We start from the raw sequence: 114,219 nt of genomic DNA, 5'->3' as shown, positions 1-114,219 counted from the left end.
GGGCTGAACTTCAAGTGTCAGGTGCATGCCCGCCCGCCAGTGAAGGCAGCCGACCATGTCGACAAGCGCGCCATGCGCTTCATGGGCGAGGGCGCAGGCTGGGCCTATATGTCGATGGAGCAGGCCATCGCCGATGCCGGCCTTGAGCCGGGCGATGTATCCAATCCGCGCACCGGCCTTATCGTCGGCACGGGCGGCCCCTCCACCGAAGCCATCGTCACCGCGGCTGACATCACGCGCGAGAAGGGTCCGCGCCGCATCGGCCCGTTCGCGGTGCCAAAGGCCATGGCCTCCACCGGCTCGGCGACGCTGGCCACCCCCTTCCAGATCAAGGGGCTGAATTATTCGATCAGTTCGGCCTGCACGACCTCGCTGCATTGCATCGGTGCGGCGGCCGAGCAGATCCAGTGGGGCAAGCAGGACGTGATGTTCGCCGGCGGCGGCGAGGAGCTGCACTGGTCGCTTTCCAACCTGTTTGACGCCATGGGCGCGATGAGCTCGGCCTATAATGACACACCTGAGCGCGCGAGCCGGGCCTTTGACAAGGACCGCGACGGCTTCGTCATCGCGGGCGGGGCAGGCATTCTGGTGCTGGAAGAATATGAGCGGGCGAAAGCACGCGGCGCAAAGATCTATGCCGAGATTGTCGGCTATGGCGCGACGTCCGATGGCCATGACATGGTCCAGCCCTCCGGCGAGGGCGCGATCCGCTGCATGCAGAACGCCATTGCCGAGGCGGGCGGGCGCAAGATCGATTATATCAACCCGCACGCCACCTCCACGCCCGTCGGCGATATCAAGGAGATGGGCGCGCTGCGCGAACTGTTCGGCGATAATGTCCCGGCGCTGTCGGCCACCAAGTCGATGACCGGCCACTCCCTGGGTGCCGCCGGTGTGCAGGAGGCGATCTACTGCCTCCTGATGATGCGCGACGGCTTCATCGCCCCGTCCATCAATATCGACAATCTCGATCCTGAATTTGACGGCCTGCCCATCGTGACGAAAACCACGAAGGCCGAGATCACCACCGCCCTGTCGAACTCGTTCGGCTTTGGCGGCACCAATGGCACGGTGATCTTCTCGAAGGTGTAGGGAGAGTTTTCTCCTGAACGCTTCTCATTTCGTCATTCCAGAAAGCGCGTCAGCGCTTATCTGGAACCCAGCGCTTCTCGAAAATACTGGGTTCCGGCGTGCGCCGGAATGACGAGGAGTGTGGGTTGGGACCCAGCTAAAATCCCACTTTTCCACCGCCAAGCTCATCACATTTTCACGTCTGGCGCACACTAGGGGTGGACGTTAGGCTCCGCTTAACCACTATATCTAGATGCTATTGACGGATGGTGGGCTGATTCACGCTGACGCGGGGCAATTGCTGCCTTGCCGTGCGCGGCCGATGCGCCACCATCCTTACCGCATGTGAAAGCAGAGGAATCAGAGACCCGCCATGAGCACCGGCCCCATCATTTCCAGCGACCGCCCCGGCCTGTTGACGCCCAGCTTTGCCTACAAGCCCTTCCGCTATCCGTGGGCCTATGAGTACTGGAAGCGCCAACAGCAGGTGCACTGGCTGCCTGAGGAAGTGCCGCTGGGCGAGGACTGCAAGGACTGGGCGACCAAGCTCACCGATGGCGAGCGCAATCTCCTGACCCAGATTTTCCGCTTCTTCACGCAGTCGGACGTGGAGGTGGGCGCGAACTACATGGAAAACTACATGCCGCTCTTCAAGCCGGTTGAAGTGCGCATGATGTTGGCCTCCTTCTCCAACATGGAGACGGTCCACATTGCGGCCTATGCGCTGCTCTTGGAAACCATCGGCATGCCCGACACCGAATTCTCCGCCTTCATGGAGTATCAGGAGATGTCGGCCAAGCACGATTATCTCGGCAAGTTCGGCGTGGAGACCGACCGCGATATCCTCACCTCCATGGCGGTGTTTGGCGGCTTCACCGAAGGGCTGCAGCTGTTTGCCAGCTTTGCCATGCTGATGAACTTCCCGCGCTTCAACAAGATGAAGGGGATGGGCCAGATCGTGTCCTGGTCGGTGCGCGATGAGTCGCTGCACTGCGAGGGCATGATGAAAATGTTCCACACCTTCGCCGAGGAGACGGGCGCTTATACCCAGTCCGTCAAGGACGACATTATCGATTGCTGCAAGACGGTGATCAGCCTTGAGGACAAGTTCATCGAGCTGGCGTTCGAGGCCGGCGAGGTGGAGGGCATGACGCCGGACGATATCAAGAAATATATCCGCTATATCGCCGACTGGCGCCTGCAGCAGCTCAAGCTCCCGCCTGTCTATGGCGCGAAGGAACATCCGCTGCCCTGGCTCACCGAAATCCTCAACGGGGTCGAGCACGCCAACTTCTTTGAGGCGCGCGCCACCGAATACTCCAAGGGCGCCACCAAGGGCGACTGGCACGGCGATGAGGGCGTGTGGTCAAACTTTGATCAGTGGGTGTCAAACAAGCGCACCCTGCCGACCCAGGCCGAACTGGCCGAGTAGGGGCTGCGGTTCATCCGCACATGCGGGGGGTAAGGCGCAGAGCGCCGAACCACCGAAAGGTCGGAGGGGGAGCTTGCTTTGAGTTGCCCTCCCCTCGTCATTCCGGAAGGCCCGTCAGGGCCTATCCGGAACCCAGAGCCACTGGCAATCGCCTGAGCCCTATGATCTCTGGATCCCGGCTCTGCGCTTCGCTTGGCCGGGAACCCGGTGTTTATCACCGCGCCTCTCAACCGGGTTCCCGGGCTTGACCCGGGATCCATTCTTCAGTTCTACAATGCATTTCCCGCCTGCGCGGCACGGGGAAACGCCCACTTGCCCCCCACTTATCCCCCTCCGTTCATCTTGCCGCATAATAGCCAGCGTTCATCTCCGGCAAGACGGCGGTCCGGAATGCGTCCCGGCCGGGAGATGAAGCGGTGACTTGAGACGGGGTGCGCCCTGATGTCAGGCCAATGCCGGGCATCGACGCAGGGCGCATCCTCAGGTTCAGGCGGCCGGCAGAGCGGAAAACCGTAGCGGGCGCGGCTCGTCTCACCCTTGCGGACGGCTATACAGGTCCAGCTGGACCGGCTGACCCTCGGGAGGGCTTGCTGACGTCACGGAGGCTACGGCTATAGGACAGCGTAAGGTATCCGCCCCGGCTGAAGAAACACCCGCGTGCGGGCGGCCTTGAGAGGGCCCGTTTGAACGTTCGCGATTGGCCATCCCATGGCCGCCCGCGCCATCCGTCCCATAAACCCCGCCCGGAAACCGGCGGGGATGGGGGTGTTGCTACAACTTTTACACGGCGGGGTATTGTCTCCACGACACTATCTTCCAACTATCTAGCCAATGACTTCTTTCCCTTTTCGAGGTTGCAATTAACGCAGAGTGCTTGCGCGTTCTCTAGATTTGTTGCGCCACCCGACGACCATGGAATGACGTGATCAGCATGCATTTCATCAATATCAGGAAGTGGTCTTTGGCAGTGGGCGTTAGAACATTGGCGGCCTGACCGTATCCATATTACATAGCGTTCGTCATCCGAAAATGATCGCGTTTTGTCTTTAATCGCAACATCAGGATTTTGCTCTAAAAAGTACCGAGTTAATATTCGAGCGCGATCGCGCATTGACTCGACATCATTCGTGCCCTGCTGCATCAATCTCCCATACTCAACCAAACGAGGGTCCCTGTCGTCTTCAGCGAGCTCTAAATTACGAATTCGGTCGGCGTGAAATTTTTCAAGAAAACCCCTGATTTTTTTATGTATTTCATCATGACCATAATCTGACATAATTATCTTTACCCATGCATAATATAGCTGGGGATAAGATTGTTTTGATAAAAGAGGATCATTGGAGGAAAATATTCTAGATAAAACTTTGATATTCTTTTCTACGCGTGTCCGCAATCCATCAATTTCGCCAGTAGAAAGTGAGCGACCTTTATCGACCATTTGATCCAGAAATTTTTTCTTGAGATCGCAATAGTATCCCGCCCCTTGTTGATCGGTTTGCTCAAGTCTAATTATTTTTGCTGCAACTTCATGGTATGACATTCTCTTATCTTTAAAAGAAAGCATAGCGTTTAATTTATCATTCTTGGCAATGTCCCTTACAAGGTAAATCATAGCGCCGCCCATCGCATTTCGCTTTTCGGCAGCATTAAGAGGCTCCCCGTTATTTAACCTAGAAAACAACTCCTCAATGTCATCCTCATCGGCATCAGAAACCTCAACAACATCAATCGTCTGGCTCCTCAAAAACTCCTTTTGATTTTCACTCAACTCTGAAAATCGGCGGCCTCCAATAGGCGGCCCATCGCCTCCAAAAAATTCTGGGTCTCCCGAGAATTTAAAATCTGAAGCCAGCGCGAACTCGTCAGAAAGATATCCAAGAACGGCGCTCAAACGCTGCTTGCCGTCCACAACAGCAAATCTATATGGCCCTTTTTCTATGGACTTATTGTGGAAGTATAGCTTCGGAACGTCAAATCCGTTAAAAATACTATCTAAAAAAAGCTGTTTTTTTTCATCTGACCATATGCCTGCCTCACGCTGATAAGGGGGGCTCAAGTCGATACGATTCTGCTCTAGTCTGAGCTTTCCAATGTTCCAAGGTTGAGTTGTACAATGCATATTGAATCCCTGCCTTCCTTGGGGGCAAGCTAATTGGGGTAGCGATACCTGTCACTCCCCCTTCAAATAAATCTCCCCACCCATCTCTTTGAACTTCTCGCTCATCTCCGCCATGCCCTGTTCGGCCTCGTCCTTCGAGACGGGGGCTGAGGCCCCCTCCTCAGGATGAGGGGCGTTGGGTGCGCGCGCCGTGCCGAACTGGTCGCGAATATCCTGCGTGATCTTCATCGAGCAGAATTTCGGCCCGCACATGGAGCAGAAATGGGCGACCTTATGAGCCTCTTTGGGCAGGGTCTGGTCATGGAAATCGCGGGCCGTATCAGGATCGAGCGAGAGATTGAACTGGTCCTCCCAGCGGAACTCGAAGCGGGCGCGGCTTAGCGCATCATCGCGCAGCTTGGCCGCCGGGTGGCCCTTGGCGAGATCGGCCGCGTGGGCGGCGATCTTGTAGGTGATGACGCCGGTTTTCACATCATCGCGGTCTGGCAGGCCCAGATGCTCCTTCGGCGTGACATAGCAGAGCATGGCGGTGCCGAACCAGCCGATCATCGCCGCGCCAATGCCGCTGGTGATGTGGTCATAGCCCGGCGCAATATCGGTGGTGAGTGGCCCCAGCGTGTAGAAGGGCGCCTCGCCGCACACTTCGAGCTGCTTTTCCATATTCACCTTGATCTTGTGCATGGGCACATGGCCCGGCCCCTCGATCATCACCTGACAGCCGCGCTCCCAGGCGATCTTGGTCAGCTCGCCCAGCGTCTCCAGCTCGGCAAACTGGGCGCGGTCATTGGCGTCCGCGATGGAGCCGGGGCGCAGGCCGTCGCCCAAGCTAAACGACACATCATAGGCGCGCATGATCTCGCAGATTTCCTCAAAGCGCTCATAGAGGAAGCTCTCCTTGTGGTGGGAGAGGCACCACTTGGCCATGATGGAGCCGCCGCGGCTGACGATGCCCGTCACCCGGTTTGCGGTCAGCGGCACGTAAGGCAGGCGCACCCCGGCATGGATGGTGAAATAGTCCACGCCCTGCTCGGCCTGCTCGATGAGGGTATCGGCGAAGATATCGAAATTGAGATCCTCCGCGATGCCGCCCACCTTCTCCAGCGCCTGATAGATCGGCACCGTGCCGATGGGGACGGGCGAGTTGCGCAAGATCCATTCGCGCGTGTTGTGGATGTTCTTGCCCGTAGAGAGGTCCATCACCGTGTCCCCGCCCCAGCGGATCGCCCAGACCATCTTGTCCACCTCTTCCTCAACCGAAGAGGCGACGGCGGAATTGCCGATATTGGCGTTGATCTTTACCAGGAAGTTCCGCCCGATCACCATGGGCTCCAGCTCGCCATGGTTGATGTTCGCGGGGATGATCGCCCGGCCGCGCGCGATCTCTGAGCGCACAAATTCCGGCGTCACGAACTCAGGTACCTCCGCGCCAAAGCTCTCCCCGTCGGCATGGCGCTCGGCCGCGCCCGAAAGCGCGGCAGCCCGGCCGAGATTTTCCCGCTCTGCGGCGTAGATCATCTCTTCGGTGATGATACCTCGCTTAGCAAACTCCATCTGCGTGACGGGGCCGGTGCCGGTACCGCGAAGGGGTGTGTGACGCACAGGGAAGGCGCGCGCGAGATACTTGCCGGTAGCTCCGCCATTATCGAGCGGGGAGAGCGGACGGCCCTCATACTCCTCCACATGCCCCCTTGCCTTCACCCACGCGGTGCGGGTGCGGGGCAGGCCCTTTTCCACATCGATGTTCACCGCAGGATCGGTATAGGGGCCGGAGCAGTCATAGACGCGCACCGGCGGCTCCATCGCCGTCGGGTGCAGCTCCACCTCGCGGTGCGGCACGGCCAGATGCGGCGCGTCTGAGGGTCGCGAATACACGCGGCGCGAACCGGCCAGCGGCCCTGTGGTGACGGTGGGGGTGGGAAATTCGGACTGGCTGACGGGCTTGTTCATGAGGGGCGTCCTAAGGCTTGGGTGATTGTGCGTTCGGCGGTGTCGATATCGGCGAGGTCGTAGAGGATCAGTGCGTCGCTATCGCTTCGGATGTAGATTTCGAGATTGCGCCCGTGCCGCGCTACGGCTTCCACCGCACCGGGCAGGACCTGGGTGCGCCAGTCGGTGGTGGCATCCCACGCGACAAGGCGCTGATTGGTCAGCACGTAATGCGGCTCTGATCGCGCGCGTTCGCGGCGTTTTTTCAGGCCGGTGATCACGATGACGGCTATCGCCGCCAGCAGGGCGATGGCAAACGCACCGATTGCGAGCTGTGCCGGCAGGTTGGTCTCGACCAGCAACCACAGGCACAGGCCCAGCAAGACAAAAAAGAAGATAATCGCGGGAAGGACGTAATCGCCGACAAGGGCCACGGTCCCGGGTGAAACGCGCCGCGTTCCCGGCCCGGCAGGGCGGTCCTGCCAGATCACGGTCTCGTCCTCGAAAAGGATATCGTCCAGATCACTCATCGCCTGCTCCATCCCGACGCCGGCATGACCCGGATCCGGTCCTGAGGGTGCTGTCTCAGCCCCGTGACCATCACGGGGCGCCCCTTGGAACTTCTGCCCCGCACCATGGTGGAATCGGAACTGCGGCGCAAGGGGAGGGATGTCGACGTCCCCTCCCTGCGTCATTCCGGGCGGCGCTCCCCGGCGCGTAGCGCCGCAAGCGCGAACGCGCGCCCGCGACATTTCGCGGAACATCGCAACGCGGATGCGTTGCGGAACTAAAGAGGGCGGGCTCATGGTTAACAGTTGCCTTGCCTTTCGGCACACGTTTTGCGTGCACTCCTTGACGCACAATCAGGAGTCGCAAAAATGGACACCTACACTCAAACGCTCTTCGCCCCCGGTCATGGCCGGCTGGAGGATCAGGACAATCTCTTCACCCCCATGCGCATGGCGTTTGCCGGCATTGTGCTCTATGCGCACGCGCTGATGATGGTGCTGCCCTGGCCGGTCATGGGCCCATGGGCGCAGATGGTGGATTTTGCAGGCCAGCATGCGCTGAACGCCTTCTTCGTCCTCTCCGGCTACATGATCCTGGCCAGCCTACGCGCCTCGCGCTCGGTGCTGGCCTACGCCATCAACCGGGTGTTCCGTGTCTTCCCGCTCCTCATCGTGGTTACGTTGCTGACCATGATGATTGTAGGTCCCGCCCTCTCCGGCATCGCCCCCCTCGATTATCTCGCGCGCGTTGAAAGCTGGGCTTATGCGCTGGGCGTCATCTCTCAGGCCCACCCCACCGCGGCTCTGCCCTTCGAGGCATCAGGCATAGAGGCCGCACAGAGCGCCAACGCGCCGCTCTGGACGGTGCGCTATGAGCTGATCGGCTATGCGGGGCTGGGCGCGCTGATGCTGATGGGCGCGTTGCGGTATCAATGGGTCTTGCCGCTGGCGCTCGCGGGCGTGATTGCGGGCAGCGCGATTCACGCCAATACCGGCTATGCCGGGCCGCACCCGGAGGGCGTCTCGGCGGCCCTGCGCTTTGCCACCGGCTTTCTGATCGGCGCAGTGTTGTGGGACTGGCGGGACCGGATAGGGTTTAGCTGGGCGCTGGTGCTGGCAGCTGCATGCGCAGCCATCGCCACTTTCGGCACGCCCTTCCACCAGAGCTTCGACATTCTGGCGACGGCCTTCCTCGCGCTGCGGGTGGGGTATCTCAAAGTTCCCGCGACGCGAATCTGGCAGCGCATCAAGGCGATAGAAGACCTCTCCTACGGCATCTACATCATCCACTGGCCTGTTGGCCTGATGCTGATGGTGCTTGCAGGGTCCATCGGCTGGCAGCCGGGTACGACCAGCATCGCTGTATTGATGACGCTCGTTTCCGTCGCCCTTGCCTGGCCGCTACGAGTCTTTGTGGAGCGGCCCTTCCAGCGCTGGGGCAGAGCTGTCGCCCGGGGGCGCTGGGCGGTGCGCGTGACACCGGCACCAGCGGTTGAACCCCCGCCCTTTCCCCGCCGGACGCAGGCTCACCAGTAGCCGAAACTGCCTGCCAGCAGGACGAGACCGAGTATCGCGGCAACACCGCCCCAGATCAGCGAGACAGCGGGGCTGGTGAACCAGGGCGCGAAGAAGCCCATGAAGCGGTTCTGCAGCCAGAGGATAAGCGCGCCTTCGGCAATCGCGGCCCAGCCGATCAGCGTGACAATGATGGCCAGCGGATTGTCCCAGCGCGTGTGCGTGGCCGCGATCACAAGGCCAATCATCAGCGCGATCAGGCCCATCGTTACAGTGAGGCCGATATTGTCGTTGAGGCTCGCAAGCAGGCGGGCGATGAGCGTGCGGTCGATCAGCATCGCCGCGCCCATGACCAGCATGTAGCCGCCCAGAATCTGGGCAAGGATTACAGTTATTTCAGCCATGATGGCACCTCCATCACAGCGCCGTCCCCAGCCATAAAACGCTACGCCCGGCGGGGCGGGGGTGCAAGGGGGTGAAGCAAAGCCCTCGTCCTTCGAGACGGCCTTCGGCCTCCTCAGGATGAGGGCTTTGGGGGCTTTTTCCCCTCATCCTGAGGGCGAGCGAAGCGAAGCGTCTCGAAGGACGAGGGGAAAAGCGTCGGGAGTGCCTACCTCGCAGCCGCCGCTTCCACGCCGCGCATGACGCGTAGCACATTGCCGCCCCACAGCTTGGCGATGTCTTCCTCCGAATAGCCCCGGCGCAGCAGTTCCGCCGTCACGTTCGGGGTTTCGGATGCATCGTCCCAGCCGCGCACACCGCCGCCGCCGTCAAAGTCCGACACGATGCCGACATGATCGATCCCGGCGACAGCGACCGCATGGTCGATATGGTCTGCCATGTCAGAGACGGTCGCGTCAGGATACTCTGCGCGCATGGCGCGCAGGCGGGTCTGGTAGGCTGCGCGGTCTTCCGGCGTCATGCGCTCCCAGCCACCCGGCTGGTCAAGGCCGACCTCACTGCGCAGTTCGGCGATGGCGGCGGTCAGGCCGGGATCGATATCGCGCAAGTAAGAGCGGAAAGCGACGATCTGGGCGACACCGCCATTATCGCGGATCGCTTCCAGCAGCTCATCGGTCAGATTGCGTGGATGGTCATATACCGCGCGCGCGCCCGAATGGCTGGCAATGATCGGCGCGCGTGACATCTGGATCGCTTCCATCGAGGTGCGCGGGCCGACATGGGAAATATCGACCATGATGCCGTGATCGTTCAGCAGTTCGACGAGACGCCGGCCAAGATCGGTCAGGCCCGGATCCTCCATCGGATCACCGGCAGAGAGGTCCGGGTTGGAGCTGCCGCCAAACTGGTTGTTCCTGAAATGGGTGATGGAGGCATAGCGCGCGCCTCTGGCAGCCCAGAGCGGCACCTCCTCCTCGATATTTTCGCCCATGAAATAGCTGTTCTCGATGCCGATAAGGGCGATCAGACGGCCGGAGGCGTAAATCTCTTCCACCTCGTCGGCCGTGGTGGCCAGCGCAATGCGCTCAGGGTTGGCGCGCACCATGCGGGTAATCGCCTGATAGGTCTCCTCGGCGCGGGCGCGGGCGGTGGCATAGCCCTCTTCGTTGAGATCGCGCTGCTGCACATAGACGATGAAGAAGGCCGCATCGAGCCCGCCAGCGCGCATTTTGGGCAGGTCCACCTGCAGGCGCGTCCAGGTATTGGGATCAATCAGATGCGTGGCATAGCCGGTGGGGATATCGACATGGGTGTCGATGGTCAGGATGCGGTCATGAATCTCGCGCACCTCCAGCTCGGACAGTTCCTGTGTCAGAGCCGCTCCGGCGATGAAGGGCGCGATGGCCGCCCCGGCGATGAGTTTGCGCAGCATGATGGCCGCTCCCCTATTGCTTCGGTCGGGGGCAGCTAAGTCGCTGTCGCGCCGCAGGGCAAGGGTGTGGGTGTGGTTGGAGGCCGGCCTGTCCCGGCTAGCCCAGCCGCTCCACGGTGAGATTGCCATTGGAGAACACGCAGATCTCGGCGGCGATCTCCATCGCCTTGCGGGCGATCACTTCCGGGTCTTCTTCGTAGGAGAGAAGCGCGCGCGCGGCTGACAGCGCGAAATTGCCCCCCGACCCGATGGCCGCGATGCCGTGCTCGGGTTCCAGCACATCGCCCGCCCCGGTGATGAGAAAGGTCTCGTTCGCATCCGCCACGATCAGCATGGCTTCAAGGCGGCGCAGATAGCGATCCGTGCGCCAGTCTTTGGCCAGTTCCACGCACGCCCGCGCCAGCTGCCCCGAATGAGCTTCCAGCTTGCCTTCAAGGCGCTCAAAGAGGGCAAAAGCGTCGGCGGTCGCGCCAGCGAACCCTGCGATCACCTTGCCGCCGCCAATGCGGCGGACTTTTCTGGCGGAGGATTTCACCACCGTATTGCCGATGGAGACCTGACCATCGCCCGCCATGGCAACGGCATCGCCCTTGCGCACGCAGATAATGGTGGTGCCCCGCCAGCCGGGAAAGGCGCGCTCTTCGCTCATGGGTACAATGTCCTTCGTCAGTCGCGTGAGCACAGACATGGCCGGTTGGTGCTGGCAGCGCAAGGCTTGAAGCTGGCGCGGCCCGGTTTGACGCCTGCCAAAAATCGTCTAGGAGAAGCGGCTCTCCATTGCCTGTCCCGTCACACATGAAGGCCGCCCCATGAAGCCGTTTCCCGACCGCTATAAGCCGCAAGACGCTGAAAACGAGTGCAATGCGCGCTGGCTGAAGGATGAAGCCTTCAAATGGGATCCGTCACTGCCCGCGGACAGCGATTACGTGATCGACACGCCCCCGCCGACTGTCTCCGGCACGCTGCATGTCGGCCATGTCTACAGCTATACGCAGGCCGACATCATGGCGCGCTACTTCCGCATGGCGGGCAAGAACGTGCTCTATCCTATCGGCTGGGATGATAATGGCCTGCCGACCGAGCGGCTGGTGGAGAAGAAGAAAAAGGTGCGTGGCGGCACGATGGCGCGCGAGGAATTTGTCGCGCTCTGCCGCGAGGTGATCCCCGAATACGAGCAGCAATTCCGCGATCTGTTCACCCGGCTCGCTTTGTCGGTCGACTGGAGCCGGGAATACCAGACGATTTCGGATGAAAGCCGAACCGTCTCGCAAATGTCCTTCCTGGACCTCTACAAGAAGGGCCTGCTGGAGCGCCGCCTTGAGCCTACATTGTGGGATCCGGCGGACCGCACGGCGATTGCGCAGGCCGAGGTGGACGAGACCGAGCGCGAAGGCAAGCTGAACTATGTCGCCTTCGCCATTGAAGGCGGCGGTGAACCTGCCGTCATCGCGACGACCCGGCCCGAACTGATCGCGGCCTGCGGCGCGCTCATCATCCACCCTGAACACAAGCGCGCCAAGGAACTGGTCGGCAAACGCGCCATCACGCCGCTTTACGGCGTACCGGTGCCGATTGTCGCCGACGATACGGTGGACCCGGAAAAGGGCACCGGCATGGTGATGTGCTGCACGTTCGGCGATGTCACCGACATCCAGTGGTATCGTACCCACAAGCTGCCGCTTCGCATCGTCATCGGGCCGGACGGCAGGATGATCGAGCACCTGCCCATCGGCTCTGATGACTGGCCGAGCGTTGATGCAGAGGGTGCAGAAGCCACCGTCGCGGCGCTGGCAGGCCAGAAGGCAGAAGCGGCCAAGGCCGCCATTATCGAGATGCTGCGCGAGAAGGGCGTGCTGTTAAAGCAGGAGACGACCCATCAGGTGGTGCCGGTGGCTGAACGTTCAGGCGCAGCGCTGGAGATCATCGTCACGCCGCAATGGTTCATCCGCACGCTGGACTTTAAAGAGCAGATCCTCGCCAAGGGCCGGGAGATCACCTGGAAGCCGGAATACATGCGCCAGCGGTTTGAAAGCTGGGTTGAGGGCCTGAAATGGGACTGGGCGATTTCGCGCCAGCGCCATTTCGGCGTGCCTCTGCCGGTCTGGTATTCGCGCCGTCCGGGCGAGGAGGGCAAGGTCATCGTGCCTGATGCCGCCGACCTGCCCGTTGATCCCACGGTCGATCTGCCGCGCGGCTATACACGCGACGAGGTGGAGGGCGAGCGCGACGTGATGGACACCTGGGCCACCTCCTCGGTCAGCCCGCAGCTTGTCACCCGCTCGATCAATGAGGATTTCGCGCTGGATCTTGATGTCCACAAGCGCCTCTTCCCGATGAGCCTGCGCCCGCAGGCTCACGAAATCATCCGCACCTGGGCCTTCTACACAATCGTGAAGGCGCTCCATCACCAGCAGACGATCCCCTGGAACACGATCGCGATCTCCGGCTGGTGCCTTGCGAGCGATGGCTCGAAAATGAGCAAGTCGAAGGGCAATATCATCGATCCGGTAAAGTTGCTGGACGAATACGGCGCGGACGCCGTGCGCTATTGGACCGGCACCTCGCGCCTCGGCCATGACACGGCGCTGGCGCCGAACGTGCTCTCTCAGGGAAAGCGCCTCGTCACCAAGCTGTGGAATGCGGTGAAGCTCGCCCACATGGCGCTGGAGCAGGCGGACATTTCGCCTGTCTCGCCCAAAGCCGATATCGAGGCGGGCCTCATCACCCATCCGATGGATAAATGGCTGCTGGGCGAGCTTTCCGAAACGGTAGAGAAGGCGACCAAGGCGTTTGAAGCCTACGAGTATGCGCAGGCTTTGCGCGTGACGGACGATTTCTTCTGGCGCACCTATTGCGACAATTATCTGGAGATCGTGAAAAGCCGCACCCGGTTTGAAGGCAAGCCCGATGCCGGTCAGCTCTCTGCCCTGCACACGCTCTGGCATGCCAGCCTGATCCAGCTCAAACTGTTTGCGCCCTTCATCCCTTACGTCACCGACACGCTGCACGATGTGCTCGCAGGTAAGGGCGATGCCGATACCCGTACGCTCCACGCGCGCGGCAACTGGCCCAAACTCGATGAGCAGGCTGACAAGGACGGCTTCCGCGCCGAGGGCGATGCGTTCGTCTCGATCCTCGCCGGCGTGCGCAAGGTGAAGAGCGAGCTTCAGGTCTCCATGAAGGCACCCATTTCGGTGCTGACCATCGTGGCCGATGCCGATGGCGACGTGGCCAGCCTGATCGGGCCCGTGGTGGAGGATCTCAAAGCCGTCACCAATGCGCTGGAAGTGCGTATGGGGCTTGCACCTTCGGACGCACGCACCTCGCTCTCGCCCGACGAACGCTTCACCATCGCGCTGGAAATGGCCCCGGCGCAAGAGGAGGCGTAGGAGGCGGCAGCCTCAGGCTGCGCGTGATCCGCCGGCGGTCTGTTTCACCGGCAGGGTGAAATGGAAGCTGGAACCCTTTCCGGGCCGGGTTTCCACCCAGATGCGTCCGCCATGGCGCTCTACCGCCTGCTGGCAGATGGCAAGGCCGATACCGGTGCCTTCGTATTCCTCGCGCCCGTGCAGGCGCTGGAAAGGCGCGAAAATTTTCTCGGAAAAGCGCGGATCAAAGCCGATACCGTCATCGCTGACGGTGAACAGCCACTCATCGTTCTGCCGGACGCAAGAAACGGCGATATTCACCCCTTTGTCCTTGCGGTATTTGAGCGCGTTGGACACCAGATTCTGGATCAGCAGGCGCAAAAGCGTGGGATCGCCTTCAACGGTCGGCAGATCGTCTGCCTCAATCCGGGCCTTGGCGTCGTTCACCACCAGTTCCAGCTCGGCAAGTGTCTCGCTCAATTCCCGGTTCATATCGACCTGACGCAGGTCCAGCGCCCGCTTGGACGCGCGCGAATAGCTCAGCAAATCGTCGATCAGGCGGCGCATGCGCCCGGCAGCGTCGACCAGAAATTCGAGGCTCCGGTCCGTTTCACTGTCCAGCATGCCCTGATGGCGGCGCTTGATGAGGCTGGCGAAGGCAGAAATCTTGCGCAAGGGTTCCTGCAAATCGTGCGAGGCGACGGCGGCAAACCGGTCCAGCTCGCGATTGGTGCGCTCAAGTTCCTCGGCGTAGCGCTGGAGCTCCCGGTCCTTGGCGAGCTTCTCGGTCACATCAATGCTGATGCCGTGGACCGCGACGGGCGTGCCGTCCGGGTCAAGCTCTACCGTTGCCGACGATACGATATCGATGACGCCGCCATCGGCCTTCACCATCTGTGCGTAAATATTCTCCATGCCGCCGGCAGCTATCAGGGCGTCCATTCCGCCGAGGCGCTCCATCGTGGCGCGCGAGGCGGGGGTCAGGAAGTCATGGTATTGCCGGCCAATGACGTTCCCGCGTTCATAGCCGGTAGAGGCCAGCCAGTACTCGGACACATCCATGACATTGCCTGCCGGATCCAGAGAGGCCAGCATGACGGGCGTGGTCGCGTAAATCTGGCGGAGCCGTTCGCGCTCGACATCCAGCGCCTCGGCGAACTGCTTTTCCGCCGTGATGTCGATCACCACACCGCCCGAGCGTATCGGCTTGCCGGTGTCATCCCAGGCGGTAGGCTGTCCCTTGGATCGCACCCAGCGCCAGTTTTCCCCGTCGCGCAGCCGGTAATCAATGGGACCGGCAGCCTTGCCCGCCATGATTTCGGCGAGCGCCTTGCGGGCCAGCTGGCTGTCGTCGGGATGAATTATCGGCTGCCAGTCGGCCGCCTCCAGCGTGTCATCGCCAATTCCGCGGCCCATCCATTCCAGTAGCCGCCCACGTACCGACTGGACGCCGGTTTCCAGGTCGATACTCCAGATGGCCGACAGGCCCGCATCCATGGACTCGCTCAGGCGCCGTTCGCGCTCCTCCAGTTCCAGCTCGAGCAGGCGGCGCGAGGTGATGTCGACGAGTGTTCCTATGGCTTCCAGAGGCTCGCCTGTCTCGCCATATGCACTGACGCCGCCGCGATCCTCGATCCAGCGCCAGCCGCCCTGCCCGTCGGCAACCCGGTAAACCGCATTCAGCGGTTCACCCGTCAGCATGCCCTGCACGCCCGCTTCGCACAGATGGCGGTCCTCGCTGCATAATAGCTGGCGCCATTCATTAAGGTTCAGCCGCCCGTCATGGCCTGCGGGGAGCCCCATGAGAAGCCGCCCGAACTCTGAAAGCTCCACAAGCTCATCGGCTATGTGCAGCCGCCACGTACCCTGATGAGCGCTCTCCAGCGCGCGGGCAAGCCGTTCCTCGCTATGTGCCAGGCTTTCTTCCAGCGCCTTGCGGTCAGTGATGTCGAGTACGATGCCCGCGCAGTCAGCCCGGTGGCTTTCGGGGCCGAGACGGCTGGCGCGCCCCTCCACCCAGACATACTCGCCGGTCCTGCCATCCCTGAGGCGGTACTCGATTGTCCGGCTCTCCCCCGGCGCACTCTCCATGATGGCGCGCGCCGATTGGTCGAGAGCTTCGCGGTCGGCAGGGTGCACGCAGGCCCGCCAGCGCGAAAGAGGAATCCAGCCCGTCTGTTCGTCAAGGCCGATCATCGCGCGGATTTCGCCGCGGGGCAGAAGCTCGCCAGCGGTGTAGTCGACTTCCCACGCGCCAAGCGTGGCCGCAGAAACGGCATGGGACAGCAGCCTCTCACTGTCGGCGAGGCGGCGTTCCTGTTCCTTGCGCTGTGTGGTTTCGGCAAACACCCCGGACGCGCGCAAGGGTTCGCCGTTACTGGTCTGTGCGCTGACACCGCCGCGCAGGCTCAGCCATATCCAGTGTCCGCCGGCCGTGCGGACGCGGAACTCGGCATGGGTGTTGCCCAAACTAGCCATGGCCTCCAGCGCATCGCGAACCCGCTTCTGGTCCACCCGGTGGATACGGTCCCTGAATTCGTCTGCCGGCAGGGTGATCTGGCTTCCGGCCAGCCCGATAGCGGCGAGGACCGGGCCGGAGAGTGTCACTTCGCGGGCCACATAGTCGTAGGACCAGCTGCTGAGACCAGCCCGGTCGAGAACACCGGCAAGATCGCTGTCGAGCGCCTCTACGATCTCTTTGCGGTGGTGGGGCAGCTCGTGCCAGAAGCCGAAAGCCTTCATGGACCGCCGCGCGCCGTCGGCTGACGGTTCCATGTCTCCCCAGCTTCGATACCAGAGCCAGTGTCCGCTTTCGGTGCGCATCCGGAAGGTTTCATCATAGTGTCCGCCGAACTGCAGACCCATGAAGGCGGCGTAAACCCGGTCAGAATCGTCGGGGTGCAGCCGGCTGCGCAGCAGGTTCTCGGTTATCTCCTGGGGGCCGGCTCCTGCGCCCAGCGTGAGGGTTACCGGCCCTTCCATCATTCCCTTGAGCGTCTCGAAGTCGAACGTCCAGCTGCTCAGGCCCAGCCCGCCGGTCAAAAGCGTGATCTTGCGGCTTTCTATGCCGGCGCGTGCCTCGGCGCGTTCATCGGCCGTCACATCGTGAACAAGTCCGGTAATGCGTACCGGATTGCCGTCTCCATCGCGCTCCACGACACGCACATCATGGCGCATCGGCACCCAGCCGCCATCGCGCGTGCGCATGCGGCAATGGAAGCTTATCACCGTATCCGCACTGGACGGGTTACCTCTCAGAACAGCGCGCACGCGCGCCAGATCGTCCGGGTGCAGAAGGGAAAGCCATCGCGCCAGCCGGACAGGCTGGTCTGCGCCGCCCGGCCCGACAAAACGTTCGAGCAAGCCTGACACCACGACTTCGCGAGACCGGAAATCGACGCTGTAGGCACCCGCACTATGCTCCTCGAACGCCATGGCGACGCGCTGGCGCGCCGCACGCAGCTGCTCCTCGCGGCGTGACATGTCGACAGCCGGTTCCAGCGTGACGAGGCGCATGCCTGGCTGGGTCCGGCGCACATGCAGGCGTACCGCGCGCGGTTCATCATCAACGCCGCGCAGCAGGGCGCTATCCACCAGTTCGTCGGCATGGGCCGTCCGCGACTGCTTCCATCGCGCCGTCAGCCCGTCAAGCGGGTCGCAATAGAGCTGGGCAAGCCCGGTTCCGGGCGTGACCTGAGCGGTGAACTCGGCCCTGAAACGTGCATTGACGGCGACAATCCGGCCATCATCATCAAGCAGAAGGCATGCGCCTGGCAGCGCGTTGAACGCGTGTTCAAACATATGCGCGCTGGCCATTGTCTGCCTTGTTCCGCTACGGCCGGGCCGATGCGAATCAGCCCTTTGTGTGCATAGTAATGGAAGGAATATTAAGCAGGGGCTATCGTCCTGGCTGATCCAGCAATTTGGGCAGTTTGCCCGGCAGATATTTGAAGTGAGGACGGATTGACCGACGCATCTGCGCCGATCCTTGAAGTTCGTGGCCTGAACGTGCGCTTTGATACGCCCGACGGCGAAGTTCATGCGGTACGCGGCATCGACCTTGAAATCCGTGCCGGCGAATGCCTGGCGGTGGTGGGCGAGTCCGGGTCGGGCAAAAGCCAGACCTTTCTGGCCGCGATGGGCCTTCTGGCATCGAACGGCAAGGCGCAAGGCTCCATCCGCTATCGCGGACAGGAAATTCTCGGATTGCCGCCCAGACAGCTCAATCGGGTGCGCGGCAAGTCCATGACGATGATTTTCCAGGACCCGCTGACCTCGCTGACGCCGCATATGCGCGTCGGCGACCAGATGAAGGAAGTTCTGGCGGCCCATCTCTCGCTGAAGGGCGAGGCGGCCGAAAAACGCTGCATGGAGTGGCTGGACCGGGTGCGCATACCCGAGGCCGCACGCCGGCTGCGCCAGTACCCGCACGAATTGTCGGGCGGGATGCGCCAGCGCGTGATGATTGCCATGTCGATGCTGTGCGAACCCGACCTGCTCATCGCCGACGAGCCGACGACCGCGCTCGACGTGACGGTTCAGGCCCAGGTGCTCGACATCATGGATGAGCTGAAAGCCGAAACCGGCGCAGCCATTGCCCTGATTACCCATGATATGGGCGTGGTGGCGCGCATGGCCGACCGGGTGCAGGTGATGCAGAACGGTGCCTATGTGGAAACGGGCACGGTCGATCAGGTGTTTGCCGAGCCGGCCCATGCCTATACGCGCATGTTGCTCGATGCGATGCCGCGTCTGGACCGGCCGGACCGGATTACCGGCCCGATCACCCAGACCCGCAAGGCGGTTGAAGGCGAAAAGCCCGTTCTGGAGGTAAAGGACCTCAAGGTCTGGTTCCCGGTGCCTGACGGAACGGGCCTGTTTCCGAAAATGACCCCGCTGAAAGCCGTTGACGGTGTCAGTTTTGATCTCCTGCCCGGTGAGACAATCGGCATTGTGGGAGAGTCCGGGTGTGGCAAGTCCACGCTTGCCCGGGCGGTGTTGCGGCTGGTGGAATCCACTGACGGTGCCGTCAGCTGGATCGGCACCAACCTGCTGGAGAAGAATGCGCGAGACATGCGCCAGGCGCGCAAGGACATGCAGATTGTCTTCCAGGATCCGCTCGCCTCACTCAATCCGCGCATGACCATTGGCGCGTCGATCGCCGAGCCTCTGCTGACCTTCCGGCCCGGCTTAAGGGCAAAAGAGCGTGATGACGCCGTGCGCGCGATGATGAAGCGGGTCGGGCTGGACCCTGACATGATCAACCGCTACCCGCACGAGCTGTCCGGTGGCCAGAACCAGCGCGTCGGCATTGCCCGCGCGATGATCCTCAACCCCAAACTGGTCATCTGTGATGAGGCGGTATCGGCGCTGGATGTGTCCATCCAGGCTCAGATCATTGACCTTCTGGCAGACCTGCAGCGCGATCTGGGCCTGTCCATGCTGTTCATCTCGCACGACCTGTCTGTCGTGCGCGAGGTCTCTCACCGCGTGATGGTGCTGTATCTGGGCCGGATCGTGGAGTTTGCCACGCGCGATGCCATCTATGATGATGCCCGCCACCCCTATACCCGCGCGCTGATCTCTGCGGTGCCGATCCCCGACCCGCAGATCGAACGCAAGCGCGAGCGCATCAAGCTTTCCGGTGACCTTCCCAGCCCGCTGGACAGCCGTGCGCAGCTGCGTTTCCTGAAATCACGCCTCACCGATGGTGAAAATACCGAGCAGTACCGCCCGCAATTGCTGGAAGTCACGCCTGGCCACTGGGTCGCCGAACATGATCCGGTCTGATATCTGACAAAGCCGGTTGTGACGCCTTTTTCATTTGAAGCCCGGTCAGTGTGCCTTAGTTTCGCGTGCATGATGAGCGCGCCAGCAATCCGGGAAACAACCATGAAAACCGTCAACGCTGCCAAGGGTCTGTTCGCCGGTATTCTGCTACTCGCCCTCGCGGCGTGCGCCGATGACCCGGCCCATACCGGTGACGTGCCAGCCGGTGATGCGGCGGCTGGGGGTATCGAAACGGAGTTCGCCCATCTCACCAGCGGCATTCCGGCTGATCCGGGCATACGCTTTGGCCAGCTCGATAACGGCATGCGCTACGCCATCATGCCCAATTCGACGCCCAGCGGCACCGCTGCCTTGCGTCTGGTCTTCAATGTGGGCTCGCTGGCCGAGGCTGAACATCAGCGCGGGCTGGCCCATTTCATCGAGCACATGGCCTTTAACGGCACCACCAACGTGCCAGAAGGCGAGATGATCCCGCTTCTGGAGCGCTACGGTCTGGCGTTCGGCCCTGACACCAACGCCTTCACCGGCCAGCAGGTGGTCGGCTATCAGCTGGATCTGCCCTCGGTGGAGGAGCAGATTGTCAAAACCGGCCTGTTCCTGATGCGCGAAACCGCCACCGAAATGGTGATGGATCAGGACGCGATAGACTCAGAGCGCGGCGTGATAAGGAGCGAGATGCGCTACCGTGATACGCCCATCCAGCGCTTCCTGATGAGCTATTACGGCTTTCTCTACCCCGATACGCTGGTTGCCGAGCGCAGCCCTATCGGCACGCTGGATGTCATCAATAACGCGCAGCGCGATGCCTTCATGGAGTACTATCAGGACTTCTACGTGCCCCAGCGCGCGCTTCTGGTGGTAACAGGCGATATCGACGCTGATGCCATCGAGGCGATGATCCGCGACGGGTTCGATATCGAGCTTCCCGGCCTTGATGTCAGCGTGGTTGAGGGCTTCTCGACCTGGCAGGCGCCCGCTGATGCACCTGCCCATCCCGATATCGGGACTGTCAGCGCGGCGGACGCGCCGCGTTTCGGCTATTTCCACGATCCGGAAGTCTTCACGCTGATCACCTATGATGTGATTGTCCCCGGTGGCCCCCGCCCCGACAGTGCGCAGGCGCGGGTGGAGTCCACCTTGCGTCAGCTGGGCAATGCCATCGTGCAGCGCCGTCTGCAGTCGCAGATCAATTCGGGCCTGTCGCCGCTGGTACAGGCGAACTTCTCCTATACGAACGATTTTGACCTTGCCCATCGCGCGGGCGTGTTCGCGGTGTCGTCGCTGGAGCGCTGGCGCGAAGGGCTGGCCGTTGTCGAGCAGGAGGTGCGCCGGGCGCTGGAGCACGGGTTCAGCCAGGCCGAGCTTGATGAGCAGATGTCCAATCTGCGCACCAGCGTGCGTAACTCGGTCAATGCTGCCCGCACGCGCCGCACGCCGGAACTGGCCGACGGTATCTGGCAGGGCTGGCTGGGCGGATCAACACTCAACCATCCCTCCTGGAAGGCCGAGTGGCTGGCCGCCAGCGAGGACCAGCTGACGCTCGAAAATGTCGAGGCCGCGTTCCGCGCCATCTGGGCGGCGGCACCGGCGCAAATCTATGTAGCCGTCAATGAGCCGGTTGAAGACGGGGAGGCGGCCGTACGCGAGGCGTGGAGCGAATCGAAGTCCACCCCCGTTGATCCGATGGACGAGGTGGACGCGAACGAGTTTGCCTATACCGATTTTGGACCTGCCGGAGAGGTGGTCGCGACCTCTTATGTCGAGGATCTCGACTTTCACCAGATCGAGTTTGCCAATGGCGTGCGGCTGAACGTCAAACAGACTGATTTTGAGGACAATATCATCCGCATCCGCGCCGAGTTCGGCGCGGGCGACCTCACGCCCCAGCCCACACCCGCCGCTGGCACCATTCTGGGCGCTGTGTTTGGCGGTGGCGGGCTGGAAGCCCATGACCGCGACGAGCTGCAACGCCTGCTGGCGGGCCGTTCGGTCGGCTATGGCCTCGGCGTGGGCGCAGACAGTTTTTCCTTCACCTCCGCCACAACGCCGGACGATTTCGAGCTGCAGATGCAGGTGCTGACCGCCTTCATGGTAGCGCCGGGCTGGCGTGATGACGGCTTGAGCCAGTTCCGTTCCATCGCCGAGGAAGTGCGCCGGGGGCAGAATGCACAGGCCGTTCAGGTGGCCGTGAACCGGGTCAGCCGGATGCTGCGCAATGGCGATCCGCGCTGGGGTTTCCCCGAAGCCGGGGAGATTGCCGCATTCACCATGGATCATGCCCGCTTGCTGGTGGCCGAAGCGCTCAGCACGGCGCCGCTGGAAATCACCATTGTCGGCGATATTGCGCTCGATGATGCCATTGCCATGACGGCGCGCACGTTCGGCGCCCTGCCGCAACGCGCAGACAGCTGGCCGGATTATGACGAGGCCCGCCAGCTCGGTTTCCCGGACCCGCGTGCCGAACCGGCCATCGTGGAGTTCAACGGTCAGGCCGATAGCGGTATGGCGAATATATACTGGCCTGTCGGTGATGCGTTCGACGCCCGGCGCGCCCGCGCACTCGATCTCATGGCTGAAGTCTACAATCTCAAGGCCACCGAGCGCTTCCGCGAGCGTGAGGGCGCAACCTACTCGCCCATCGTGTCCAGCCAGACCTCCATCATCTTCCCGGGCTATGGCTTCTTGTGGGTGGGACTGGATGTCGAGCGCGAGGATGTCGGGCGCATGTACGCGATTGCTGATGAGCTGGCTGCCGCGATGGCGGCAGGCGATATCAGCGAGGACGAGCTGCAGCGCGCGCGCCAGCCGGTGCTGGAGCGGTTGAACCAGAGCATGGAAAGCAACAGGATGTGGCTGGGCCAGATCAGCCGCTCGCAGACCTATCCTGAACGTCTGGACCGGCTGCGCACGGCTGTAGAGGATTATAACGCGGTGACGGTCGAGGAGATCGCGGCGCTGGCGTCAGAGTATCTTTCGTCTGAGCGTGCATACCGGGTTTCGATCCTGCCCCGGAGTGCAGGTGGGGGCGAATAGGCTCCCCGCGCATCCAGCCTTATGACGGGCCTGGTGCCCGCCTGCCGGACAGACAAAGGGAGTATGTGTTGATGAGAATGATCCTGCCCGCCGCGGTGTGTGTGGCCGCGATACTGGCCGCGCCTGCTCTGGCGCAGAGTGCCCCGGAACGGGTGACACGCGGCAATCTGGTGATGGAAAACATCCCGGAGATTCCCGGCGAGGTGCGCGAGCGTTTGCGCCAGTATCAGAATGTGCGCGGAGCGATGTTCTCCGATTTTGCCCCCGATGGCGGCATCTACATCACCACGCGTTTTGGCGAGACCGACCAGATCCACCACGTCGCCCAGCCCATGGGCGCGCGCCGCCAGATCACCTTCTATGACCAGCGCACCAGTGGCGCGACCGTCCGCCCTGATGGCTCCGGCCAGTTTCTTTTCAGCCGCGATGTCGGCGGGGACGAGTTCTTTCAGGGCTTCCTGTTCGATCCCGAACAATCACGCTCCATCCAGTTCACCACCGACCAGATCCGCAATCAGGGTTTCTCCTGGTCACGTGACGGGCGGATGATTGCCTGGGCGGCTGCCGGCTGGGGCGATGCCGATTACACGGTCTACATGGCTGATCCGGCCGACCCCACGACCGCGCAGGAAATCCTGCAGGGCGAAGGCGCGATGAGCCCGGTGGACTGGTCGCCGGACGGGTCGAAATTGCTGATCGGGCGCTATTTCTCGATCAACGAGTCCCGGCTCTACGTGCTGGACATCCAGGATGGCACGCTCACCCAGATCAATCCCGATGAGACCAATGCCTATGGCGCGGCACGCTTTGCGGCCGACGGCAATTCCATCTTCGTGGTGACCGACGAGGGGTCTGAGTTCCGCCGGATCATGGAAATCCCGCTGGATGGCGGTGAAAAGCGCGTCGTTGCCGAGCATGACTGGGACGTGCAGGTCATGGCCCTGTCGCCTGATGGCTCGACCATCGCCTACACGACCAATGAAGGCGGCATCTCGGAAATCTACATCATCAATGCGGCCAGTGGTGAGCGTCTGCCCGCCCCGGACCTGCCGGTTGGTCTGATCGGTGCCATCAGTTTCAGCGCCGATGGCTCGCTTATCGGCTTCACCCACAGCTCGGCTGCCTCGCCCGGTGACGCCTGGACCTATGATCTGTCCTGGCAGGAGCTGGTCCGCTGGACCCAGTCTGAAGTGGGCGGGCTCGACACCAGCCGCTTCCAGACCCCTGAACTTATCAGTTATGAGAGCTTTGACGGGCTGGAAGTTCCCGCCTTTGTGCATCGTCCGCCCGGCGACGGTCCCTATCCGGTGATTGTCTCCATCCATGGCGGCCCCGAAGCGCAGGCCCGCCCCGGCTTCAATGCTGCCTTCCAGTATTGGCAGCACGAGCTGGGCGCGGCGGTTGTCGTGCCCAATGTGCGCGGCTCGGCCGGGTACGGGAACGAATATGTCAATCTGGACAATGTGTTCCTGCGCGAGGACTCGGTGCGCGATATCGGCGCGCTGCTCGACTGGATCGCCACCCAGCCCGATCTCGATGAGAACCGCGTGGTCGTCTATGGCGGGTCTTATGGCGGCTATATGGTGCTGGCCTCGCTGATGCATTACTCGGACCGGCTGGCGGGCGGCATCAATATTGTCGGCATCTCCAATTTCGTGACCTTCCTGGAGAACACGGCCGGCTACCGGCAGGATCTGCGCCGCGCCGAATATGGCGATGAGCGTGACCCGGAAGTGCGCGAGTTCCTGGAGAGCATTTCGCCTGCCAATCACGCCCACCGCATCACGGCGCCGCTTTTCATCATTCAGGGTGCCAATGATCCGCGCGTGCCGCTCTCGGAGGCCGAGCAGATTCTCGCCGCCGTGCGTGAGGCGGGCGGTGATCCGTGGTATCTTGTTGCACTTGATGAGGGCCATGGCTTTGCCCGGCAGTCCAACCGCGACTTCCAGCGCGAGGCCGAGACACTCTTCCTGAGGGATGTTCTGGGGCTGGACTGATGCGAGTTGCTGCTGCTGCCGCACTGCTGGTTTTCTTGGCCGCTCCGGCATGGGCAGAGCAACGGCCTGCGCCCATGCCGGAGCGGGCCGTAACCGCCAGCGTGGTGGTGGAACTGCCCGTCGACGAAGCCTGGCAGCTCTGGACCACGCAGGAGGGCATTGCCAGCTTCTTCGCGCCTGCATCGAACATCGAGCTGCGCCCGCAAGGCCCGTTCGAGCTTTTCTTCGCACCCGATGCCGAGCCCGGCCAGCGCGGATCAGAAGAGACGATCATTCTGGGATATCAGGAAAACCGCATGCTCTCGGTCAGCTGGGCCCTGCCGCCCTACATGACCGAAGTGCGGCCTCACCACACGCATCTCCTTATCCGCTTTGAACCGTTGGACGGGGCGTTGACCCGCGTCAGCCTGACCCATTCAGGCTGGGGTGAGGGCGAGGCATGGGATACGGCTTTCGCCTATTTCGAGCGCGTCTGGCCGCATGTTCTCACCTCCATGCCGTCGGCAATGACTGATGCGGCGGGTGACTGAACGGCTTCATCTGCTATGAATCCAGCACTCTGGCCCGCTATGACCCCGGCCAGCCCAGGAGATATTTCATGCTGACTCGCCTTGCGATAACCGCCTCGATCGCCGCTCTTGTGCTCGCCGCCTGCGGGGAGCGTGACGCGCCCGCGCCGGTGGAAGAAACCACCGTGCCGCCCGCCGTGGATACCGGTGAGGAGACGATCACGCTCTCCCCTCTGGAGCCGGAAGAAAGCGCTGAAGCCTTCCGTACCCGCGTGGAAGGGATGAGCGAAGAGGATCGGGCGGCTGCGATATTCCAGCGCGAGCTGCGCATGGCGCGCGGGTGTGAGCATGGCGACCTGCCGCTGCACAGCTTTGCTGCGCGCGAGCGCGGCGAGGACGAGTCCAGCGCCGATTACAATGGCGCGATGGCCGAAGAATTCCTTCACCGCAATGCCGAGCAGCCTTGCGTCTACAACACGCCCTCGGGTCTGCAATTCCGGATCGAGCGGGCGGCCGGCCCGGATAATCCTTCTCCGGTGCGCGGCGAGTATGTGCGCGTCCACTACGCAGGCCAGCTGCTGGATGGCAGCGAGTTCGACAGCTCCTATGCGCGCGGTGAACCGGCAGAATTTCCGTCCGACCGCCTGATCGCAGGCTGGGTCGAGGCCCTGCCGCTGATGCGCGTCGGCGAGAAGTGGACGCTCTATATTGCGCCTGAGCTTGGCTATGACGCGCGCGGCACGCCGGGCGGGCCGATCCCGCCCAACGCAGCGCTGGTCTTCCAGCTCGAACTGCTTGGCCTGCCGGATCGCGAATGAGCCGGAGCCCGCAAGCCATTGCGCTGCTTGAACGCCTGATCGCGTTCGACACCACTTCGCGCAATTCCAATCTCGCCCTCATTGACTGGGTGGAAGACTATCTGACCGGGCTGGGCGCGCGCTGCGAGCGCGTGCCGAGCGCGGACGGGCAGAAATCCAATCTGCATGCCTTTATCGGACCGGAAACCGATGGCGGGGTCGTGCTCTCCGGCCATACCGATGTGGTCCCCGTGGATGGCCAGAACTGGTCGACCGATCCGTTCGTGCTCACCGAGAAAGAAGGCAAGCTCTACGGGCGCGGCACGTGCGACATGAAGGGCTTTGTCGCCTGCGCGCTGGCTGCCGCGCCCGATCTGGCGGCTGCACCCCTCAAACGCCCGGTCCATTTCGCGCTCTCCTATGATGAGGAGGTGGGCTGTCAGGGCGCACCCTCCATGATCGAAGCGATTGCCGCCGGGCGTCCCAAACCCTCTGCCGTGCTGGTGGGCGAGCCCACAGGCATGAAGGTGGTGACGGGCCATAAGGGGCTCTATTCGGTGCGTGTGGAGATCACCGGCCGCGAAGCCCATTCCAGCCTGATCAATGCCGGTGCGTGCGCGGTGACCAACGCCGTGATCCTGATGGATTTCCTGCGCCGCGAAGGCGAGGCGCTGCGCGCGGCTGCTCCTGAAGACAGCCCGTTCGACCCGCCTTTTGGCACGCTGACCATTGGCCGGATGGGTGGCGGATCGGCGATGAATATCCTCGCCAAGGACGCCTGGTTTGAAGCCCTGATGCGCCCGGCGCCCTGGGATGACGGCCCCGGCGTGGGCCGGCGCCTGCGCGAACTGGCCGCTGAGGTGGAAGCCGATATGCGCCGCACCGCGCCGGACGCCTCCATCCGCATCACTGAAGTGTCCAACGTGCCGCCCTTGCGGCCTGAAACGAACGGCGAGGCCGAAGGCATTGCCCGCGCCCTGACCGGCGATAATGCGCCGCGCGTCGTCTCCTACGGCACGGAAGGCGGGCAGTTTCAGGATGGCGGCATGTCAGCGGTGATCTGCGGACCCGGCCATATCGATCAGGCCCACCAGCCGGACGAGTTTGTTGAAATAAGCCAGCTCGAAGCTTGCATGGTCTTCCTGAAAAAGCTGGAACAGCGCCTGAGCGCCTAAAGCAGCTGCTTCAAAGTTGTCCTCCCCCGTTTACGGGGAAGGTGTCTGGCTGCGTGGGGGCTTTCCACCGGGGTCCCCCGCCCCGACGGGGGACCCAGTTTTCAGAACGCCACCGGACCTCTCCATCGTCCGCGTTTTCCCGGCGGAAGCCGGGATCCAGTTGTAACACTTCCCTCCGCGTCGGCTCATGTGTGTGAAATGCCGGGAAGGCGGGGTGCCGGCAAGATTGTCTGGGTCCCCGCTCGGGGGCGGGGACCCCGGTGTTTCGGCGTTCCTGCTTATTCCGGCCGCCCCAGCCGCAAAGCATCGCCGCTCGTGTATGGACGTGGCGTGGGGAAGCGTCTAAACCCCGTGCGCAATTGCCCGGCGCGGAGCTGCCGCTGCAGGGTTCCCAAAGTTTCTAGCGGATTTTTGAAGGAGCGCGTCATGGCTCTTCGGGTGGCGATTAACGGGTTTGGCCGTATCGGGCGTCTGGCCCTGCGGGCGGTGCTGGAGCATCAGCGCTGGCATGAGGTGGAGGTCGTTGCGATCAATGACAGCGCCACGCCGGAGGTGAATGCGCACCTGCTGACCTATGACAGCGTGCACGGCCGCTATCCGCGCGAGATCAAGCTGTTTGAAGACGGGTTCGATGCCGGCTTTGGCAAGATCACCAAGGTCTCCAACCGCGATCCGTCCCAGCTGCCCTGGAAGGATCTGGGCATTGATCTGGTGCTGGAATGCACCGGCAAGTTCAACGACAAGGCGACGGCCTCCGCGCACCTCTCCTCCGGTGCCAAGCGCGTGCTCTGCTCGGCCCCTGCCAAGAATGCCGACAAGACCATCGTCTATGGCGTCAATCATACCAGCCTCACCGCAGACGATGTGATCGTCTCCAACGCGTCGTGCACGACCAACGGCCTCGCGCCCGTCGCCAAGGTGCTCAATGACGCCATCGGCATCGAGCACGGTCATATGACGACCATCCACGCCTATACGGGAGACCAGCCGACGCTGGACCGCAATCACAAGGATCTGCACCGCGCGCGCGCTGCCGCCATGTCGATGATCCCGACGACGACCGGCGCAGCGAAAGCTGTAGGCGAGGTGCTGCCGGAGCTGAAGGGCCGTCTTGATGGTTCGGCCATCCGCGTGCCGACCCCGAATGTCTCGGTCATCGATCTGGTGTTCACGCCGGGGCGCGAGACCAGCATCGAGGAAATCAACGCCGCGATCCGCGAGGCGGCTGACGGCCCGATGAAGGGCGTGCTCGGCTATGACACCCTGCCGCTCGTCTCCATCGACTATAATCACGATCCGCGCTCATCCATCGTGGCCATCGACAAGACCAATGTGATCGGCGGCAAACTGGCGCGCGTGATGACCTGGTATGATAATGAATGGGGCTTTGCCTGCCGTATGATCGATACGGCGGTGGCGATGGGCCGGCTGATCTAGGAACTGAACAGACCCATGAGCGAAGGCAAGATTGCCCGTCTGGAAGACGCGCAGGTTTCCGGCAAGCGCGTACTGGTGCGTGTGGATTTCAACGTGCCGATGGCCGATGGCAAGGTCAGCGATGATACGCGCCTGAAGTCAGCCCTGCCGACCATCCAGCATCTGACCGAAAAAGGTGCAAAGGTGATCCTGCTGGCCCATTTCGGCCGCCCGAAGGGCAAGCCCGAACTTGGCCAGAGCCTGAAACCTGTCGTCGCACCCTTGTCCGAACTGCTCGGCGCGCCGGTGCGCTTTGCCGGTGACTGTGTAGACAAGCTGGCCGAAAAGGCGGTGTCCGAGCTGAAGGATGGCGAGGTTCTGCTGCTGGAGAACACGCGCTTTCACGCGGGCGAAGAGGCCAACGATCCTGACTTCGCTGCGCAGCTGGCCGCGCTTGGCGATGTCTATGTAAACGATGCCTTCTCGGCGGCGCACCGCGCCCATGCCTCTACCGAAGGCGTGGCGCGCCTGCTGCCCGCCTATGCCGGCCTCGCCCTGCAGCGGGAGACCGACCATGTGGCGGCGGCGCTGGACAATCCTGAGCGCCCGCTGCTGGCGATTGTCGGCGGGGCGAAAGTGTCGACCAAGATCGATCTTCTGATGAATCTGGTCACCAAGGTGAACCGGCTCTTTGTCGGCGGCGCGATGGCCAACACCTTCCTCGCCGCCAAGGGCACCGATGTCGGCAAAAGCCTTTATGAGCCGGACCTGCTCTCCACCGCGCGCGAAATCATCGCGGCAGCGCAAAAGTCCGGCTGCCAGCTCCTGCTGCCCGAAGACGTGGTGGTGGCGCGCGAACTGAAAGCGAAAGCCGCCCGGCGCGTGGCGGGGCTCGATGAAATTGCCCGCGACGAGATGATTCTCGATTGCGGCCCGGCGACGATTGATGCGCTGGCCGATTCCATCGAGAGCGCAAAGACGCTGGTCTGGAACGGGCCTCTGGGTGCGTTCGAGATGACGCCGTTTGATACCGGCACGGTGGAGGCGGCCCGCTTTGCCGCCCAGCGCGTGCGCGAGGGCGAGCTGGTGGCGGTCGCAGGCGGCGGTGATACGGTGGCCGCGCTCAATCATGCGCGCATTGCCGGTGATTTCACCTTCATCTCGACGGCCGGCGGGGCATTTCTGGAATGGCTGGAAGGCAAATCCCTTCCCGGCATCGAGGTTTTGCGGCAAACCGCACAAACGGATATGGACACTGCGTCCTAGCAATAGTGCCGCACACGCACGCGATCAGCAGGCAATACGGGGGAGTTTGAAACATGGATATTGATGCGCTCTACGAAACCGCGATGCGCATGGTCGCGCCGGGCAAGGGCATTCTGGCGGCGGACGAATCCACCGGGACGATCAAAAAGCGCTTTGACACGATCAAGCTGGAATCGACCGCGGACAGCCGCCGGGACTGGCGCGAAATGCTGTTCCGCACCGAACCGGCGATGAGCGAGCATATCTCCGGTGTCATCCTCTATGACGAGACCTTGCGCCAGAAAGCCAAGGACGGCACGCCGCTGGCCGAGCTGATCGCCAAGACGGGCGCGGTGCCGGGCATCAAGGTGGATACCGGCGCCAAACCGCTGGCCGGTGCGCCGGGCGAGATGATTACCGAGGGGCTTGATGGCCTGCGCGAGCGCCTGGCCGAGTATCACGCGCTTGGCGCGCGCTTTGCCAAATGGCGCGCCGTCATCAATATCGGCGCTGGCGGCGATGAGAGCGTACCGTCCCAGTACTGCATCAACACGAATATGCACGCGCTCGCGCGCTATGCGATGCTGTGCCAGGAAGCGGGTATCGTGCCGATCGTCGAGCCCGAAGTCATCATGGATGGCGACCACGATATCGACCGCTGCTACGAGGTGACCGAGTTTGGCTTAAAGCGCCTCTATGCCGAGCTGTTCGAGCAGGGCGTGGTGCTGGAAGGCACTATCCTGAAACCCAACATGGTGATCTCCGGCACGAATTGCGCCACGCAGGCGGGCCGCGAGGAGGTCGCCGAGATGACGGTGCAGTGCCTGACCAATTGCGTGCCGGCCTCCGTGCCGGGCATCGCCTTCCTGTCGGGCGGGCAGTCGGATGTGGATGCGACTGCGCACCTCAACATCATGAATGCGGGCTTTGACCTGCCCTGGCCGCTGACCTTCTCCTATGGCCGCGCGCTGCAGGCCGCGCCGCTGGCCGCCTGGGGCGGCAAGGATGAAGTGGCTGGCCAGAAAGCCTTCAATCACCGCGCGAAGATGAATGGCCTTGCCGCGCTCGGCGAATGGGATGAGGGGCTTGAGGGGTAGGCTCCGTCTATTCCCGCCATAGCAAAAAAGGCCCGGCATTGCCGGGCCTTTCTCGTATCGGTACCGGGAAAACCCGAACCTAGAACTCGGTGAAGTAGACCACCGCGTTGGCCGTGCCGCCCGAATAGGTGCCGACCCAGATGTCATACTGGCCGGAGCCGGAGATGGTGACGCGCGGGTTCAGACCGTCGAAATCGTCATTGCAGTACCAGCGGCCATCCGGGCCGTTGACCACGATGGTGGTGTCGGCGTTCGATTCAGCCCCGATGGAGATGCGGCCGCCATTGAAATTCAGGCGCACATCCGGCGCGTCGGAGATCGAGCCAACACAGCCAGAACCCAGACGGCTGGCATTGATATTGCCGCCGGCGACGACGTTGACGGCGTAGGGATCAGGCAGGAAGCCGGCGTTCAGCGAAAACGTGCCGAAATTCGGGTTCAGGGAATAATTCTGGGCGGACGCAGCAGCGCCCATGGCCAGCGCGGCAAAGGCAGCGCAGGCAACACTTCTGGCAATCATGAAAGTCTCCATAAGGAACGGGGAGCATCCCCCTCAATGCCAGCGGATGACAGGAAATTCCCCGCTAACATCTTGATGGCTAGCAGGCTTTTATAAGGGAACTAAGCGAAATTTTTGCGCATGCGCAGTATGCCGCGGCCCGTGCCGCCTTGGCCTCGGCAGGCCCGGCTTTCGCTGGCGGCTCGAAGCGTGTATCCGGTTCTCCCATGTCGAACTGCCAGCTTTATCTCATCACCCCGCCGCGCATTGATGCCGGATTTGCAGACCTGCTGGACGCGGTGCTGGCCGAGGGCGTGGCAAGCGTCCTGCAGATACGCCTGAAGGATCAGCCCGAAAACCAGCTGCCGGGCCTGATCCCCCCGCTGGTGAAGACCGCGAAGCGTCATGGCGTATCGGTGCTGATGAATGACCGGCCGGACCTCGCCGTCCATTACGCCATGGAGGGGGTCCATATCGGTCAGGAGGACGCGCCTTATGCGCAGGCGCGCGCGGCGGTGGGCAAGACCGGCATTGTCGGCGTCACCTGCCATGACAGCCGCCATCTGGCGATGACAGCGGCGGAAAAAGGCGCAGACTATGTCGCCTTCGGTGCAATGTTTCCCACTGCCACGAAATCGCCCAAGGCGTCGGCTTCTGTGGATATTATCGAGTGGTGGAGCGAAGTCTTTGAGGTGCCATGCGTAGCGATTGGCGGGATTACGCCGGACAATGCCGGTCCGGTGATAGAGGCGGGCGCGGATTTCATCGCGGTATCGGGCGGGGTGTGGAACCATCCCGCCGGTCCGGTGGAGGCCGTGCGGGCCTTTGGGGCGCTGCTCTCGGCGCGCTAGGCGCGCTGTCGCTGGCCAGCGCCTTCGCCGCTGCACAGGAACCGGCCTTGCCGCCGGGCCTTGCCGAAGAGGCCGAACGCGACCGGTCTGGCGAAGCCATTGAAGAGCGCAGCCCGTCTGATCAGGCGATGGCGCGTGCATCGGCCGCTTACCTGAGGGGCGACTATCTGAGCGCGCGCGTCCATGCCGAGCGTGCCGCAGCTGCCGGGGATCCGCGCGGTGCCACGTTTGCGGGCCACATCCTTCTGCACGGCCTGTCTGGCACGGCAGATGATGTGGGCGCGGTGCGCTGGCTGCGCCGGGCGGCCGAGCACGACGATATTGACGCGCTGGTGATCCTGGCGTCGCTGGCAGCCGAGCGCCGGGGCGGGCTGGAGCCGTTCCATGCACGCGAGTTTCTAAGTCAGGCCGCCGAGACCGGCGATGCGCGCGGCGCGTATGAGTTTGGCACTTTCCTGCGTGATACAGGCGATCCGGGCGTATCGCATCTGGCGCTGGACTGGCTGCGGCTGGCGGCAGAGGCCGGTATGCCGCGCGCCATGGCTGCCTATGCCGCCGCGCTGGATGACTGGGTACACGGGCCGGGCGACCCTGCTCTTGCCCGTCCCTGGTATATCCGCGCGGGCGAGGCGGGCGATGCGCCCTCAGCCGCGATTGCAGGCGTCATGCTGATTACCGGCGAGGGCGGGCCAGCCGACGAGGAAGCGGGCCGTACCCTGCTGCGCCATGCCGCCGAGATGGGACTGCCCGCAGCGATGGGTGATTATGCCCTGCTCTTGATGCAGGACGCTGAAAGCACGGGCGGAGATTTCGAGCGCGCTGCCGCATGGGCGCGGCGCGGCGCGGAAGCCGGCGATGCGCAGGCCCAGTTCCTCTATGCGGGCGCGCTGGCCACCGGCCGGGGCGTGCTGCGTAATATGGAACAGGCTTATGTGTGGGTCAGGCGGGCGGGCTATCCGCGGGAGAACTCGCTGGAAGACGACCCCCAGCGCGACCGGCTGGAAGCCCAGCTGGAGGGGCTTTTCACTCACGATACGCTGACCCGGCTGGAAGCTGAGGCGATCTCCGGAATGGCGGACAGATACCGGCTCAATCCGGCTGGGGACTAAAGGGGCGCATACTGGCGGGCCTGATGATCCAGTCCCGCCGGAGCTCTCCCCATGTCTGACGCTTTCGCCCAAGCCCTTGCCCATGTGCTGGTCCATGAGGGCGGCTATGTCGACCATCCCGATGATCCCGGCGGCGCGACCAATTTCGGCATTACGCTGGCCACCCTGCAAGGCTGGCGCGGGCGCAGCGTGACGAAGGCCGATGTGCGCGCGCTGACGAAGGGCGAGGCGGGCGAAATCTACAAGGCGCGCTACTGGGATAGCTGCCGGTGCGATGAGCTGCCGGGGCCGGTGGCCTTCATCGTCTTCGATGCGGCGGTCAATCACGGGGCCGGGCGCGCCGTACGTATCCTGCAGGAGGCGGTTGGCGTTATCGCGGACGGACGGATCGGCCCGGTGACGCTGGGCGCCGTGGCGTCAGCCCGGCCCGCAGCCCTTGTCACCGAGATCGCCGCCCGGCGCATGGTGCTCTACGGCAATCTTGCCCATTTCCGCACATTCGGCCTTGGCTGGTCACGGCGCCTGATGGGGACGCTTATCGGCGCACTCCCCACCAGCCTTGCCGCATGACGCTCGCGCTGATACACCCGCGCCCGATTTGATGTGGCATCCCCGCCGCCTTGGCAGGCAGGGGTCAGTGGGAAGTTTTCCGATGAAGATCAACGGTAACGAAATCAAGCCGGGCATGGTGATCAAGCACCAGGACACGCTGTGGACGGCTGTGAAAGCCGACCATGTGAAGCCGGGCAAGGGCGGTGCGTTCGCGCAGGTCGAGCTGAAGAACATTCTTGATGGCCGCAAGCTCAACGAGCGCTTCCGCTCTGCCGACAAGGTGGAGCGTGTGCGCCTCGATCAGCGTGATTATCAGTATCTCTACGCCGAGGGCGAGATGCTGGTCTTCATGAACACCGAAACCTATGAGCAGATCTCGCTGCACATCGATTTCGTCGGCGAGGAGCGGGCGGCCTATCTGACTGATGGCATGATGGTGGTGGTCGAGCTCTATGAAGACAAGCCGATCGGCGTTGAGCTGCCCCAGCATGTCGAGTTGGAAGTCATCGACACCGAGCCGGTGGTCAAGGGCCAGACGGCGGCGAACTCCTACAAGCCTGCCATCCTGACCGGTAATATCCGCTCCGCCGTGCCGCCCTTCGTGGGCGTGGGCGAGCGTGTGGTGGTGGCGACCGAGGACGGCTCTTACGTGCGCCGCGCCGAAATGGGAAGCTTCTGATTTGGCTCAAGTTTCTGCCCTCATGCAGGTGATGACCGGCGCCGTGCGCAAGGCGGGCCGCAAGCTCGCGCGCGATTTCGGCGAGGTGGAGCATCTGCAGGTCTCCAAAAAAGGCCCGGCCGATTTCGTGTCCACAGCAGATGCGAAGTCTGAGGAAATCCTCTTTGAGGAGCTCTCAAAAGCCCGGCCCGGCTACAGCTTCCTGATGGAAGAGCGCGGGCTGGTGGAAGGGACAGACAAGTCCCACCGCTGGATCGTTGATCCGCTGGACGGCACCACGAATTTCCTGCACGGCCAGCCGCATTTTGCGGTCTCGGTGGCGCTGGAGCGCGAGGGCGAGCTGATTGCGGGCATTGTCTACAACCCCGCGACCGACGATTTCTTCCACGCAGAAAAGGGCCGCGGCGCCTATATGAATGACCGCCGCCTGCGCGTGTCTGGCCGCGAGCATTTCGATGAATGCGTGATCGCCACCGGCATGCCGTTCGCGGGCAAGTCCGGCCATGCCAAATTCCTCACCGAGCTGCACGCCATCATGCCTCATACGGCCGGAATCCGGCGCTATGGCGCGGCCTCGCTCGATCTGGCGTGGGTGGCGGCGGGCCGGTTTGACGGCTTCTTCGAGCGCGGCCTGAAAGCCTGGGACATTGCTGCCGGCATCGTGCTGGTGCGCGAGGCGGGCGGCTATGCCGGTTCGCTGGACGGTACCGGTGATGTGCTGGAGACCGGCCATATCGTGGCCGGTAACGAGTTCGTCTTCGGCGAGCTGAAAAAGCGTCTGTCGCAAGTCGGCAAGTAGGCGTTCTTCGCCCAAAAACAGCCAAGAAGCTTGTCTCTGATGGTCAAACGGGTCATGCCTTGACCCCGTGCCGGAACAGAAGGGACAGCCCGCCTATGCCTTCACGCGACCTGCCTTTGCCGCCCGAAACCCCGCAGCCGCGCAAGGTGCGCTTTACCGGCCCCGGCCAGTATATCGTCTGGATGATGGTGTTCCTCGCCGTGGTGGCTGCGCTTGCCGCCTTTCTGCACGAGCCGCTGATTACCGCCTTCCAGGCCAATGCCGCGATCAATGGCGTGATCCTTGGCGTCTTGCTGATCGGCATTCTCTACACCTTCCAGCAGGCGCTCGCGATTGGCCCCAGTGCGCGCTGGCTGGTGAAATTGCGTGACAGCGCCCATCCCGACCAGCTGGGCAATCCGCCTGCGCTCATTGCGCCCATGGCCGCCCTCATCACCGATGCGGCGGACGGGCGCGCGCGCCTGTCGGCAGCCTCGGCCCGCGTGGTGCTGGATTCTGTCGCCGCGCGCATGGCCGAAAGCGGTGCCTTTACCCGCTATTTCGGCCGGCTTCTGATCTTCCTCGGCCTGCTTGGCACGTTTTACGGCCTGCTTCTGGTCGTTTCCGATGTGGGCGAGGCGGTGCGGGCGGTATCTGCCACCTCCACCGGCGCGGGCGAGGTGGAAGCGGCGCGGCTGATGGCGGCGATTGAAGACCCGATACAGGGCATGGGTACGGCCTTTGCCTCCTCGCTCTTTGGCCTCGCAGGTTCTCTCATCATCGGCTTTCTGGAATTGCAGGCGAGCCGGGCGCAGAACCGCTTCTATAACGAGATCGAGGAATGGCTGTCCTCCATCTCGCGCCTGTCTGCCGCCGGCCCGGTGGGCGCGGGCGAGGGCGATAGTTCCAGCGCCTATGTCGGCGCATTGCTGGAACAGACCGCAGACACCGTGGACCGGCTTGCCTCCACCATGGAGCGCCATTCGCGTCAGCTCGAGGTGACGCTCACCCGCTTTGCCGACGATGCGGCAGAAGCCAACCGGGAGGCCGCGCGGCTTCTCAGGGACGAGATCAAGGTGCTGGTGCGTGCGCTGGAAGCGCAGGCCCGGCTCAACCGCCGGGATGGAGAGCGGTAGGCCATGGCCATTGCGCGCCACCTCCAGCGTGACACCGATAACGGCGATTACTGGCCGGGTTTTGTCGATGCGCTGGCAACCCTGCTGCTGGTCATCGTCTTCCTGCTCGCCGTCTTCGTAACCGGTCAGTACGCGCTCTCCACCGCCCTGACGGGCCGGGACGAACAGCTGGCTGACCTCAATGCCCGCCTTGCCCAGATCGCCAATGAGCTGAACATGGCCGAGGCCGAGAACGCGGCGCTCACCTTGCGGGTCAGCACGCTGACGGCGGAAAATGAAAGCCTCACCGAGCAGCTTGCCAGCACCACCGCGCGCATTTCCGCGCTGGGCGAGCAGCTGGATGAAGCCGAAGAGCTCTCCGAGGAGGCGCAGCTTACCATCGCCATGCTGTCAGAGCAGATGGAGATATTGCGCATGGAGCTGGCGCGCCTCAACGCGGCGCTGGAAGCGTCCGAAGCGCGCGAAGCCGAGCTGGAAACGCAAGTGATCAATCTTGGCACGCGGCTCAATGCGGCGCTCGCCAGCGAGGTGGCCCGGCTGTCGCAATACCGCTCTGAATTCTTCGGGCGGCTGGTGGAAATACTCGGCAATCGCTCAGGCGTGCGCGTGGTGGGCGACCGCTTCGTGTTCGAGACCGATGTGCTGTTTGATAGCGCCTCGGCCGAGCTGTCGCCTGAGGGCCAGGAGGGTTTGCGTCCGATAGCCGCCGCTATAATCCAGCTCACCCGCGAAATTCCGGACGATATCGAATGGGTGATCCGTGTGGACGGCCATACGGACGTGCGTCCGCTGGGCCCGTCCGCGCAGTTCTCTTCCAACTGGGAGCTCTCCACCGCGCGCTCGCTCTCGGTCATCAACTGGCTGGTGGGCGAGGGCGTGCCGGCCAACCGGCTGATGGCGGCAGGGCTAGGCGAGCACTACCCCATCGCCACGGGCCGCACCGAGGCTGACCATGCCCGCAACCGGCGCATCGAGCTGAAGCTGGAAGCGCGGTAGCAGGCATGCTTCGAGACGCGCTTTGCGCTCCTCAGCATGAGGGAAAAGTGCAATCGCCCTCATCCTGAGGGCGAACGCAAGTGAGCGTCTCGAAGGACGAAGGCGGGTGCGGCAGGTTTCGTCACACTCCCATGACGATATCCACAGGATTCTGGTTCGGGCGGCGCGTTCTAAGTCCTTGTGGAAAAACGCACTGACTCTTGGCGGCCCCGATGGTCTTGCGCCGCAGGCGTTGCACGTATATACACCGCGGCTCATTTCTAGCAGACTTGTTCCGCTAAACCTTGAGGCCAAGGCCGGTCTGGGTGTGGCGGACGTTGAAGGCGGGAGCCGTCAGATGAAACAGGATATCCACCCCGACTATCACTTCATCGAAGTGGTGATGACGGACGGCAGCAAGTTCAAGACGCGGTCGACCTACGGCAAGGAAGGCGACCAGATCTCGCTGGATATCGATCCGCGCACGCACCCGGCCTGGACCGGCGGCACGCAGACGCTCGTTGACCGCGCTGGCCGCGTGTCGCGCTTTAAAGACAAGTTCAAAGGCTTCGGTGTCTAACCGCCCACCCCCCTCACCTGGGCGCGTGTCCCCTCGACACGGCCGGGGCCTTTAGAAGAACGCCCGTAGCTCCCCTCAGCTGCGGGCGTTTTTTCGTCTTTAGTTTGCGCAACGCATCCGCGTTGCGGTGTTCCGCGAAAAGTCGCGGGCGGCCGTTCGGCCTTGCAGGCCGCACAAAGCGGCGTGAAAAGCGCGACTGCGCGCCGGGTACTTTTGCCCGCAGCGACACCCGGAACCCAGCGCTTTTATGAATGACTGAGTTCCGACAAGCGGCTGCGCCGCTTCTGGAATGACGAAGGGGGGCTTGGGGTTCGAAGATCACCCCGGCGCGTAGCGCCGCAAGCGCGACCGCGCGCCCGCAGCGAAGCGAGGATAGCCAAGGCGGTGGATGCCGCCGCCGGCGCTTCAGGCATAAGAAAAGACCGCCCCTGCCTACCCCCGCCCGGCGAACGCGCTTTCCAGCGCGGACCATTGGCCCGCCAGCGGGTTTTCGCCCGGCGCGGCGCCGCCGGGGCCTTCGCGGAAAAGATTGTCATCCAGCCGCTTCAAACGCTCGTGCAGGTTCTGCGAGCGGGTGACAAGGTCGGACAGGCGCGGCGGGCAGGGATCATCGTCTGCGGGCCACATGCCGTCGCGCGGATGGGATTTGCCGCCCAGCCGGTATTTCTCGCTGGCAGCTTCAAAGGGCGTCATCTCGCCTTCATTCACTGCACGCTGGGTCAGGAGCCAGGAGGCAGACTGCATCAGCTGGGTGGTCAGCGTCATGGATTCCGCCGCATAGGCGAGCGCACCGGCGCGGCCAAGCCGCTTGGCGTCTTCCCGGCCCGGCCCGTCCAGATAGCTGGCGGTTTCCTCGACCAGGTCCATGCCTTCGCGGAACAGGCGGCGGAAATGCTCGGAGGCCGCAAAATCGGCCACCCGGACGGCCGCTTCGCTGACCATGTCGTTCCTGCCGGACTTGCCGGTTTCCGTTTCCATTACGCCGTCATCCCTCACGCAATTTGCCGCACCGTGTTACAGGCGCTGGCCTTGATACCCCTGAGCACCCGGCACCCATATCGGGACGCAGCATGCCTGTTAGACCCGTCTCCAAGCAAGGCCGGGGCCAGTTACCGAAAAAGTCAGGCCTTTTTGAAAAAGGCTTCCGCCGCTCCCAGCTTGTCCTGCTTGTGGTCGATCATCGCTTGTGCGCGCGCAATCTCGCCATTCAGCGTCTCGATACGCTCTTGCAGATCGGCGACGGACAGGGCGGAAATATCCTCCCCCGGTGTGATGACCGCTCGCCGGGTGACCGGCAGTTCATCGTCAAACATGGGCATCACCTCCCTGTTCTGGCGGCTGCGTCTCGACGGTTTGCGAGCGCCTGTCTTGCTGCACAATAGCGTAAACGGGCGCGCGATGCGCCCCCAAATTGCGCCATTACACGGATCAGTTTCCATGACCGCACCCTATACAACCCGCATTGTCACCGCCCCGCAGCCCGGTGGTCCGGACGCCCTGCGGCTGGAAGAGACCACGCTTGCCCCGCCCGGACGCGGCGAAATCCTGATCCAGGTGGCTGCGGCCGGGGTGAACCGGCCCGACGTGATCGAGCGCATGGGTTTTTACCCGCCACCACCCGGCGCACCCAAAGGGTTGGGGCTGGAGGTTTCCGGCACCGTGCTGGCGATTGGCGAGGGGGTGAGCGGGTTTGATATTGGCCAGAGCGTGTGCGCGCTGGTGGCGGGCGGCGGTTATGCCGATATCGCGCGCGCGCCTGCCGGCTCCGTCCTGCCTGTGCCGGAGGGCGTTGATCTGGTTGCTGCTGCGGGCCTGCCCGAAACCGTGCTTACCGTCTGGACCAATGTGTTCGAGGCGGGCGCCCTGAAAAGCGGTGAGCGCTTTCTGGTCCATGGCGGCTCCAGCGGTATCGGCACAACGGCAATCCAGATGGCCAAGGCGCACGGCGCTGTTGTCATGGCGACGGCGGGAACGCGGGACAAGTGTGAAACCTGCCGCTCGCTCGGCGCAGATCATGTCTTCAATTACCGCGAAGACGACTGGGCGGAGGGCGTGAAGGCCGCTGGCGGCGCGGACGTGATCCTGGACATGGTGGGCGGGGATTATGTGGCAAAGAACCTCGCCGTGCTGAACCGGTTCGGGCGCCTGGTGCAGATCGCTTTCCTCAAAGGTTCACGGGTGGAGATTGACCTGATGGGGCTGATGCTGAAACGCCAGACCATTACCGGATCGACCTTGCGTGCCCGCTCCAACGAAGAAAAGGCGGCCCTTGCCGCTGCCGTGCGCACCCATGTCTGGCCGTGGGTGGAGGCGGGCAGGGTGCGCCCGCTGATCGATTCCCGCTTTGCGCTGGCCGACGTGGCAAAGGCCCATGAACGCATGGATTCCATGGCCCATGCGGGCAAGATATTGCTGGTGCCATAGGCATGGCGCGCGCGCCGGGAATACCCCCTTTCAAGGCGCGCGCTCACACGCTATAAGCACGCCAAACCCCGTCATTGATAAAAGGTGTCATGGACACCAGCCTTGGCGGGTCGGATCGACCGAAACCCGGCGGACCGCGCCGGGTTTTCTATTGTCTCCGGCGCTCCCCCTAGACCAAGGAGTCTATTGCCATGTCCGACATTCTCATGCCCAAGGCGACAGCTGTCTGGCTCGTCGACAATACCAGCCTGTCTTTTGAGCAGATCGCCGATTTCTGTGGCCTGCACCGTCTTGAGGTGAAGGGCATCGCTGACGGGGACGTGGCGGCCGGCGTGCGCGGTGCTGATCCCATCGCGGGCGGGCAGCTGACCTCTGAAGAGATTTCCAAGGCCGAAGCCGACCCCAGCTACCGTATGCAGGCTACGCGCCCGAAATACGCTGATCTGCAGGAGACCGCGCGCAAGAAGGGGCCGCGCTATACGCCGCTCTCGCGCCGCCAGAACCGCCCGGATGCCATTGCCTGGCTGGTGCGCAATCACCCGGAGCTTACCGACGGCCAGATTTCCAAGCTGGTCGGCACCACCAAGACCACGATCGAGGCGGTGCGCGAGCGCACGCACTGGAACTCGGCCAATATCAAGCCGACCGATCCGGTATCGCTGGGGCTGTGCAGCCAGATCGATCTCGATGAGCAGGTGCGCAAGGCGTCCAAGCGCCGCAAGGAAATGGAAGATGCCGGCACGGTGAAGATCGAGGAAGACGTGCTCAAACCCGCCGAGGAAACCGCGCCTGCGGCCACCGGCCCGACCACGCTCGACGAGCTGTTCGGCAAGGCCCCTGCGAAGGACGAAGACGAGGATTGATGCTGAAACCCCGGAATGCGCAAAGCGCATATCCGGGGCCTTTTAAGAGTACACCCTAGTCCTCGTAATCCTCGCGCTTCATCACATAGTTGAGCGCGAGGCGGCCCCCATCGGCATAGATGCAGGTGCCGGTGATATAGCTGGATTCCTTGCAGGCCAGAAACCACGCGATAGAGGCGATCTCGTCCGGGTCGGCGATCCGGGCGAGCGGGGTACGCGACAGCACCGCGTCCATGGCGGCCTTGTCATCGTTTACGGCTTTTAGCATGTCGGTATTGACCGAGCCGGGGCCGATGGCGTTCACCCGGATACCATAGGGGGCCAGTGACAGGGCCATGGCCTTGGTCATCTGGCTCAGCGCGCCCTTCGAGGTGGAATAGGCCAGCTGGTCGGCAATCGACATCACGGCATTGATCGAACTCATATTGATGATGGCATACCGGCGCCGCGCATCATCGCCGCGCGTGTCATCCTCCTCGATCTGGCGGGTCATCTGGCGTGCGCAGGCGCGGGCCACCAGGAAGGCGCCGCGCAGATTGACGCCAATGACCTTGTCGAAATCGGCAAGCTCCAGCGAGAGTATGTCGCCCTTGGCGAGTATGGCGGCATTGTTGATGAGGATGTCGAGCTGGCCGAAGGCCGACAGGGTTTCGGCCATCAGATTGGCAACCGAGAGCTTGTCGGCGACATCGCAGCTGACGAAAAGCGCGCGGTTCTTGGCCGCTCCCAGATCGTTTGCCAGCGCCTCGCCCGCCTTCTTGTCAATGTCGGCGATGACGACGCGCACGCCCTCCTCTGCCAGGCGCCGGGCGCATGCCGCGCCAATTCCGTTGGCACCCCCGGTGACGATGGCAACGCGTTCTGAACCGGCCATGCGGCAAACTCCGTGTCAGATAAGGAAAGGCCCTAGTCGCCGGACGCGCCGCTCACGCGCGCATAATCATCAGCGATCGTGGAATTGTCCGGCTCCAGCTCGAACGCGCGGGCGAAGAGCGGATAGGCTTCTTCATGCTCCCCGATCTGTTCAAGCGCGGCGGCGAGGGAATGAATGATGGCACCGGAATCGGGTTCGGCTTCGACCGCAGCGTAGCAGATATCCATGCCTTCGCTGGCCCGCTCCGCCTTCACCAGCGCCCAGCACAAGGCGTTCAGCGAAGATCCGTCATCGGGCGCGATGGCCACCGCTTCGCGCCCGTCCTCGACCGCGCGGTCCATCAGATCAAGCTCTATAAAGGCGGCCGAACGGCCAATCCAGCCGCCGGGTGAGTTGGGGGCCAGGCGGATCGCATTATCATAGGCGGCGATGGCTTCGGTACCGCGATCCAGCTCCATATAGACCCCGCCCAGAAGGATATGGACGAAATCATCCTGCGGCATGCCGCGCTCTGCGATCAGCAGGTCGGCCAGCGCTTCCTCTGTGCGATCAAGCTGGAACAGCGCGACCGCGCGGTTGCGCCGCACGATGGGGATATCGGTATTGCCGCCATTATCGCGCAATAAAGCAATCACCTGATTATAGGTGAAAAGCGCGGCCTCGCTTTCGCCGAGTGCCAGCTGGCTGGCACCCAGGCGCACGCGTAGTTCGGCCTCTGTCTGCCAAGGGTGCAGGCGCGCGGACAGGCAGGCGCGAAGCGCGGCAACGGCGTCTTCGGCATTCCCGGCCGCCATGGCCTCGCTGGCTTCAGGGCAGGCTGCTGCACTTTGCGGGTTGCCGCCAGAAGGCTGCGCGAAGGCCGGAGCTGCCAGGCAGCTCAGCGCCAGCAGGACGAGCGCACGGGAAAGAGTCAGCATGGATGGCCTTCTACAGCAGGTTCGGGTGCATGACCTGCGCATGATAGGCACGCGAGCGCGGCCCGGTCCATCCGGGCGGGCAGGAAATGCAAAAGGGCGGACTGATATCAGCCCGCCCTTCATCATGTGTGGTGAATTGCCGCAAAAAGCGTCAATGTCGGCGCCGGAGGGTTTCAATTTCCTCCTTGAGGCGCAATTTCTGTCGTTTGAGCTCTGCTAGGTGCAGCGTATCTGCCGAAGGGTGCTTGAGTTCTCGCTCAATGCGGCTTTCCAGTTGCGTGTGACGTTGGTCAAGCTCACGGATACGCGCTTCAGCTGGCATGTGTAGCCTCCTTCGCTGGATCAAGGACTGGAAGTGAAACATCAAACACCCCTTCCTATCAATGGTGAAAACTGTCCGTGTCGCGGAAGGGTTTCCCATGTCTGAAGCCAAGTCCTTGCCATCGCGCATGATTGTCGGACTGTCAGGCGCGTCCGGCGTCGTCTACGGCATGCGGGCGTTGCAGGCTCTGCGCGATCTGGGCATCGAATCCCATGTCGTGGCCAGCAAGGCTGCCGAGATGACGCTGGGCTATGAGATGGGGCTGAAAGCCGCTGACATCCACGCGCGCGCCGATCATGTCTACGCCTTTCCCGATATCGGCGCGCCGATAGCCTCCGGCTCCTTCCAGACGCTTGGCATGCTCATCGCGCCCTGCTCGGTCAGGACGATGAGCGAGATCGCAACCGGCGTGACCTCCAGCCTGCTGACGCGCGCCGCTGATGTGGTGCTGAAAGAGCGCCGCCGCCTCGTGCTGATGGTGCGCGAGACGCCTTTTCATCTCGGTCATCTGCGCACCATGACGCAGCTGACCGAGATGGGCGCGGTCATCATGCCGCCTCTGCCAGCCTTCTATGCAAAGCCTGAAACCCTTGATGACATGGTGGACCAGTCCGTGGGCCGGGCGCTGGACCTGTTCGGTCTTGACTGGACGCCGACCCGGCGCTGGGGCGAGGACATCAGGGAAGGCAAACGGCCCGGCGCAGCCCGCAAGGGCAAGGCGTGATGCAAACCGCGCACGGGCAAAGCCTGTGGGATTTTTCCGTCGCGCTTTATGACCATGAGCCGGTGAAGCGCTCCGCACTGGCGCTGCAGGATGCGGGGCTGGACGTGAATATCGCCTTCTGGATTGTCTGGAGCACCGGGCAGGGGCGTGATCCGCTGCCCGCGCTTGAGGATGCAATACGCCTCGCCGGTGACTGGCATGCATTGGCGGTTGGCCCCTTGCGCGGTGTGCGTGAGCGGCTGAAAGCCCCGCCTGCGCCGGTCCCGCTGGAGGCTGCGCACGCTTTGCGCCAATCGGTCCTCGGCGCAGAGCTGGCTGCAGAACACATCGCCCAGACCATGCTGCAGACGCTCGATACGCCCGTCCTTCCCGGCGCTGCGCACTGGCCGGATGCGGCGGCCGCCGCGCTGGACGGGTATCGCGCCCGCTGTTCGCCCGGCGCGCCGGTCACGCGCTTCAAAGAAGCCGTTTTCTCCGCGCTCGAAAAAGGGTAATGTGCGCTTCCCGTGGCTTGCTGGCCATCGCGGACGCAACACGGGTCATGTCCACGCATTTGCAATCTGAGCCGGCCCGGCCGGGCGGGCAGGTTGCACTTCAAACAGGTGAATTGACTGGGAATGTTCGGTGATCTGGATGATGATGCGCTGGTGGCCAAGCTGGCAGAGCTGCGCCGCGAGCACCGTGTGCTGGATGCGGAAGTGCGCGCCGCGCAGGAATGCGGCGTGGTCGACCAGCTCAAGCTGGTGCGCCTGAAACGGCGCAAGCTGATGCTCAAGGACATGATCTTCGCCATCGAAGACCAGCTCAATCCCGACATTATCGCCTGACGCATTTTGCGCCCTGGTGCGGCCTGAAGCTCGACGTGAGGGCTCTGCCGCTTTAGCTTTCCATGCAATGACAAGATTGCAGGGAGGCTAACCCGATGACATTTCGCATGAGACACCGCCTGATGGCCGCCGTTCTGGCTGGTGCTGCCATGGCTGTGCCGGCCGTAGCCGCACCGGCTCTGGCGCAGGAGCAGGCCGAGGCCAGAAGTGTTTCGATCAATGATCTGTTCCAGCTGCGTCAGGCAGGCCAGGTGATGATTGCGCCTGAAGGCGGCACAGTGGTGTTCACGGTCTCGGTTCCGCGCGATATCCGTACCGGCGAAAGCGATGGCGCGCCGTCCTCTCACCTCTACGCCGTTGACAGGCCGGGCGCGGCACGCGCCCTCGTTGCCGGTGAAGATACGGTAAGCGGGGTGGCAATGCATCCCGATGGCGAGAGCGTCACCTTTCTGGCCCGCCGCGAGGGCGATGAACGCCCCGCGCTCTACCGGGTAGCGCTGTCGGGCGGTGAGCCGGAGCGGCTTTACCACCCCGATACCGGCATGCAGGGCTATCTCCTGTCTGCGGACGCAAGCTCGATCTATTTCATCGGCCGTGACCCGGACCAGCCTGACCACAGCGAACTGCGCGAGCGCGGCTTCCGGGCCAATATCTATGAGGAAAACCAGCCATTTTCCCATGTCTGGCGGGCCGGACTGGGTGACAATGAAAGCGCCGCAGAGCGGCTGGACCTGACCGGCCATGCCTCTGCCATTCAGCTGAGCGCGGACGGATCAGTCCTGGCGGTGAGACTGGCGCCGACGCCGTCTGTGGACGATTCCATGATGGAGCAGCGCTGGAGCTTTGCAGACACCGCAACCGGCGATGTCATCAGCACGATTGAAACGCCCGGTAAGATCGATCTCGGCCGTTTCTCCCCCGATGGTTCGCAGTATGCTTTCCTGGCCGCGATCAACCGGTCAGATTCAATCGCTGGCACCATTCATGTCGCTGACGTGCAGACTGGCGAGTACATCCAGATTGCGCCCGATGCCGAACAGCATATCCGCACCTTTGAATGGCGGGGCGGGCAGATTTTCGCGCTCGCCCATGTGCGTCAGGACAGCGCCTGGGTGACCTATACGCCCGAGGGCGAGGAAGTCTCACGCGAAGCCCATGGCGGCTATGTGGCCCACTCGCTAAGCCTTGATGCCTCAGGCGAAACGGTCGCCTTCGTGGCTGACAGCCCGGCTCATCCGCGTGATGTGTACGTGGCCAGCCCGGGCGAGGCCCCGGTGCGCTGGGCTGACCTCAATCCTTGGCTGGCAAATCGCACGCTCGGCGAGCAGCGCGTGGTGCGCTGGACGGCGCGCGACGGGGTCGAGGTGGAAGGCGTGCTCATCACCCCGCAGGGCGAGCGCCCTGAAAATGGCTGGCCGATGATCGCGGTCGTCCATGGCGGACCGGAAGCCCACGACCATAATGGCTGGCTGACCGGTTATTCGCGGCCCGGCCAGATTGGTGCGGGCGAAGGCTTTGCCGTTTTCTACCCCAATTATCGCGGCTCCACCGGGCGCGGCTTTGCCTTTATCGAGCTGGATCATCTCAACCCTCCCGGCGAGGAGTTCGAGGACATTGTTGATGGCGTCGGACATCTCGCCAATCAGGGCGTGATCGATCCGGCCCGCGTCGGCATTACCGGCGGCTCCTATGGCGGGTTTGCCTCCGCCTGGGGCGCAACCGTCGCCAGCGAGCATTTCGCGGCCTCGGTTCCGTTCGTGGCGCTGACCGATCTGGTGTCCTTCATGGGCAATACTGACATCCCGGTCGAGATGGTCGATGTCCATTTCATCCATTATCCGTGGGAGAACTGGGAGTGGTATTTCCGGCATTCCCCGATCATGCATGCGCACGGCTCGACCACGCCGACACTGGTCATGCATGGCGAGGTGGATACCCGCGTCGCGCCCTCGCAAGGCTATATCCTCTACCGCTATCTCAAGCTGGCCGGTGAAGCGCCTGTGCGTCTTGTCACCTATCCGGGCGAGGGCCATGGCCTGCGCAACGCAGCGGCCCAGTTTGACTATGCCCACCGGCTGATGGGCTGGATGCGCCATTATCTTCAAGGACCGGGCGGGGAAATCCCCTCCTCGGAACTCGACTACGACGCGCTTCTGGCTGCCGACTAGGCAAGAGAGGCGGCCCATATACCGCCACCGCTCGTCCATGGACGGGCGGTGGCGGGCATTTTTCAGACAATCAACAAGGGGACCGGATGATGACCGAGACGGATTTGCGCGTGGACGGCAAGGTGGCGCTGATTGCCGGGGCCAGCCGCGGGATTGGTGAGGCAGCGGCCAAGCGTCTGGCCCGCAATGGCGCCATCGTGATCGCGGCCAGCCGCAAGATTGAAGACTGCGAGCGCGTCGCCTCTGAAATCCGTGAAGCCGGCGGCAAGGCCCGCGCCATGACCCTGCATCTGGGCAGCGCGCAGGACCGTGATGCGGCGCTGGAAGCGATCCGCAAGGAAGAAGGCCGGCTGGACATTCTGGTCAATAACGGCGCGACCAGCCCGTATTTCGGCCCCGTGGAAGACACGCCTGAAGACGCGTTCGACAAGACGTTCGAGGTCAATGTGAAGGGGCCGTTCTTCCTCTCCACCGGCGCGATCCACATGATGAAGGAGACAGGCGGCGGCTCTATCGTCAATGTCGCTTCGGTCAATGGTTTGCGCCCCGGCTTTTTCCAGGGCGTGTATTCCATCACCAAGGCGTCCGTGATTTCGATGACGCAGGTGCTGGCGCAGGAGGCGGGCGGCCACAATATCCGCGTCAACGCGCTCTGCCCGGGCCTCACCGAGACCAAGCTGGCCAGCGCCCTTACCTCCAATCCCGGCCTTGATGACATGATGAAGCGCAATTTCTCGCTCCAGCGTATCGGCCAGCCTGAAGACATGGCCTCGGCCATCCACTTCCTCGCCAGCGATGCCTCCAGCTATATGACCGGCCAGTGCCTCATCATCGATGGCGGCATCATGGGCCGGGGGCCGCTATAGGCTGCTGACAGTTTCTCCCCCGTTTACGGGGGGAGTGGCCCGAAGGGCCGAGGGGGGGGGATAGTTCAAATAGTTTCCCCCCTCCGTCAGCTTCGCTGACACCTCCCCCGTAAACGGGGGAGGAAACACGGAACCGCAGGGCGCGTGAGACCATGACCCGCATCATCGACATCTCTCCTGTCATCCACCCCGGCCTGCCGGTCTGGCCGGGTGATACGCCGGTTCAGTTCCAGCGTACCTGGGACATGGGTAACGGCTCGCCGGTCAACGTTTCGAAGCTGACCATCTCCACTCATACCGGCGCGCATGCGGACGCCCCGCTGCATTATGATGCGAAGGGCCAGGACGCCGCCGCGATGGCACTTGATGTGTTCATCGGGCCTTGCGTGGTGATCCATTGCCTTGATGCGGGTGAGCGAGTGAGCGCAGAGGCACTGGCCGCACGGCTGGAGGCGGTCTGCGGTGATGATGTGCCTGCGCGCGTGCTGATCCGCACCTGCCACGTGGCGGCTCAAGATGCGTGGGACAGTGATTTCACGGCCATGGCACCAGAAGCCATCGATCTTCTCCATGCGCGCGGCGTGCGTCTGATCGGCATTGATACGCCCTCGGTGGACCCTGAAACCTCCAAGACCATGGATGCCCACAAGCGCGTGGCTGCGCACGATATGCGCATTCTTGAGGGGTTGGTGCTGGATGATGTGGCCGAAGGCCCTTACGAGCTGATAGCCCTGCCGCTAAAGCTTGCCGGGCTGGATGCTGCGCCGGTGCGCGCGGCTTTGAGGGAATTGAGCTGATGCAATTTGATGATGCGCGCGCGCTGGACCGCGATGATCCGTTTGCCGATACGGCAAACCTGTTCGATCTGCCGCAGGGCGTGATCTATCTCGATGGCAATTCGCTGGGTCCGCCCCCGCGCCCGGCGCTCGATGCGCTCGCAAAAGCGGCGCAGATGGAGTGGGGCCATGATCTCATCGCCTCGTGGAACAGCGCTGACTGGATGGGCCTGCCCTTGCGCACCGGTGCGCGCATTGCCCGCCTGATCGGCGTTGACGAGACAAGCGTGATCGCGGGCGATTCCGTCTCGGTCAATCTCTTCAAGCTGGCCGCCGGTCTCGTTATGGGCGGCGGGCGCGGCGTGGCGGTGGAGACAGGCGATTTCCCGACCGATGGTTATGTCATGGAGGGGCTGTCGCGCCTCTCCGGCACGCCTTTCACCCTCATCGAGCCGGGCGCGGGCGTTGCTGGCCTGCCCGATGGCGTGGATGTGCTGGTCAGGAGCGCTGTGCACTACAAGACGGCCGCCAAGGTGGATATCGCGGCGGAGGAGCGCGCCGCTGCCCGGTTCGGCAAGACGATCATCTGGGACCTGTCGCACGCGGCGGGGCTTGTGGATCTGCAGCTCGAACGCGACGGCGCGAAATACGCGGCGGGTTGCGGCTATAAGTATCTGAACGGAGGCCCTGGCGCGCCCGCCTTCGTCTACTGCCACCGCGATGTGGTGGAGAGCTTCGCCCAGCCGCTATCGGGCTGGATGGGTCATGCCACACCGTTCGCGTTCAAGGATGGCTACAAGCCTGCCGCAGGCGTTTCCCGCTTCGGTGCCGGCACACCCGCCATCCTCTCCATGAGCGCGCTCCACGGGGCGCTGAGCGCCTTTGAGGGCCTGGACATGGCTAAGGTGGAGGCCAAGGCCCGCGCGCTGGGCGACACCTTCCTGGCTGCCATCGCGCCGCTGGGGCTGGAAACGATCTCGCCGCCATCGGCGCAGCGGGCAGGACATGTCAGCCTGGTCCATGAAGATGGCTATGCGATTGTGCAGGCGATGATCGCTGAAGGCGTGATCGGGGATTTCCGTGAACCGGACGTGATGCGCTTCGGCTTCGCGCCGCTCTACCTTACCCATGCGCAGGTCTTCCGCGCCGGGCAGATCATGGTGGAGATCGTCCAGTCTGGGCGCTTTTCCGAGCCGCGTTTTGGCAAGCGCAATGCGGTGACCTGAGGCGGACCGGCATGGCTCAGCCCTTGCCAAGCTTGGGCCTTCAAGGGAAGCTGACGGGATAAGTTTGGGCGCTTAAGGGGGCGATGATGGCGTGGATTATCCGGCTGGTGGCGGTTCTGTTCGGCCTGTTCGGGCTTGCCATATTGCTTCTGTTCGGGCCGGGCTCGCTTGATGCGCGCTATTTCAACCCTGTGCCGCCAGACCCTGAGCTGGAGGCCCTGTTTGCCAACCCTGTCGAGCCTGTCCTGACCGAGGAGGGCCTGTACGGGGCAGAAGATCTTGAGCCGGGTCCGGACGGGCGGCTCTATACCGGGCTTGCCGATGGCCGCATCATGGCACGCGCGCCTGAAGGCGGCTGGGAGGAGGTTGCCCATACGGGCGGGCGTCCGCTGGGCCTTGCCTTTTCGCCTGACGGGGTTTTGCACGTGGCCGATGCGCTGGCCGGCCTTATCCGCCTTGATGAGGATGGGTGGACGGTTATCGATGAACCCGGTGAGTTTCCCGCGCTCGTCTTCACCGACGATCTGACCATTCTCGAAGATGGCACCATCATCCTCACAGACGCGTCTGGCCGCTACGGCTATGGCGAATACATGGAGAGCTTCTGGGAGGGCGAGCGTACCGCGCGCATCCTAGCCTACACGCCCGATGGCACGCGCCGCGTGCTCGCCGATGATCTCGCCTTTGCCAATGGCGTGGCGCACGACCCGCAATCAGGCGATGTGTTCATCAATGAAACCTGGGCCGCCCAGGTGCATGTGCTTGATCCTGTTACCGGAAATCTGCGCATCCTGATCGATGGCCTGCCGGGCTATCCGGACAATATTCACTGGGATGAGGAGGAGCAGCTGCTCTGGATCGCCATGCCCTCCCGGCGCAGCGAGCTGATGGAGTTCTTCCATCCGCGCCCCCTGCTCAAGCGTCTCATGCGCCGCTTTGCCGACGTGTTTGGCGAGCCGGAACTGCCCGCTCGCCCGGTCATGGGGCTGGCCGTCAATCGCCTCGGTGAGCCGGTGCGCGTGCTCTACGGGCCGACGCGTGAGGGTGAGCTGGGCGCGACCACCGTGGTGCCCTGGCAGGGGCAGATATGGACGGGCGGCCTCGACCGGCCCACGGTTGACGCCTTCCCTGTGCCGCCGCGTCTGGATGAGACATCAGCTGAATGACACGCATCCTGATTACCGGCGGGTCCAGCGGGATCGGGTTGGCGCTGACGAGGCGCGCGCTCGCACGAGGCTGGAAAGTATCGTGGATCAGCCTCGATCCGGCCGAGATCAGCGCCGCGCAGGACGCGCTAAAAGCCGATTATCCGGATACGGACATTGATGCGCTGTGCGTGGACCTGACCGAAGCCGATGCCATTGGCCGGATCACCCGATGGGTGAAGAAGACGGCCGCGCCGGACATTCTGGTCAATAATGCCGGGATCGGCTTTTTCGGCGCATCGGCGCAGCTCGACCCGGCGCGCGAACAGGCGATGATTGCGCTCAACATCTCTGCCTTGCACGCCATGACACGCGCCTTCATTCCTCTGATGGAGAAGAAGGGCGGGACCATCGCCAATATCGCCTCCAACTCGGCTTTCCAGCCCGTGCCCTTCATGGCGGTTTATGCGGCGACCAAGGCGTTTGTGCGCCATTACTCGCTGGCGCTGGACCGTGAGCTGACAGAGGCCGGGTCCAATGTCCGGGTAATGACGGTCTGCCCGGCAGCGGTAAAGGACACACCCTTCAAGGGCGCGGCCGGCATGGAGGGGCTTCGCACCTTTGACAGCTTCACCTCCACCACAGCCGATGAGGTGGCGCGCGACGTGATGCGCGGGCTGGACGGACGCAAGCGCTTTGTGGTGTCCGGCGTGAAAATGCGCGCGGTCTACATACTCACCAAGCTCGCCCCGGCAGGGCTGGTGCAGGCCATTGTCCGGCGCGAGGTGGAGCGGGTCTAGAGGAAGCACTGCCCGGGCCCTCGTCCTTCGAGACGCTCGCTAACGCTCGCCCTCAGGATGAGGGCCGCCAAACTCCCTCATGCTGAGGAGGCCTGAAGGGCCGTCTCGAAGCACGAGGGAGCTAACCCTGCTGTTCGGGCAGGCGCACGACAAGGCCGTCCAGCTCGTCGCTGACCTTGATCTGGCAGGAGAGGCGCGAGGTCGCTTCCACGTCGGAGGCGAAATCCAGCATGGACTGCTCCATGGAGGAGCGCTCGCCGGTTTTATCTTCCCAGGCCGTATCAACATAGACATGGCAGGTCGCGCACGCGCACGCCCCGCCGCAATCGGCATCGATGCCGGGCACCATGTTGCGGATGGCAGTCTCCATCACGGTCAGCCCGTTGACGGCCTCGACAGTGTGCTCGGTGCCGTCATGCTCGATGAAGGTGATTTTCGTCATGTCATGTCCTGGAAGTGTTCGATTGCGTGTCTGCAGCGTTATCTAGGCGAGAAGGTCGCGCATCGCCACATCTAGATTGCGCAAGGCGTCGGCATCGACCGGCTTGCCGCTGCGGATCAGCTTTTGCGCCGCCATGTATTCGGGCGCTGAATTGATGGCCTCGCACGCAATGATGCGGCCCTCTTTCAGGTGGAAGACGGCAAAATTGCCCATTTCCGGATCGCCGCGCCGCACGATGGAATCCCCACCGTCGATCAGGCCCGCGATCTGCAGTTTCAGCTCGTACTGATCTGACCAGAACCACGGCACAGGGTCATAGCGTACATCCTCGCCTGTAATGGCGGCGGCCACGGCCTTGCCCTGTTCAATGGCATTTTGCACCGATTCCAGCCGGATCGAGCGGCCATAAAGGGCTGAATGGAAGCGGGCCACATCACCGCAGGCATAGATGAACCGGTCACTCGTCCGGCAGGCGGTATCGACCAGAATGCCGTCCTCGCAGTCCAGCCCCGCCGCCTCGGCCAGCCCCGTATTGAGCGCCAGGCCAGCGGCCAGCAACACGCTGTCAGCGGCAACTTCCTCGCCATCGCCAAGCACGACGCCGCCAGCCCGCCCATTCTTTTCAAGGATGGAGGCGACCGGCGTGCTGACGCGCAGATCAACGCCATAGCCGCGATGGATGGCGCCAAACCAGCCGCCCAGAATGGGGCTGGCCGTGCGCGCCATGGGCCGCTCAGCCGCTTCCAGCACCGTCACCTTCAGGCCGCGCTTACGCGCCGATGCCGCCACTTCCAGCCCGATATAGCCCGCCCCGATCACGGCCAGCGATTTGGCGTCATTCAGCGCGGCGGACAGATGGTCGGCCTCACCCAGATTGCGCAGCAATTGCACGCCGGGCAGGTTCGCGCCCGGAATCGGCGGAATGCGCGCCTCGCCGCCCGTGGCGATGACGCAATGCTCAAAGCCGATGCGCTGGCCATCGGCCAGCACGGCTTCGCGCGCATCCCGGTCAATCGCGGTGACACTGGCATTTGTCAGGCAGGTAATGTCCGACGCCGGATAGAAGGCTTCAGGTTTCAGCCACAGGCGCTCCACCGGCATCTCGCCCGACAGATAGCCCTTGGACAGGGGCGGGCGCTGATAGGGCAGGTGCGGCTCTGCCCCGATCAGGGTCACCGGGCCGTCATACTTGCGCCGGCGTAGTTCCGCCGCGCAGGACAGGCCCGCCTGACCCGCTCCGATGATCACCGTTCCAGCGTTTGTGCTCATGCCTGCTTTCTTGGCCGGTTTGCGGCGGGCCTGCAAGGGGAAGGGGCTGCCTATGCTGGCCTGACGGCTCTTGTGGCGGGCGTGAATGCGCGCCTTACTGCGCGCCATGAGCGAGATTGCGATTCACCTGGACAGTATCGAGGCGACGCAGCGCCTTGGCGCGTCGCTGGCCCGGCTGGCCGTGCCCGGCGATGTCATCCTGCTAACCGGCGCTCTGGGCGCGGGCAAGACCACGCTGGCGCGGGCCTTTGTCGGCGAAGTTGCTGGCGTGGAGGAGGTGCCAAGCCCCACCTATACGCTGGTGCAGGCTTATGTGTCGCGCGCCGGGTTTGATGTGCTCCATGCCGACCTCTACCGCGTGGAGGACCCGTCAGAGCTGATCGAGCTAGGGCTGGAAGATGCGGTGCAAACCGGCGTCCTCATCATCGAATGGCCGGACCGGCTGGATGATGCTTTGAGCGATAACCGGCTGGAGATCACACTGGATTTTGACGGCGTTGACGGGCAAGAGCACAGGCGGATCGCGCGCCTCGCCGCGCATGGCAGCTGGGGGGAGCGCCTTGGCCGGATCAGTATCTGACGATTTGCGCGCCGCCGAGCGCGCCGCATTTCTGGACAAGGCAGGCTGGGGCGATGCGGCTGTCACGGCCTTTCCGGGCGACGCCTCTACGCGGCGCTATTTTCGCGCCAGCAAAGGCAATGAACGCGCCATATTGATGGATGCGCCCGCTGCTGCCGAAACGCCTCTGGCTCCCGACAATGCCAGCCCGGAACAGCGCCATGCGCTCGGCTATAACGCGGTCGCCCGGCTGGCGGGCAATAATGTCGCGGCCTTTGCCGGTATTGCGCAGGCGCTTATCGAGCGCGGGTTTTCCGCGCCGCGCATTCTGGCCTCCGATATGGAGCGCGGTCTTCTCCTGATCGAGGATCTGGGTGAGGGGCTTTATGCCCGCGCTATCCCGGCCGGTGCGCATGAGGGCAAGCTTTATGCCAGCGCGGTGGACACGCTGGCGGCGATTTACCGTTCCAGCTTCCCGTCCGTTTTCGAGGCACAGGGCCAGTCATGGCGTGTGCATGATTATGACCAGACGGCGCTGCTTGCCGAGACGGGCCTCTATCTGGACTGGTACCTGCCCCGGTTCGCGGCCCGGCCTTCGGACGATTTGCGCGCCGAATGGGAGGGCGTCTGGCAGGCGGCTATTGCCGGTCTGGAGGCTCATGCGCCGGGGCTGGCGCTGCGCGATTATCATGCCGAGAACCTGCTCTGGCTGCCCGATCGTGAGGTGGAGGGGCGCACCGGGTTGCTGGACTTTCAGGACGCGCTCTTTGCCCACCCCGCCTATGATCTGGTCTCGCTCATCGAAGACGCGCGCCGGGATGTTTCCCCCGATCTTGCCGAGCCTTTGAAGGACCGCTTTTTCAAGGCGGCAAAGCTGAATGACCGCGCGAGCTTCGATGCGGCCTATGCGGTGTTGGGCGCGCAGCGCAACGCGAAAATCCTGGGCATTTTCGTGCGTCTCGCCGAGCGCGACGGCAAGGCGCGCTATCTGGACCTCATCCCCCGCGTGAAAGCCCATTTCGACCGTGATCTTGCCCATCCCGCCCTGCGCGATGTGGCCGCGCTGGTGCGCAAGATATTGCCAGAGGGTGCGCGATGAGGCCGGCGCGCGCCATGGTGATGGCTGCAGGGCTGGGCACGCGCATGCGCCCTTTGACCGATGACCGGCCCAAGGCGCTGGTGGAGGTGGGCGGCCGCGCCCTGCTTGACTGGACGCTCGATGCGCTGGCGCGGGCGGGCGTCGCCGATGCGGTGGTCAATATCCACCATTTTGCCGAGCGCATGCGGACCCATCTGGCCAGCCGGGATGGCGCGCCGCGTATCCATGTTTCCGATGAGACAGACCAGCTGCTCGAAACCGGCGGCGGGCTGGTAAAGGCCGCGCCCCTGCTGGGCGGTGATCCGGTGTTTGTCGCCAATATCGATGCCTTCTGGGTCGATGAGGACGGCGCGGAACTGACCCGGCTGGCAGACGGGTTTGATGCAAGAGACATGGATTTCCGGCTGCTTCTGGCACGCCGGGAGAATCTTCTGGGGCTGGAAGGACCGGGCGATTTTGCCATGGACGCGCAAGGCCGCCTGCAACGTTTCCGCGATGCGCCCGCCGGCACCGAGCCGCTCTTTTATGCGGGCGTGCAGGTGATGCATCCGCGCGTGCTGGCGGGCTGGCCGCGCCAGCCGTTTTCCACCAACCGGATATGGGATGTGGCGCTGGCGCAGGGGCGCGTGACCGGGCAGGTCATGGACGCGTTCTGGATGCATGTCGGCGATCCGCAAACGCACCGCGAGGTCGAGAATCGGCTACGCTCGCGGGCATGAGCGCCCGGATCATCTTTGATACGCCTGCCCCGCGCGTTTTCGCGCTGGCACCCGCAGCCAATTTTCTCCTGTCGCTGGCGCGCACCCTCACCGAGGCTTTCCCCGAACCTGAGGCGCTGGCAGGCGTTACCGTGCTGCTGCCGACGCGCCGGGCGGGCCGGGCGCTGGGAGAGGCGTTCAGCGCCATACAGGCGCAAAAGGGCATTCCGGCCGCCATCCTGCCGCTGATCCGCCCACTGGGCGATGTGGACGCAGACGAACCACCCTTCGAGCCGGGCGAGTTCGCCACGCTCGCCCTGCCCGCCATCAGCGCGGCGCGGCGGCGCTTTGAACTGGCCAGCCTCATCATCGCCCGCGAGACGGCATCAGGCCGGGAGATGAGCCCCGATGGCGCACTGGTGCTGGCCGATACGCTGGCCGGCCTGCTGGACGAATTTGCCTCTGAAGGCGTTGACGATCTGTCGGGTCTCGACGAGGCGATGCGCGCCGCCCTGCCGCAGGGGCGGCAGGAAGCGGCGATGTTCCTGGACATCGTGCTGGAGGCTTGGCCCCGGCATCTGGATGCGTTGGGGCTGGTGGATCCCGCCCGCCGCCGATCAGGGCTTCTCACCGCGCTCGCCGCGCGCTGGCGCGAGGTGCCGCCCGATGGCCCGGTAATCGCGGCAGGCTCCACAGGCTCCATTCCGGCGGCGGCTGAATTGCTGGCCACGGTCTGCAGGCTTGAGCAGGGGGCAGTCGTGCTGCCGGGCTTTGCCCGTTTCATGGACGATTCCAGCTGGAACGCGATTGATGACGGTCATCCGCAGCGGGCGATGAAATCTCTTATCGAGCGCATCGGGATAAGCCGGAAGGATGTGCGCGAGTGGCCGCTGGTGAAGCCGTCAAAGGCGGATCCGCAAGCCACCGAGCGGGCGGTGACGGAAGCGCAGGCGCGCGCCCGGCTGGTGACCGAAGCCCTGCGCCCGGCCGACGAGACGGCGGACTGGCTGAAGCGGCTGGAGGTGCTCAGCGGGGACTGGGGCGGTGATGTCGTGGGTCTTGGCGTTGAGGGGCTTTCCGTCATTGAGGCGCGCGATCCGGCCAGCGAGGCACGGGCGATTGCGCTGGCCTTGCGCCATACGCTGACATTTCCGGGGCGTACCGCCATGGTGGTCACGCCGGACCGCGCACTGGCGCGGCGTGTCACCACCGAGATGGCGCGCTTTGATGTCCGGCTGGATGACAGTGCGGGCGAAGCCTTGAGCGATACGGCGCCGGGCAGCTTTCTTGTCCGTGTGCTGGAAGCCGCGAGCGATCCCGGCTCGGCGCTGGCCCTGACGGCCTTGTGGGTCTCGCCCCTGTTCACGCTTGGACGGCTGCGCCCCGCCCTGATGGCGGCGCTGACGGCTTTGGAGGCAAAGCGCTTGCGCGGGCGCAGGCCGGGCCAGTCGCTGGGCGATGTGCGTGCACGGATAAAGGACCGTGATCCGGATATATGGCGTGTACTGATAGATGAGATCGAGCAGGGCCTGACTCCGCTCCTCACCCTTGAGGGTGAGCAGCCTGCGCGGGTGTGGGCAGCTGCTCTGGCGCAGGCCGGCGAAGCGCTGGCGCGCGGCGCGGCGCAGGCGGGGGCAGACCGGCTCTGGGCCGGGGAGGCGGGTGAGCAGGCCGCTGGGCTGATGCGGGAATTTCTGGAGGAGGCGGACGCCCTGCCGCCGTTGTCCTTGCGGGCCTTCTCACGGATATGGCTGGAAACCGCGCGCGCACGGCGCGTGCGCCCGCGCTCCGGCACGCATCCAAGACTGGCCCTGCTCGGCCCGCTCGAAGCGCGCCTGCTTCACGCTGATCTGGTAATTTTGGCTGGGCTTAACGAAGGTGTGTGGCCGCAAGCCATGGCCGCCGATCCCTTCCTGTCGCGCGGGATGCGCAAGGCAGTCGGCCTGCCCTCTCCCGAACGCAGGCTGGGCCTTTCCGCCCACGATTTTGCCGAGCTTGCCTCTACGGCAGAAGTGATCCTTACACGCTCCACCATGGCTGATGGTGCACCCACGGTCGCATCGCGCTGGCTGTGGCGACTGCAGACGCTGGCGCGCGGCAAGCTGGGAGCGGAGCGTGTTGGAGATGCCCTGAAACCGGACCCTGATTATGCAGCGCTGGCCAGCGCGCTGGATACCCCTGAAAGGGTTCTGTTGCCCGCGCCGGAGCCCTTGCCCACCCCGCCTCTGGCCGCCCGCCCCCGCGAAATGCCGGTCACGGGCGTGGAGACATGGGTACGTGATCCGTATGCGGTTTATGCAAAGCGGATATTGAAGCTGAGAGTGCTTGATCCGCTGGATCAGGAGCCCGGCGGCGCCGAGCGTGGGACGGCGTGGCATGCGGCGCTGGAACAATGGACGCGCCAGCTGGGCGACCGGCCCAGACTCCCCGAAACGGCGCATGCGCAGCTGGTGGAGCTGGGCGAGGCTGCCCTGCTGGAGGCAGGGTTTGCCCCAAGCGATCTGGGAAGCGAGCTGCCCCGCTTTTCCCACGCGGCCAGCTGGGTGGTCGCCTGGGAGGCTGAGCGCCGCGCCAATGGCATTTTCCCGGCCAGAGACGGCATTGAAGCTGAAGGTCGGATCGATATTCGCGCGCCCGGTGGCCCGTTCCGCCTGACGGCCAGAGCCGACCGGATCGATAGCGGTGCTGACGGATATCACATCCTCGATTTCAAGACCGGAAAGACCCCGAGCCCGAAGGAAGTGCTGGCCGGATTCTCGCCGCAGCTCACCTTGCAGGGCGCGATACTGGCGGGCGGCGGATTTGACGGTATTCCGGCCGGGCCGATTGCCGGTTATGCCTATATCGGCGTCAAAGGCACCAAAAAGCCAGGCGAGGTTCGCGGCATCACCGACCAGCCGCCCAAGGGCGAACCGGCACGCAGCCCTGAAGAGCTGGCTGAGGCCGCGCTGGAGCGGCTTGGGCGCTATATCGCCGAATTTGATAATCCGTCCACGCCCTATCATAGCCAGCCGCGGCGCAAATTCGTCAATGAGTATGGCGATTACGATCATCTTGCCCGCCGCAAGGAATGGTCGACGGCGCCGGACAAGGAGAGCAGCAACGGGGAGGATGAGGCATGAGCGCGCCGGGCTTTGACCCCGCCATCGCGGCCCTTGCCTCCGCCGCCCAGCGCGCGGCGGCTGATCCGCGCGCCAGCGTGTTCGTGGAGGCCAATGCAGGCTCAGGCAAGACGCGCGTGCTGGTGGACAGGGTAGCGCGCCTCTTGCTCGAGGGCGTGTCACCGGATCGCATATTGTGCGTGACCTTCACCAAGGCCGCCGCAGGGGAGATGCAGACCCGGCTTTTCCGCAAGCTGGGCGACTGGTCGGTAATGGGCGATGAGGGGCTTCAGGCCCAGCTCAAAGACCTGACCGGAGAGGACACCGATACCGATCCGCGCCGCCTTGCCGAGGCGAGGAAGCTGTTTGCGCGCGCGCTGGAAACGCCCGGCGGGCTGAAAATACAGACCCTGCATGCCTTCTGTGACAGCCTGTTGCGGCAATTCCCGCTGGAGGCGGGCTTGCCGCCCGGCTTCTCCACGCAGGAGGATGCCCAGAGCGCGCGGGTGCGTCTTGAGGCCGAGCGTGCGGTGTATCTGGACGCGCGCCGGAACCCGGCTGGCCGCCTCGCGCGCGCCATCGAGGAGATTACCGTCCGGGCCGGGCCGACCGGCTTTGAGGCGGTGTTCAGGAAGGCCGCGCACGATCGCCACCGGCTGTCAGACCTGTTCCAGCAGGCGCAGGGAGACGGTCCGCTGATCGCTGCAGCCGCGCGCTTGCTGGGGATCGATCCAGATACGGACGAAGCACGCCTGAAAGCCGATTTCATCGCCGGGCTGGATATCGATGCCCTGCAAAGATGCGCGGATGCGCTGGCAGGATCGTCGAAGTCACGCAGTACAAGCGGAGCACCTCATCTGTATGCGGCGCTGGAGGCCGCGCGATCGGGTGATACCGGGCGGGCGTGGGAAAGCTATTGCGGATACATTCTGACGGCCAAGCGGGACAAGGTCACAGCGGCCAGTCATCTCTACACTGGCGACGCCACTGCGGTCTGCCCGGAACTGATTGATCTCTTCGGTCCCGAAGGCAGCGAACGCGCGCGCATGGAGGCGGTGCTGCGCCAGCTCTCGGCTGCACGCTTGCACGTGCTTACATCGGCGAGCCTGACCCTCGCGCGGGCCTTCATCACCGAATATGAGCGTCTGCTGGCTCGCGAGCGGGCGGTGGACTTCGCCGATCTGGTGGTGCGCGCCTCGCGCCTTCTTGGCACTGCCGATATGGCGGCCTGGGTGCGCTACAAGCTCGATGGCGGGCTGGACCATATCCTCGTTGACGAGGCGCAGGACACCGCGCCGGAGCAATGGGATGTCATCGATGCTCTGTCGGCGGAGTTTTTTGCCGGAGAGGGGCGCGAGCGGGCGGCTGAGCTTGCCCGCACCGTGTTCTGCGTGGGCGATGAGAAGCAGTCCATCTATTCCTTCCAGAACGCTGATCCGGCCCGGTTTATAGAGCAGGGAACCAAGCTTGCCGGTCTGGCCGAAGGCGCGCGGCTGGATTTTGTCCGGCCGGAGCTGAAAACCTCCTTCCGCTCGGCCCCTGAAGTGCTTGGCGCGGTCGATCTCGCCTTTGCTGATATTCGCAAGGGTCTGGAAACCAAATTCCTGCCCGGCCCGCCCGACACCAAGCTTCACGACGACCGCGAACAGACGGTGGAGGCAGGCCCCGCTACCGGCACCCATCCCTTCATGGCCTATCGCGGGCATGAGGCGGCCCGGCGCGGTACGCCCGGCTGCGTGGAGATATGGCCCATCACGCCCAGACTGCCCAAGGGCGAGGAAGACAGCCTTGACGAGGAAGCGGACGGCCCGGTCGACAAGGCCCGCTACAACTCCCCGCGCAACCAGCTCGCCGAAGCGGTGGCGACGGAGATCGCGCGTATCATCGAGCGTGGTGATACGGTGTGGGATGAGAAGAAGGGCGGCTGGGAACGCCGCGCCGCAACACCCGGCGATATCGTCATACTGGTGCGCCAGCGCAGCGGGCTTTTTTCCGAGATCATCCGTCAACTGAAGATAAAAGATGTGCCGGTGGCGGGCGCGGACCGCATGGTGCTGCCCGAACAGCTGGTCGTGCAGGACATGCTCTCGCTTGCGCGCTTTGCCCTGCAGCCGGGCGATGATCTGGCGCTGGCCGAAGTGCTCAAAGGCCCGGTCTTCCATCCCCTGCGTTCGGAGCATCCGCCGATTGATGAGGACGTGTTGTTCCGCCTCGCCCATGACCGCAAGGCCACGCTGTGGGAGGCGCTTCAGCGCAGCGATGATCCCGCCCTCGCTGATGCCAAAGCAGCATTGATGGCGGTGCGCGCCCGCGTCGATACGCTGACCCCTTATGCCTTCTTCGCACGGTTTTTGAGCGAGACGTCTGATACTGGCGAGAGCCGCGCGGCGCGCATCTATGCCCGCCTGCGCGAGGAGGCTCGTGATCCGCTGGAGGAGTTTCTCTCCCGCGCCATCGCCCATGAACGCGAAGGCGCGCCCTCGCTTGCCCGTTTCGTCGATGCCATTACCCGCTCTGACAGCCAGCTCAAACGCGATCCCGAAGGCGGGCGCGACGAGGTGCGCGTGATGACGGTGCATGCGGCCAAGGGGCTGGAAGCGCCCATCGTCTTCCTGCCCGATACGACCAGCCCGCCTTCCAACCGCTATCCGCAGCTGGAAGATCACGAGGAAAGCGGGCTGATCTGGTCAGAGAATGACGCGTTCGCGCCTGATATCATCACCGCGCTGCGCGAAGGCTGGAAGAAGGATCAGGAGAACGAATCCGCCCGCCTGCTCTACGTGGCGATGACGCGCGCGCGCGACCGGCTGGTCGTGTGCGGGCATGCCTACGGCAATGCCGGTAAGCCGGACAAGAATTCCTGGTATGTCCGCCTGGCCAGTGCCTGGCAGGGCGATGACTGGCGCAGCGTCGGCACGGCCATCGATGAGATTGCCGCCCATTATGAATGGGAAAGCCCCTCTCAGGCCCGGCGTTATGGCGTCGATCCACGCCAGGAGGAGAAGAAAGCGGACGGGCAGGACAAGCGTGTAGAGAAGCCCGCCTGGCTGCGCGCGCCTGCCCCGCCAGAGTCCATCGCCGCCCGTGCCATCGCGCCCTCGCGCCTGCTGGCGGGGCTGGAAGCGGGCGCCGAGCCTGCCGGCCTGTCTCCGCTGGCCGACGGGGGGCGCGACCGCTTCCGGCGTGGCACGCTCGTGCACAAGCTCTTGCAGATACTGCCCGACATCGCAGCCGGCCGGCGCGATGAGGCGGCGGCACATTTTCTCGCCCGCCAGCCTTCGCTCAGCGATGATGAGCGTGGCGCCATTGCTCGTGAAACGCTCACCCTCATCGATCATCCCCAATTTGCCGCCCTGTTCGGTCCGGGCTCGCGCGCCGAGGTGTCCTTAAGCGGCACCGCGCCGGGCCTGCCGCCGGGTGTGCGCGTCAATGGTCAGGTGGACCGGCTGTTGGTCACGCCGGAGGCCGTGCTGGTGGTGGATTTCAAGACCAACCGTCCGCCGCCTGCCGACGTGGCGGATGTCGCACCGGCCTATCTGGCGCAGATGGGTGCCTATAGAGCGCTCCTGCGTGCACTTTATCCGGGCAGGCGGGTCGATTGCGCGCTGGTGTGGACGGACGCAGCCCGCCTTATGGCATTGCCCGATGCAGCGATGGATGCGGCGCTTGAACTGGCCGCGCAGCCCGGCGCGCTTGACCGTGGGGGAGCGGCTTCCTAGGTGTACTGGCAATCAAGGCTGGCTGGCGTGCCGATGTGCGGGCGCTGGCCTTAAACCTTCCAAGGGAGAAAGCCCATGGCGACCAAAGCGGTGTCTGACGATTCCTTCGAAACCGATGTTCTCAAGGCCGGTGGCCCCGTGCTCGTGGACTTCTGGGCCGAATGGTGCGGGCCGTGTAAACAGATTTCGCCTGCGCTCGATCAGATCGCTTCCGAGCACTCCGGCAAGATCACGATTGCCAAGGTGAATATCGATGAAAATCCGATGACGCCGGGCAAATATGGCGTGCGCGGCATCCCCACCCTGATGATCTTCAATAATGGCGAGCTGGTTTCCACCAAGGTGGGCGCCATGGCCAAGGGCAAGATCGAGGAATGGATCAGCGAGACGATCTAGCGTCCTCGCTTGCCTGAGATGTGAAAAGCCCCGGACAGCAATGTCCGGGGCTTTTTGTTTGGTTGCGAGATGTTGTCATCCCCCGCTTCATGCGGGGGACCCATGCCTCTGTTAGTTCCGCAACGCATCCGCGTTGCGATGTTCCGCGAACCCCCGCCTGCGCGGGGGCAGGCAGTCGCGGGCGCGTTCGCGCTTGCCACGCTGCGCGCCGAGGTGGCAATTCGGCCCCGTCAGGGGGCCGCAAGGCCAACCGGCCGCCCGCAGCGAAGGGTGAGCTTTGCGAACCCGTAAGCGAGGAAGCGACGCACGGAGGTGCGGAGCATCACTAAAGATAACTACCCCCCCGCCATCTCCACATTGATCGCCTGCGCGGCTTTGCGCGGGTCGGGGGCGGCATTGACAGGCCGGCCCACCACGATACGGGTGGCACCCATGGAGATAGCCTCCGCCGGTGTCGCGATACGCGCCTGATCGTCCGCCGCGCTGCCCGCCGGGCGGATGCCGGGAGTGACGATGTCAAAGCCGTCGCCGAAGCGGGCGCGCAGTTCTGCCGCTTCATGGGCAGACGCGATAACGCCATCGCAGCCCGCCTCCAGCGCCTGCTCGGTACGCATCAGGACGAGATCGCGCGCACCATAGGCAAAGCCCATCTCCTTGAGCATCGCATCGTCATAGGAGGTCATCACGGTGACGGCGAGGAGCTTCAAATCCGTCCCTTCCCGGCCCTTGTGCGCGGCGCGCATGACCGGCGGTTCGGCATGGATGGTCAGGTAATCGGCCCCTGAAGGCGCGATGGAGCGCGTGGCCTTTTCCACCGTGGCGGAGATGTCGTGCAGCTTTAAATCGAGGAACACGCCGTGGCCAGCGGTTTTCAGTTCGCGGCACAGCTCCATCCCGCCCAGCGGGAAAAGCTGCAGGCCGATCTTGTAGAAACAGCCCGCATCGCCAATCGCGGCCACGAGCTTTTTCGCTTCGTCGATCGTCGGCAGGTCGAGCGCGGTGATCAGGCGGGCATCGGCGCTCACTGGCTCGCTCCGGCCCGCGCTGCCATGCGCTTTTCCTGCGCGCGCATGATGGCCCGGCCCACCGGGTCGGGCAGGACTTTGGACAGGGCGGTGAGGAATTTGTACCAGGCGCCCGGCACCCGCAGCACGATGCCGCGCTCTACCGCGTCATACCCTGCCGTTGCGACTTCCTCTGCCGTCAGCATCCAGAATTTCGGCATTTGCGAGACGGTCGCTCGCGCGCCGTTCACGTCATGAAATTCAGACCATGTATAGCCCGGCGCTACCGCACTCACATGCACGTTCTTGCCCGACAGCTCCAGATGCAGCGCTTCGGAGAACTTGATCAGCAGGCTCTTGGCGCCCGGATAGAGCGTGCCGGAAAAACGGGTATGCGCGTTCGCGCTCGGCAGAAGGGCCGAGACCGATGAGACGTTGATGATCCGGCCAAAGCCGCGCTCCGCCATGCCCGGCGCTACCAGATGGGCGAGGGCAAGATAGTTGGTGACCATGAGCTGTAAAAAGCGCGCCTGATCGGTCCATTTGGTCTCGATGAAATGGCCCGGCTGGCCCGCGCCGGCATTGTTGACGAGGCCGTCAACCTGGCGGCCCGCATCTTCGACCGCTTTGACGATCTCCTTGGGCGCGCTCGCCTTGGAGAGGTCTGCCGCGATGATGAGGCTGTCCACGCCGAAGCGCGCCTTCATCTCCTCGGCCAGCTCTTTCAGCCGGTCTTCGCGGCGGGCGACCAGAGCCAGATCCCAGCCCTTGCTGGCAAACTCGCGCGCGAACGCGGCCCCGATGCCTGAGGAGGCTCCTGTTACGATAACCAGACGGCGGGCCATGGCGTCACTCCTTATCCTGTCGCGTTGGCGCGGAAAGTGACGATGCTTGGCTCGCTTGTCCAGATGGGGCGCTCCTGTTGCTGGCGTTACACTTCCACCTGCCGCAGCAAGATGACTTTCCGGGCATGTAAGCCTCGACTATGGTGCGCCGCCGCAAAGCCCGCCTGAAGAAAGGATCAACGCCCATGTCCAAATCCGTCAAGAAGATCGTCCTCGCCTATTCGGGCGGTCTGGACACGTCGGTGATCCTGAAATGGCTGCAGGACCATTACGACGCCGAAGTGGTCACCTTCACCGCCGATCTGGGGCAGGGCGAGGAGCTGGCGCCAGCGCGCCGCAAGGCCGAAAAGGCCGGCGTGAAGGAGATATTCATCGACGATCTGCGCGAGGAGTTCGTGCGCGATTACTGCTACCCCATGGTGCGGGCCAATGCCGTCTATGAGGGCCAGTACCTGCTCGGCACGTCGATAGCGCGGCCCCTGATCGCCAAGCGTCTTGTCGAGATCGCCCATGAAACCGGCGCGGATGCCGTGGCCCACGGCGCGACCGGCAAGGGCAATGACCAGGTGCGCTTTGAGCTGGGCGTGGCCGCCCTCGACCCGGACCTCAAATGCATCGCGCCCTGGCGCGAATGGGATCTCAACTCGCGCACCAAGCTCATCGCCTATGCCGAGGCCAATGGCATCGAGGTGGCGATGGACAAGCGCGGCGAAGCGCCTTTCTCCGTCGATGCCAATCTCTGGCACACCTCCTCTGAGGGTAAAATCCTCGAAGACCCGGCCGAGGAAGCCTCCGACATCGTCTATCAGCGCACCAATTCCCCCGAAGAAGCGCCCGATACGCCCGAATACCTCACGATCGGGTTTGAACGCGGCGACGCTGTCTCGATCAATGGCAAGCCCCTCTCACCGGCGACCGTGCTGACCAGGCTCAACGAGTATGGCCGCATCCACGGCATTGGTCGTCTGGACCTCGTCGAGAACCGCTTTGTCGGCATGAAGTCGCGCGGCATTTACGAGACGCCGGGCGGGACCATATTGATGATGGCCCACCGGGGTATCGAGCAGATCACGCTGGACCGCGGCGCGATGCATCTCAAAGACGAGCTGATGCCGCGCTATGCCAAGCTGCTCTATGAGGGCTTCTGGTTCAGCCCTGAGCGCGAGATGCTGCAGGCGGCAATCGACCACTCCCAGCGCCACGTCACCGGTGAGGTGCGTTTAAAGCTCTACAAGGGCAGCGTGATGGTGGTGGGCCGCTCCTCGCCCGCCACGCTCTACTCGCTGGCGCACGTCACCTTTGAAGAAGACATGGTTTACGACCAGAAGGACGCTGAAGGCTTTATCCGCCTCAACGCCCTGCGCCTGAAGTTGATGGCCCGGCGCAAGCGCGTACTTGGGGAAAACGACTAGAGCAGCCATTGCGGCTTGCCATCAGGGACGGTGAGGGCAAACCTCCCGTCCCATGATTGCACTTGCTCTTGCCCTTGCGGCCTCGCTCGCTCTTTCCGATACACCCGCGCCCGGCTCGCTGCTCGACCAGTCACAGGCCCTGCGTGCCGAGACGCGCATGCTGGCCGCTGAAGGCGACTGGGCGGGCGCGGCTGAGGCCAATGCCGCAGCGCTGGCACTTCAGCCGGGCCATTTCGGGCTGCTGACCAATGCGGTGGCGCTGACGGCCAATGGCGGCGATATGGACGGCGCGTTTGAGGCGCTTGATGCGCTGGCCCGGGCCGGATTCAGCCTTGATCTGGCGGCAGCGAGCGGGCTGGAAGCGGCCCTGGAAGAACACGCACCGTCGCGCCTTGCCGCCTTGCGTGAACGGATGGCGCAGAATCTCGCACCCGTAGGCCGTGCCGAGCGCTACCTCTCCACACCACTGCCCGATGCGCTGGTGGAAACCTTCGCTGTCGATATCGATGCCGAGCGGCTTTACCTTGGTACGGTCGCCGATGCGTCCATCTATGCGGTGCGTCTTGATGATCCGCGCAATCCTGAACGCCTGGCCGGGCCGGAAGATGGCATGGGCTCGGTGTACGGCATGGCGCTCGACGGGCGTAACCGCATTCTCTATGCCGCCACCGCGCGCACCGCGCTGACGCCTGAGGGCGTGCCGGGCGAGCGTGAGACCGCCCTGATTGCGTTTGATCTGTTCACTGGCGAGATTTCCGTGCGCCATACAATCGCCGGTGCCGGGCGTTTTTCCGGTGTCGTGGTGCAGGATGGTATCGTGTACGCCAGTGACAGTGTGGAGGGGCGTATCTACACGCTGACCGCGCCGCGCAACGTGCTTGAAGTTTATGCCGAAGACAGCCGGTTTGCCTCCCTGCAGGGTCTGGCCGTGGCGCAAGGCGCGCTCTGGGTAGTGGACTATGCCACGGGGCTGTGGCGCATCGATCCGGTCAGCCGTGAGGCTTCGCGCGTGGAGGTGCTCGAAGGCAGCCTGATCGGCTTTGACGGCCTCACGATCGACAGCTATGGCGAGCTTTATGGCGTACGCAACGGTGTGCAGCCGCACGGCGTCTTCCACATCGCGCTGGACGCCTGGGGCCAGCAGGCGACGGTCCGCCCGGTCCTGACCGGTCACCCGGATTTTGATGAGCCTACCACCGCGCACGTGTCCGACGGGCGGTTGTTCGTTCTGGCCAATGCGCAGTGGGAGCTGTTTCCCGAAGATGGCTCGCCGCCGCAGCGCGAACGGCGCGATCCGGTCATCCTCTTCATGCCGGTGCCCTGACGCCCGGTATTTGATTAACCGGCATTTACCAGCCGGGAAGATTTGCCCGTCACACTGGCGCACGACATGGCCAGAACATCCACCCCGTCCCGCGCCGCCAGCCGCGATGCGCTTCTGCCAGCCCGTGCCGGATTGCTGTCGCGTGCCTGGTCGGTAGTGATCGGCGCCGCGATGACCGCGTCGGCCGCTTTGGCGCTGATTGCCATTTTCAGCCACAACCCGCTCGACCCCAGCCTCAACGCCGCGACCGGCCAGAGTGTCAGCAATCTGGCTGGCCCCTCCGGCGCTGTCGCCGCTGACCTGCTCCTGCAGACAATGGGCTGGGCGGGCGCGGGCCTCGCGCTGATCGTGCTGGGCTGGGGCATTATCCTTACCCTGCAGGGACCGCGCCGGCGGCCTTGGCCGGTGGTGCTGTTCCGCATTGTGTGCGGCGGATTTGCGCTGCTCGGATTTGCGATGGCGGTTGCCGCCCTGCCGGTGCCGGTCAGCTGGCCGTTCGCATCGGGCCTCGGCGGTCTGCTTGGCGATGGCCTGCTTGCCAGCATGTCAGGGCTGGCAATGCAGGCGGAAATCGGCGGTGCGAATGCGATTGCTGCCGTGCTGGGCCTGCTGGCGGCAATCCTGGGTACATTCTTCTGCTTTGGACTGAATACGCACGATCTTGCAGCAGCCAGCGCCGCAGCCGTGAAGGTCTGGAACATGGTGCGTGGCTGGGCCGAGCGTCTGGCTGATGAACTGCCCGCCAGCTGGCGCAGCACCGATGACCGCCCGCTGGAAATAGATGGCGAGGCGCGCGCCGAAAATGCCCCGGCCATTCTGCGTGGCGGACGCGCGCCCGCAGCCGGCATGGCCACGCCGCGCCGCAATGCGGAGACCGCAGCCCGGACCGCCCCTGACGTGAAGATTGCCCCCAAAGGCAAGCCCAGACCCTCCGACCGCGAGGCGCGCGAGGCACAGGCCGCGCTGCCTTTCAGCTCCGGCTCCGAGTTTGAGATGCCGCGCCTTGACCTGCTGGCGAGGGCAACGCCGCGCAAGGATGTGGTGGACGCTGACGGGTTGCGCCAGAACGCCGAATTGCTCGCCGCCGTGCTCGGCGATTTCGGGGTCAAGGGCGAGATCGTCGAGGTGCGCCCCGGCCCTGTGGTGACGCTCTACGAGCTGGAACCGGCACCGGGCGTGAAGACCAGCCGCGTCATCAATCTGGCCGATGATATCGCCCGCTCCATGGCCGCTGTCGCCTGCCGCGTGGCGGTGGTGCCGGGCCGCAATGCCATCGGTATCGAACTGCCCAATACCAGCCGGGAAACCGTCTTCCTGCGCACGCTGCTCTCTTCCTCCGGGTTTGAGAAGAACCGCGCCGAGCTGCCGCTGGCGCTGGGCGAGACCATTGGCGGGGAGCCGTTTACCGCTGACCTCTCGCGCATGCCGCACCTGCTGATTGCCGGTACCACCGGTTCAGGTAAATCGGTCGGCATCAATGCCATGATCCTGTCGCTGCTCTACCGGCTGCCGCCCGAAGAGTGCCGCATGATCATGATCGACCCGAAAATGCTGGAACTGTCCGTCTATGACGGCATTCCCCACCTGCTCTCCCCGGTCGTGACCGATCCGAAAAAGGCTGTCGCCGCGCTGAAATGGACCGTGCGCGAGATGGAAAGCCGCTATCTTCGCATGTCCAAGGTCGGCGTGCGCAATATGGCCGGTTTCAACGAAAAGGCGGCTGAGGCGCGCGAAGCGGGCGAAATGCTCAGCCGCACCGTGCAGACGGGGTTTGATCGCGAGACGGGCGAGCCGGTCTACGAGACCGAAACCATCGAGCCCGATCACATGCCCTATATCGTCGTGGTAATCGACGAGATGGCCGACCTGATGATGGTCGCGGGCAAGGAGATCGAGGGCGCGGTGCAGCGTCTGGCGCAGATGGCGCGTGCGGCCGGCATCCATGTGATCATGGCCACCCAGCGCCCGTCGGTCGATGTCATCACCGGCACGATCAAGGCCAATTTCCCGACGCGCATTTCCTATCAGGTCACCTCCAAGATCGACAGCCGCACCATTCTGGGCGAGCAGGGGGCCGAACAGCTTCTGGGTCAGGGTGATCTGCTGCTGATGGCCGGGGGCGGGCGCATACGCCGCCTGCATGGCCCGTTTGTCTCCGACCGTGAGGTGGAGGAAGTGGCAAGCTTCCTCAAGAAACAGCGCGCGCCGGAATATCTCGATGCCGTCACCGAGGATATCGATGAAGAGGGTGGCATTCCCGGTCTTGATGGCGGGGAGGGCGGCTCCGGCGACGATCTCTTCGATCAGGCCGTGGCCGTGGTCGCGCGTGACCGCAAGGCATCAACCAGCTATATCCAGCGCCGCCTGCAGATCGGCTATAACCGCGCCGCCTCGCTCATCGAGCGCATGGAAGATGAGGGCATGATCGGCCCGGCAGATCACTCCGGCAAACGCGAAATCTACCTGCCGGAGCGGGAGCGGGTTTAGCGCGCCCCTCGTGCTTCGAGACGCAGCCAGGGCTGCTCCTCAGCATGAGGGATTTTTGCAGTCCTGCCCTCATCCTGAGGGCGAACGAAGTGAGCGTCTCGAAGGACGAGGGCAACCCCGCCCTTGCCCTCGCCGCCCGCTCCCGCTAGCTCCACTGCCATGAGCGAAAAGCCAAAACCCCGCAAGAAGCCCGTCCCGCGTGCGATACCGCGCGCCGATGCGGCGGCGATCTTTGAAACCCTGTCGCGTATCATGCCGGAGCCGAAGACGGAGCTGGAATACACCAACCCGTTCACGCTCGTCGTCGCGGTGGCCCTGTCAGCGCAGGCGACCGATGTCGGCGTGAACAAGGCGACCCGGCGCCTGTTTGCGGTAGCCGATACGCCGCAAAAGATGCTGGCGCTCGGCGAGGACGCGGTGCGCGAGCACATCAAGACCATTGGGCTGTTCCGCAACAAGGCGAAGAATGTCGTCGCGCTCTCGCGCATGATTATCGAGGAGTTTGGCGGCGAGCTGCCACAGACCCGCGATGAGCTGATCCGCCTGCCGGGTGTCGGCCGAAAGACGGCCAATGTCGTGCTCAACGAGGCGTTCGGCCAGCATACGATTGCCGTCGATACGCATATTTTCCGTGTCTCCAACCGTACCAAGCTGGCACCCGGCAAGACGCCCGACGAGGTGGAGGCGGGTCTGGAGCGGATCACGCCACCTGAATACCTCAAAGGCGCGCATCACTGGTTGATCCTGCACGGGCGCTATGTGTGCAAGGCGCGAAAGCCGGAATGCTGGCGCTGCGCGATCGCAGAGCTATGCCGCTTCAAGCCCAAGACGCCCTCGCCGGGGAGCTGACGCGAGGGAACCGGCTGACAGCACGGACGTTTCTCTTTCGCGCTCCCCCGTGGCGGGGCAGGCAGAGGAGTAGTCAGATGCGTTCCAACCAGAAGCTTGTGTATGCCGGCGTGGCGGTTTTGCTGATTGTCATTGGGGCTGTCGGCTATGCGATGTGGCGTGATAGCCAGACCAACACGATGGAAATCAATATCGGCGACGAGACCCTGCGTATCGAAACCGAGGGACGCTAGCCGGCCTACCCGATAGCCCGGTGATAATGGCTGATCGCCACGCTCACTTGCGTGATGAGCGGGTGGAGCTGTTCCAGTGGGCGCACGATGCGCGCCTGAATCTCCGGATATCCCCGCAAGGCCGGTGAATCGGTGGTGCTCGGCTCCTCGATGGCGTCGAGCGCGCTGAGCGCCTCGCTGGCCTCGGGGAATATCTCGTCGAGCGCGGCAACGGCCTCCGGGATGCGCAAGGCCAGCACCAGATCGATCAGGTCGGCGCGTGTCAGGTCGTGGCGCGGCGAGAAGCCGGGCAGGCGCGATATGGTCAGGAAAGCCTGCATGATGAGAGCCTGACGCACGCCATGCAGGGCCTCTACCGCATAGCGGTCCGGGTCTTCGCGCCAGCCGCGATCCGCAATCAGTTGGTCAAACTTCATCAGGTCAGCCGAGAGATGGTTGGCCAGCCGTACCAGAGCGGTGTGGCGGGACTGGTCTGCCAGCCGCCCGGCCAGATCCAGAAACGCGCGCTGCATGGCCGGTGAGCGTGCCCAGGCGGCGCGTCCGGTCCATTCGCTGGCATCAAATAGCCGGGCATAGCCGCGCAGGGCGCTCAGGCTCGTCAGCGTGCGGGCGCGCATCACCATGGCGATAAGGTTCGCCATCCTTGGAGAGCGTTCCATCAGCGCCGCCATGCGTTCGGGTTCAGACTGGGTGGACGCGCCTATGCCGCCCGACACATTGACCGGAATGGCCAGTTGCTGCAGGGCGGCATTGTGCGGAATGGCGCGCAGCATGGACAGGTCGAGCGCCTGACCCGGCGCGCCGGGGCGCTTGGCTTTGCGTGAGCCGGATTTGACCAGCATGTTCGGTGCGAAAGCGGTAATCGCGTTGCGGTAATCGGCGTTCTCGAACAGCGCTTCCTGCCAGCTTTTCAGGGCGCGGTAGATGTCCCAGGTGTAGTCGATCTCGGCATAGAACGGATCGGCCTTGTTGCCGTCGGGAATCTCCAGTGCGTGCAGCGCCGTCTGCAGGACGACCGAGTCCGCCAGCTCCTGCCGGGCGAAATGCACGAAGCCATCACCGCCCTGATAGCTGGTCTCATGGACCAGCGGCACGCCTGCGGCTTTAAAGCGTGACCGCGCCCAGGGGGTCAGCAAATGGTCCAGCCGCTGTGCCAGGCCGCCCGGATGCGCGCCGCGCCCCATGGATTCGCCGTGCGTGTTGAAGACGACGATCTCGATATCCTTCACGCCATGGCGCGCCAGTGCGCGCGCGACGAGTATGTGCAGGCGCTCGATTGCAAGCTCCGCGCCCGCCTGCCCCATGAAGCGGCCCGCGTCAGAGAAGCCCAGCTGGATGGACAGCCGTCCGCGCGCCTCGACATAATCGCGATAGGCCGGCTCGCTGATGAGGCGGTCGATAAGGCGTCCGCCCCGCTCCAGCGCTTCGGGCGTCTCGAACAGGGGCGAGATATCCACCTTGTCTGCCACGCCATAAAGCCGCGCCAGATAGACCGCGCCCATGACGGTGGCGGGTGTCTCGCACTCGGCCAGCAGGAAGCGGATTGGCGTGTCGGCATCGATATGCTTGAGGAATTGCGCGCACATCATGAACTGGCGGCGCGCTGTCATCTGTTCAACGAAAACGGACGCAAAGCTGACACTGTGCAGTTCCGCGCTCTGGGCGCGCTCGGCGGCGCGGGCAAGGGCGAGGCGGCCGAAATCCTCCTCATCTTCCTCAAGGCCCAGATCGGCCCGCACCGCGCTTTTCAGCTGGGCGGCATTGATGCGCAGATGGATATGGGCCGCGCCAAGGCCCGCTGATGCCATCTCGGCGCGCAGGGCCGCAAGGGCTGGCCTGTTCTCGTCTGGCGCGCCTTCAATGGCGTCATCAAGCTCGCTGATAATGCCTTTCAGCGATACCAGCCTGTCGGCATGCGGCGCGGTCAGGGCGTTGGCGGCGCGTACCACGGTGGCGGGGCGCTCCAGATCGCCCTCGAACAGTTTCGCATGATCGCGCGCGCGGGCACCGGCACGCTCCAGCCTCGCTGCCAGCGCGCTACTGCCAGCCTCGCCGGCAAGGCGGGCATAGCGCTCCAGCTGGATGGCTTTCTCCTCAAGCCGGAAGGCGATGGAGCGGCCCCAGTGAATATCGGTGCGGCCATCCAGATCATAGCCGACCCAGCTCGCCAGCGAGATGAGATCAGGCTTTAGCGTGTGCCAGCGATCCGGGAAGTGGTGCCGGGCGGTGTCGAGGATCAGCGCATCAAGCTGGGCGAGAGCTTCGCGGGCCCGCGCGAGCGCCTCTTTCACCGCGTCGTGCTCGCTCAGAAGCGAGATATTCTCATCCGGCCCGTGCGCCAGCCTCTCCGGATTGGCAGGCGTACCGTCCACGGCGGCATTGGCGAGTGCAGCGCGCATCGCCTTTGACAGCGCAAAAGTGGGATGGGCGGTAAATACGATGCCAGCCTTGCGCCGGGTCACGGCGTCTGCATAGGCGTCAAATCCCTGGGCTGCCAGCGTGTCCAGACGCGCTTTGAGCGCCTCCAGCGCCGCGCCTGACAGTCCGTCAACATGCATCGCCCGCAAGGCTTCTGCACGGCCGGTCAGCCCCCTGTCGGCCAGTTCGCGAACGAGCGCGCCAAGCCCTTCCACCGACACGGCGCCGCGATGCAGGCCGGAGAAAATCTCGTTGGCAAGGTCGCCCACCGCGTTCTTCAGAGGCGTGTCCCAGTCCTCGCCCCAGCCGCCTTTCAGTGCGTCAAGGCAGTAGGCGGCAAACGCGCCGGGCGTGCCGGGCAGGCGCGTATCGGGATAATCCGGGCGGCTGGTCATGGAGGTGTCTTTTGCTGCGGCGGTCGGGGAAGGCAGGCTAACGCAAATGCTGCACTGCGTCAGGTGTCTGCTGCGGAGCCTGCAGGCTTGGCGTAAAGCCGGTTGATATATTCCTTCAATATGCGGTCGCGTGCTTCAAACGGCATGGCATTCATCAGCGTGTTGATGGTGCGCATATCATCCGGCATGCCGCCCGTGCCGCCAGTAAACATGCTCTCCATGGCGTCCAGAAGGTCAGAGGGTTCCATCGCCGTTATGGCTGCGATCTCGTCTGCGGAGGGTGCGGTGACGCGATATTGCGGGTCGGCGCGCAAGCGCGCGGTCTCGGTTCGCAGATCGTCCAGCATGGCATCGACATTGGGGGCGTTTGCCGGGCCGATCGAGACGTGCAGATTGGCCGGAGAAGGGCCGTGAGCGAACTGCGCCTGCAGGAACCAGCCCTTGGCCTTCATCGCGTCGGCCAGCGCAAATATGTCAAACCCTTCGGCAGCAAAAGCCAGAAGATTGCCCGGCGGATTGCCGAGCAGTTTCAGCCCCTCTATTTCGCCGATGGCGGCGCACATTTTTGCCGAGGCTTCCTGCGTGATCCTGGCTAGACGCAGATAGCCCTCCTCACCGATAAAACTGAGTGCGGCCCACGCCCCGGCAATGGGTCCGGCGGAGCGGCCTGACTGGATGGTCGGATTGACGATCGTGTAGCCGGTCCAGCCCGACCAGGCGAAAATCTGGTATTTGCGAAGCTCGCCGTTCGCATAGAGCACGCTGGAGGCGCCCTTGGCGGCATAGCCCCATTTGTGAAAATCGAGCGACATCTGCGTCACGCCCGGCGTGGAAAGATCAAAGGCTTCCACATCCGCGCCCAGCTTGCGGATGAAGGGCAGATACATGCCGCCGACACAGCAATCGACGTGGAACAGCACGCCCGCTTTCAGCGCCACCTGGCCGATGGCGGTAACTGGGTCTACCACGCCGTGCGCGTAGGAGGGCGCTGACCCGACGAGCATCACGGTCTGGCCGGTTATCGCTTTCTCCATGGCACCGGGCAGGGCGGTGAAGCTCTCCGGATCGACTGGCGTGATGACTGGCTTCACGTCGAAATAGGCACACGCCTTGAAGAAGGCAGGGTGTGCGGTTTCCGGCAGGACAAGCTCTGGCGCGGTGATGTGGGGTTTCGTCGCACGGGCATGGTCGCGCGCGGTCTTCACTGACAGCAAGATGCTTTCGGTGCCGCCCGTGGTGAAGCTGCCCTTGGCGCCGGGCGGCGCATTCTGCAGGTCCAGCGCCATGGCGATGACATCGCGCTCCAGCTCCAGTGCCGAAGGGAAGGAGGTCGGGTCGATACCGTTTTCGGTGAGGAAGGCCGAATAGGCCTTCTTCACGACATCCATCGCGTCAGGGCCGGCATCGTAGATATAGGCAAAGACCCGGCCTTCCTTCCAGCGCACATCGTTGGCCTTGCGCGCTTCGAGTTCAGCCAGAAGCGCGTCGGCCGCGCGGCCCTTCTTCGGAAATGTCATGAATACCGGCTCCCTGATGGATGGGCGCTTTTTTGACCGCGCCTTTGCCGCTGACGCTATCCAAGCCTTGGCAGGGATCAAGTGTGGTGCGGAAAAAGAAACGCCCGGATGCGGTGCATCCGGGCGAGTCTGGCTTGGTCGGGAAAGTAAGGCTCAGGCGGCCAGATCGAACCTGTCGGCGTTCATCACCTTGGTCCAGGCGGCCACAAAGTCCTTGACGAACTTTTCCTTGCTGTCGTCCTGGGCGTAGACCTCCGAATAGGCACGCAGGATGGAGTTGGAGCCAAAGGTCAGATCGACTTCGGTGGCTGTGAACTTCTCCTTGCCCGTCTTGCGGTCGATCACGGCATAGCTGCCATCGCCCTTTTTCTCCCAGCGGTTCGACATGTCGACCAGATGGACGAAGAAGTCGTTGGTCAGCGTGCCGGGCCGGTCGGTGAAGACGCCGTGCTGCGTGCCGCCATGATTGGTGCCGAGCACCCGCATGCCGCCGACGAGTACGGTCATTTCAGGGGCGGTCAGGCCCATGAGCTGGCTGCGGTCGATCAGCAATTCCATCGGCCTGGTGTCGAACTTGCCTTTCAACCAGTTGCGGTAGCCGTCATGGATGGGTTCGAGCGGTTCAAAGCTCTTGGCATCGGTTTGTTCAGCCGAGGCGTCGCCGCGGCCCGGTGCGAAGGGCACTTCGATGCTGACGCCCGCCGCCTTGGCCGCCTGCTCGATGCCGACATTACCGGCCAGCACGATCACGTCGGCAAGACTTGCGCCCGCTTCCTTCGCGATCGGTTCGAGCACGGAGAGAACCTTGGCCAGACGCGCCGGCTCATTGCCTTCCCAGTCTTTCTGGGGGGCAAGGCGGATGCGCGCGCCGTTGGCGCCGCCGCGCATGTCAGAGCCGCGATAGGTGCGCGCGCTGTCCCAGGCGGTGGAGACCATTTCAGCGATAGAAAGCCCGCTGGCGGCGATCTTCGCCTTCACGGCCTTCACATCATAGCCGGTCGGGCCAGCCGGGATGGGATCCTGCCAGATCAGGTCTTCCTGCGGCACGTCCGGGCCGATATAGCGCACTTTCGGACCCATATCGCGGTGGGTCAGCTTGAACCAGGCACGCGCGAAGGTGTCGCGGAAATATTCAGGATCGGCGCGGAATTTTTCGATGATCTTGCGGTAGGTGGGGTCCACCTTCATCGCCATGTCGGCATCGGTCATCATCGGCATGGTGCGGATGGACGGGTCCTCCACATCCACCGGCATGTCCTCTTCGGCGATCTCGACCGGCTTCCACTGCCATGCCCCGGCGGGGCTCTTGGTCAGCTCCCACTCGTGGTCGAGCAGCATGTCGAAATAGCCCATGTCGAACTTGGTCGGATGGGTCGTCCAGGCGCCTTCAATGCCGCTGGTGACGGTGTCGCGGCCAAAGCCCTTGCCGCTCTGATTGGCCCAGCCAAAGCCTTGCGCCTCAACGCCGACAGCTTCCGGGTCCGGGCCAATCGTCGATGCGTCACCATTGCCGTGGGCCTTGCCGACGGTGTGGCCACCGGCGGTAAGGGCGGCGGTTTCCTCGTCATTCATTGCCATACGCTCGAAGGTGACGCGGACCGCCTGCGCGGTCTTCATCGGGTCCGGCTTGCCGTTCACCCCTTCCGGGTTGACGTAGATGAGGCCCATCTGCACGGCGGCGAGCGTCTTGTGCAGGGAGGTTTCATCGTCGCTTTCATAGCGTTGCTTGGCCAGCCATTCGGTTTCCGAGCCCCAGTTGATGTCATTCTCGGGGTGCCAGATATCCTCGCGGCCGAAAGCGAAGCCGAAGGTTTTCAGGCCCATGGACTCATAGGCGATATTGCCGGCCAGGATCATCAGGTCGGCCCAGCTGATCTTGTTGCCGTACTTCTTCTTGATCGGCCAGAGCAGGCGGCGTGCCTTGTCCAGGCTGACATTGTCCGGCCAGCTATTGAGCGGGGCAAAACGCTGATTGCCAGTGCCGCCGCCGCCACGGCCATCCGACATCCGGTAGGAGCCAGCCGCGTGCCAGGCCATGCGCACCATCAGGCCGCCATAATGGCCCCAGTCAGCCGGCCACCAGTCCTGACTGTCCGTCATGAGGGCATGCAGATCTTTCTTCAGGGCTTCGACGTCGAGCTTTTTGAGTTCCTCGCGATAGTTGAAGCCTTTCGCAAGCGGATTGGTTTTGGTGTCGTGCTGATGCAGGATGTCGAAATTGAGTGCTTCCGGCCACCACGAGGTAACCGAGCTGCTCCTGGCGGTAATGCTGCCGTGCATGACGGGGCATTTGCCCGCCATCTTCGCTTCGTTTCCGTCCATGTGAAAATCTCCCATCGTGGTGGCGTGTCTTGAGGGGCAGACGCGCAACGTGCATGAGGGCGCGCCCAGCGCCCGGTAGGCTATCTGTATCAAGCGGCCCGTGCGAAATTAAATCGATTATCCTGATTGACGGTATAGTCAGATTTTATGCTGCATACGCGAAGCAGAGAAAATCTTTATGGATTGCAAGCCGCTCGCAAATCTGGCTGGCGGGTGATGAGGGAATTTTTCACATGAAGAACAAGGGGCTGGGTCTGGCGGTGGTGCTGGCCGGGATGGCGGGCCTTGCAGCCTGCGGCGGCAGTGAAACATCCATCGAAGCCTGTCTGCCGCTGACCCTGCCCGACCCGGACGCGCCCTCATCGGGCATGGTGTGGGTGCCACCCGGAACGGTCCAGATGGGATCGGAGGATTTCTTCCCAGAGGAACGCCCGGTGCGCAGCGCGCAAGTGGACGGTTTCTGGGTCGGTGTTCACGAGGTCACTAATGGCGAGTTCGCTGCCTTCGTGGAGGCGACGGGCTATGTGACGCTGGCTGAGCGCGAAGGACCGGATGCGGGCGGGGGCGGGGTGTTCGGCCCCGGCGTGCAGGTGCGCGACTGGTCGGACATTCGCACCTGGTGGCGGTTTGATCCGCGCGCGAGCTGGCGTCATCCGCAAGGGCGCTCCAGCACGATTGAGGGCCGGGATAGCTGGCCGGTGGTCCAGATCGCCTATGAGGATGCGCTGGCCTATGCGCGCTGGCGCGGCCACGACCTGCCCGGCGAGGCCGAATGGGAGCATGCCGCGCGCGGCGGCATTGATGGTGCGCCCTATGTCTGGGGCGATGAAATGCGCCCGGACGGGGCCTATATGGCCAATCACTGGCAGGGCGTGTTTCCGGTGGAAGATAGCGGCGCGGACGGTCATGCCGGCCTTGCGCCCGTGGGCTGCTATGCGCCCAACGGGTACGGGCTCTACGACATGGCGGGCAATGTCTGGGAATGGACGCACGATGAGTGGGAGCAGCCGGGTTTCCGCGTCATCAAGGGCGGGTCATTCCTGTGCTCGGACAGCTATTGCCATCGCTACCGCCCGGCGGCGCGCCAGCCCGGCGATGAGCGCTTCTCCACCGAGCATCTGGGTTTTCGCACGGTCTGGCGCGGACCAGCGCCAGGCTGATCAGCGCTGGCGGGTGAGCACCAGAATGAGGCCGCCCCCCAGCAGCATCACGAAAAGAAGCCCGATACCGGCGAGCATCAGCCCGTGCTGGTCCAGGAAGGCTTTCCAGCCCAGCGCCGCGATGCGCTCGGCCGCATTGAAGCCCTCTGGCACCGGGATCACACCCACACGCGCCTCATAGGCGGCATAAGCCTCCATCATCGACGCCAGAACCTCAGGCTCGGAATCTGCAAGATCGTTAGCCTCACCCGGATCAATGGCCAGGTTGAAAAGCCGCCATTGCTCGTCCCCGTAAGGCGGCAGGCTGCGTACCAGCTTCCAGTCCCCGCGCCAGAGAGCGGACATGCCCGACATTTCAAGGCCCACCGCATCGTCCGGGCCATAGATCGTGTCTGCCTGCCCGCTAAGGACCGGCATCAGCGAACGGCCCGTTATCGGCTCGCGTCCCGAAAGCGGGCGGGTGCCGGCTATGTCCAGCAGGGTCGGGGCGATATCGGTGACGAAGCTGAAACCGGAGACCAGGCCGCGTGTCTCCACGCCCGGCCCTGCGACGATGAGGGGTACGCGCAAGCCCCCTTCGCCTGCGTGAAACTTGAACAGGGAGAGCGGCGAGGCAGAGGCCGTCGCCCATTCCGGGCCGATAAAGGCATAGGTGCGCCGCTTGCCCAGATCGTCCACGTCAAGCGAATAGCCCTGCATGGCGAGCCACATGCCAAAAGCCCAGTTATCGGTGGGATGATTGTATTCCGGGCCATTGTCAGACAGCACGATGACCAGCGTGTTCTCCAGCCTGCCTTGCGCGTCCAGCCAGCCCAGAAGCCGTCCGATATGGTGGTCAGCCGCTTCCAGCATGCCGGCGGCAACCTCGCGGCTGGCAATGGCAAACTCGCGCTCGCGCCGGGACAGCCCCTCCCAGTCGCGCATTCCTTGCGGCTGCTCTGCCAGCTGCGTACTTTCAGGCACCAGCCCGCGCGCGATGGCGGCGCTGCGGCGTTCCTCGCGCAGCACGTCCCAGCCCTCGTCATAGCGGCCTGCATAGCGCTCGGTGAATTCGCGTGGGGCCTGCAGGGGGATGTGGTTGGCCTGTAGCGACAGCACGGCCAGGAAGGGGCGGTTCACGTCCCGGTCATCGATATAGGCGATCAGCCGGTCGGTCAGAAACTCGGACGAATAGAAATTGTCGGGCAGTTCGTGGACGGGTTCGAAATCCTCCCACCATTCGGCGTGGGTATAGTGGGGCAGATAGGTGCGGTGTTCCCAGTTATCGGCGCCAGAGGAGTCCAGGATGAAGCTGCGGTCAAAGCCGCGCGCTGCCGGGAGGGAGGTTGATGATCGGCCCAGATGCCATTTGCCGGTGATGAAGGACTGGTAGCCTGCGGCCTGCAAATGCTCGGCGATCGTGGCGACAGCGGTATTGAGCTCACCCTCATGGCCGGGCTGGCCCTGATATTCCGGGATGACAAGGTGTTCGAGCGTGGGAATGCCGGTGCGGTGACTGTCCGCGCCGGTCATCAGCATGGCGCGCGTCGGCGCGCAGGTGGGCGCGACGTGAAAATTGGTGAACTGCGCGCCGCGCTCGGCGAGAGCATCCATGTGCGGCGTTGCTATCTCGCTGCCATAGGCGCCCAGATCGGTGAACCCGATATCATCGAGAATAACGAGCAATATGTTGGGCCGCTCATCGCCGGACGCCGGTGCGCTGAGCACAACTGCAAGGCAAAGCGCACCAAGGGTGCGCCTAATTGGGCCAGTAGACATATTCATCATCCTCGCTCTCCGGCCGGCCCAGTGGCTGGTCGATACTGACGGGCATTTCGACGGCGGACGGCCAGAGTGGCGCGCTTTGCGTGGCACCATGCGCGTCCAGCAGCGCGATCAGACCGGCCACGCGCTCCGGCTCGGCGGCGGAGAGGTCGTTGCGCTCTTCCGGGTCACTGGACAGGTCAAACAGCCAGACCCGGTTGGGGCGCTCTGTGCGTTGCAGCTTCCAGCCCTGATGGATCACCGCTTCATAATGGCCGCTGCGCCAGAACAGTGTCTCGTGCGGCTCGCCGTCCATCTCGCCGGTCAGGAAGGGCGTCAGGTCCACCCCGTCGATTATCCGGTCTGAAGGGATGGCTGCGCCGCCAATGGCGGCGAGCGTCGGCGCAAAATCGATATGCTGGGCAAGACCTGCCATTTCGCTGCCCGGCTCGATGACACCCGGCCAGCTGACAAAGGTCGGCACGCGGATGCCGCCACCGAAGAAGGTCGCCTTCCAGCCCCGATAGGGCGCGTTGATGTCAGGCAGGCCGATATAGTGCGCGCCGCCATTATCGGAGGTGAAGACGATGATCGTGTTGTCCGCAATGGCGTTGTCTTCCAGCGCGTCCAGCACCTCGCCAATGCCCCGGTCCAGTGCGCGGATCATCGCCGCATAGACACGAAGCGGGTGGTCCTCGATATGGGCGAGGGCGTCATAATCCTCACGTGTCGCTTGCAGGGGCGAATGGGGCGCCCAGTGCGCCAGATAGAGGAAGAAGGGCCGGTTGCGGTTGGCCTCGATGGCTTCCACCGCCTCGCGGGTGAAATAGTCGGTGAGATAACCGTCCGGCGCAAAGCGTGCCGAATTGTTATGCGTCACGGCGGCCCGGCCAATCGCCCAGTAAACCTGATCGATGGGATCGAAATCCTGCCGGGCCTCCACCATATCGGGCGAACCGGCGGGCGCGTAGAGCAACCCGGCCAGCTCCAGGCTTTCATCAAAGCCCTGGCTGAGCGCATCGGATCCGTTCGTATTGCCCAGATGCCATTTGCCGATATGCACGGTGTGATAGCCCGCACCCGACAGCATTTCGGCAATCGTCACCTCGTCGGCGGGCAGGCCCATATCGGCAAATTCGGGTATCTCGCCTTCCACCTCGCGGGTCAGGAAGGGGCGCCGGTCGGTCTGCCCGCGTTCGATATGCCCGATGATTTGCGTCATGCCGGGCGGGGTAGGGGTGAACTCAAAACCGATACGGGTGGGATAGCGTCCGGTCATCAGCGCCGCGCGGCTGGGCGCGCATGTGCCGCTGGCGGCATAGGTATTGGTCAGCTGAACGCCCTCGCGGGCAATGCGGTCGATATTGGGCGTGGGTACGCTCCCGCCCGCCACCCCGCCATGCAGGGTGATGTCATTCCATCCCAGATCATCGGCAACGATGAGAATGATATTGGGGGCGCGCTCACCCTCCGGCGCGTCTGCCGGTCCGCGCTGCCACTCCACCGCGCGATTGGGTCCTATCGGGTTGCGGATGTCCTGCACCAGACCCGGCAGATAGATGAAATAGCGGTCGAACGCCCAGAAGCCTGCCGCCGCCAGCACGGCAAGCGCCGCGCCTGCGGCCAGCATGATCCGGCCAGAAGTGCTGTTGAACACCGGTGCCGCCTCCCCGTTTTTACCGGCTTGCCTCGTCGTGCAAGCTCATTAATATACACTTGTAAAAATATTAGCGGCTCCTGTCCAACGGAATCTGAAACGCGATGCCTGACCTGCCCGCAAAACCGTCTGCCGCGCCCGTCCGTCCAGGCCGTCCGGCCAAGATTGCGCCGGACGAGCAGCGCCGCCGGATTCTCGATGCGGCGGCGGCCCGCTTTGCCCGCCACGGGTTCGAGGGCGCGTCCTTGCGCGATATCGCCGCCGATGCCGGGCTCGCCCACGCCGTGATCCGCCACATGTTCGGTAGCAAGGCAGATCTGTGGGATGCGGCGGCAGCAGACCTGTTTGGCCAGATGAATGAAGCGATGGTGCAGGCGCTGGCCAATGTGGACATGAACAACCCGCGCGCCCGCATGGAGGCGCAGGTGCGCGCCACCGTGCTGACGGCCTCGCGCATTCCCTGGCTGGCGGCGTTTGTCATGCAGGCAGGGCTGGCGGGCGGGGAGCGCTATGAGAGGCTGGTCGAGCAGCATTTGCGCCCGGCCTGGGCCTTCACGCTGGAGCCCTTCTTCCAGCTTAAGGAGGCAGGGCGCGCGCACGCCTTCGATCCGCATTTCCTCTTCATGCTGTCGACCAATGCGGCCATCGGACCCTTCGCGCAAAGCGCCAATGCGCGCGCGCTGGCCGGCATGGAATTGTCGGATCCGGATACGGCAGAGCGCTATGCCGATGTCCTGATTGCGGTGCTCAAACACGGCGCGCTGCGCCAGCCATGATAACGATATAGCGGGGAGTGAAATGCCGTGATGCCGGGTGAGTATATCGTCTACGGAGCCGACCCGTCCTACTTCACCCGCAAGGTGGAAGCGGCGCTGCGCTATATGCGCATTCCCCATGCAGCGCGGCCGAAATCGCCCGATGTCAGCGCCCGGCTGGAAGCGCGCTCGGGCACGCATCTGATCCCGGTGGTGGAAACGCCCGAAGGGTGGGTGATCCACGATTCCACCTACATTATCGAGCTGCTGCAGGCGCGCTTTCCCGCCCATCCGGTAATCCCGGCAAGCCCGGTGCAGCATATCGCCTGCCGCTTGATGGATGACTGGATCGATGAATGGTTCACGCGCGCCGCGCTGCACCTGCGCTGGATCGATGATGAGGATGCCGCCATCTGCGCGCGCAAGATCGCCATGGATATGGGCGGCGGCACGCATGAGCGTCCGCTGACGGCGCAGGAGGAAGAGCAGGTTGCCGCCACAGCCGCCTTCATCCAGCCCTGGGGCCGCAAGGCGATGACGGTGATGGGGGCGGGGCCGGAATATCAGGAGGATCTGCGCGCCGAGTTTGCGAGCTTCCTGCAGCAATGTGCCGACCTTCTCGGCAAGGATGGCGGCCTGTTCGGCCAGCGCCTCTCCATGGCTGATCTGGGTCTGCTGGGCGCCATGAAGGCGCACTTCGCCGCTGATGATTACGCCCGCAATTTCGTTGCCGGTGCCGCTCCGGCCATGCTGGACTGGACGGCTGCCGCATGGGAGCGGCGTGATGAGGGGGAGGACTGGCTGGCGGGTGATGCACTGCCTGATGGCATGTCCGGTCTCTTCAGGCTGATGGCTGGCGGGTTTGTGCCTTACATGATCGCCAACCGGGCGGCGCTCAAAGCCGGTGAGAAATCGTCCTGGTTCACGATCTCCAGCGGGCAGGAGGTGCGGATGATCACCCGCAAGCCGGTGGAGGACACCCGCCTTGCCACCAAGGCCGCGATTGATGCCCTTCCCGAAACGGGTCGCAAAAAAGTGCGCGAGCTGCTGGGCGATCATGGCCTCCTTCGCGTCTACGAGGATTAGGCCATGCTGGAGCTTTACACCGCACCGACGCCCAATGGCTGGAAAATCTCCATCGCACTGGAGGAGCTGGGCCTGCCCTATCAGCTGCACGTGCTCCAGCTTCTCAAAGGCGAGCAGAAAAGCCCGGACTATCTGAAAATCAATCCCAATGGCCGTATCCCGGCGCTGGTCGATTCTGATGAGGGCGGGCGGGCGATATTCGAGTCCGGCGCCATCCTGATGCATCTGGCCGAAAAGACCGGAAAACTCCTGCCGGACGATGCGCAGGGCCGCTCGCGCGCCATCCAGTGGCTGTTCTGGCAGGTCGGCGGGCTGGGGCCGATGCAGGGCCAGGCCAATGTCTTCTTCCGCTATCTGCCGGAGAAAATCCCGCTAGCGATCGAGCGCTATCAGGGCGAGACACGCCGCCATTACGAGGTGATGAATACGCGCCTCGCCGAGGCCCCTTATCTGGCGGGCGATGAATATTCCATCGCCGACATTGCCTGTTTCCCTTGGGTGTTTGGCCATTTCTGGGCCGGTGTGAAGCTGGACGGGCTTGACCATCTGCTGGACTGGAAAGCCCGGCTGGAGCAGCGCCCGGCGGTTCTGAAAGGTCTCTCCATCCCGCCTTTGCCAGACCTCTCAAAGCTCCAGAAGGCCGGGCAGGAGCTGGTAAAGCCATGAAGACGCTCGTCCCGCAGATCGTCACCAGCCCCACACTGCGCTCAGCCCGGCGCGGCCTGGCGGCGGTGCGGCGGCGGCTCAATCTCTCGCGGCCTGTGGTGCGCTATTTCCATCAGGTGGATGATCCCTACTCGGCGCTCGCCGCGCGCGCCCTGCCGCATCTCGAAGCCGTCTGGGGCGCAAGAGTGATCCCCTATATCGTGCCGCCGCCGGACGCGGCGGCTGCGCCCGATGCGCAACGTCTGGCTGGCTGGTCCCTGCGCGATGCGGCCACGCTTGCAGAAGGGCTGGGGATGGAGGCGAGCTTCACCACTCCGCCACCGCCAGAGCTGGTGACGCGCGCGCAGGCCGCACTGGCGGGGACCAGCGACCCGGCGGTGTTCTCAGCCATTTCCAGCGCCATTGAGCGCGCATTCAGAACCGGCAAGGCGTCTGCCATTCCGCTGTCTGACAGCGATGCCCGCGCGGCATTGGCGCGCGGGGCAAGGGCGCGGCGCGGGCATTATCTCGGCGGCATGTTCCAGTTTGAGGGCGAGTGGTATTGGGGGCTCGACCGTCTGCCCTATCTCGAAGACCGGCTGGCGCGCATCCGGCCCGGCGGGGCGCGCTTTACCGAAAGGCGAGAGGTGGGTCTGGAGGCGCAAAAAGCGCCTGCCGGAACACTGATCGAGGCGTTCGTGTCCCTGCGCAGCCCCTACACCTATATCGCGACACCGCGTCTGAGAGCGCTGAGCGAGGCGACGGGGGCGGAGCTGCGCTTGCGCCCCGTCCTGCCCATGGTGATGCGCGGCCTGCCGGTGCCGCTGGCAAAACGTCTCTACATCATGCGCGATACCAAGCGGGAGGCAGAGCGCCTCGGCCTGCCCTTCGGCAAGGTGTCAGACCCGGTGGGCGCACCGGTCGAGCGCGGCCTTGCGGTGCTGTTCGCCGCCATGGATCAGGGCAAGGGGGCCGACTTCCTCTATTCCTTCCTGCGCGGCGTGTTCGCTGAAGGCATTGATGCCGGCAGCGATCAGGGCCTTGAAAAGCTCTCCCGGCGCGCCGGCATCCCGGCAGCGGCCATGCACGCGGCACTGGCGGATGAAAGCTGGCGGGAGAAGGCTGAAGCCAATCGCGCTGCCATGCTGGAGGCGGGCCTGTGGGGCGTGCCGAGCTTCCGCGTGAACAATCTTCCCGCCCATTGGGGGCAGGACCGGCTCTGGGCGGTGGAAGAGGATTTGCGCGCTCTGGCAGGCTATTCGAACTGAGCGGATCAGATAGACACTCCAAAATTTGTTTTTACGCGCAATTTTTCCGAAAACCGGTTCCCACTTTTCGGATTGCGCTCTAGCGCCCGTAATACTCGCGGAACCAGCTGACGAATTTGGCTATGCCGTCGCGGAACTCGGTCTGCGGGCGATAGCCGGTCAGGCTCTGCAACAGGCTGGCATCGGCCCAGGTGGCGGGCACATCGCCAGGCTGCATATCCATGTAATTGCGGATCGCCTTCACCCCCAGCTCCGCCTCGATAATATCAACAAAATCCGCCAGCTTCACCTTGGTGGAGTTGCCGATATTGACGATGCGGAAGGGCGCAGCGGGGCTAAGAGAGTCCCCCGGTGCGATGTCTGCGCTGCTCGCCGGGCGCACCGGCACCGCGTCCATCAAAAGCCGGATGCCGCGCACCAGATCCTCCACATAAGTGAAGTCCCGGTACATCTCGCCATGATTATAGATGTCGATGGGCCGGCCCGCGAGGATGGCATCGGCAAACTTGAAGGGTGCCAGATCAGGACGCATCCATGGGCCGTAGACCGTGAAGAAGCGGAACATGGTCGTCGGCAGATCCCACAGATGGGCGTAGGAATGGGCCATCACCTCATTGGCCTTTTTCGTCGCCGCATACATGGTCAGCGGCGTGTCGGCCTTGTCGGTTTCCTTGAATGGCATCTCCTCGTTCGCGCCATAGGCCGAGGAGGTCGACGCCATGAGAAGATGGGAGACCTTTAGCTCGCGCGCGATCTCCATCACGTTGAACGTGCCGACAATATTGGCCTCGATATAGGCGCGCGGGTTCTCAAGGCTGTAGCGCACGCCTGCCTGCGCGGCGAGGTGGACGATCACGTCCGGGGCAAAATCGCGCGCGGCCTGAAACAGGCTATCGGCGTCCTCCAGCAGGGCTTCGGTTTTGCTGAAGCCCGGCATGCCTTCCAGAATGCGGTGGCGGGCCTGTTTCAGGGTGACGTCGTAGTAATCGGTCAGAGCGTCATAGCCGTGAACCTGATGACCCTCTTCCAGCAGCAGGCGCGCCAGATGAAAGCCGATAAAGCCCGCTGTACCGGTGATGAGAACGCGCTTCATGGTCAGGGCAGGTCTCCCGCAAAATCCTGCCCGACCTTATGCGCGGTAGCGTGCGGGAGGTAAAGCGCTCAGCCGGGGTTCTGGGAGTCTTCCGCGTCTGTACGCCTGAGCGGTCTGGAGAAGCGCTCTGGCACCTTGTCCTCCATCTTCTTCATCCAGCGGTCAAACTTCGGATTATTTTCCCGCCGGCGCTGCAGCCAGTCGCGCGCGGTCTGTGACGTTGCCACGATCATCGCCAGACCGATGGGGATGAGGACGATACCCAGCGGGATCGGCGACCATGACAGCGCGAGGCCAACAATCACCGCCAGAATACCGAGTATCTTGATAAAAATGGACATTTGAACTCCATTGCCGTGGAGGGCCTTCAGGCAGGTAACGGTCCCGTCAGGACCGCTCCACCTTTTCCGGCTTGCCCTTGCGCGGCGTGGCGGCCAGCTCTTTGAGCTCTTTCTCGCTCATGGTGTCGGCCATCTCTTTCGAGGCGCCTTTCAGCTCGCTTTGCTTCGCCTCGCCGCGCTTGGCAGCTAGCGCAGCGCCTGCGGCTTTCTGCTGGGCCTTGGATTTTGCGGGCATGATGATCATCCTTCCTGTCCGGGTATGGCCGCGACCAGCCAATACCCGGACAACAGGTCTGGGCGGTATTCGTTCCGGTCCGGCCGCTGCGAGCAGGTCTGGAACCATCAGGCCCGGCGCGGGTTGTTCTTGCATGCGCAAACCGGGCAGGAGGGCGGGATGCTCCTAACCCAACGGTCATTCGGGACGGTAATATGACCCTCATGGTGAGCGGTCAGTCAGCCGCCTATTGCGGTCCGCCAGCCCGGCCTGATGGCCTCTGGTCGGCCTGGAATGGTGATCCCTGGCTGATCGCGGCCCTGCTTGTCCTTGCTGTTGCAGGCGGCGTGCTGGCGGTGCGGCGCGGGGCAGAGGCGGGCCTTCGCAACCCCGCGCTCCTTGGCGCGTGGCTGCTGGCCTTCGCGCTGTTTGTCACCCCGCTCTGCGCGATGGCCGTTGCGCTCTTCTCCGTGCGCGCGGTCAGCCACCTTCTTCTCGTGGCCGTACTGGCGCCCTTGCTGGCCTATGGACTTGGAGGAAAGCGCCTGACCGGCGGACTGACCACTGCCAGCATTGTGCACGCCGTGATCTTCTGGTTCTGGCATGCGCCCTCGCCTTACACGGCGGCGCTGAGCCATGATGGCGTGTACTGGTTGATGCAGCTGACCTTGCTGACCAGCGGCGTCTGGTTCTGGCGTGCGCTGATGGCGCGCCGGAGCGATATTGCAGCCAGTGCTGGCACGCTGGCCGGGTTTGCCGCGCAGATGGGGCTGCTGGGCGCGCTGATCGGCTTCGCCCCTGATCCGCTTTATGCGCCGCACGCGGTGACAACGGCGGCGTGGGGCCTCACCGCGCTGGAGGACCAGCAGCTGGCGGGCCTTATCATGTGGGTGCCGGGCGTACTGCCCTATCTCATCGCGCTGGGGCTGGCCGTGACTGCGGCCCTTGGCGAGGGCGAGCGGGGCCGGGCAAAATGATGCTGATCACGCTCAAATCGCTCCACATCGTGGCGATAGCGGTGTGGGCTGGCGGGCTGATCGCGCTGCCGGCGCTTCTGCGCCGCGATGACGAGATGTCCAGCAGGGCCGCTATCGTTCGCCTGCACCACTTTTCCCGCTTTGCCTATGACGCGCTGGTCTCGCCGGCTGCGATTATCGCCATTGCCACGGGCACGGGCCTGATCTTTTTCGTCGTCGCTGATGACTGGCTGTTTCTCAAACTGCTGGCGGTTGCGGGCATGATGGGTGTCCACATGCTCATCGGGCGCGTGCTCGACCAGCTGGAATCGCCCGATGCCCGCCCGACCAGCTGGAAACGCGCGGCGCTTCTCGTGGGCGCGATTGTGACTATTCTGGCTGTTCTGGCACTGGTGCTGGGCCGCCCCTCCATCCCCGAAAGCTGGATGCCCGGCTGGCTGCTTGAAGGTCAGGGGGCGGAATTGCCGCTCGTGTCCGACGGGGGCAGCGCCGGATCCTCTTCCTCTGGCAGGGAGACACCGACCTGATGTTCAAACACCAGCTTGCCGCCATGCCATCCGGCAATCGCCACCAGACCCAGAGCCAGCCAGCTGAGCATCAGCCCCCAGGGCAGGATGGCGTCTGCGCCCTGTTGCAGGCGCAGCGACCAGCTGGCGGCCATCACGCCCAGCAGCACCATGGCGGCAACGGCATGGCTCCAGGCCGCGGCGCGGCGGCGCACGCCCGGCACCAGCAGCAGCTCGGCGGCTCCGGCCAGTGCAGCCAGACAGCCCATGGCAAAGCCGCCACCACTGGCCCACAGCGCCGCGCGCGCCCAGAACAGATCACCCGTCCACCAGAAGGCGACATCGCAGAATGCCAGCGCGAACGTGCCGGCAATCGGGAAAGCGACCAGCATGGCGTGGATGGGATGGCCGGCCAGCGCGATACGGCTGTCGAGGTCATGATAGGCCGGGTCGGCGGCAGAGGGATTGTGAAACACGTCGTCCTTGCGTGTATGCGTGCTCGCCATGGCGTGTTTCCCCTGCTGCTGGCCCCTGCGCTCATCGGGTGCGAAGGCGCTCTGTCTACGCTCGATCCCGCCGGACCCGCTGCACAGTCCATTGCAGGCGTGTGGTGGGTGATGATGGCAGGATCACTGCTGATCCTTGGCCTTATGATGGGCCTCATCCTGTGGCCCTTCTTCAAACGGCATCAGCCGCGCGAGGTTCCCGAAAAGCTGTGGCTGTGGGGCGGGGGGCTCGGTTTTCCGCTGGTGGTGCTCGCTGCGCTTCTGGCCTGGGGACTGCCTGCCGGGCAATCCATGCTGGCAGGGCGCGGGGCGCAAGTCTACACGGTGGAGGCCGAAGCCTTCCAGTGGGGCTGGAATTTCCGCTATCCCGACCGCGAAGGCATCACGCCGGAGGTGCTGCACATCCCGGCCGGCGAGCCGGTGGATGTGGCCATTACCTCGCTCGATGTCATCCACGCCTTCTGGGTGCCGCGCCTTGCCGGCAAGGTCGACGCGATACCCGGTACCACCAATCGGCTGCGGATTCTCGCCTCCGAGCCGGGTGTCTATGAGGGCATGTGCGCGGAGTTCTGCGGGCTGGAGCACGCCACCATGCGCTTTCAGGTCGTCGCGCATGCACCCGATGAATTTGAGGCAGCACTGACGGCAGAACTCGCTGGGCAGGGTCAGCCATGAGCGCAAACACACCCGTCGGCCTGCACCGCGCGCTGGACGCCGTATGGCGCGCGCCGAAAGGGATCGCCGCGCTGTCGGCGGTCAATCACACGGTTGTAGGCCGGCGCTTCATCATCACGGCCTTCATCTATTTCGCGATTGGCGGGCTCCTGGCCATGCTGATCCGCGCCCAGCTCGCCCGGCCCGAAAATCCCTTCCTCGGCGCGGATGCCTACAACCAGATTTTCACCATGCACGGCACGGTGATGATGTTCCTGTTCGCGATACCTCTGATCGAGGGGGTGGCGCTCTATCTCCTGCCGAAAATCCTCGGCGCGCGTGATCTCGCCTATCCGCGCCTCTCCGCCTTCGGCTACTGGTGCTATCTCTTTGGCGCGACAATCATCCTCGTATCCATGCTGATGGGTGTCGCGCCCGATAGCGGCTGGTTCATGTACACCCCGCTCTCCTCGGCCACCTACACGCCGGGCATCAATGCCGATGTCTGGCTGTTGGGCGTCACCTTCGTGGAAATTTCCGCCATCTGTGCGGCGGTCGAGATCGTGGTCACGATCCTGAAAGTGCGCACCGCAGGCATGGCGCTCTCGCGCATGCCGCTCATGGCCTGGTATCTGCTGGTCACCGCCGCGATGATGCTCATCGCCTTCCCGCCGCTCATTCTTGGCAGCGTGCTTCTGGAGATCGAGCGCGCCTTCAACTGGCCTTTCTTCGATGCGGAGCGCGGCGGCGCGCCGCTGCTGTGGCAGCACCTGTTCTGGCTCTTTGGCCACCCTGAGGTGTATATCATCTTCCTGCCAGCCGCCGGGGCAGTCTCCACCCTCATACCCGTCTTCGCGCGCACGAAAATCGTCGGCTATGCGTGGATCGTGGCGGCCATCATCGCGCTGGCATTCTTGAGCTTCGGGCTGTGGGTCCACCACATGTTTACGGTAGGGATACCGCATCTGGCGCTCGCCTTCTTCTCCGCGGCTTCCATGCTGGTGGCGGTGCCGACGGCGGTGCAGGTGTTTGCCTGGATCGCCACCCTGATGCGCGGGCGTCCGCAGATGACCCTGCCCATGCTCTACCTGATGGGTTTTTTCTCGGTCTTCATCCTCGGCGGGCTGACCGGCGTGATGCTGGCTCTGGTGCCGTTCAACTGGCAGGCTCATGACACTCATTTCGTGGTTGCGCATCTCCATTACGTGCTGATCGGCGGCTTCGTGTTTCCGATGCTGGCAGCCGCCTATTACTGGCTGCCACTGATGACGGGGCGATTGCCCGTCTTTCAGGTGTCGAAAGCCGCCTTCTGGCTGATTTTCCTCGGCTTCCACGGCACTTTCCTCATCATGCACTTTACCGGGCTGCTGGGCATGCCGCGCCGCGTCTTCACCTATGAAGGCGGGCTCGGCTGGGATCTGCCCAATCTCATCTCCTCGGTTGGCGGGTTCGTGATGACGGCGGGCTTTGCGCTCTTTGTGGTCGATATCGTGCTGCAGACCCGCTTCGGGCGGCGCTTCCGCCGTAACCCGTGGGGCGGGACGGGGCTGGACTGGGCCATGCCCACCCCTGCGCCGAGCTATAACTTCGCTTCCCTGCCGCTCATCACCAGCCGTGACCCGCTGGAAGACAATGAGCGCCTTGGCGCGGATATCGCCGCCGGTAAAGGATACCTCCCCGGCGCACCCAGAGGCGAGATGGAGACGCTGTGCGTCGATATGGCAACGGGTGAGCCGGAGCACGTGCTGATCTTCCCGAAGAATGACTACACGCCCTTTCTCATGGCTTCGGGGCTGGCCGTGTTCTTCGTGTCTTTCCTGTTCAGCGCCTACTGGTTCTCGCTGGTGGGTGTGGTGCTTGCGGCCGTGTTCGGGTGGCGCTGGCTGTGGTCGCTGGGCGCGAAGTCTGATCCTGAACCCGTCGATGCCGGACATGGCCTCAGCCTGCCCGTGCATTATGTCGTCAGCTCGGTGCCGACCCTGCTGGGCCTGAAATACTTCCTTGCCGCCAATGCGGCCTTCTTCGGCTCGCTGGTCTTTGGCTATCTCTTCCTTTGGACGACCGCGCCGGACTGGCCGCCGCCGGAGTTTCTGGGCACCAGCCAGGCACTGGTGGCCGCTATCGCCATCGGCCTCACAGCCGCCTCCGGTTTTGCCTTCAATGCCAGACGCGCCAATCAGGCGGGCAGGGCGGGTGCGCGCATCATCCATCTGGCCGGGTCGCTCCTCGCGAGCCTTGTAGCGCTCGCCGCCCTGATTGCGCTGGCTGTTTTTGACGCCCCGGCCCCGACGAGCCATGCCTATGCGGCGGTGACCATGGCGGTCATCGGCTATGTCATGCTGCACGTATTGCTGGGGATATTGTTCACGGCCTATGCGCTGGCGCGGTGCAAGTCCGGATTCGTCTCGGCCATGCGCTCAGCCGATATGCGCGGTACGACCATCTGGCAGCTCTACACCGCCATTACGGGTCTCGGCGCGCTCGCCCTTATCACTCTGGCACCGGGAGGCATGGGATGAGCGGAGCGCTTCGCAAGGTGCGCGGGCCGGACCTCATCTGGCTTGTTGCGGGCTTCACCGTCTGGGCCGCAGGCTTTTCGGTGCTCTATGGGCTGCATGCGGTCGGGTGCCGGGCGGGATGGGAGGAGGCGGCAATTGCAGGGCTGTCGGCCAACCGCATCCTTCTGCTGGCCTTATATCTTGGCCATGTCGCGCTGGGCGCGGCGCTCTGGTTTCCGCTGGACCGGATTGCCCGGCGCTGGGAAGGGCCGGCGGCTGATACCGCGCGCCGGGTGGCGGTGATGGTGACGATAGCGGCGGTCATCTCCACGCTGTGGACGGGCGCGCCGGTGCTCTTCCTTGAAGCGTGCGTCTAGCTGTTCACGAGCCAGGCAAAACCCGCCGCCAGCCCGACGGTAAAACCAATCAGCGCGATGGCGATGGTGAGGGCGAGTATGGGTCTCATGCGCTGCCTCCTAGACCAGATCGAAGATTTCAGAATCGATGGCCGTCAGCGGTACGCCCATCGCGAGCAGGTTTGATTTTGCCGCATCGGTCAGCGGGCCGGGACCGCACAGGAAGTGTGGCCAGTCGCGCGTCTCTTCGGGTAAGTGATCGGCCAGTATCATCCGGTCGATAAAGCCGGTTTCGCCCTCCCAGCCGTCCGGCGGGTTCTCCAGCACATGGACCACTTTGAGGTTCAGCTTCTCCTCCAGCTCCGCCAGCTCGTGGCGGAAATGGGCGTTCTCCCAGTCCTTGTTGCCGTAAATGAGGATGACAGGGCGCGGATCATTGCGCTCCTCCATGGCGTGGATATTGCTCATCATCGGCGTAATGCCGACCCCGCCGGCGATCATCACGAAGCCCTTGGCCTCCGGGTCATTGTCGATGGAGAACGCACCATAGGGGCCGTCAAGATAGGCTTTGGCTCCCGGTTTGGTATGCACCGCCCACTCACTGAAATCGCCCAGCGGCTTGATGGAGAGCGTCACCTTCGGGCCATGCTCTGGCGGGGTGGAGATGGTGAAGGGATGCTCCTTCAGGGCGAAGGGAGATGCGCCGAGCGTCAGCCAGACAAACTGGCCGGGCTTCCAGTTCTTCAGACCCCTGCCCATGGGTTCGAGCACGAGGGAATGCACCCCGCCCTCGCGCGGAATATTCTCCGCGATTCGCCACGGATTGCGCCACAGGCGGAAGGGCCGGATCGCCCGCGTCCATACCATCAGGCCAATCCAGCTGACCGCGACGCCCAGCCAGAGGATGCGCTTGTCGGCCTCGGCGGTGAAATGGCCAACGCCGATAATGTGGGTCACGGCTGCGCCAAACGCGATCATGGCCAGCGTGATATGGCCATAGCGCCAGAACTCGTAGGGGATGCGCAGCGTCTTGCGGAATTCCGACGTGATGACCAGCAGCACGAACGCGCCAAGCGCAATACGTCCCATGGTCAGCTCCCACTCTGCGGTCAGCGGGTTCAGATCGCCCAGCGCATCCTCAAACCAGATGTAGAGAATGGCGAAATGGCCGAGCATCAGCGCCACCGCGCCAATCGCGAAATAGCGGTGGAACAGATAGACGATATCGATGCCATAGGGCCGGGTGATCGGCTGGAAGCGGGCGGTGAGTACGAATTGCAGGCCCGTGGCTGCCAGCGCGCCAAAGCCCAGCCCCATGGAGAAATCCCACATGAAGCTGGTGCCGCTGGCGCGTTCGCCTGTCAGCAGCACGATAAAGGGCAGGGCGAGCGCGAGCGCCGCCAGAGCGATCCAGGCAATGGCCCGCAAGGACGAACGGGGCAGATTGACAGTCATCACGTGGGAACGCGTGAGACCTCGACGCGTTGCAAGGAGAAGGCTTCACCTTGCGCGCACCGGTCCGGTGACGGGTCAGCAACAGTGTGTGAGCTGCCCTGAGACGCCCGATGAATGGAGTTTTCTCATGTCACGATGGCGCCGGAAGCTGATCAGCAAACCCCTCATGCGCTGGTATGCAGGCGTCATGCCCGAAATGTCGGACACCGAAGCGGAGGCCATCGAGGCCGGCACGGTGTGGTGGGATGCCCAGATCATGTCGGGCCGGCCGGACTGGGCCTATTTGCGCGCGCTGGAGACCGGAAAGCTCACCGAGGCCGAGCAGGCGTTTATTGACGGTCCCCTCCAGGAATTATGCGCCCTGCTGGATGACTGGCAGATCGAGAGCGAGCTGCACGACCTGCCCCGTCCGGTCTGGGACATGATGATCCGCGAGGGCTTCCTGGCGATGATCATTCCCACCGAATATGGCGGGAAGGGCTTCTCGGCGCTGGCCCATTCAGAGGTGGTGCGCACGATTGCCACGCGCTCCATCACGGCGGCTGTCACCGTGATGGTGCCCAACTCGCTGGGGCCCGGCGAATTGCTGATGCTCTACGGGACGGATGAGCAGAAAGCCCACTATCTGCCGCGCCTTGCCAGCGGAGAGGATATTCCCTGTTTTGCCCTGACCGGCATCGAGGCCGGGTCGGACGCCGGTGCCATGACCGATACCGGCGTGGTGGTCGAACGCGAGATCGACGGCGAACGCGTGTTGGGCATCGAGATCAACTGCGACAAGCGCTACATCACACTGGCACCTGTGGCGACGATTGCGGGTCTTGCCTTCCGCCTGCGTGATCCGGACGGTTTGCTGGGCGGCGAGGAAGAGCTTGGCATCACGCTCGCGCTGGTTTCCACCGACACGCCGGGTCTTGATACCGGGCGGCGTCATATCCCGTCCGGACTGGCCTTCCAGAACGGGCCGGTGCGCGGCAAGAACGTGTTCGTGCCGATGGATCATGTGCTGGGCGGACCCGATCATATCGGTAAAGGCTGGCGAATGCTCACCGGCGCGCTGGCTGCCGGGCGGGGTATTTCCCTGCCCTCGATGAGCTGCGCCGCTGCCGCCCTGTCCGCGCATTCGTGCGGTGCCTACGCCCGGATACGCGAGCAGTTCGGCCTCTCAATCGGCAATTTTGAAGGCGTGCGTGAACCGCTCGCGCGCATCGCCGCCTCTGCCTATCTGATCGATGCTGCGCGCAAGCTGACGGCTGCCGGAATTGACAAGGGCGAAAAGCCTGCCGTCGTGTCTGCGATCATGAAATGTCATGCCACCGAGCGCCTGCGTCAGGCGGTCAATGATGCGATGGATATTCATGGCGGCAAGCTGGTCATGGAGGGGCCGCGCAATTATCTCGCGACGGCCTATAACTCCCTTCCGGTGGCGATCACGGTGGAAGGCGCGAACATCCTCACGCGCAGCCTGATCATTTTCGGCCAAGGCGCGATACGCTGCCACCCCTACCTGCTCGACGAGATGGAGGCGGTGCGTAACCCTGACAGGGAAGAGGGGCTCAAAGCCTTCGATCATGCGGTGTTTGCCCATATCTGGCACGACATCAGGAACTTCACCCGCTCCTTCGCGCACGGCCTGACATTTGGCCGGTTTGCGCATGCACCAGAAGGCGCTGGCGAGCTTGCGCCCTATTACCGTCAACTCACCCATGCCTCGGCGCGCCTTGCCGTGATCTCGGAGATGGCGCTGGGTGTTCTGGGCGGCGCGCTGAAACGCAAGGAGGCGCTGTCCGGCCGTCTGGGCGACATACTCTCGGAAATCTATCTACTGTCGGCGGTGCTCAAGCGGTTCGAGGCGGAAGGAGCGCAGGCGGCTGACAAGCCCCTGCTCGATTACTGCTTTGAAGACGGACTCTATCGTATCCAGCAGCGCCTGCGCGAGGTGATCCGTCACTTTCCGGGCTTGCACTGGCGCATCCTGCTAAGATTGTTTCTGTGCCCGCTGGGGCAGCACAGGCGGCCTGTTTCAGATGCGGTGATGAATGCGGCGGCGCAGTGCATGCTGGAGCCGGGCGGCGCCCGCGACCGGCTGACGCGCGGCGTCTATATCGGCGAAGGCGATGACCCGCTCGCCGTTCTGGAACGGGCCTTTGCCGCCATCATCCGGCGCGATGAGCTGCTGAAAAAGCTGAAAGAGACAAAGACAGAGCTGGATGAGGCCGTCTCGAAGGGTGTCCTCACCAGCAGCGAGCTTAACGAGATCAGGGGTGCTGAAGCACTCATCCGCGAGGCGCTGCTGACCGATGATTTTGATGCGCAGGCCGTGGCCGCGGCGAGCGGAGCAGACCGGAGCGCGTAAGAGGAACAAGGGCGGAGCCAGACCTGACCCCGCCCTTGCCTGTCGCTCTCCCGTCAGTGTGGGTCAGCGCGCCGCGCCGTCCTCCTCGTCACTGTCTTCAAGCGGGCCGGCATAGTGCCAGTTCATGAAGGGCTGGCTGGCGAATGAGAGCCGCCATGCGCCCGGCTCGCCATAAAACTCCACCCGGTCAAAGGGTCCGCCTTCGCGCAGGCCCGTTACCTGCTCAAACAGTCCCGACTGGATCTGCTCGAAATACTGCGTCTGGCCGATTGCCGTGATGGTGATGGCGTTGGAGCCAACAGCTTCCACCTCCGCATGCATCAGCGGGTGCGGCTCGGCCGAATGATCGCGCCGGTTGACGAGGTAGCGCCCTGCAAACTGCTCCGCCTCGGCCGCTTCGCTCCAGCGCGGCGCAGGCGCTTGCGGGAAGAGCCGCCCGGTGATCGCGGCGCTCAGCTCGCCTTGCGCCGGGCGTCCGGCAGGGGCCGCCACGATGGAGAGGAAAACGCCAGTGCCGGTTTCCGGTGAAAGGATCATGTTGGAGCGGAAATCGCGCATCGCCCCGGCATGGCCGATAAGACGCGGCCCTTCCTCGCGATAGATCAGATAGCCGTGCGCCATGCCGGGCAGGCGCGGCGCATTGGCAATCGAGTTGGTTTCCAGCAATGCCACCAGCTCTTCAGAGAGGATACGCGTCCCGTCCAGTGCGCCATTATTCAGCATGGCGATCATGAAGCGCGCCATGTCCGGCCCGCTGACCGTGGCCGATCCGGCAGGCATCACCATGGAATAATAGTCAAATGACCGGGCGGTATAGCGCCCGTTCTCGAGATCGTGGCCGAGCGCGATGCGATCCGCCAACCCGGCAGGCAAAGGCTCTCGGAAGGTCGAGGAGGTCATGCCGAGCGGCGCGAAGATGTGGTTGTCCACATATTCGGCGAAATGCTCGCCCGTCACCTGCTCCACGATATAGCCCGCCAGCGATGTACCCCAGTTGGAATAGGCCACTTCCACGCCCGGCGCGGTGACGCGCTGCGGGACATTATTGCGCGTCCATTCGGCGTGATCGACCAGCTCTTCCACGTTCGTCGTCGTAAACCCGCCAATATCGCTCATGCCCGGCGTGTGCTGGAACAGGTCGCGCACGGTAATCGGCTGGCCGTCAAAGGGCTCGATCTCGAAATCGATATGATCGTTCACATCGTCGTCCAGCGAGACATGGCCCTGCTCGATCAGCTGTGCCAGCGCGATCCAGGTGAACATTTTCGAGATGGAGCCGGGCCGGAAAAGCGTGCTCTCGCCATCGACCGGAATACGGTTTTCGACATCGACAAATCCGTAGCCCCGGCTCATCACTACTTCGCCCTGATGGACCACCGTGACCAGAGCGCCCGACACCTCGCGCGAAGCGATCTGCTGGGCCATCACGCCGTCAATGAAGGCGGGCAGGGTGTCCAGCGCTTCCTCGTTGAAGCTGGCAGCAGACGGGGCTGGCTGGGCCATCGCCGGAGCCAGCGCCGCCGGTGTCATGGCCAGCGCGGCGGCTGATGTCGCCATCAGCAGGGTACGGATTGCGGTCATGGATTTACTCCCCTCGTATTCTTTTGATGTGATCAGTCGGCAAGGGCCTCGAAAACCGCTTCGGCCAGAACAGGCGCGCCGCGCGCTGCCGGGCCGATCGTGTTGACCAGCAGCACGATGGTGACGTCCTGATCAGGATAATGGTTCAGCGAGGCATTGAAGCCGGGGATGGAGCCGCCATGGCCGATAAAGCGGTGCCCGTGGCGGTCACCGGTCATAATGCCAAAGCCGTAATCCATATTGGCAAGGGCCGGATGGGGATCCACCAGGAAGTCTCGGGCCAGGCTGCCATCATTCAGGCGCGCCGGTTCCAGCATCAAGGTCAGACTGTCTGAGGAGACCACATCGCCGTTCAGCAGTGCCTGCGTCCACACGATCATGTCTTGCGGGGTGGACCGGATGGCGCCGGCTCCGGCTGCGACCGAAAGCGACAGATAGCCGGCATTGGTAAAACCGGCCTCCGTATCCGGCGCGGCGTCATAGCCTTGCGCGCGGTGCGGCACGATCTCGGCGGCATCGTCCATACGGGTATCGTCCATGCCCAGCGGATCAAAGATGCGCGTTTTCAGGAAATCAGCCAGCGGCTCGCCCGCCACACGCTCGGCGATATAGTCCAGCAGCATGTAGCCCGAATTGGAGTAGCTCCAGCCCGTGCCCGGATCAAAATCGTAGAGCGGATCAGCGCTTGCGATATAGGCGACCATGCGCGCCTCGTCATGGTCCAGCGGCGCAGTGGTGTCCATGAAGCCATCGAACGATGTGTAATTGCTGATGCCGGATGTGTGCTGGAGAAGCTGGCGCACCGTCACTTCATCACTGCGTGGAAAATCGGGGAAATACTGGTTCAGCGTATCATCAAGGCTCAGCCGGCCGTCTTCTGCCAGCAGAAGAATGGCGGCCGCCGTGAACTGCTTGGTGACAGAGCCGATGCGGAACACGGTGTCGCCGCTTACCGGCACCTGATGCTCCAGATTGGCAAGGCCATAGCCACGCACCAGAAGCGTCTCGCCGCCACGGGCAATGCCGATCGACAGGCCGGGCGCCTGAGCCTCCTCCAGCACATTGCGGGCAAAGGCATCTACCGCGCTTTCCAGCCGGACGATGGCGGTATCGGGGTCAGCCTGACGCGCTTCGGCTGGAATCGCGCCTGTCGCTGGCAGGACCAGGGCGAAGGCCAGAAAGGCACAGGCAAGCAAGCGGTTCATTTGATCCCTCCAGACAGACAGCGCATGGCGCTTGGCCGGCAGGGAACCACCGCGAAGATGAAAAAGCAATCCTGATCAGAAAACTTAATCCTAAATAGGATGTAATGTAAGCCGTGCTGCTCCGTACCGCCCATCAGAACGGATACTCACCGCCGCACATTACTAAACGCATGGCAAAGACCCGCCATCACGCCGGGCGAACCGAATTACATTCAAAATGCAAGTTTATACTGGGAACAAACTCGTGGCGGTGAGGGTGGGATTCGAACCCACGAGACGGTTTCCCGCCTACACGCGTTCCAGGCGTGCGCCTTCGACCACTCGGCCACCTCACCGCGAGGCGGCGCAAACTATCTGAGAACCCGGTCCAGTCAAGCGCGCTGGCAGAGGGGCGCTGTGCATGGCGCATCTGGCCCGCTCAGGCCAGTGCCATGGATGCGATATAGGCTGCGTAGAGGGCGAGGAAGATCGCGCCGTGAAGCCGCGACAGGCGCTGCTTCCAGATGGCGAGAGCCAGCAAAAGCGCGCTGGCGGCGAGCATGACCCCAAGGTCGCTTCCCGCCAGCCCGCCTGTCACCTGCAAGGGCGAGACAAGGGCGGTAATGCCCAGAATTCCCAGAATATTGAAAATGTTGGAGCCGACTATATTGCCAAAGGCGATATCTCCTTCGCCGCGCCGGGCAGCGCTCAACGAGGCTGCCAGCTCCGGCAGGGACGTGCCAACCGCCACGATGGTAAGCCCGATCACGGCTTGCGATACGCCAAGCGCCGTTGCCGCCGAGACCGCCCCGTCAACGAGCAGCCCCGCGCCAAAGATCACACCGGCAAAGCCTGCGCCGAGGAAGGCAAGCTCGACCCGGAGCCGCCCGGCAGGTCTTGTGGCGGGTGCGGCCTCTTCCTGCGCGGCGGAGCGGTCCCTGCTGGTCAGCCATGAGACGAGAAGATAGACGGCAAGGCCAGTCAGCAGCACCGCGCCGACCCAGCGCTCCAGCCCCACGAACGCGAGCGCCACGGCACCGGCAAGCGCAGAAATCGCCAGCGCGGTGCCATCGCGGCGGAAGGGGCGCGGATCGATCCGGATCGGGCGCAGCAGGGCAGCAAGGCCGAGGATCAGCAGGATATTGGCAATGTTCGAGCCGATGACATTGCCGACAGCGATCTCAGGCGCATCGCGCAAGGCCGCTGCCATGGAAGTCGTCAGCTCCGGTGTCGAGGTGCCAAAGCCCACAACGACAAGCCCGATCAGCAGGGGCGAGATGCCGAGCCGCCTTGCGAGGCCAGATGCCCCTCGCACGAGGCTTTCGCCGCCCGCCACCAATAGCGCCAGTCCTGCGCCGATGAACAGGACGGTCATCGTGATCGTCATCGTAAAGCCCCTTGCTCCGGTCACAGGCGCCCGGAGGCGGTCTGCGTAATAACGATGCGATAGTGGTGGCTTGATGACCAGTCATGACAGGGTTCTGACACGCGGCGATGGCGTTTTCCCCCACAGCGCCTATATGCTGGAAGACAATGCTCCGGAGATTGATCGCAATGGCCCTTAATGCTGACCCGCGCTGGAAAACCGAGCTGGTACCGGCAGGGCAAGCCCTGCCCGGCCGTATCCAGGCCGTGCCGACGGCGGCGGCCCATTTCGTCAAGGGCGGTACGCTCAAAGCCCCCGTGCCAGCAGGGCATGAGGAAGCGGTTTTCGCCATGGGCTGCTTCTGGGGTGTGGAGCGCGTGTTCTGGCAGTTGCCGGGCGTGGTGAACACGGCGGCGGGCTATGCGGGCGGCATCACGCCGAACCCCACCTATGAGGAGGTGTGCTCGGGCCTTACCGGACATACCGAAGTGGTGCGGGTGGTCTATGATCCGAAAAGGATCAGCTACGAGACGCTCCTCAAAGTGTTCTGGGAGAGCCATGACCCGACACAAGGCATGCGTCAGGGCAATGATGTCGGCACGCAGTACCGCTCTGCCATCTACTGGACCAGCAAGGACCAGAAGAAGGCCGCCGAGGCATCAGCGAAAGCCTATGAGACAGCCCTGAAAGAGGCGGGGCGCGGCGCGGTGACGACCGAGATCCGCGAGGCCGGGCCGTTCTACTATGCCGAGGACTATCACCAGCAATATCTTGCCAAGAACCCGGCTGGCTATTGCGGCATTGGCGGCACGGGCGTGACCTGCCCTATCGGCACCGGGATCAGCGCTGCGGGCTAGGCCCGGCAGCGCAGCAGGGCAGGGCTGATGGCACGCATCATCATTTTTGACGTCGATTCCACGCTATTGAAGGTGGAGAGCCTCGATTTCGCCGTGGCCCGCGCGCTCGCCAGCCAGCCGGGCGGCAAGGCGCGTGCAGCCGAGCTCGCCGCAATCACCGACAAGGGCATGGCCGGAGCGCTCGATTTCCGGCAATCGCTGGAACAGCGCATCGCGATAGCCGGGCTCACCAATGATGACATCATGCCGGCTTCAGTGGCGCTGGCAGAGCTGATAACACCCGGCATGTTCGAGCTGACCCATGCCTTGCGCGGCAAGGGTCATGGCGTGTTCGCGGTGTCGGGCGGGTTTCTGGAACTTCTCGGGCCAGCGCTCTCCACGCTCGGCTTCATGCCGGGCGATGTCCGCGCCAATCGCTTTATCTTCGATGCCGACGGCAAGGTGACCGATTTTGACCGGGACAATCCGCTCTCGCGCTCTGGCGGCAAGGGTCCGGTGGCGGCGGCGCTCAAAAGCCTGACCGGCGCGGATCTCGCCGTCATGGTAGGCGATGGCATCACTGATTTTGAGGCGTTTGCCAGCGGCGGGGCTGATGCCTTTATCGGCTTTGGCGGGGTGGTACGCCGCGAGGCGGTGGCGGCCAAGGCCCCTGCCTATGCAGGCAGCGTGGATGAGCTGGCCAAGCTGCTGGGCGTCTAGTTCGCCGGGCGTAGTCAGTGTTGTCTCCCCCCGTTTACGGGGGGAGTGGCCCGGAGGGCCGAGGGGGGGATTATCGAAACAAGCTCCCCCCTCCGTCTGGCAAGCCAGACACCTTCCCCGTAAACGGGGGAGGACATCGCCCACCCTAGCCGAACATGTCCCCGGCCGGCAGCGGCGCATGGCGCACCAGCCGGCTGTCGGCGACCGCCGCCTGACGGTGCGGCACGGCGTGTGTCTGGTAGTGCGGGTCTGTGACCATTTCCAGAAAGGCATTCGCGCTGGGATAGGCCGCGATGAAGGCCATGTCCCAGCGCTCCTCCGCCGGGCCGATCAGCGTGAGCAGCGGCAGGCCGCGCCAGATGATCTTGCCACCCACACGGGCAAAGACGGCTGAGCTTTCGCGGCCATAGGTCTTGTATGCCTCCTCGCCGCTGATCTTGCGGTCATCAGGATAGGCGGCGATCTCGCGGAAACGCAAAAGGTTCAGCATCTCGACTGGCTGGCTGCGGTCGAGGCCCTTGAACAGGGTGAAGGCGTCGCGGGTAGGGTCGATATGGCTCATGGTGTGATGGTGCGATGCGGCGGGGATGGGCGCAAGCGGGAGATTGCGCCCGCCGCCCGGTCATGCACACTGACACACCAATAAACGAAACGGGGAGGGGCCTTCATGCGCATCGGGCGGATCATTCTCATCGCAGTGCCGGTGGTGCTGGCGCTGGCGGTTGCGGGCGCATTTGCGGCCGGCTTGCGCCTTGTACCGCTGGAGGTGCGCAGCTTTGATACGCAGGCGGCGCTGGCCGACGCCATGCATTTCGAGGCGGAAATTTTCCGCGATGAATGGGGTGTGCCGCGCGTGCTGGGCGCGACCGACGGGGACGCCGCCTTTGCGTTGGCTTACGCCCATGCGGAAGACGATTTTCCCACCATCCAGTATGCCCTGCGCGCCGCTCTGGGCCCTGAAATGCTGGCCGCTGACGAGAGCGAGGCACGCGGCGCGTATCTCGTACAGGCGCTGGGGGTCACCGATCTGGTCGCAGCCGAGTACGAGACCCAGCTTACGCTGGACACGCGCGCCTTGCTCAGCGGCTATGCGGCGGGGTTGAACTATTATGCGGCCCTCAACCCGGACGAGCGTGTGCGCGATCTCTTTCCGGTGACGGGCCGGGATGTGGCGGCGCTCGCGGCCTTCTACTTCCCGCTCTTCTACGGGATGAGCGATGTGCTCACCGATCTCTTTGCGCCGGATGTGGAGCGCGACGGCGCGCGCGGGCAGGAGCTTCAGGTCCATTTCATCGCGCCGGGCGAGCAGCACGAGCTCGGCTCCAATGCGATTGCCGTTGCGCCCTCGCGCTCGGACGATGGCGCGACGCGCGTGGTCATCAACTCCCACCAGCCGGTTGAAGGCCCTGTCGCCTGGTATGAAGCCCACATGATATCGAACGAAGGGCTGAACTTTGCCGGCGGCACGTTTCCGGGCGTTCCCGTCCTGCATCTGGGCGCCAATCCGGGCATGGCGCACGCGGCAACCATCAACCGGCCGGACCTGATTGATGTCTATGAACTCACCCTTGGCCCGGACGACCGCTCCTACCTGCTCGACGGTGAGTACGTGCCGCTGGAGCGCTCCACCGCGCGCATGCTGGTCCATGTCTGGGGGCCGTTCGCGTTTCAGGTGACGCGCCCCATTGAGCGCTCTGTCCATGGCACGGTGCTGCGCACCGAGCGCGGCGTCTTTGCCATCCGTCATGCCACACAGGGCGATCTTCGCGGCGTGGAGCAGACCTACCGGCTGATGCGGGCGCAGACCCTCGCCGAATACGAAGAAGTCATGGAAATGCTCGCCATGGGCAATACCAACCGGGTGGTGGGCGATTCCACCGGGCGCATTGCGCGCTACTATAATGCCCGCATGCCGCTGCGCCTTGATGAGCCGGGGCTGGACTGGCGCGCCATTCTTCCCGGTGACCGCTCCGATCTCGTCTGGAGCGAGTTTGCGCCCTTCTCTGCCCTGCCGCACATGGTTGATCCGGCGGCGGGCTATGTGGTGGACGCCAACCACACGCCCTTCCGGGTGACGCTTGGCGATGAGGATCCGCAGGAGGCGGATTTCCCGCGCACATTCGGCATCGAGACGCATATGACCAATCGCGGCCTTGTCGCCACCACGGCGCTGGCCGCGCTGGAAACGATCAGCCGGGACGAGCTTCTGGCCATCAAGTGGGACCATTCCTTCCATCCCGACAGTCAGGCGATGCAATTGCGCGCCGAACTGCTGGCCATGGACTGGTCGGACGAGCCGCTCATGGCCGATGCGCTGGCCATTATCGAGGCATGGGACGGACGGGCCGATTTCGATAATCCCCACGCGGCCCTATCGCTGCTTACCTATCAGCCGGTGGGTACCGCGCGCGCAGCCGGCCGGGCCAGGCCGCCGCTGGATGAAGCGTTCCGCGACGCCGTGGTGTATCTGGCCGATCACCATGGCCGTCTTGATCCGCCCTGGCGGGAGGTGAACTTCATCCGTCGCGGCGATGTGGCGGTGCCGCTGCAGGGCGGGCCGGATACGCTGCGCGCGGTCTATGGCCAGCTTAATGGCGATGGCACGCTTTCCATGGTCGCGGGCGACGGCCTTGTGATGCTGGCCGAATGGGATGCGGACGGCGAGTTCTCGCTGTGGGCGGTCCATCATTTCGGCTCGTCCAACCGCCCCGGTGACCCCCACTATACCAGCCAGATGCAGGACTTTGCCGATGAGGTGATGCGCCGCGTGCCGATGAGCATCGAGGCGGTGCGCGAAAGCGCGGTGGAGGCTTACCGGCCGGGGGAAAGGGGGTAGTTTTCTCCTTACCGCGTTTCACCGGCGCAAGCCGGTGCCCAGTCTCTTTAGTTCCGCAGCCCATCCGGGCTGCGATGTTCCGCGAAAAGTCGCGGGCGCGCATTCGCGCTTGCGGCGCTGCGCGCCGTAAACGGGGGAGGACATCTCCCTTAAAGGCACGGGTACCACCCAAACTCCCCACAAGACAGCTCCCCTGCCTTGCGTTAACTTTACCGTCTACATGACCGGGGAGGGCTCCACATGATCCGCGTTATTCTCATCGCCATTGGCCTTGTGGTTCTGATCGCGCTGGCGCGCATCGCCTACATGATCGTGCCGGCATCGGGCATGCTCACCCCTTACGAGCCGCGTCTGGCCGAGCGTTGCGAGAGCCTGGAGATCGCGCCCGGCACCGAGGATGTGACCATTCATCCCCAGTCGGGCATCGTCTTTGTGTCAGCGGCGGACCGGCGCTCTGCCAACCCGGAAGCGGGCGGTATCTGGACGTTTGATATCGCCGATCCGTTCCAGACCCTGCGCTATGCGAGCGTCGACGGGCCGGACGATTTCCAGCCGCACGGGATCAGTCTTTATATTGGCGAGGACGGCGCCCAGCGCCTTTTTGTCATCAATCATCCGCTGGCGGGCGGGCACACGGTCGAGATATTCGACATTGATGATGAGTGGCGTCTCTTCCATGCCGAGACGATTGCCTATCCCGAACTCTCCTCGCCCAATGATCTTGTCGCCGTGGGTCCGCGCCAGTTCTACGCCACCAACGATTCACGCTACCAGTCAGGTATCATGCAGCAGCTGGAAGCCTATTTCGGCCTGCCGCTGGCCGGTGTCAGCTATTTTGACGGCGAGGCCGGCCGCATTGCCGCTGATGGCATGATCTACGCCAACGGCATCAATATCTCGGCTGACGGTGAAACGCTCTACGTGGCCGAGTTTCTGGGCCGCCGCGTGAATGTCTTTGAACGGGATGTGGAAACCGGCCGGCTGCGTCATCGCCGCTCCATCCCGGTGCGTACCGGCGCGGACAATATCGAGATCGATGAAAGCGGGGATTTGTGGATCGGCGCCCATCCGCGCGTGTTCGACTTCCTGGCCCATGCCGAGGACGAAGCCGCGCTGGCACCCTCCCATGTCATCCGGGTCGATCCCGAAACCGGTCAGGTCGTGACCGTGCTCTACACCCATGGCGAGGAGCTGAGCGGATCGAGTGTCGGCGCGCCCTTCGGCTATCAGTTCGTTGTGGGCGCCGTGTTTGATGCCAATGTGCTGATCTGTCCGCGGGGCTGATAGTTTGCTGAATTGGGCTTCACATGGGGCAAACGCGCTCTAACCTCTTCTTTTGACAGACGGGCAAAGCCCGCGTTTTGAACAGGGGAGGATCTGCCTTGGCCATTGCCAGCCCGCCACCGGGTATCCCGGTGACCCAGCCGCTTGCGCCCAGCGCGCGCCGCTATGCCGTCGGCATGCTGCTTGTCATCTACATTTTCAATTTTCTCGACCGGCAGATCGTCAACATCCTCGCCGAGCCGATAAAGCTCGAGCTGGGGCTGGCTGACTGGCAGCTGGGCATGCTTACCGGCCTGGCTTTTGCCCTGTTCTACACCGTTCTCGGCATCCCGATTGCGCGCTACGCCGAAAAGGCCGACCGGGTGAAGATCATCTCGGTCGCGGTCGCCGTGTGGAGCGCCTTCACCATTGCCTGCGGACTGGCGGCCAACTTCACCCAGCTATTGCTGGCACGTATTGGCGTCGGCGTGGGCGAAGCCGGGTGTTCACCGCCCGCTCACTCGCTGATCACGGACTATACGCCCAAGGAAGAACGCGCCTCTGCGCTGGCCATCTACTCTATGGGCATTCCGCTGGGATCGCTGGCCGGCATGGCGCTTGGCGGGCTGATTGCCGATGTCTGGGGCTGGCGCGTCGCCTTCTTCGTGGCCGGAGCGCCGGGCATCATTCTGGCGGTTATAACCTTCCTCACCCTGCCCGAACCGCGCCGGGGGCTGGAGAAGAAGGTCGTCCCGGTCAAGGGACCAAGCTTCGGGGATGCTCTCAAGGAGCTGAAATCGAAAAAATCCTTCTGGTGGATTTCCATCGGCGCAGCTTTAAGCGCGATGGTCGGCTACGGCCATATCGCCTTCTATGGCTCCTTCTATCTGCGCAATCACGGCGAGGGCCTGACCGCCATGGCGGTCAGCGTCAACGAGATGATCGGCGTCAGCTTCGGCCCCATAGGCTTTGTCGGCACCGCGCTTGGCCTCATCATCGGGATATGCGGCGCGGCAGGCACCTTCCTTGGCGGTGTGCTGGCCGACCGGGCGGCGCGCAAGAATGTGTCCGGCTACGCCACCGTGCCGGCGATTGCGGGCCTCGTCACGGTGATCCCTTTCATCGCCGCCATGCTGGTAGACAATGTGGCGCTGTCCTTCCTGTTCCTCGCCATTCCGGTCTTTGCCGGTGCGATCTGGTACGGGCCGATCTTTGCCAGCGCGCAGAGCCTTGTGCATCCGCAGACGCGGGCGACGGCAGCGGCGGTGCTGCTCTTCATCATCAATCTGATCGGTCTCGGGCTTGGCCCGCTTCTGGTCGGCACGTTCAGCGACATCTTCGCCCAGACCATGGGCGCGGCTGAAGGGATACGCTGGTCGATGGTGACATTCGGCGGGGTGGGCGGCATCGCCTCCATCGCCTTCTTCCTTGCAGCGAGGACGCTCAAAGACGAGGTGGTAGCCTAGACAATGCCTGCAAGCGGCAGGGCGAGGCCCATGGCCAGCCCCGCCGCGACCAGCGTCATCACGCCCCGTTTGAAGGCGAAGGCCAGTACCGCGCACACGCCCGCAATAGCGAGAACCGCCAGATTGATGCTGGCCGGATCAAGCGTGATCAGCCGGAAAGGCCCAAAGCCGATCTCTCCGGTCACGCCAAACATCACCTGCGTGGCAAACCAGACTGCCAGGCTGGCAATCACCCCCACAACGGCGCTGGAAATACCGTTCAGGGCGCTTTGCAGGGTGTGCACCCGGTTCAGCCGCTCCATCCATGGCGCGAGCGTGAAAATTGCCATGAAAGAGGGTGCAAACACCGCCCAGACCGTCAGCAGCGATCCCATCAGGCCCGCCACCAGCGGCGTGAAGGGCGCTGCTTCGCGAAAGGCCGCCAGGAAGCCGGTGAACTGGGTCACCAGTATCAGCGGGCCGGGGGTGGACTCGGCCAGAGCCAGGCCGTCGGCCATCTCGCCCGCGCTCAGCCAGCCATATTGCTCCACGCCCGCCTGCGCCATGAAGGCCAGCACCGCATAGGCCCCGCCAAAGCTGACAATCGCCAGCCAGGAGAAGAAGGACGTGATCTCGGTCAGGCGATGCTCACCGCCCAGCAGCACAAATACCAGCGCCAGCGGGGCCAGCCACAGTGCCAGCCATGACAGGAGGGTGATCGTGCTACGCCTGATCTGGTCTGGCTTTTCTGGGTCTGAGACCACTTCGGGTTGATCGGGCGTGGCGGCTTTGGGTGTCAGCCACAGCCCTGCCAGACCCGCGAGCACGACAATGGCCGGGAAGGGCAGACCAAACAGCAGGCCCAGAAACGCCCCGCCCGCAATGGCGAGGCTGCCGGCCGATTTCAGCGTCCGCTGTCCAAGGCGCGCGACGGCGCTGGCCAGAACGATCAGCACGGCGGCCTGCACGCCGGTGAACGCGGCGCTGACCAGCGCCAGGTCTGCCGCATAGGCGTAGAGAGCCGATAGCGCGAAAACCACCATGACGCCCGGCAGGACGAACAAACCGCCGGCGATCAGCCCGCCGCGTACCCCGCCAAGGCGCCAGCCGATCCAGGTGGCGAGCTGCATGGCTTCCGGTCCAGGCAGAAGGTGGCAGACATTGAGCGCCCGCAGGAATTCCTGGTCACTGATCCAGCCCTGCCGGTCGACAGCCAGGTCATGCAGCATGGCGATCTGCGGGGCCGGGCCGCCAAAGCTCAGAAAACCGATCCGGGCAAACTGGCGGGCGAGACTGGCAAGGGAGGGCGGCGTGCTCATGCCGGATCACCGGCCGGACGGACGATGAAGCGTGCGCCGGGCCTTGCGGAGCCGGGCCGCGCATCCTCGACATCAACCGTCAGGCCGTGGCGGCGCACGACGGCGTGGACGAAGGACAGGCCCAGCCCGTGCCCGCGCGGGCCGCCATGGCTGATACGGGCAAAGCGCAGGAAGACGCGCTCGCGCCAGTCAGGCGGCACGCCGGGGCCGTTATCCTCGACAATCAGAACCGGGCCTTCGCGCACGATCAGTTTCACCTCTCCGCCTTCGGGCAGGAATTTCACCGCGTTGTCTACGAGATTGGCGATCAGCCGGCCCAGCTGTGCCGGACTGCCGCGCATCATCACCGGGCGGGGCGCGTCCAGCTTCACGCTGGCCCCCTTCTCGCCTGCCACATCGGCATAGAGCGGCGTCACCGAGCGCGCAAGGGCGGCGAGATCCAGCATTTCCAGACCGCGCGTATCGCCGATCTCCGCGCTGATGGCGGAAATGTCCATGAGCGAGTTGATGAGCTCGCCAAGCTCCGCGACCTGCTCGCGGGCCTGTTCGATCCGCTCAGGGTCATGGCCCGCCTCCGCCAGCGTGCGGTCTATGCGCACAAGGGGTGTACGCAATTCGTGCGCGGTGAGGTCGGAGACGTCGCGCTGCGCGCTTATCAGGCGCTCTATCCGGTCCAGCATGGCGTTGATATTGCGTGAGAGCAGGCCGAACTCGTCAGCCCCGTCCGCGCCGGGCGCGCGCTGGTCAATCGCTCCGTCGCGCACCGCCTGGCAGGTGCGGTTGAGGCGTTCTACCCGGCGCATGATCCAGCCAGCGGCAACGAGGCCCGCAGCAACGCCGAGGGTGAGCGTGACGAGAAAGCCTGCAGTGAAGATCGTGCGCAGCCGGGCCAGCGCCTCGGCCTGACTGGTCGTGGAGCGGCCCACGAACAGGCGGAAATCCTGTGGCATGAGGAAGGCCCGGCCCAGCAGGGGCAGCGCCTCCCCATCCACCGTAAACACGCCGCTTACCCAGCTTGCATCGAGTGAAAACGCGTCCGGCCACCCGGTCAGATTGCCCGCGAGCGGTTCACCTTGCGGGTCGGCCAGCAGATAGACCGGGCCTTCGCCCTCCAGCGGGCGCAGGGCGAGCCGGTCCTGCAAGGACCGCCGCAGCCCTGCCTCGCCCTCAATGGAGTAGATATCCACCAGCCCTGCTGCGTCGGTATCCACCAGCTGGCGCAAGGTCTGGTCGGACACGAAGGCGAAGGCGAAATACGCAATCAGGAACACCGCCGTCGCCGCCAGGCTGACCAGTGTGGCGATAAGGGCGGCAAGGCGTCCAAACGTGGATTGCAGGATACGCAAATGCATACCTTTCGGGCGGGTCCGGGTTTGGTCTAGACTGGTGGCGGAGATCATTGAAGAAGGCTCCCACGATGCGCCAGCATCTCTGCGCCCTCGCGGCGGCGGCAATTGTCCTGTCCGCCTTTACCGGCTGTGCATCGCAGCAAGCGGCGCCCGTCCTGTCCGCTGTTGCCGAGCCGGATGGCCAGATTCTCGCCGCGCTCGATATCGGCTTTCGCGGCGAGGCGGAGAGCGATGGCCCGGCCCTGCTGGCGGCGGCGACCCTCCTGGAATCCAGCGGCGCACGCCCCGCCGAGGGCGAAGCTGATCTGGCCGGGCGCTGGTTTGCCCGAGCAGCAGAGCTGGGTGAGAGCGTGCCGCCCGCGCGCGGGCGCATCGCCGGTCCGGCCTATCGCAATGGCGTGCTTGCCAGCGCGGAGGCCGCCGTCCTGCGTGACAGCTTCCATTCGGGCCGCATAGCGCGCGTTTCGCTGCAGACACGCGGGCCGGGCACGCTGCGCCTGTCCATCCGGCGCGCGTCCGGCGAGCCGGTATGCGAGACGCTGACCGGCCCGGCCCCTGTCAGTTGCCAGTGGGTGCCGGTCTGGTCGGAACCCTTCATCATCGAGATCACGAACCTGACTGGCGCCCAGATCCCCTATTACCTCATAACCAACTGACATCGCGTCACTGGCCAATCAGGGCGAACGGCCCCCAGACGCCCGGATGGGCACCGCCGGGTATGGCAGGATCATCCATCACGCCCAGCACCGCATTGCGGAAAGCCTCCGCGCGGCTCTCGCCGGCCAGCGCGCGGCGGGCTGTTTCGGCGGTTATGATCGCCGCCACATCGTCGCGCACGGCCCAGTGCGACACCAGCAGGCTGCGCGCACCGGCGTACAGGAAGGCTTGCGCCAGCCGGTCCGGCGCGCGCGAGATGCCATCGGCGGCAAACGTGTTGCACGCTGATAGGACAACCCAGTCCGCCTGCAGCTGCAGCTGCGCTATCTCCGATGCGGTCAGCAGGCCGTCATCAAACGGGCCGGGCTGTGCGGGCGGGGTAAAGGCCAGTGCCGGTTCGGACACGGTTTCCAGGGCTCCCGGCAGAAGGCCGTGCGTGGCGAAGACCAGTACGCTGGCCCGGTCCAGATCAGCCGTCTTCACCGCCGTCTCGGTGGCCCACATCCCCAGACGCACATCGGAACGCTCCGGCCCGAACAGCAAGGCCAGCTCTTCCAGCTCAGCGCGCGTCCCCGGCAGGGGCGGCAACGCGGAAAGCGCCCGCAGGCCGTCGCTGCCACTGCGCAACAGCGCGGCCAGTGCCACCGGCGCCGCGTCCGGTTCGCCCTCGAATACCGGAGCGCCAAAACCGATCAGGTAAGGCGGCCGGGACGGGGCGTGTTCGCGTGTGATGAAGCTGGACAGCGAGGCCAGCGTGGCAAGGCCATGGTCACGGATCAGCCAGGGCGCGCCGCGCAATGCCTCATCGCTGTCCATCGGCGCGGTGTATGCGGTGGTCAGCAATACCTCGAACGGAATGGAGCGGTAGGGTCCGTCCGCAAGGATGAAAAGCCTGCTGCCCGCTTCGATCCCGGCTCTCACACGCGGCGTGAAGACGCCCTCATGGAGCTGGTGTGCGGGCGCGGCGGGGAAGGCGCGCGAGAGGCTGGCGGACGGCCCGGCCTCCAGCGCCGCACGCAGGCGGGTGACTGCAGATTGTGCCTCATCGCGGCTGATGGCCAGCCGGTCGATTTCCGCGCCGTCAGGGCCGATACGCAGAACCACCCCGCCCCCTTCGGTGAAAGCAAACGCGATCACATTCTCTTGCCGTTGAAGCGCGCCCCGTACGGCGTCGAGGCTGACCAGCGCCGTGCCGGTCCGCGCATCGCTGGCCCCGGCCATCGCAGCCAGCTCTTCGCGGGCGCTCTCATAGGCCCGCCGTGCGTCGGCGATTGCAGACGGGTCCGGCGTATCACTGGCGGCCAGCAGGCTGATATAATGGTCCTCGGCCCGGCGCAGGGCGCGCCAGCCATCCTGGCGTTGGCGGACCTGGCTGGCGGCGGTGTCCTCCCCGGCGCGCCCGCGCAGGGCGGTTGCCTCGGCGGCCAGCGCCAGCCCGGTTGTTTGAACCAGCTGCATATAGCGGAACGCCGCCTCGCGGTCGGTTGCGGCCATGGCTATGTCCAGTGCACGCCGGAAAGCCCGCTGACGGCTGCGCGCCATGTCGCGCGCGGCATCAACATCCACCAGGTCCAGCTCGGCCGCGAGCGCCATCACGGCGTCGTCCACATGGTGCGGCACGGCGCGCATCGCACGACCATTGATAGCGCCAATCCATACATCGTCGATCGTAAGCTCATGGCGGCGCGCATGTCCTTCGGGCAGGTAGGACACGGCCAGCGCGTGCGCCTCTCCCAGACGCTGCCGGCCAGCCGGTGCGTTCCCGCTCAGCGCTTCCAGCGCCGCCAGCTCGGCCAGCACCCGTATCCGGTCCGGACCCGCCGTGCCTGTTTCTTCAAACACGCTCAGCGTATCGAGCCATTCGGCGCGCGCCGCGCCAAGATCGCCTGTCGCCATGGCCGCGTCGGCGGCATTCATCTGCATGCGTGCCGCCTCGACCGATGTCGCCCCGGCTGCGGTGCGGTAAATGTCCCGCGCAGCCAGGAAGAGCGGGCGGGCCTCCGCCTCGCGCCCCTGTGCGTAGAGGGCAACGCCCAGATTGTTCAGCGTATCGGCCACTTGCGGGTGGGCCTCGCCAAGGCTCGCCCTGCGCTCGTCAAGAATGCGCCGTAGCAGGGGTTCAGCCGCCTCGTACCGGCCCCAGGCATTGAGCGCGCCCGCATAGCTGGACCGGGCGAAGCTGATAAAGGGATGGCCGGGCGGCAAATTGGCTTCCAGCTGCTCGGCAGCATCCCGCGACAGCTCTGCCGCTTCGGCATGGCGGTAGGCCCGGGTCAGAATGGCCGCGAGGCTGACCTGCGTCATCGCGATATGGGGATGGCCGGGCTCCAGAACCTCGCGGCGGATGTCCAGCGAGCGCTCAACTAGGCTGGCGGCCTCG

General features: G+C 64.0%; 94 protein-coding genes, 1 tRNA gene and 1 riboswitch (2 of these 96 cut by a window edge). Of the genes, 60 read left to right on the top strand and 35 right to left on the bottom strand.

All coding sequences use genetic code 11. From position 1 onward, the window contains the following. Together fabB and ACQ5ID_RS01465 are read left to right on the top strand one after the other, a co-directional pair. Window positions 1-1,092, top strand: the 3' portion of a protein-coding gene (gene fabB, locus ACQ5ID_RS01470) for a beta-ketoacyl-ACP synthase I (RefSeq protein WP_429910703.1). Its footprint begins 120 nt before the window's first position; the window shows 1,092 of its 1,212 coding nt (coding positions 121-1,212); its start codon lies beyond the left edge, outside the window; its stop codon occupies window positions 1,090-1,092. 352 nt (window positions 1,093-1,444) lie between these two features. Next, the gene (locus ACQ5ID_RS01465) at window positions 1,445-2,503 is read left to right on the top strand and encodes a ribonucleotide-diphosphate reductase subunit beta (RefSeq protein WP_429910702.1); all 1,059 of its coding nucleotides are present in this window, start codon (window positions 1,445-1,447) and stop codon (window positions 2,501-2,503) included. A gap of 820 nt (window positions 2,504-3,323) precedes the next feature. Here ACQ5ID_RS01465 and ACQ5ID_RS01460 read toward each other — a convergent pair. The 3 genes from ACQ5ID_RS01460 to ACQ5ID_RS01450 form a co-directional block, all read right to left on the bottom strand. Further along, window positions 3,324-4,622 (bottom strand): GmrSD restriction endonuclease domain-containing protein, encoded by a 1,299-nt coding sequence (locus ACQ5ID_RS01460; protein WP_429910701.1) that lies wholly within the window; start codon window positions 4,620-4,622, stop codon window positions 3,324-3,326. Window positions 4,623-4,673: 51 nt separating this feature from the next. Then, on the bottom strand, window positions 4,674-6,569 hold the full coding sequence (gene thiC / locus ACQ5ID_RS01455) for a phosphomethylpyrimidine synthase ThiC (protein WP_429910700.1): 1,896 nt from the start codon (window positions 6,567-6,569) through the stop codon (window positions 4,674-4,676). Then, entirely contained in the window at window positions 6,566-7,078 is a 513-nt protein-coding gene (locus tag ACQ5ID_RS01450) for a hypothetical protein (protein ID WP_429910699.1), read from the bottom strand. The genes thiC and ACQ5ID_RS01450 overlap by 4 nt, the downstream gene beginning before the upstream one ends. Then, a riboswitch (TPP riboswitch) is annotated at window positions 7,073-7,173 on the bottom strand. It overlaps the preceding gene by 6 nt. Before the next feature lie 253 nt (window positions 7,174-7,426). On the opposite strand from ACQ5ID_RS01450, the gene ACQ5ID_RS01445 reads away from it, so the two are divergent. Then, window positions 7,427-8,593: an acyltransferase family protein gene (locus ACQ5ID_RS01445; protein ID WP_429910698.1), complete on the top strand. Its 1,167-nt coding sequence runs from the start codon at window positions 7,427-7,429 to the stop codon at window positions 8,591-8,593. On the opposite strand, the gene ACQ5ID_RS01440 is transcribed toward ACQ5ID_RS01445, so the two are convergent. From ACQ5ID_RS01440 to hslV, 3 genes are all read right to left on the bottom strand, one after another. Continuing rightward, the gene (locus ACQ5ID_RS01440; RefSeq protein ID WP_429910697.1) at window positions 8,584-8,976 is read right to left on the bottom strand and encodes a hypothetical protein; all 393 of its coding nucleotides are present in this window, start codon (window positions 8,974-8,976) and stop codon (window positions 8,584-8,586) included. The two genes, ACQ5ID_RS01445 and ACQ5ID_RS01440, sit on opposite strands and share 10 nt — an antisense overlap. 206 nt (window positions 8,977-9,182) lie before the next feature. Beyond that, window positions 9,183-10,406 carry a dipeptidase gene (locus ACQ5ID_RS01435; protein ID WP_429910696.1) on the bottom strand — a complete coding sequence of 408 codons (1,224 nt, stop codon included), beginning with the start codon at window positions 10,404-10,406 and terminating at the stop codon, window positions 9,183-9,185. Window positions 10,407-10,503: 97 nt separating this feature from the next. Further along, a complete protein-coding gene (gene hslV, locus ACQ5ID_RS01430; RefSeq protein ID WP_429910695.1) occupies window positions 10,504-11,055 on the bottom strand; it encodes an ATP-dependent protease subunit HslV in 552 nt (183 codons plus the stop codon). Window positions 11,056-11,215: 160 nt separating this feature from the next. Between hslV and ACQ5ID_RS01425 the strand changes: the two genes are divergently transcribed. Beyond that, entirely contained in the window at window positions 11,216-13,795 is a 2,580-nt protein-coding gene (locus ACQ5ID_RS01425) for a valine--tRNA ligase (protein WP_429910694.1), read from the top strand. 12 nt (window positions 13,796-13,807) lie between these two features. Here ACQ5ID_RS01425 and ACQ5ID_RS01420 read toward each other — a convergent pair whose 3' ends face one another. Beyond that, window positions 13,808-17,590 (bottom strand): PAS domain-containing protein, encoded by a 3,783-nt coding sequence (locus ACQ5ID_RS01420; RefSeq protein ID WP_429910693.1) that lies wholly within the window; start codon window positions 17,588-17,590, stop codon window positions 13,808-13,810. 147 nt (window positions 17,591-17,737) lie between these two features. On the opposite strand from ACQ5ID_RS01420, the gene ACQ5ID_RS01415 reads away from it, so the two are divergent. From ACQ5ID_RS01415 to ACQ5ID_RS01375, 9 genes are all read left to right on the top strand, one after another. Next, window positions 17,738-19,564: a dipeptide ABC transporter ATP-binding protein gene (locus ACQ5ID_RS01415; protein ID WP_429910692.1), complete on the top strand. Its 1,827-nt coding sequence runs from the start codon at window positions 17,738-17,740 to the stop codon at window positions 19,562-19,564. 102 nt (window positions 19,565-19,666) lie between these two features. Next, on the top strand, window positions 19,667-22,597 hold the full coding sequence (locus ACQ5ID_RS01410; RefSeq protein ID WP_429910691.1) for a M16 family metallopeptidase: 2,931 nt from the start codon (window positions 19,667-19,669) through the stop codon (window positions 22,595-22,597). A 71-nt stretch (window positions 22,598-22,668) separates the two neighbouring features. Then, window positions 22,669-24,594 carry a prolyl oligopeptidase family serine peptidase gene (locus ACQ5ID_RS01405; protein WP_429910690.1) on the top strand — a complete coding sequence of 642 codons (1,926 nt, stop codon included), beginning with the start codon at window positions 22,669-22,671 and terminating at the stop codon, window positions 24,592-24,594. Then, complete coding sequence (locus tag ACQ5ID_RS01400) at window positions 24,594-25,124, top strand: SRPBCC family protein (RefSeq protein WP_429910689.1); 531 nt, start codon at window positions 24,594-24,596, stop codon at window positions 25,122-25,124. Before ACQ5ID_RS01405 ends, ACQ5ID_RS01400 begins: the two co-directional genes overlap by 1 nt. A gap of 68 nt (window positions 25,125-25,192) precedes the next feature. Continuing rightward, window positions 25,193-25,921 (top strand): FKBP-type peptidyl-prolyl cis-trans isomerase, encoded by a 729-nt coding sequence (locus ACQ5ID_RS01395; RefSeq protein ID WP_429910688.1) that lies wholly within the window; start codon window positions 25,193-25,195, stop codon window positions 25,919-25,921. Then, window positions 25,918-27,075: an acetylornithine deacetylase gene (argE, locus tag ACQ5ID_RS01390; protein WP_429910687.1), complete on the top strand. Its 1,158-nt coding sequence runs from the start codon at window positions 25,918-25,920 to the stop codon at window positions 27,073-27,075. Before ACQ5ID_RS01395 ends, argE begins: the two co-directional genes overlap by 4 nt. Window positions 27,076-27,501: 426 nt before the next feature. Then, window positions 27,502-28,512, top strand: a complete 1,011-nt coding sequence (gap, locus tag ACQ5ID_RS01385) for a type I glyceraldehyde-3-phosphate dehydrogenase (protein ID WP_429910686.1) — start codon at window positions 27,502-27,504, stop codon at window positions 28,510-28,512. Between the two features lie 15 nt (window positions 28,513-28,527). After that, the gene (locus ACQ5ID_RS01380; RefSeq protein WP_429910685.1) at window positions 28,528-29,757 is read left to right on the top strand and encodes a phosphoglycerate kinase; all 1,230 of its coding nucleotides are present in this window, start codon (window positions 28,528-28,530) and stop codon (window positions 29,755-29,757) included. 53 nt (window positions 29,758-29,810) lie between these two features. After that, a complete protein-coding gene (locus tag ACQ5ID_RS01375) occupies window positions 29,811-30,833 on the top strand; it encodes a class I fructose-bisphosphate aldolase (protein WP_429910684.1) in 1,023 nt (340 codons plus the stop codon). 79 nt (window positions 30,834-30,912) lie between these two features. On the opposite strand, the gene ACQ5ID_RS01370 is transcribed toward ACQ5ID_RS01375, so the two are convergent. After that, the gene (locus tag ACQ5ID_RS01370) at window positions 30,913-31,353 is read right to left on the bottom strand and encodes a peptidase S1 (RefSeq protein WP_429910683.1); all 441 of its coding nucleotides are present in this window, start codon (window positions 31,351-31,353) and stop codon (window positions 30,913-30,915) included. A gap of 206 nt (window positions 31,354-31,559) precedes the next feature. On the opposite strand from ACQ5ID_RS01370, the gene thiE reads away from it, so the two are divergent. The 8 genes from thiE to rpmE all read left to right on the top strand — a co-directional run bounded on the left by thiE (window position 31,560) and on the right by rpmE (window position 37,992). Beyond that, a complete protein-coding gene (thiE, locus tag ACQ5ID_RS01365; protein WP_429910682.1) occupies window positions 31,560-32,183 on the top strand; it encodes a thiamine phosphate synthase in 624 nt (207 codons plus the stop codon). Next, entirely contained in the window at window positions 32,117-33,292 is a 1,176-nt protein-coding gene (locus ACQ5ID_RS01360; protein ID WP_429910681.1) for a tetratricopeptide repeat protein, read from the top strand. Before thiE ends, ACQ5ID_RS01360 begins: the two co-directional genes overlap by 67 nt. A 51-nt stretch (window positions 33,293-33,343) precedes the next feature. After that, window positions 33,344-33,862 carry a glycoside hydrolase family 108 protein gene (locus ACQ5ID_RS01355; RefSeq protein WP_429910680.1) on the top strand — a complete coding sequence of 173 codons (519 nt, stop codon included), beginning with the start codon at window positions 33,344-33,346 and terminating at the stop codon, window positions 33,860-33,862. An 82-nt stretch (window positions 33,863-33,944) separates the two neighbouring features. Next, window positions 33,945-34,523 (top strand): elongation factor P, encoded by a 579-nt coding sequence (gene efp / locus ACQ5ID_RS01350; protein ID WP_429910679.1) that lies wholly within the window; start codon window positions 33,945-33,947, stop codon window positions 34,521-34,523. A 22-nt stretch (window positions 34,524-34,545) separates the two neighbouring features. Continuing rightward, complete coding sequence (locus ACQ5ID_RS01345) at window positions 34,546-35,322, top strand: inositol monophosphatase family protein (protein WP_429910826.1); 777 nt, start codon at window positions 34,546-34,548, stop codon at window positions 35,320-35,322. A 95-nt stretch (window positions 35,323-35,417) separates the two neighbouring features. Then, window positions 35,418-36,437, top strand: coding sequence for a hypothetical protein (locus tag ACQ5ID_RS01340; RefSeq protein ID WP_429910678.1), 1,020 nt, complete (start codon window positions 35,418-35,420; stop codon window positions 36,435-36,437). Between the two features lie 3 nt (window positions 36,438-36,440). Continuing rightward, a complete protein-coding gene (locus tag ACQ5ID_RS01335; RefSeq protein WP_429910677.1) occupies window positions 36,441-37,433 on the top strand; it encodes a peptidoglycan -binding protein in 993 nt (330 codons plus the stop codon). 337 nt (window positions 37,434-37,770) lie between these two features. Continuing rightward, a complete protein-coding gene (rpmE, locus tag ACQ5ID_RS01330; protein ID WP_036510101.1) occupies window positions 37,771-37,992 on the top strand; it encodes a 50S ribosomal protein L31 in 222 nt (73 codons plus the stop codon). A 432-nt stretch (window positions 37,993-38,424) separates the two neighbouring features. Here the strand turns inward: rpmE and ACQ5ID_RS01325 are convergent, their stop codons facing one another. Together ACQ5ID_RS01325 and ACQ5ID_RS01320 are read right to left on the bottom strand one after the other, a co-directional pair. Continuing rightward, on the bottom strand, window positions 38,425-38,970 hold the full coding sequence (locus tag ACQ5ID_RS01325) for a DUF1465 family protein (RefSeq protein WP_429910676.1): 546 nt from the start codon (window positions 38,968-38,970) through the stop codon (window positions 38,425-38,427). 143 nt (window positions 38,971-39,113) lie between these two features. Further along, a complete protein-coding gene (locus tag ACQ5ID_RS01320) occupies window positions 39,114-39,305 on the bottom strand; it encodes a DUF1192 domain-containing protein (RefSeq protein ID WP_429910675.1) in 192 nt (63 codons plus the stop codon). 124 nt (window positions 39,306-39,429) lie between these two features. Here ACQ5ID_RS01320 and ACQ5ID_RS01315 point away from each other — a divergent pair, with 124 nt between their 5' ends. After that, the gene (locus ACQ5ID_RS01315) at window positions 39,430-40,416 is read left to right on the top strand and encodes an NAD(P)H-quinone oxidoreductase (RefSeq protein WP_429910674.1); all 987 of its coding nucleotides are present in this window, start codon (window positions 39,430-39,432) and stop codon (window positions 40,414-40,416) included. A gap of 191 nt (window positions 40,417-40,607) precedes the next feature. Next, entirely contained in the window at window positions 40,608-41,279 is a 672-nt protein-coding gene (locus tag ACQ5ID_RS01310; RefSeq protein ID WP_429910673.1) for a DUF1013 domain-containing protein, read from the top strand. A 55-nt stretch (window positions 41,280-41,334) separates the two neighbouring features. On the opposite strand, the gene ACQ5ID_RS01305 is transcribed toward ACQ5ID_RS01310, so the two are convergent. The 3 genes from ACQ5ID_RS01305 to ACQ5ID_RS01295 form a co-directional block, all read right to left on the bottom strand. Continuing rightward, window positions 41,335-42,153, bottom strand: a complete 819-nt coding sequence (locus ACQ5ID_RS01305; RefSeq protein WP_429910672.1) for an SDR family NAD(P)-dependent oxidoreductase — start codon at window positions 42,151-42,153, stop codon at window positions 41,335-41,337. 32 nt (window positions 42,154-42,185) lie between these two features. Next, window positions 42,186-43,070, bottom strand: a complete 885-nt coding sequence (locus tag ACQ5ID_RS01300; protein WP_429910671.1) for a tetratricopeptide repeat protein — start codon at window positions 43,068-43,070, stop codon at window positions 42,186-42,188. 151 nt (window positions 43,071-43,221) lie between these two features. Further along, a complete protein-coding gene (locus ACQ5ID_RS01295) occupies window positions 43,222-43,392 on the bottom strand; it encodes a YdcH family protein (protein ID WP_429910670.1) in 171 nt (56 codons plus the stop codon). A gap of 97 nt (window positions 43,393-43,489) precedes the next feature. Here ACQ5ID_RS01295 and ACQ5ID_RS01290 point away from each other — a divergent pair, with 97 nt between their 5' ends. The 9 genes from ACQ5ID_RS01290 (at window position 43,490) to ACQ5ID_RS01250 (ending at window position 51,924) form a co-directional block, all read left to right on the top strand. Continuing rightward, a complete protein-coding gene (locus ACQ5ID_RS01290; RefSeq protein WP_429910669.1) occupies window positions 43,490-44,116 on the top strand; it encodes a UbiX family flavin prenyltransferase in 627 nt (208 codons plus the stop codon). After that, window positions 44,116-44,610: a TIGR02444 family protein gene (locus ACQ5ID_RS01285; RefSeq protein ID WP_429910668.1), complete on the top strand. Its 495-nt coding sequence runs from the start codon at window positions 44,116-44,118 to the stop codon at window positions 44,608-44,610. Before ACQ5ID_RS01290 ends, ACQ5ID_RS01285 begins: the two co-directional genes overlap by 1 nt. Window positions 44,611-44,733: 123 nt before the next feature. Then, the gene (locus ACQ5ID_RS01280; protein ID WP_429910667.1) at window positions 44,734-44,943 is read left to right on the top strand and encodes a YdcH family protein; all 210 of its coding nucleotides are present in this window, start codon (window positions 44,734-44,736) and stop codon (window positions 44,941-44,943) included. 95 nt (window positions 44,944-45,038) lie between these two features. Continuing rightward, on the top strand, window positions 45,039-47,111 hold the full coding sequence (locus ACQ5ID_RS01275) for a S9 family peptidase (protein WP_429910666.1): 2,073 nt from the start codon (window positions 45,039-45,041) through the stop codon (window positions 47,109-47,111). 89 nt (window positions 47,112-47,200) lie between these two features. Next, window positions 47,201-47,977, top strand: a complete 777-nt coding sequence (locus ACQ5ID_RS01270) for a glucose 1-dehydrogenase (RefSeq protein ID WP_429910825.1) — start codon at window positions 47,201-47,203, stop codon at window positions 47,975-47,977. Between the two features lie 152 nt (window positions 47,978-48,129). Beyond that, window positions 48,130-48,774: an arylformamidase gene (gene kynB / locus ACQ5ID_RS01265; protein WP_429910665.1), complete on the top strand. Its 645-nt coding sequence runs from the start codon at window positions 48,130-48,132 to the stop codon at window positions 48,772-48,774. Continuing rightward, window positions 48,774-49,979, top strand: a complete 1,206-nt coding sequence (locus ACQ5ID_RS01260) for an aminotransferase class V-fold PLP-dependent enzyme (RefSeq protein WP_429910664.1) — start codon at window positions 48,774-48,776, stop codon at window positions 49,977-49,979. The genes kynB and ACQ5ID_RS01260 overlap by 1 nt, the downstream gene beginning before the upstream one ends. An 86-nt stretch (window positions 49,980-50,065) precedes the next feature. Continuing rightward, complete coding sequence (locus ACQ5ID_RS01255; protein WP_429910663.1) at window positions 50,066-51,145, top strand: SMP-30/gluconolactonase/LRE family protein; 1,080 nt, start codon at window positions 50,066-50,068, stop codon at window positions 51,143-51,145. Further along, complete coding sequence (locus ACQ5ID_RS01250; protein ID WP_429910662.1) at window positions 51,142-51,924, top strand: SDR family NAD(P)-dependent oxidoreductase; 783 nt, start codon at window positions 51,142-51,144, stop codon at window positions 51,922-51,924. The genes ACQ5ID_RS01255 and ACQ5ID_RS01250 overlap by 4 nt, the downstream gene beginning before the upstream one ends. Before the next feature lie 121 nt (window positions 51,925-52,045). On the opposite strand, the gene ACQ5ID_RS01245 is transcribed toward ACQ5ID_RS01250, so the two are convergent. Next, window positions 52,046-52,366, bottom strand: coding sequence for a 2Fe-2S iron-sulfur cluster-binding protein (locus tag ACQ5ID_RS01245; RefSeq protein WP_429910661.1), 321 nt, complete (start codon window positions 52,364-52,366; stop codon window positions 52,046-52,048). A gap of 42 nt (window positions 52,367-52,408) precedes the next feature. Then, window positions 52,409-53,635 (bottom strand): NAD(P)/FAD-dependent oxidoreductase, encoded by a 1,227-nt coding sequence (locus ACQ5ID_RS01240; RefSeq protein ID WP_429910660.1) that lies wholly within the window; start codon window positions 53,633-53,635, stop codon window positions 52,409-52,411. Between the two features lie 85 nt (window positions 53,636-53,720). Between ACQ5ID_RS01240 and tsaE the strand changes: the two genes are divergently transcribed. The 6 genes from tsaE (at window position 53,721) to trxA (ending at window position 63,207) form a co-directional block, all read left to right on the top strand. Continuing rightward, a complete protein-coding gene (gene tsaE, locus ACQ5ID_RS01235; RefSeq protein ID WP_429910659.1) occupies window positions 53,721-54,215 on the top strand; it encodes a tRNA (adenosine(37)-N6)-threonylcarbamoyltransferase complex ATPase subunit type 1 TsaE in 495 nt (164 codons plus the stop codon). After that, a complete protein-coding gene (locus tag ACQ5ID_RS01230; protein ID WP_429910658.1) occupies window positions 54,196-55,293 on the top strand; it encodes an aminoglycoside phosphotransferase family protein in 1,098 nt (365 codons plus the stop codon). The genes tsaE and ACQ5ID_RS01230 overlap by 20 nt, the downstream gene beginning before the upstream one ends. Further along, window positions 55,290-56,012 (top strand): nucleotidyltransferase family protein, encoded by a 723-nt coding sequence (locus ACQ5ID_RS01225; RefSeq protein ID WP_429910657.1) that lies wholly within the window; start codon window positions 55,290-55,292, stop codon window positions 56,010-56,012. The genes ACQ5ID_RS01230 and ACQ5ID_RS01225 overlap by 4 nt, the downstream gene beginning before the upstream one ends. Beyond that, window positions 56,009-59,113, top strand: a complete 3,105-nt coding sequence (addB, locus tag ACQ5ID_RS01220) for a double-strand break repair protein AddB (RefSeq protein ID WP_429910656.1) — start codon at window positions 56,009-56,011, stop codon at window positions 59,111-59,113. Before ACQ5ID_RS01225 ends, addB begins: the two co-directional genes overlap by 4 nt. After that, window positions 59,110-62,811, top strand: a complete 3,702-nt coding sequence (addA, locus tag ACQ5ID_RS01215; RefSeq protein ID WP_429910655.1) for a double-strand break repair helicase AddA — start codon at window positions 59,110-59,112, stop codon at window positions 62,809-62,811. The genes addB and addA overlap by 4 nt, the downstream gene beginning before the upstream one ends. Before the next feature lie 75 nt (window positions 62,812-62,886). Continuing rightward, window positions 62,887-63,207 (top strand): thioredoxin TrxA, encoded by a 321-nt coding sequence (gene trxA / locus ACQ5ID_RS01210; protein ID WP_371392664.1) that lies wholly within the window; start codon window positions 62,887-62,889, stop codon window positions 63,205-63,207. Between the two features lie 335 nt (window positions 63,208-63,542). On the opposite strand, the gene pyrF is transcribed toward trxA, so the two are convergent. Further along, on the bottom strand, window positions 63,543-64,232 hold the full coding sequence (pyrF, locus tag ACQ5ID_RS01205; RefSeq protein WP_429910654.1) for an orotidine-5'-phosphate decarboxylase: 690 nt from the start codon (window positions 64,230-64,232) through the stop codon (window positions 63,543-63,545). Continuing rightward, window positions 64,229-65,056, bottom strand: a complete 828-nt coding sequence (locus tag ACQ5ID_RS01200) for an SDR family NAD(P)-dependent oxidoreductase (RefSeq protein WP_429910653.1) — start codon at window positions 65,054-65,056, stop codon at window positions 64,229-64,231. The genes pyrF and ACQ5ID_RS01200 overlap by 4 nt, the downstream gene beginning before the upstream one ends. A gap of 185 nt (window positions 65,057-65,241) precedes the next feature. On the opposite strand from ACQ5ID_RS01200, the gene ACQ5ID_RS01195 reads away from it, so the two are divergent. The 5 genes from ACQ5ID_RS01195 to ACQ5ID_RS01175 all read left to right on the top strand — a co-directional run bounded on the left by ACQ5ID_RS01195 (window position 65,242) and on the right by ACQ5ID_RS01175 (window position 71,361). After that, on the top strand, window positions 65,242-66,468 hold the full coding sequence (locus tag ACQ5ID_RS01195) for an argininosuccinate synthase (protein ID WP_429910652.1): 1,227 nt from the start codon (window positions 65,242-65,244) through the stop codon (window positions 66,466-66,468). Window positions 66,469-66,520: 52 nt separating this feature from the next. Then, entirely contained in the window at window positions 66,521-67,792 is a 1,272-nt protein-coding gene (locus tag ACQ5ID_RS01190) for a hypothetical protein (RefSeq protein ID WP_429910651.1), read from the top strand. Window positions 67,793-67,858: 66 nt separating this feature from the next. Continuing rightward, window positions 67,859-70,279 (top strand): DNA translocase FtsK 4TM domain-containing protein, encoded by a 2,421-nt coding sequence (locus tag ACQ5ID_RS01185; protein WP_429910650.1) that lies wholly within the window; start codon window positions 67,859-67,861, stop codon window positions 70,277-70,279. Between the two features lie 159 nt (window positions 70,280-70,438). Further along, complete coding sequence (gene nth, locus ACQ5ID_RS01180) at window positions 70,439-71,128, top strand: endonuclease III (protein ID WP_429910649.1); 690 nt, start codon at window positions 70,439-70,441, stop codon at window positions 71,126-71,128. A gap of 77 nt (window positions 71,129-71,205) precedes the next feature. Further along, window positions 71,206-71,361, top strand: a complete 156-nt coding sequence (locus tag ACQ5ID_RS01175; protein WP_429910648.1) for a hypothetical protein — start codon at window positions 71,206-71,208, stop codon at window positions 71,359-71,361. Between the two features lie 5 nt (window positions 71,362-71,366). On the opposite strand, the gene ACQ5ID_RS01170 is transcribed toward ACQ5ID_RS01175, so the two are convergent. The 3 genes from ACQ5ID_RS01170 to katG all read right to left on the bottom strand — a co-directional run bounded on the left by ACQ5ID_RS01170 (window position 71,367) and on the right by katG (window position 78,013). Continuing rightward, window positions 71,367-74,174, bottom strand: coding sequence for a phosphoenolpyruvate carboxylase (locus ACQ5ID_RS01170; protein ID WP_429910647.1), 2,808 nt, complete (start codon window positions 74,172-74,174; stop codon window positions 71,367-71,369). Between the two features lie 59 nt (window positions 74,175-74,233). After that, entirely contained in the window at window positions 74,234-75,691 is a 1,458-nt protein-coding gene (locus ACQ5ID_RS01165; RefSeq protein ID WP_429910646.1) for a pyridoxal phosphate-dependent decarboxylase family protein, read from the bottom strand. A 153-nt stretch (window positions 75,692-75,844) separates the two neighbouring features. Next, a complete protein-coding gene (katG, locus tag ACQ5ID_RS01160) occupies window positions 75,845-78,013 on the bottom strand; it encodes a catalase/peroxidase HPI (RefSeq protein WP_429910645.1) in 2,169 nt (722 codons plus the stop codon). 368 nt (window positions 78,014-78,381) lie between these two features. Here katG and ACQ5ID_RS01155 point away from each other — a divergent pair, with 368 nt between their 5' ends. Beyond that, window positions 78,382-79,173, top strand: coding sequence for a formylglycine-generating enzyme family protein (locus ACQ5ID_RS01155; protein WP_429910824.1), 792 nt, complete (start codon window positions 78,382-78,384; stop codon window positions 79,171-79,173). Here the strand turns inward: ACQ5ID_RS01155 and ACQ5ID_RS01150 are convergent, their stop codons facing one another. Together ACQ5ID_RS01150 and ACQ5ID_RS01145 are read right to left on the bottom strand one after the other, a co-directional pair. Next, window positions 79,174-80,931: a sulfatase-like hydrolase/transferase gene (locus ACQ5ID_RS01150; protein ID WP_429910644.1), complete on the bottom strand. Its 1,758-nt coding sequence runs from the start codon at window positions 80,929-80,931 to the stop codon at window positions 79,174-79,176. It lies immediately after the preceding gene. Beyond that, window positions 80,912-82,573, bottom strand: a complete 1,662-nt coding sequence (locus ACQ5ID_RS01145; RefSeq protein ID WP_429910643.1) for a sulfatase — start codon at window positions 82,571-82,573, stop codon at window positions 80,912-80,914. The genes ACQ5ID_RS01150 and ACQ5ID_RS01145 overlap by 20 nt, the downstream gene beginning before the upstream one ends. 104 nt (window positions 82,574-82,677) lie before the next feature. Between ACQ5ID_RS01145 and ACQ5ID_RS01140 the strand changes: the two genes are divergently transcribed. Genes ACQ5ID_RS01140 through ACQ5ID_RS01125 form a run of 4 tightly spaced genes read left to right on the top strand, consistent with a single transcriptional unit; the run spans window position 82,678 to window position 86,327 of the window. Beyond that, window positions 82,678-83,349 carry a TetR/AcrR family transcriptional regulator gene (locus tag ACQ5ID_RS01140; protein WP_429910642.1) on the top strand — a complete coding sequence of 224 codons (672 nt, stop codon included), beginning with the start codon at window positions 82,678-82,680 and terminating at the stop codon, window positions 83,347-83,349. Between the two features lie 30 nt (window positions 83,350-83,379). Beyond that, complete coding sequence (locus ACQ5ID_RS01135; protein ID WP_429910641.1) at window positions 83,380-84,414, top strand: glutathione S-transferase N-terminal domain-containing protein; 1,035 nt, start codon at window positions 83,380-83,382, stop codon at window positions 84,412-84,414. A 3-nt stretch (window positions 84,415-84,417) separates the two neighbouring features. Continuing rightward, a complete protein-coding gene (locus ACQ5ID_RS01130; RefSeq protein WP_429910640.1) occupies window positions 84,418-85,080 on the top strand; it encodes a glutathione S-transferase family protein in 663 nt (220 codons plus the stop codon). Then, window positions 85,077-86,327, top strand: coding sequence for a DsbA family protein (locus ACQ5ID_RS01125; RefSeq protein ID WP_429910639.1), 1,251 nt, complete (start codon window positions 85,077-85,079; stop codon window positions 86,325-86,327). The genes ACQ5ID_RS01130 and ACQ5ID_RS01125 overlap by 4 nt, the downstream gene beginning before the upstream one ends. A 79-nt stretch (window positions 86,328-86,406) precedes the next feature. On the opposite strand, the gene ACQ5ID_RS01120 is transcribed toward ACQ5ID_RS01125, so the two are convergent. From ACQ5ID_RS01120 to ACQ5ID_RS01110, 3 genes are all read right to left on the bottom strand, one after another. Further along, window positions 86,407-87,420 carry a GDP-mannose 4,6-dehydratase gene (locus ACQ5ID_RS01120; protein ID WP_429910638.1) on the bottom strand — a complete coding sequence of 338 codons (1,014 nt, stop codon included), beginning with the start codon at window positions 87,418-87,420 and terminating at the stop codon, window positions 86,407-86,409. A gap of 68 nt (window positions 87,421-87,488) precedes the next feature. Then, window positions 87,489-87,761 (bottom strand): hypothetical protein, encoded by a 273-nt coding sequence (locus ACQ5ID_RS01115; RefSeq protein ID WP_429910637.1) that lies wholly within the window; start codon window positions 87,759-87,761, stop codon window positions 87,489-87,491. 46 nt (window positions 87,762-87,807) lie between these two features. Then, entirely contained in the window at window positions 87,808-87,996 is a 189-nt protein-coding gene (locus tag ACQ5ID_RS01110) for a DUF3008 family protein (RefSeq protein ID WP_429910636.1), read from the bottom strand. A 194-nt stretch (window positions 87,997-88,190) separates the two neighbouring features. Between ACQ5ID_RS01110 and ACQ5ID_RS01105 the strand changes: the two genes are divergently transcribed. Further along, complete coding sequence (locus ACQ5ID_RS01105) at window positions 88,191-88,952, top strand: cytochrome c oxidase assembly protein (RefSeq protein WP_429910635.1); 762 nt, start codon at window positions 88,191-88,193, stop codon at window positions 88,950-88,952. Then, window positions 88,949-89,479 (top strand): CopD family protein, encoded by a 531-nt coding sequence (locus ACQ5ID_RS01100; RefSeq protein WP_429910634.1) that lies wholly within the window; start codon window positions 88,949-88,951, stop codon window positions 89,477-89,479. The genes ACQ5ID_RS01105 and ACQ5ID_RS01100 overlap by 4 nt, the downstream gene beginning before the upstream one ends. On the opposite strand, the gene ACQ5ID_RS01095 is transcribed toward ACQ5ID_RS01100, so the two are convergent. Further along, window positions 89,401-89,964, bottom strand: coding sequence for a DUF2231 domain-containing protein (locus tag ACQ5ID_RS01095; RefSeq protein WP_429910633.1), 564 nt, complete (start codon window positions 89,962-89,964; stop codon window positions 89,401-89,403). The genes ACQ5ID_RS01100 and ACQ5ID_RS01095 overlap by 79 nt on opposite strands. On the opposite strand from ACQ5ID_RS01095, the gene coxB reads away from it, so the two are divergent. From coxB to ACQ5ID_RS01080, 3 genes are read left to right on the top strand one after another with little or no spacing between them, the layout of a single operon-like run. Next, entirely contained in the window at window positions 89,950-90,639 is a 690-nt protein-coding gene (coxB, locus tag ACQ5ID_RS01090) for a cytochrome c oxidase subunit II (RefSeq protein WP_429910632.1), read from the top strand. The genes ACQ5ID_RS01095 and coxB overlap by 15 nt on opposite strands. Then, window positions 90,636-93,137: a cytochrome c oxidase subunit I gene (gene ctaD, locus ACQ5ID_RS01085; RefSeq protein WP_429910631.1), complete on the top strand. Its 2,502-nt coding sequence runs from the start codon at window positions 90,636-90,638 to the stop codon at window positions 93,135-93,137. The genes coxB and ctaD overlap by 4 nt, the downstream gene beginning before the upstream one ends. Further along, the gene (locus tag ACQ5ID_RS01080; protein WP_429910630.1) at window positions 93,134-93,493 is read left to right on the top strand and encodes a hypothetical protein; all 360 of its coding nucleotides are present in this window, start codon (window positions 93,134-93,136) and stop codon (window positions 93,491-93,493) included. Before ctaD ends, ACQ5ID_RS01080 begins: the two co-directional genes overlap by 4 nt. A gap of 99 nt (window positions 93,494-93,592) precedes the next feature. Here ACQ5ID_RS01080 and ACQ5ID_RS01075 read toward each other — a convergent pair whose 3' ends face one another. Next, window positions 93,593-94,927 (bottom strand): ferredoxin reductase family protein, encoded by a 1,335-nt coding sequence (locus ACQ5ID_RS01075; RefSeq protein ID WP_429910629.1) that lies wholly within the window; start codon window positions 94,925-94,927, stop codon window positions 93,593-93,595. Between the two features lie 127 nt (window positions 94,928-95,054). On the opposite strand from ACQ5ID_RS01075, the gene ACQ5ID_RS01070 reads away from it, so the two are divergent. Beyond that, window positions 95,055-97,283: an acyl-CoA dehydrogenase gene (locus ACQ5ID_RS01070; protein ID WP_429910628.1), complete on the top strand. Its 2,229-nt coding sequence runs from the start codon at window positions 95,055-95,057 to the stop codon at window positions 97,281-97,283. A 63-nt stretch (window positions 97,284-97,346) separates the two neighbouring features. On the opposite strand, the gene ACQ5ID_RS01065 is transcribed toward ACQ5ID_RS01070, so the two are convergent. The 4 genes from ACQ5ID_RS01065 to ACQ5ID_RS01050 form a co-directional block, all read right to left on the bottom strand. Continuing rightward, entirely contained in the window at window positions 97,347-98,864 is a 1,518-nt protein-coding gene (locus ACQ5ID_RS01065; RefSeq protein WP_429910627.1) for a serine hydrolase domain-containing protein, read from the bottom strand. 32 nt (window positions 98,865-98,896) lie between these two features. Next, window positions 98,897-100,069: a serine hydrolase domain-containing protein gene (locus tag ACQ5ID_RS01060; RefSeq protein WP_429910626.1), complete on the bottom strand. Its 1,173-nt coding sequence runs from the start codon at window positions 100,067-100,069 to the stop codon at window positions 98,897-98,899. 245 nt (window positions 100,070-100,314) lie between these two features. After that, window positions 100,315-100,404: transfer RNA gene (locus tag ACQ5ID_RS01055), tRNA-Ser, on the bottom strand. Window positions 100,405-100,487: 83 nt separating this feature from the next. Further along, complete coding sequence (locus ACQ5ID_RS01050) at window positions 100,488-101,435, bottom strand: calcium/sodium antiporter (RefSeq protein ID WP_429910625.1); 948 nt, start codon at window positions 101,433-101,435, stop codon at window positions 100,488-100,490. Between the two features lie 167 nt (window positions 101,436-101,602). Here ACQ5ID_RS01050 and msrA point away from each other — a divergent pair, with 167 nt between their 5' ends. Together msrA and ACQ5ID_RS01040 are read left to right on the top strand one after the other, a co-directional pair. Continuing rightward, the gene (msrA, locus tag ACQ5ID_RS01045) at window positions 101,603-102,271 is read left to right on the top strand and encodes a peptide-methionine (S)-S-oxide reductase MsrA (RefSeq protein WP_429910624.1); all 669 of its coding nucleotides are present in this window, start codon (window positions 101,603-101,605) and stop codon (window positions 102,269-102,271) included. 27 nt (window positions 102,272-102,298) lie between these two features. Next, a complete protein-coding gene (locus ACQ5ID_RS01040) occupies window positions 102,299-102,970 on the top strand; it encodes an HAD-IB family phosphatase (RefSeq protein ID WP_429910623.1) in 672 nt (223 codons plus the stop codon). A gap of 145 nt (window positions 102,971-103,115) precedes the next feature. Here the strand turns inward: ACQ5ID_RS01040 and ACQ5ID_RS01035 are convergent, their stop codons facing one another. Beyond that, the gene (locus tag ACQ5ID_RS01035) at window positions 103,116-103,532 is read right to left on the bottom strand and encodes a DUF1330 domain-containing protein (RefSeq protein WP_429910622.1); all 417 of its coding nucleotides are present in this window, start codon (window positions 103,530-103,532) and stop codon (window positions 103,116-103,118) included. A 105-nt stretch (window positions 103,533-103,637) separates the two neighbouring features. On the opposite strand from ACQ5ID_RS01035, the gene ACQ5ID_RS01030 reads away from it, so the two are divergent. The 3 genes from ACQ5ID_RS01030 (at window position 103,638) to ACQ5ID_RS01020 (ending at window position 108,535) form a co-directional block, all read left to right on the top strand. Continuing rightward, window positions 103,638-105,806, top strand: coding sequence for a penicillin acylase family protein (locus ACQ5ID_RS01030; RefSeq protein ID WP_429910621.1), 2,169 nt, complete (start codon window positions 103,638-103,640; stop codon window positions 105,804-105,806). Window positions 105,807-106,046: 240 nt separating this feature from the next. Then, window positions 106,047-107,090 carry a strictosidine synthase family protein gene (locus ACQ5ID_RS01025; protein WP_429910620.1) on the top strand — a complete coding sequence of 348 codons (1,044 nt, stop codon included), beginning with the start codon at window positions 106,047-106,049 and terminating at the stop codon, window positions 107,088-107,090. A 98-nt stretch (window positions 107,091-107,188) separates the two neighbouring features. Beyond that, window positions 107,189-108,535 carry a spinster family MFS transporter gene (locus ACQ5ID_RS01020; protein ID WP_429910619.1) on the top strand — a complete coding sequence of 449 codons (1,347 nt, stop codon included), beginning with the start codon at window positions 107,189-107,191 and terminating at the stop codon, window positions 108,533-108,535. Here the strand turns inward: ACQ5ID_RS01020 and chrA are convergent. Continuing rightward, entirely contained in the window at window positions 108,532-109,833 is a 1,302-nt protein-coding gene (gene chrA, locus ACQ5ID_RS01015; RefSeq protein ID WP_429910618.1) for a chromate efflux transporter, read from the bottom strand. The genes ACQ5ID_RS01020 and chrA overlap by 4 nt on opposite strands. Then, on the bottom strand, window positions 109,830-111,185 hold the full coding sequence (locus tag ACQ5ID_RS01010; RefSeq protein ID WP_429910617.1) for a sensor histidine kinase: 1,356 nt from the start codon (window positions 111,183-111,185) through the stop codon (window positions 109,830-109,832). The genes chrA and ACQ5ID_RS01010 overlap by 4 nt, the downstream gene beginning before the upstream one ends. Before the next feature lie 65 nt (window positions 111,186-111,250). Here ACQ5ID_RS01010 and ACQ5ID_RS01005 point away from each other — a divergent pair, with 65 nt between their 5' ends. Continuing rightward, window positions 111,251-111,838, top strand: a complete 588-nt coding sequence (locus ACQ5ID_RS01005; protein ID WP_429910616.1) for a hypothetical protein — start codon at window positions 111,251-111,253, stop codon at window positions 111,836-111,838. Between the two features lie 7 nt (window positions 111,839-111,845). On the opposite strand, the gene ACQ5ID_RS01000 is transcribed toward ACQ5ID_RS01005, so the two are convergent. Next, window positions 111,846-114,219 carry the 3' portion of a CHAT domain-containing tetratricopeptide repeat protein gene (locus ACQ5ID_RS01000; RefSeq protein ID WP_429910615.1) on the bottom strand. Its footprint extends 542 nt past the window's final position, so the window shows 2,374 of its 2,916 coding nt (coding positions 543-2,916); its start codon lies beyond the right edge, outside the window; the stop codon is at window positions 111,846-111,848.

It is taken from the genome of Glycocaulis sp., assembly GCF_050485565.1.
Lineage (GTDB): Bacteria > Pseudomonadota > Alphaproteobacteria > Caulobacterales > Maricaulaceae > Glycocaulis.
This window is presented reverse-complemented; position numbering and strand designations above follow the sequence as displayed.

Excerpts from the sequence above, each read along its gene's own strand:
- ACQ5ID_RS01140 (WP_429910642.1), top strand. The coding sequence starts at position 82,678 with ATGCCTGACCTGCCCGCAAAACCGTCTGCCGCGCCCGTCCGTCCAGGC.
- ACQ5ID_RS01450 (WP_429910699.1), bottom strand. The coding sequence starts at position 7,078 with ATGAGTGATCTGGACGATATCCTTTTCGAGGACGAGACCGTGATCTGG.
- ACQ5ID_RS01025 (WP_429910620.1), top strand. The coding sequence starts at position 106,047 with ATGATCCGCGTTATTCTCATCGCCATTGGCCTTGTGGTTCTGATCGCG.
- ACQ5ID_RS01435 (WP_429910696.1), bottom strand. The coding sequence starts at position 10,406 with ATGCTGCGCAAACTCATCGCCGGGGCGGCCATCGCGCCCTTCATCGCC.
- ACQ5ID_RS01300 (WP_429910671.1), bottom strand. The coding sequence starts at position 43,070 with ATGCTGACTCTTTCCCGTGCGCTCGTCCTGCTGGCGCTGAGCTGCCTG.
- thiC (WP_429910700.1), bottom strand. The coding sequence starts at position 6,569 with ATGAACAAGCCCGTCAGCCAGTCCGAATTTCCCACCCCCACCGTCACC.
- ACQ5ID_RS01345 (WP_429910826.1), top strand. The coding sequence starts at position 34,546 with ATGCAGGTGATGACCGGCGCCGTGCGCAAGGCGGGCCGCAAGCTCGCG.
- argE (WP_429910687.1), top strand. The coding sequence starts at position 25,918 with ATGAGCCGGAGCCCGCAAGCCATTGCGCTGCTTGAACGCCTGATCGCG.
- ACQ5ID_RS01010 (WP_429910617.1), bottom strand. The coding sequence starts at position 111,185 with ATGCATTTGCGTATCCTGCAATCCACGTTTGGACGCCTTGCCGCCCTT.
- hslV (WP_429910695.1), bottom strand. The coding sequence starts at position 11,055 with ATGAGCGAAGAGCGCGCCTTTCCCGGCTGGCGGGGCACCACCATTATC.
- ACQ5ID_RS01380 (WP_429910685.1), top strand. The coding sequence starts at position 28,528 with ATGAGCGAAGGCAAGATTGCCCGTCTGGAAGACGCGCAGGTTTCCGGC.
- ACQ5ID_RS01165 (WP_429910646.1), bottom strand. The coding sequence starts at position 75,691 with ATGACATTTCCGAAGAAGGGCCGCGCGGCCGACGCGCTTCTGGCTGAA.
- ACQ5ID_RS01315 (WP_429910674.1), top strand. The coding sequence starts at position 39,430 with ATGACCGCACCCTATACAACCCGCATTGTCACCGCCCCGCAGCCCGGT.
- ACQ5ID_RS01150 (WP_429910644.1), bottom strand. The coding sequence starts at position 80,931 with ATGTCTACTGGCCCAATTAGGCGCACCCTTGGTGCGCTTTGCCTTGCA.
- ACQ5ID_RS01410 (WP_429910691.1), top strand. The coding sequence starts at position 19,667 with ATGAAAACCGTCAACGCTGCCAAGGGTCTGTTCGCCGGTATTCTGCTA.
- nth (WP_429910649.1), top strand. The coding sequence starts at position 70,439 with ATGAGCGAAAAGCCAAAACCCCGCAAGAAGCCCGTCCCGCGTGCGATA.
- kynB (WP_429910665.1), top strand. The coding sequence starts at position 48,130 with ATGACCCGCATCATCGACATCTCTCCTGTCATCCACCCCGGCCTGCCG.
- ACQ5ID_RS01440 (WP_429910697.1), bottom strand. The coding sequence starts at position 8,976 with ATGGCTGAAATAACTGTAATCCTTGCCCAGATTCTGGGCGGCTACATG.
- ACQ5ID_RS01105 (WP_429910635.1), top strand. The coding sequence starts at position 88,191 with ATGACCCTCATGGTGAGCGGTCAGTCAGCCGCCTATTGCGGTCCGCCA.
- ACQ5ID_RS01405 (WP_429910690.1), top strand. The coding sequence starts at position 22,669 with ATGAGAATGATCCTGCCCGCCGCGGTGTGTGTGGCCGCGATACTGGCC.
- ACQ5ID_RS01335 (WP_429910677.1), top strand. The coding sequence starts at position 36,441 with ATGGCCATTGCGCGCCACCTCCAGCGTGACACCGATAACGGCGATTAC.
- ACQ5ID_RS01250 (WP_429910662.1), top strand. The coding sequence starts at position 51,142 with ATGACACGCATCCTGATTACCGGCGGGTCCAGCGGGATCGGGTTGGCG.
- ACQ5ID_RS01005 (WP_429910616.1), top strand. The coding sequence starts at position 111,251 with ATGCGCCAGCATCTCTGCGCCCTCGCGGCGGCGGCAATTGTCCTGTCC.
- ACQ5ID_RS01320 (WP_429910675.1), bottom strand. The coding sequence starts at position 39,305 with ATGTTTGACGATGAACTGCCGGTCACCCGGCGAGCGGTCATCACACCG.
- ACQ5ID_RS01465 (WP_429910702.1), top strand. The coding sequence starts at position 1,445 with ATGAGCACCGGCCCCATCATTTCCAGCGACCGCCCCGGCCTGTTGACG.
- ACQ5ID_RS01310 (WP_429910673.1), top strand. The coding sequence starts at position 40,608 with ATGTCCGACATTCTCATGCCCAAGGCGACAGCTGTCTGGCTCGTCGAC.
- ACQ5ID_RS01285 (WP_429910668.1), top strand. The coding sequence starts at position 44,116 with ATGCAAACCGCGCACGGGCAAAGCCTGTGGGATTTTTCCGTCGCGCTT.
- ACQ5ID_RS01190 (WP_429910651.1), top strand. The coding sequence starts at position 66,521 with ATGATTGCACTTGCTCTTGCCCTTGCGGCCTCGCTCGCTCTTTCCGAT.
- coxB (WP_429910632.1), top strand. The coding sequence starts at position 89,950 with ATGCGTGCTCGCCATGGCGTGTTTCCCCTGCTGCTGGCCCCTGCGCTC.
- ACQ5ID_RS01075 (WP_429910629.1), bottom strand. The coding sequence starts at position 94,927 with ATGACTGTCAATCTGCCCCGTTCGTCCTTGCGGGCCATTGCCTGGATC.
- ACQ5ID_RS01225 (WP_429910657.1), top strand. The coding sequence starts at position 55,290 with ATGAGGCCGGCGCGCGCCATGGTGATGGCTGCAGGGCTGGGCACGCGC.
- msrA (WP_429910624.1), top strand. The coding sequence starts at position 101,603 with ATGGCCCTTAATGCTGACCCGCGCTGGAAAACCGAGCTGGTACCGGCA.
- ACQ5ID_RS01395 (WP_429910688.1), top strand. The coding sequence starts at position 25,193 with ATGCTGACTCGCCTTGCGATAACCGCCTCGATCGCCGCTCTTGTGCTC.
- ACQ5ID_RS01400 (WP_429910689.1), top strand. The coding sequence starts at position 24,594 with ATGCGAGTTGCTGCTGCTGCCGCACTGCTGGTTTTCTTGGCCGCTCCG.
- ACQ5ID_RS01185 (WP_429910650.1), top strand. The coding sequence starts at position 67,859 with ATGGCCAGAACATCCACCCCGTCCCGCGCCGCCAGCCGCGATGCGCTT.
- ACQ5ID_RS01295 (WP_429910670.1), bottom strand. The coding sequence starts at position 43,392 with ATGCCAGCTGAAGCGCGTATCCGTGAGCTTGACCAACGTCACACGCAA.
- ACQ5ID_RS01120 (WP_429910638.1), bottom strand. The coding sequence starts at position 87,420 with ATGAAGCGCGTTCTCATCACCGGTACAGCGGGCTTTATCGGCTTTCAT.
- ACQ5ID_RS01260 (WP_429910664.1), top strand. The coding sequence starts at position 48,774 with ATGCAATTTGATGATGCGCGCGCGCTGGACCGCGATGATCCGTTTGCC.
- ACQ5ID_RS01290 (WP_429910669.1), top strand. The coding sequence starts at position 43,490 with ATGTCTGAAGCCAAGTCCTTGCCATCGCGCATGATTGTCGGACTGTCA.
- ACQ5ID_RS01170 (WP_429910647.1), bottom strand. The coding sequence starts at position 74,174 with ATGACCAGCCGCCCGGATTATCCCGATACGCGCCTGCCCGGCACGCCC.
- ACQ5ID_RS01240 (WP_429910660.1), bottom strand. The coding sequence starts at position 53,635 with ATGAGCACAAACGCTGGAACGGTGATCATCGGAGCGGGTCAGGCGGGC.
- ACQ5ID_RS01095 (WP_429910633.1), bottom strand. The coding sequence starts at position 89,964 with ATGGCGAGCACGCATACACGCAAGGACGACGTGTTTCACAATCCCTCT.
- ACQ5ID_RS01115 (WP_429910637.1), bottom strand. The coding sequence starts at position 87,761 with ATGTCCATTTTTATCAAGATACTCGGTATTCTGGCGGTGATTGTTGGC.
- ACQ5ID_RS01375 (WP_429910684.1), top strand. The coding sequence starts at position 29,811 with ATGGATATTGATGCGCTCTACGAAACCGCGATGCGCATGGTCGCGCCG.
- ACQ5ID_RS01280 (WP_429910667.1), top strand. The coding sequence starts at position 44,734 with ATGTTCGGTGATCTGGATGATGATGCGCTGGTGGCCAAGCTGGCAGAG.
- ACQ5ID_RS01035 (WP_429910622.1), bottom strand. The coding sequence starts at position 103,532 with ATGAGCCATATCGACCCTACCCGCGACGCCTTCACCCTGTTCAAGGGC.
- gap (WP_429910686.1), top strand. The coding sequence starts at position 27,502 with ATGGCTCTTCGGGTGGCGATTAACGGGTTTGGCCGTATCGGGCGTCTG.
- ACQ5ID_RS01135 (WP_429910641.1), top strand. The coding sequence starts at position 83,380 with ATGCCGGGTGAGTATATCGTCTACGGAGCCGACCCGTCCTACTTCACC.
- ACQ5ID_RS01195 (WP_429910652.1), top strand. The coding sequence starts at position 65,242 with ATGTCCAAATCCGTCAAGAAGATCGTCCTCGCCTATTCGGGCGGTCTG.
- ACQ5ID_RS01420 (WP_429910693.1), bottom strand. The coding sequence starts at position 17,590 with ATGGCCAGCGCGCATATGTTTGAACACGCGTTCAACGCGCTGCCAGGC.
- ACQ5ID_RS01325 (WP_429910676.1), bottom strand. The coding sequence starts at position 38,970 with ATGGAAACGGAAACCGGCAAGTCCGGCAGGAACGACATGGTCAGCGAA.
- trxA (WP_371392664.1), top strand. The coding sequence starts at position 62,887 with ATGGCGACCAAAGCGGTGTCTGACGATTCCTTCGAAACCGATGTTCTC.
- ACQ5ID_RS01050 (WP_429910625.1), bottom strand. The coding sequence starts at position 101,435 with ATGACGATCACGATGACCGTCCTGTTCATCGGCGCAGGACTGGCGCTA.
- ACQ5ID_RS01340 (WP_429910678.1), top strand. The coding sequence starts at position 35,418 with ATGCCTTCACGCGACCTGCCTTTGCCGCCCGAAACCCCGCAGCCGCGC.
- ACQ5ID_RS01065 (WP_429910627.1), bottom strand. The coding sequence starts at position 98,864 with ATGACCGCAATCCGTACCCTGCTGATGGCGACATCAGCCGCCGCGCTG.
- ACQ5ID_RS01200 (WP_429910653.1), bottom strand. The coding sequence starts at position 65,056 with ATGGCCCGCCGTCTGGTTATCGTAACAGGAGCCTCCTCAGGCATCGGG.
- rpmE (WP_036510101.1), top strand. The coding sequence starts at position 37,771 with ATGAAACAGGATATCCACCCCGACTATCACTTCATCGAAGTGGTGATG.
- ACQ5ID_RS01305 (WP_429910672.1), bottom strand. The coding sequence starts at position 42,153 with ATGGCCGGTTCAGAACGCGTTGCCATCGTCACCGGGGGTGCCAACGGA.
- addB (WP_429910656.1), top strand. The coding sequence starts at position 56,009 with ATGAGCGCCCGGATCATCTTTGATACGCCTGCCCCGCGCGTTTTCGCG.
- ACQ5ID_RS01175 (WP_429910648.1), top strand. The coding sequence starts at position 71,206 with ATGCGTTCCAACCAGAAGCTTGTGTATGCCGGCGTGGCGGTTTTGCTG.
- ACQ5ID_RS01155 (WP_429910824.1), top strand. The coding sequence starts at position 78,382 with ATGGTGTGGGTGCCACCCGGAACGGTCCAGATGGGATCGGAGGATTTC.
- ACQ5ID_RS01425 (WP_429910694.1), top strand. The coding sequence starts at position 11,216 with ATGAAGCCGTTTCCCGACCGCTATAAGCCGCAAGACGCTGAAAACGAG.
- addA (WP_429910655.1), top strand. The coding sequence starts at position 59,110 with ATGAGCGCGCCGGGCTTTGACCCCGCCATCGCGGCCCTTGCCTCCGCC.
- ACQ5ID_RS01445 (WP_429910698.1), top strand. The coding sequence starts at position 7,427 with ATGGACACCTACACTCAAACGCTCTTCGCCCCCGGTCATGGCCGGCTG.
- ACQ5ID_RS01460 (WP_429910701.1), bottom strand. The coding sequence starts at position 4,622 with ATGCATTGTACAACTCAACCTTGGAACATTGGAAAGCTCAGACTAGAG.
- ACQ5ID_RS01370 (WP_429910683.1), bottom strand. The coding sequence starts at position 31,353 with ATGATTGCCAGAAGTGTTGCCTGCGCTGCCTTTGCCGCGCTGGCCATG.
- ACQ5ID_RS01130 (WP_429910640.1), top strand. The coding sequence starts at position 84,418 with ATGCTGGAGCTTTACACCGCACCGACGCCCAATGGCTGGAAAATCTCC.
- ACQ5ID_RS01270 (WP_429910825.1), top strand. The coding sequence starts at position 47,201 with ATGACCGAGACGGATTTGCGCGTGGACGGCAAGGTGGCGCTGATTGCC.
- ACQ5ID_RS01355 (WP_429910680.1), top strand. The coding sequence starts at position 33,344 with ATGTCTGACGCTTTCGCCCAAGCCCTTGCCCATGTGCTGGTCCATGAG.
- ACQ5ID_RS01070 (WP_429910628.1), top strand. The coding sequence starts at position 95,055 with ATGTCACGATGGCGCCGGAAGCTGATCAGCAAACCCCTCATGCGCTGG.
- chrA (WP_429910618.1), bottom strand. The coding sequence starts at position 109,833 with ATGAGCACGCCGCCCTCCCTTGCCAGTCTCGCCCGCCAGTTTGCCCGG.
- katG (WP_429910645.1), bottom strand. The coding sequence starts at position 78,013 with ATGGACGGAAACGAAGCGAAGATGGCGGGCAAATGCCCCGTCATGCAC.
- ACQ5ID_RS01245 (WP_429910661.1), bottom strand. The coding sequence starts at position 52,366 with ATGACGAAAATCACCTTCATCGAGCATGACGGCACCGAGCACACTGTC.
- ACQ5ID_RS01030 (WP_429910621.1), top strand. The coding sequence starts at position 103,638 with ATGCGCATCGGGCGGATCATTCTCATCGCAGTGCCGGTGGTGCTGGCG.
- thiE (WP_429910682.1), top strand. The coding sequence starts at position 31,560 with ATGTCGAACTGCCAGCTTTATCTCATCACCCCGCCGCGCATTGATGCC.
- ACQ5ID_RS01100 (WP_429910634.1), top strand. The coding sequence starts at position 88,949 with ATGATGCTGATCACGCTCAAATCGCTCCACATCGTGGCGATAGCGGTG.
- ACQ5ID_RS01040 (WP_429910623.1), top strand. The coding sequence starts at position 102,299 with ATGGCACGCATCATCATTTTTGACGTCGATTCCACGCTATTGAAGGTG.
- ACQ5ID_RS01060 (WP_429910626.1), bottom strand. The coding sequence starts at position 100,069 with ATGAACCGCTTGCTTGCCTGTGCCTTTCTGGCCTTCGCCCTGGTCCTG.
- ACQ5ID_RS01080 (WP_429910630.1), top strand. The coding sequence starts at position 93,134 with ATGAGCGGAGCGCTTCGCAAGGTGCGCGGGCCGGACCTCATCTGGCTT.
- tsaE (WP_429910659.1), top strand. The coding sequence starts at position 53,721 with ATGCGCGCCTTACTGCGCGCCATGAGCGAGATTGCGATTCACCTGGAC.
- ACQ5ID_RS01275 (WP_429910666.1), top strand. The coding sequence starts at position 45,039 with ATGACATTTCGCATGAGACACCGCCTGATGGCCGCCGTTCTGGCTGGT.
- ACQ5ID_RS01255 (WP_429910663.1), top strand. The coding sequence starts at position 50,066 with ATGGCGTGGATTATCCGGCTGGTGGCGGTTCTGTTCGGCCTGTTCGGG.
- ACQ5ID_RS01125 (WP_429910639.1), top strand. The coding sequence starts at position 85,077 with ATGAAGACGCTCGTCCCGCAGATCGTCACCAGCCCCACACTGCGCTCA.
- efp (WP_429910679.1), top strand. The coding sequence starts at position 33,945 with ATGAAGATCAACGGTAACGAAATCAAGCCGGGCATGGTGATCAAGCAC.
- ACQ5ID_RS01110 (WP_429910636.1), bottom strand. The coding sequence starts at position 87,996 with ATGCCCGCAAAATCCAAGGCCCAGCAGAAAGCCGCAGGCGCTGCGCTA.
- ctaD (WP_429910631.1), top strand. The coding sequence starts at position 90,636 with ATGAGCGCAAACACACCCGTCGGCCTGCACCGCGCGCTGGACGCCGTA.